The organism is uncultured Winogradskyella sp. (assembly GCF_947498345.1).
In the GTDB taxonomy this organism is placed as follows: Bacteria; Bacteroidota; Bacteroidia; order Flavobacteriales; family Flavobacteriaceae; genus Winogradskyella.
In genome coordinates, this window is sequence record NZ_CANMJY010000014.1 from 1 (window position 1) to 105,439 (window position 105,439).

The following is a 105,439-nucleotide window of genomic DNA, read 5'->3' on the forward strand; positions in this document are numbered from 1 at the left end:
CTGGATTATCCTATGATCCCAATTATGTATCAAAATAAACTAAAATTCTCTTGCATTTTAGCTTAGTTCATTGTTGTACACAGTTTTTATTTTTTCATTAACTTTTTCAATTCATCATCGAAGAAGGAATTCAATTTTTTCGAGTTTTTAGTGTTTGTACTCATTAGCTTTTCTGTGTAATTCCTCACAGCTCGCCTAATCATTGTTGGCGATTTCTCCGAATGTTCGTTAAGTGCTTTATTTACGTGTCCACAAATGTCTTTTGGCATATGATAACTTAAGTTAATACCTAAAAGACTTGGAAAAACTTCTTTAAACATATTATCAATTTCCTTTTTCTTTGGTGCCATTGCTATGTAATTAAAAAGAAAATCAGAACGCATATAACAGTTTATATTGAACCGTGAACCGAATACATCTTGGATAGCTTGATAAGTATATATGTCTTTTGAAAGCCACCAAGTTTTGTACCCAAAAACACTCTTTCTGTCTTCTTCTTTATTAATTTCTCTTTGCTTATATACCATAAGCATTAAATTGGCATCTGTTGCTGCACGTTCTTTCGAGTTTTTCATTTCAGTTAATTTCTCCGTTAACTGCTGTAAATCCTTATCGTCAATTTGTTTTTCAATTTTTGAAGTGTCTTCATATTTGATATGGAATTCATCGCTCAAAAATTCTTTTAAATCACGATGAGCGTTATATAAATTTGGATGTGCAAAATTGTCGATGAAATCATTGAACTTTTTAACATTACCTCTACTTTTCGAATAAAAATAAGCTCTTATTAATATTTCATCCACATACATTGTATTGATTTCATTTTCAAGATAGAAATCCTCAACGTTTTTGTACATCGTTTTATATTTATGACGAATCATACCAAAATGATTTACTAATTCATCTAAAATAGTTTCGTTAATTGTTAACTGAACACCAGAAATATATGCTCCTTCTAATAAACTCCAATATCTTCTTTTTGAAGGCTCTAAATGAATTTCAGATAAGGCAGGAATCAAAATAGAAGTACCAACATAAATTTTTAATTGTGAAGCTAATTTTTGGAATGCACTTGCTAAATGTGGGTCCCAACGAAGCATAAACATCATATTATATGTATATGATAATCGCTTTAAATATTCATTTTGTTCAGATGTACCATTATATGCAATATTTCGAATTGTCATTAAAAGAGCTTTTTTAACACTCTCTTTATTATCCATTTTAATATGACTATCGTCCACCACCTGTCCAACTATTTCCGGTAAAGCAACTTCAAGAATCTCTCTACTTTGACCGTCAATAATAAAAGATGAAAATTCTATTCCTTGCTTATGATATATATGGTGAACTGTAGTTTCTATCAATGAAAGAACATTTGTTGCTTTTACATTTTCATCTTTTAAATATTTCTTTAGCTGTTCTAAAGTTTGTTCTTTAAATGAATTGTGAATATGTGTTTCTTCAATATCTCTTTCGTGAAGAATTAATCTTGTTTGATAAGGAAGGCAATAGGCATCTTCTTTCGAATGATAGTTTATTTGCTTTGGTTTTGATGATAGAACACCTAATTGTTTTTCGATAGTAGCATAAACAGATTTTGGATTGAATTTTACATATTGAGCAACATCTTGTTTTATCTGTTCTAAATTTTTAAAAGTTTTTGTTTCTGAAGCAGTTCCTTCTAAAGCGTAAAGTATCAAACTGTCAGCAAGTTTTTCTTCTATTTCATCGTTGTTATTTTTTGAATTAAATTGCTGACGCATAAACACATATAACCTCGGGTCTTTTATGTAGTTACCAACAATGTATTCATTTTGAGGTTTCCTAAATTGATGAATATTACTTTCAATGTATGAATTGTATAATTGGATTAGTCTTTCATCATTCGTTACGTTACTTGCAAACCATTCTACATCATAAATTGTCAGATTGATTTGGTTAGTCTTTATAAAATTATCCTCAATTGTATTTTTTTGGTTAACCTTTCTGCCAGTAACATAAATTAAGCGGTCAACATTTACATCATTCATAACCAGCTTTTCAATCGAGCCTTGAATTTTCTTTTCGTAACCAAGTTCAGTTGATATTTGGTAAATAAAAGTAGGATGAGTAGAGCGAGAATAGACTTTTAAACTTCCGTCAATTCCCTTGTCTTTTGTTCCACCAACAGGAATAAATTCATCGCCTAAAACTTGGCTTAAAAATGAATGTGCGAATTCCTCAAATATTTCGCCTCTCCCAAACTCAGATAGAGCGTACTTAAATTCTTCTTTATTGATTGTTAATTCCATAAATTCAATGTTCCTGAGGTTTTTCGCAAATTGTGTACAACTTAGTGATATGAGTCTGTTTTAATGACTTATAGCTGTCGTTAAGCGAAGTTAGAGTTTTATAACTACGTTAGCAATACGTAGAACTACGTATTTTTAAAGAATAATCTTAGTATTTTACTTTGTCTTAATAATTTATTGCCAGGTATTGGTCTTACTTTTAGCAATCAATTGCTTTAAGACCTCTAAATCGATATCTACTAATTTATTAACATAAAGGCAACCTCTACCCCATTTGCACTTGCCGAGTTGCGATGTTAATTCTTGTTCTTTATCAATATCAAAAGTGAGGTAAATGGTGAGTTTAGATTTTCGCGGTGCAAAGCCCACATTAAACCATTCAAATTCTTCATTACCGTTTTTCCGTTTGTATTTGTATTTACCAAAGCCCACAATAAAGTTATCTCCCCAAATTTTAGGTTTATGTCCTGTTATATCAGACATTATTTTTATTAAAGTGTTACTATCATTACGCTTGGTATCGTTTTCTATTTGGTCTATAAAATCCAAAACGCTCTTGTTCGTTTCTTGGGTTGCTAGTCCTGCCATGATATTTTATTTAGAATAACTTTAAAGATAATATATTTGAATTTAGATATAACTTCGACTGCGCACAGTCTGACATTTTCGATATTTTTGTATTCTAATTTTCTAACATTTGAAACTCAACGCCTCAGAACTCAAAAGCTTTTTAGACGAAAAGGTCAACCTCTATAACAATCCAAAGTTTATTGAGAGCGACCCCATACAAGTACCACATCAATTTTCTAAAAAAGAGGATATTGAGATTGCCGGGTTTTTAACAGCTACTATAGCTTGGGGTAATCGTAAAAGCATTATTAAAAATGCCAATCGCATGATGGAGTTATTAGACCACTCCCCTTTTGAGTTTGTGACACAACATCAAGATGCGGATTTAGAAACTTTACAATCTTTTGTTCATCGCACGTTTAACGGTGACGATTTTAAACAGTTTATAAAAAGCTTGCAACATATCTATAACAAACATGGAGGATTAGAAACTGTTTTTGCAAAACACGCAGAACAGAATGCTTTACAAACTAGTATACATGAGTTTAAAAAGATATTCTTTGAAGTACCGCATTTAGAACGCACCAAAAAGCATGTTAGTGATCCTTTAAAAAATTCTGCTGCTAAACGCATCAACATGTATCTACGCTGGATGGTACGCCAAGATCATGCAGGAGTGGACTTTGGTATTTGGAAAAGCCTATTGCCTGCTCAACTCAGTTGCCCTTTAGATGTACATTCTGGTAATGTAGCTCGTAAACTTGGTTTATTAAAACGCAAACAAAATGATGGTAAAGCTTTAGCGGAATTAGATAACAACTTACGTCAACTAGATCCAAATGACCCTGTGAAATATGATTTTGCTTTATTTGGTTTGGGTGTTTTTGAAGGATTCTAAAATAAGAGTTGCATTTGCTATCTTTATAACATACAAATCTAACGTCAGTTCTAGTGGTTTTTGCAAAGCAAAAATTGTATTGAGAACTGGTTATTTAAAAACCACCTCTTATTCTCGATAAAAATTTCAGAATTTTCAATTCTAAAATTCACTCGAATTGATGAGGCTCAACTAAAAAAAATGAAATTACGTTTTACATTACTGCTAGCGCTTTGCATCTCATTTAGCTTTTCACAAGACTTAAAAACACCATTAGATACGGCTTACGTTACAACTAACTCAATCACCATAAAAGGTAAACAAGTCAACTATAAAGCCGAAACTGGTTTTCAACCTGTTTGGGATGCTGATGGTAAAATAATAGCCTCATTGTACTATACCTATTACAAACGCACTAATGATCCTAAAGACAATAAACGACCAATCATTTATTCGTTTAATGGTGGACCAGGTTCTGCTTCCGTTTGGATGCATATTGCCTATACTGGTCCTAAAATTCTAAAAATTGATAATGAAGGCTATCCTGTACAACCCTATGGTGTTAAGGATAATCCTAACTCTATTTTAGATGTAGCAGATATTGTATTTATAAATCCTGTAAATACAGGCTACTCTCGTAAAGTTGCAGATAAGGATGGTAAAATGCCAGATGATAAACTTTTCTTTGGTGTCAATGCAGATATTAAATACTTAGCGAGTTGGATGAATACATTTACAACTCGTCATAACCGCTGGGAATCACCAAAATATATTATTGGTGAAAGTTATGGAGGTACTCGGGTTATGGGCTTATCCTTGGAGCTTCAAAATAGTCAATGGATGTATCTTAATGGTGTAATCTTAGTTTCACCAGCAGATTACAAGGTACTGCGTGTTGGAGGTCCAGTATCGTCGAGTTTAAATTTGCCATACTATACAGCTGCTGCCTGGTATCATAAAGCTTTATCACTAGAACTTCAAAATAAAGACCTCTTAGATATTTTACCTGAAGCCGAAGATTTTGCAGTGAATAAACTTATGCCTGCCATTGCTAAAGGTGGTTTTATTTCTGAAACTGAAAAAAAATCCATTGCCAAACAAATGAGTTATTATTCTGGGTTGTCTGAAAAAGTAATTCTTCAGATGAATTTGGATGTACCGAATCGTTTCTTTTGGAAAGAACTATTGAGAGACAAAACTGGTGAAACTATTGGTCGTTTAGACTCAAGATACATTGGTATTGATAGAGTTGAAACAGGTTCTAGCCCAGATTATAGTGCAGAACTCACCTCGTGGTTGCATTCTTTTACTCCTGCTATAAATTATTATATTCAAAATGAATTAGGCTTTAAAACCGATGTAAAGTATAATGTCTTTGGTAATGTTGGTAATTGGGACAGAACCAATGATAATACACGCGAAAATCTTAGACAGGCTATGGCTCAGAATCCATACCTTAAGGTGATGACACAATCTGGTTATTATGATGGTGCTACTACTTATTTTTCAGCAAAATACTCGCAATGGCAAATAGACCCAAGCGGAAAAATGAAAAACCGCTTTTCGTTTAAAGGTTATAGAAGTGGTCATATGATGTATTTGCGAAATGAAGATCTGATTAAAGCTAATGATGATTTGCGAGAGTTTATTAAGAACTCATCATCAAATGGTAAAGCGGCAAAGTACTAATTTAATAAATGGGTGAAATCATTGCCGAATTTATTGCACATGTCGTGCTCAACTATATAGGAGGTACGATACGTTGACTTTTTGGGATAACATGGAGAACATTATTCAATACACCTAAGTATAAATATAGAGAATACATTTATGGGCCAGATGAATTTGATCATTACGACTCCGCTCATGGATGTATTAATATTGTTATTGTTATTGGGTTTATATTCCTGGTATTATATATAATTTTTGAAATATAAAAAAGGCTTCCAAAACTGGAAGCCTTTTATCATATTACTGCATTCGCAGTAATAAATTATCCTTTTAACCAAGATGCTCGTAATGCTTTTTGTGCATCAGTTGCATTTTCATCTTCCACTAAAGACTCGCTTATAGCTGTTGCCTTTTCTAACTTACCTTCTAAGTTAATCGTTTCACCATTACGCTCTAACTCCAGACTATAATCTTGTCCAGGTTGCCATCCAAGCATACCTCCAATCACTTGCTGTGCATTTTGTAAGGTTAAGTCCTTCCCATTTACTTTCTTAATGACATCACCAGCTTGTACTCCTTGAGAAGCCCAAAACGAGTTCTTTAATACCATTGGCGAGAAGAAAATAGTGCCTTTTTCCTGGTCACCATCAAAGATGATATTCTGTCCGCCAGCAAAAATGTAATTTGTATCTACTTCTGTTTGACCTAATGTTAATCCTACTTTTTTGAAGAATTCATTGTAATCAATTGGTACGTCACCAACTACATGTGTATTTAAGAACTCTCCAACACTTGGATACGTCATTGCTGTAATCTCGGCAATGATATCATCATCTACAAATGGTTTTTCTCTACCATATTTTGCAGAAAGCTCTTTCATCAATGATAACATGCTTCTATTACCATTACTTTCTTCGCGCATTAAAATATCGATACACATACCAATTAATGCACCTTTCATATATACATTATAATAATTAGAAGCATAAGGCTCTTCTAATACATTTTCACTCATAATAGTGAAACTCATAGCATCGTCTAAATTCTTAGAAGTTGCTATCTTTTGCATAATCGTATTATAAAACGCACTTGGCTCAACTAAATCTTTATACACTTGGAAGTGTTGAGCAAAATATTCTGTAACACCTTCATACATCCATAAATGCTTAGAAAATGTTGGTTGGTTATAATCAAAATAGTGTACATCTTCTGAATGTACAGACAATGGAGTTACGATATGAAAGAACTCATGTGCCACAACATCTATAATAGAACTCGCTAAACCTTCTTTACTTGAAGATTCTGGTAAAACTACTACAGTAGAGGTATGATGTTCTAAAGCTCCCATTCCTTTTGGTGCTGTATCAGAACCATCAGATAAATACAAGTAAATATCATAGCGTGCTGTACTGTTTACATCACCCAGATACTCTTTCTGAGCTTGCATCATTTTATAAACCGTTTCTTTTTGACTTGCTGCAGTGTGTACTTTATTTGGCGAGTACACACTCAATACAATCTTAATATCACCAACCATAAATTCTTCAACGTCTAATTTTCCGTACATCATCGGATTGTCAGTAATATCAAAGTAGCGTTCTGCGAAATAACTACTTGTTATGGCTGTACCATCAGCACTAGACTTCATACCTCTGTCTTGTAAAGCAGAAGTTCTCACAAACGTTGCTGGTGCAGTAACATCCAAGGTGTATTGATTTTTCTTTAAAGAATCAAAATACCCTATAAAACCGTGAAGATTTAATACATAGTTGTCTTCTTCAATATTGGTACCTGCTGGAGAGAACGGGTTTTCACCACCAATGCCACCAGTAGATTCAATATCAAAAGTATCATTAACATAATACACTAACTTATCTAACTTAGTCGCATCAGCTATCGTCCAAGTGTTGGTGTCAACATTAGTGACTTCAAGCTCATTTCCATCATAATCAAGGGCTTTCATATCATCAACGTACTTTCCAAAATCACTTACAGAATATGTACCTTGTACTACTCTTGGTAATCTATAGGTTACCGTCTCTGTAGTAAATCGACCAGGGTTAATTGTCACTGGGACTCTATCGTCAACGACAGCTGTTAAATCTAATGCTGTTTCAATAGGATTGCTCACCGCTAAATCATCTGCTTTTGGCTTAGCTGAACCACAGCTTACCATAATTACGCCTAAGCCAAGAATGGCTAAATAATTTTTCATGTTTTTGTGTTTAGTTTTCTCTGTTCTCGAGATTTATAATCCGAATATTAATTCGAAATAGTTATGTTAATACTTAGATTTCCAATGGTATATACCATAGGTTATCCACTTGTCGCACAAAACTACAATCTGTTACCGCTTTAAATCTAAAGGTTTTGTTAAATTCGCACTATGTTGCAAGTCCTTATTAGCATATTAATCCCTTTTAAGAATACTGAAGCTTATATTTCTGAATGTATCACATCAATAATTAATCAGAGTTATACCAATTGGGAGGCCATTTTTATAGATGACAATTCTGAGGATTTATCTAATACTATTGTTGAAGATTTTCATTTTAAAGATCATAGAATACGGCTGTTAAAAAATGAAGGAAATGGTATTATTCAGGCGCTTCAAACCGCTTTTTCTCATTGTAAAGGCACATACATAACCCGAATGGATAGTGATGATATTATGACTTCTAATCGACTTGAAGTAATGCTAAATAGTTTGTTAGAGCGTGGTAGAAATCATTTAGCTGTTGGACAAGTAAAATACTTTAGAGCTGATGGTGTAAGTGATGGATATTCGCGTTATGAAGCCTGGATTAATAAACTTACTGAAATTGGAAGTAACTATTCTGAAATCTATAAAGAATGTGTAATTCCTTCACCTTGCTGGATGCTGCATCGTGAAGACTTTATAGCTTGTGAAGGTTTTAATCCTAATCGTTATCCCGAAGATTATGATCTTACCTTTAGGTTTTATAGATCTGGATATACTTGTATTCCATGTGATAAGATCCTACTCTACTGGCGCGATTACAACACGCGGACTTCTAGAACTCATAAGCATTATGCAATAAATTACTTTTTAGATATTAAAGCACATTACTTTTTAGAATTAGACTATGATTCAAACAGACCTCTAACTATTTGGGGAGCTGGCAATAAAGGCAAAACTGTTGCAAAGCTATTAATTGAAAAAAGAATACCCTTTTACTGGATTTGTGATAACAAAAAGAAGATAGGAAAGGATATTTATGGAAAAGAGCTTTTAAATTTTAATCATTTAGCTCAGCTTTATCAACCACAAAGTATTGTTACAGTTGCCAATGAAGATTCGCAAAAGGAGATACGAGACTATTTTAAGCAACAGAATATGCAATCCATGAGTGATTATTTCTTTTTCTGTTAAATTTCTCAAAAGCTAAATACTCTTATCGTTTAGCATTTTCTATATTTGAACTCAATAATAATCCTACCATAAAGGAATGCATTTTAAAAATCCAGAATTACTTTACTCACTATTTTTACTGGTTATTCCTATTCTCATTCATTTGTTTCAATTACGCCGTTTTCAAAAAATTCAGTTTACCAATGTAAAGTTTCTAAAAGCCGTAAAACTGCAGACGCGTAAGAGTTCTCAATTAAAAAAATGGCTAACATTATTATCGCGAATGTTACTTTTAGCTTGCGCTATAATTGCCTTTGCACAACCCTATATTCCAAATACAGAAGATTTTAATGAGGCACAGGAAACCGTCATTTATTTAGATAATTCTTATAGTATGCAGGCCAAAGGTAAAAATGGTACGCTGTTAAATGAAGCCATACAAGATATCATTAATACCTTGCCTGAAGACGAACAAATAAATCTTTTTACCAATAATCAAACTTTTAGAACTACTACAGTTAAAGCTCTTAAAAATGATTTAATTCAATTAGAGTATTCACCAACGCAACTCAACTATGATGCTTTATATTTAAAAGGGAAACAGTTGTTCTCTAAAAATAATGCCACCACCAAAAACCTGGTTTTAGTTTCCGATTTTCAACAAAATAGTAATCTAATAACTTATGAAACCGATAGCATAGTTCAATTAAAATTAGTACAGCCAAAATCATCTTTAGTTGCAAATGTGAGTATTGATAGTGTTTATGTAGACAATGCCAGTGCTGAGTCCTTAAATTTAAAGGTGTTACTCTCTAACCAAGGTGAAAGATTAAAAAATGTAACTATTTCTTTATTTAACGATGATGTTTTATTAACTAAAAGTGCAGTTGACATTGAAGATAAAGCAGAGACTACATTTACTATATCTAACAATAGTGTTATAAATGGAAGAATAGTATTGGAAGATGTTGGTTTGCAGTACGATAATGTGCTTTATTTTAACATTAATTCAAAACCAAAGATCAAGGTACTAAGCATAAATGAAACTGCTGATGATTCTTTCTTAAAACGGATATATACTAATGATGAATTTGATTATAAAAGCTTTAAGTTAAATGCATTGAATTTTAATTTAATTCCAGATCAAAATTTAATTGTGCTTAATGAGTTAGAAACAATTTCTAATGCTTTAAGAATTGCACTTCAAGACTTTAGCCTAGACAGTGGGCATATATTAATTATTCCTTCAAATAAATCTACATTAAGCTCTTATACTCTTTTATTTAAGAATATTAATACTCAAACTTTAATTGATACTGATACTAGTCCAAAGCGAATTACTACCATAAATTACAATCACCCTCTTTTGGCCAATGCTTTTTATTCTAAAGTTACTAATTTTCAATATCCAAAAGTGGAAGCATCATACCGCTTTACATCACCTAAAAATGCGGTATTATCTTATGAAGATGGTACACCTTTCCTCGTAGGAACCTCCAATGCTTTTGTATTTGCTTCGGCATTAAATAAACAAATTTCAAATTTCAAAAACTCACCCTTAATTGTTCCTGTATTATATAATATTGGAAAGCAAAGTCTAAAATTATCGCAGCTATATTATACCATTGGAAAACCTAACACTATAGCTATCAATGCTGTTTTAGGACAAGACGATATATTAACATTAAGTTCTGTTGAAACTTCTGTTATTCCGCTTCAAAAAACATTTAGTAAATCTGTGGTGTTAGAAACTGAAGATTATCCAAATACCGCAGGAATTTTAACTGTCAAGAATAAGACTGAAGTATTACAAAACCTAAGTTTTAATTTTAATCGTAGTGAAAGTAATTTAAACTACCATAATCTAAAAAATACGTCCAATAGTATTGTAAGTGAAAGTTTAGCTACAACAATAAACGATATAAAAAGTAATAGAAGTATTAATGCGTTATGGAAATGGTTTGTTATTTTTGCGCTAGTATTTTTAATTATAGAGATACTTCTACTAAAATATCTTAAATGAACGCACTCATAAAATCTGCCACCATTGTTGATTCTAAAAGTGATTTTCACAACCAAAAGGTTGATATTTTAATTGAAAAAGGGCGTATTGCTAAGATTTCTAAACGCATTTCTAATCCTAATAATTACAGAGAAATAAAACTAGATAACCTACATGTGTCCCAAGGTTGGTTTGATAGTAGTGTATCTTTTGGTGAACCAGGCTATGAAGAACGTGAAACCATTGATAATGGTTTAAAAACAGCAGCACAATCCGGGTTTACAGCAGTGGCTTTAAACGCCAATTCTAATCCGGTAATTGACAGTTATGCAGATATTACATTTGTAAAATCTAAAGCCCAGAATAAAGCGACTAGCCTCTATCCTATCGGAGCATTGACCAAAGCAAGTAATGGTAAAGATTTAGCAGAGCTTTACGATATGAGAAGCGCTGGTGCTATAGCTTTTTACGATTATCAAAACCCCATATGCAATCCCAATTTAATGAAGATTGCGCTACAATACACAAACAATTTTGATGGCTTAGTTTGTTCATTTCCACAAGAGTCTAAAATATCAGGAAATGGTGTAGTCAATGAGCACATTAATAGTACAAGATTGGGATTAAAAGGAAATCCTGCTTTAGCTGAAGAGCTTCAAGTAACACGAGATTTGTTTCTATTAGAATATACAGAAGGAAAACTCCACATTCCAACCATATCAACTGCAAAATCTGTAGAATTGATAAGAGCTGCTAAAGCAAAGAAACAAAATGTATCATGTAGCGTCGCCATCCACAACTTAGTATTAACAGATGATGCCTTAGAAGGTTTTGATACCAGATATAAAGTTCTACCTCCTTTGCGAACGCAAACCGATTGTAGAGCACTTATTGAAGGCTTAAAAGATGGTACTATTGATATGGTTACAACAGATCATAATCCAATAGATATAGAGGATAAAAAAATAGAGTTCGATTATGCTAAATACGGTACTATTGGTTTAGAATCGGCTTTTGGAGCGCTTCAAACAATATTCACTACTAAGAAAGCTATAAGCCTGCTAAGTCAAGGGAAATCTAGATTTGGTGTTATGGAAACTTCAGTAAATGAAGGTGAAATTGCAGATTTAAGTTTATTTAATCCAGATGTAGAATACCAATTTAGTAAATCTAATGTTACTTCAAGGTCTAAAAACAGTGCCTTCCTTGGAATGCATTTAAAAGGGAAATCTTATGGTATTGTAGCCAATAATAAAATTGTTTTAAAGTCATGAATCAGAATATAGTTGACGAAGGTAAAACTTTAGGAATTGTTGCATATTTAACGCTATTTGGCACTTTGATTGCCTTTTTTATGAATCAGGATAAAAATAATCCTTTTACAGCTTTTCATACAAGACAAGCACTTGGCCTTGGTTTATTGTATTTAATGATTGCATTTGTTGTAAGTAGCTTTGATAGTATGAATATAAGTATGGCATTTTGGCTGTTTTTTTCTGTTTTATATCTCTATGGTATTTTTGGAGCCATTACCGGGAAGACAAACAAGATTCCATTACTTGGTGATATTTTTCAGAATGTCTTTAAGAATATTGGTCAATAAGTATGGCAAATTTGCATTATATAACCAGACCATCATCACTAAAAAACAACGCTTCACTTCTTATAATGTGTCATGGTTACGGAAGTGACGAAAATGATTTATTTTCTTTTGCTTCAGAATTGCCAGAAGAGTTATTTATTATTTCTCTAAGAGCACCATATCCAATGCAACCGTTTGGTAATGCATGGTATGCTATAAACTTTGATGCAGTGCAAGGTAAATGGAGTGATGATGTACAAGCGAAGCATTCTGTTGATCTAATTTCTGTGTTTATTGATTATGCCTGCAAGACCTATCCTGTAAATATGGAGAACATAACACTCCTGGGCTTTAGTCAAGGTACAATATTAAGTTATGCTGTAGCACTTACCTATCCTAAAAAAGTTAAAAATATTATAGCTCTAAGTGGCTATATTAATGAAGGTATTTTACCCGATATGATTGAAGAGAATACAGTTTCGCATTTAAACTTCTTTTGTTCTCATGGTACTGTTGATCAGGTCATTCCTGTAGATTGGGCAAGAAAAACTCCTGGTTTTTTGGAAGCTTTAGGTGTTAATCATATTTATAAAGAATATCCTGTTGGCCATGGAGTTGCACCACAAAATTTTTATGACCTTAAAGCTTGGTTAAGTCAATATATCTAGTCAAATTTTGGGTACATAAAATATTCGGCTAATTTATACTTTAAATTATGGTTTTCATCAATATCGTATGTCACAAAAATTTCCCCCCAATGTTGGCCATCAGTAAAGTTGGCAACTATCCATCTATGATTTAAGATACGTATTTTATTAATTAACAACTTAGAATCTGTCATTGACACAAACGGCACAATAGGATGCTCCTCACCTTCATAATTGTTCATATTATAAAGTCCTTCAGTAATTGCGGCAATAAGTTCATCAGCATTGTAGCCCTGAGTAATAAAATAATCTAAAGCATTGTCATTGCGATCTATATTAAAGTAATTAAGTTCGAAATTCTGCTCTTCTAAACCAGCAATAGTTTTTTTTTGTTCAGCCATTGTGGCTTTATAACTTGAAATATCTTTTTCGTATTTATCAATTATACTTTTTGAATTGACATATTGAAAAATAATCAACAATGCAGAAAAAATAAACAGGTACATAAAAACTCTACTCTTCATATCTTAAATGGTAATTTGTAAGTTATCGTATGCCAGAAAAACGTTGCCTGGCAACTTTTGTTGTACATCATCATGAAACCCTAAAAGATGACTAATATGTGTTAAATATGCGCGCTTAGGTTTTACTTTTTCAATAAATGCCAAAGCTTCTTCCAGATTAAAATGCGATATATGTGGTTTTTCTCTAAGCGCATTAATCACCAGGACTTCAAGATTATTAAGTTTTTCAGCTTCTTCATCTGGTACAGTCTTCATATCTGTGAGATAGGCAAAATCTTTAAATCGAAATCCAAACACCTGAAGCTTATGATGTAGCCCATCTATAGGTATAATCTCTATACCCCCTGCTTTAAAAGGTTTATTCTCAATTTGGTGTTTAATTACACTTGGCACACCTGGGTACTTTTGTTGGGTAGTAAAAATATAATCGAATCGTTTTTCTAAGGCTTCAAAAACACGTTTATGTGCATATAAATCAATATCTCCTTGTTTAAAGAAAAATGGACGTATATCATCCAGACCCATAGTGTGATCTGCATGTTCATGAGTGAAAATTATACCATCAATTTTAGTACAATTAGCACGCAACATTTGCTGTCTAAAATCTGGTCCGCAATCAACAACATATGAAAAATTATTCCATTCAACCAGAATAGAAACACGTAAGCGTTTATCTTTTGGATTATCACTTAAACACACTGGATGTGTGCTTCCAATTATCGGAATTCCCTGAGAGGTTCCTGTGCCTAAAAACGTAATTTTCAACCGCAATAAGTTTAAAACAAAAATAAGTTTATTTTTTTGTTTGCCATGCTAATTTAATACCTTTGTTAAGCGAGTTAATCCCAGACGCTATGAAAGATATTACATATACAGGAGATACGGAATTTGAGAATATTCCCTCAATAACGGATAAGGCTTTACGTATTAATCTTAACAAAGATATTTATGGTACGTTTGCCGAAATAGGCGCAGGTCAGGAAACTGTACGACAATTTTTTAGAGCTGGTGGTGCATCTGGTACAATTGCAAAAACTATGTCGGCTTATGACAAGGATTTTAGTGATGCAATTTATGGTATTGAAAATGATAAACGCTATGTAACAGAAGCGCGATTAAGAAAAATGCTTAATCACGAGGTTAACTTAATTGAGCATCGTATTACAAGAGATAAGCACCCAGACAAAATTTTCTTTACTTATGCTAATACAGTAGCCACTATTGACTTTGCTAAGAAATATAAAGGTCATGGTTGGGTTGGAATAAAATTTCAGGTTGAGCCAAATGCTGACTATAATGAAATAGTACTGCATATACGTTTTAAGGAAAATGATGCACGCTTGCAACAAGAAACTTTAGGTAAGCTAGGAACTAACTTAATATATGGCGCGTTTTACAAGTATAATCAACCACGTAAATTATTACGTTATTTATATGATCACCTTCACAAAGATCAGCTAGAGATTGATACTATAAATTTTGACGGACCTGTTTTTAAGGACGTAGACAACCGTTTAATGAGTTTACAACTGGTAAAAAACGGTATGACCGATGCCGTTATGTTTGCACCAGATGGTAATAATGTACTTCCGGCACGTGTACTTTACAAAAAAAATATTCTTGCTTTAAGAGGGAGTTTTAGACCTGTTACTAAGGTAAATATGGATATGTATGAGAAGTCATACGAAATGTTTATCAAAGAAAATAAAGTAGATAAGGATAAAACTCAGGTGATTTTTGAAATCACCTTGTCTAATCTTAGAGCTGAAGGAGAAATTGATGAGCAAGATTTTATGGATCGTGCTAAACTACTATGCTCTTTAGGGCAAACGGTTTTAATTTCTAATTTTCAAGAGTATTATAAGCTGGTTGAATATTTCTCTCAATATACACGAAGTAGAATGGGATTAGCCATGGGTGTAAATAATTTAGTAGACATCTTTGACGAAAAGTATTACCGTCATTTAAGTGGTGGAATTTTAGAAGCCTTCGGTAAATTATTCTATAAAGATTTACGTGTATACCTGTATCCTATGCAAAATGAAGATGGCAGCCTAACCACTAGCGAAAATCTTAAAGTACATCCACGTATGAAAGAGCTCTATAAATTCTTTAAATACAATGGAAAAGTCGTTGACATAACAGAGTTTGACACCTCTAACCTAACCGTATTCTCCAGAACCGTCTTAAAAATGATTGCTAAAGGAGAAGATGGATGGGAAGAAATGTTGCCAGAAGGTGTCGCTAAGCTTATTAAGGAAAAGAGTTTATTTGGATGCGAATCTGAAGAAGTAATGCATAAATAAAATTGTAAAATACGATTACAAAAAAAAGCGACCATTTTTGGTCGCTTTTTTTATGCATTTAAAATTTGCTCTGTATGTATTTTAGCTTTTACTTTATCTATAACACGATCTACAATTCCTTCCTCATTAACAATGAAAGTAATTCTATGTATACCATCAAACTCTCTACCCATAAACTTTTTTGGTCCCCATACACCAAAGGCATTAATGACTGTTTTTTCAGTATCAGCTAATAAAGGATAAGGGAAATTAAATTTATTTTTAAAATTTGATTGACGCTTTTCAGAATCAGCACTTACTCCTAAGATCTCATAACCAGCATCTTGCAAAGCTTTATAGTTTTCACTTAAATTGCAAGCTTCAACCGTACACGTTGGTGTATTAGCTTTTGGATAGAAAAAAACCACTAATTTCTTTCCCTTATAGTCAGATAAAGAAACCAGATTACCATCTTGATCATTAACGGAGAAATTTGGCACCTTATCTCCTGCCTTTAATGTTTTCATATTGTTTAAATTTGTTCTTGCAAAAATACGATGAAATGACGAAGCAAGAAAAGGTACAATTTGTTATAAATACGTTAAATAAACTTTATCCCGAAATTCCTATACCATTAGATCATAAAGATCCTTATACTTTATTAATTGCAGTTTTAATGTCTGCCCAAAGTACAGATGTACGTGTTAATCAAATTACACCTCTTTTATTTGAACGTGCAGACAATCCTTATGACATGATTAAATTAAGTGTTGAGGAAATTAGAGAAATCATAAAACCTGTTGGTTTGTCGCCAATGAAAAGTAAAGGTATTTATGGTTTATCACACATTTTAATTGATAAGCATAGTGGTAAAGTCCCGCAAACGTATGAGGAATTAGAAGCATTGCCAGCCGTAGGCCATAAAACAGCTGCAGTGGTTTTATCACAAGCATTTGGAATCCCTGCTTTTCCTGTAGATACACACATTCATCGCTTGATGTACCGTTGGAATTTAACCAATGGTAAAAACGTAGTACAAACCGAAAAAGATGCGAAGCGTTTATTTCCTAAAGAACTTTGGAATGACCTTCATCTTCAGATTATATGGTATGGTAGAGAATACTCACCTGCTCGCGGATGGGATTTAGATAAGGATGTTATAACTAAAACTATTGGACGAAAGTCTGTTTTAGATGAATATTATAAAAAGAAGAAATAGAACGCAATGGTATAGTTGTTGATACCTATAAGGAAACTTTCAATCGATGAAAAGAATTCTAATTATTCTTGTTTCCTTAACTACTATATCTTGTATTCCCTATAAAATTGCTCCAAAATTTAAGAATGAGGATTACAAAGTGATAAAAGCTAAAAAATTTCAGCGTAAACTACCGAGAGAAACATCTTTTATTTTTAAAGATCCAAAAAATGCTGACGAGTTCTATAATTACATTAATAAAAAGTTCAATCTAAATCACCATAATGTAGGTCTAAATACACCTTTTCTGCTTAATGATAAGACATTTTATTTATCATATACTGAAATAGAACGTACAGATGAATCACTAATATTGCCATTTGCTATTACAGATCTTAAACGTAGTAGTAATGGAAACGATTCAATCTTTGAAGATAACTATACAACTCGTAAGGGTTATTGGTATATCATTTTAACGGTCTATGATGAAGATTTAAAAAACTGCTTATTAGATAAACACCCTATGCGATCTGATGCAATTCGCTATCTTAAAAGTTTAAAACAGGAGTATCTCACAACTCACAATTACGAAGAATTATTATTCACAAAAAAATCCTGACTTTGTCAAATCAGGATTTTTCTTCAACTTAATTTAGAAGTGCTTCAAACTTCGATTTATTATAATTTATAACACTTAAAGCCTTTGAGTAATTCAAAAGAAAACTAATTGTTTCATCTTTTGGTTTTAGGTTATCATTTTTTGGGGAAGCGTTAGAGTAAATTTTTTCCATATTTATAAATTAGGGTTTATATATGGTACAACGCAACACTATGTTGTTTATTGTGCATTAAAAAATAAAATTCATATTAAATATTACTTTTATAAGTTTTTAATGCTCAATAAAGTGAGTTTAATTTGTCAAAACAATATTATTTTGCTCTATTACTTTACGCATATTAATAAGCGCATAGCGCATTCTACCTAATGCTGTATTGATACTCACACCTGTACGTTCGGATATTTCCTTAAAGCTCATGTCCTGATACATACGCATCATTAAAACTTGTTTTTGATCTTCTGGTAATTCTTCTATAACACGTCTCACGTCCGACTCTACCTGCGATTTTATCATGCTCTTTTCAGCATTTAGACTAGAATCGCTTAGTACAGAAAAAATACTAAACTCACCGGCGTTATCAAACTTAGGCATACGACTGTTCTTTCTAAAATGATCAATAACCAGATTATGTGCAATGCGCATAACCCAAGGCAAAAATTTACCTTCTTCGTTATACTTTCCACGCTTTAAAGTTCTAATGACCTTGATAAAGGTATCCTGAAATACATCTTCTGTAATATCTCTATCATATACTTTAGAATAAATAAAACTGTAGATACGCTGCTTATGTCTCGATATTAAAACCGATAATGCACTTTCGTCTCCTTTAATGTAGTTGCTAACCAACTGTGCGTCTGGGATAAGTTCTTTTTTCATAATATTACTCTTAGTAGTTAAGAAGTAAACTTCTTAGCAAGGGGTTAAAATTTTCTAAAGTAATATTATGCGATACGCAGTTGTATTTTAATGATTATGTGGTAAATATAACAACAATCATTCCGAAAAAACAAAAAAAACTAGCAAATTTTAACATTTTGTCGGATAAAATGTTCCTTTAATAGATGAAATAGTTATAGTATCTTTGTAAAATTAGATTTCAGAAAAATCCCATGAATACTACTGTTTTAGACGTTAACCCAAAGAAAAATATCATTATAAAAGGTGCAAAATTGCACAACCTAAAAAATATTGATGTCGTTATTCCCAGAAACAAATTAGTGGTTATTACGGGATTATCGGGTTCTGGAAAATCAAGTTTAGCCTTTGATACCTTGTATGCTGAGGGTCAAAGACGTTATGTAGAAAGCCTATCGAGCTATGCGCGTCAGTTTTTAGGTCGGCTAAACAAACCTAAAGTAGATTATATAAAAGGGATTGCACCTGCTATAGCTATTGAGCAAAAGGTAAATTCTACCAACCCACGTTCTACAGTAGGTACAACTACAGAAATATATGATTACTTAAAGTTGTTGTTTGCACGTATTGGAAAAACCTACTCTCCTATTTCTGGTGAAGAAGTTAAGAAGCATAGCGTAACCGATGTTATCGATTACATTAAAACATTTGAAGAAGGTGCTAAACTTCTACTCTTATCGCCTATTATACTTGAAAAAGATCGAACGATAGAAAATAAACTCCAAACATTACAGCAGCAAGGTTATGCCAGAATTAAGCATAAAAATGAGGTTTTAAGAATTGATGATGCTTTAAAACAAAATATAACATCAGATAAACATCTGTTTTTAGTTGTAGACAGAATCGTTTACAAAGACGATGAGGATTTTCTAAACCGCCTTGCGGATGCCATAGAAACTGCATTTTTTGAAGGCGTAGGGGCTTGTATTGTTGAATCTCTTTCGGATCATAAAAAAACGACATTCAATAATAAATTTGAATTGGATGACCTAACGTTTTTAGAGCCCAATGCACATCTCTTTAGTTTTAACAACCCATATGGTGCTTGCCCAAAATGTGAGGGTTACGGTGATGTTATTGGCATTGATGAAGATTTAGTTGTGCCTAACACAGCACTATCGGTTTACGAAAATGCTATTTTTCCGTGGAGGGGAGAAAGTATGAGTTGGTACAGAGACCAACTTGTTAATAATTCGCATCATTTCGACTTTCCTATTCATAAGCCCTATTTTCAATTAAGCGAAAAGAATAAAGCATTAATTTGGTCTGGAAATGAGCATTTTGAAGGCTTAGACAGTTTCTTTGCTGAGTTGGAGTCTAAAGCTTATAAAATTCAGAATCGTGTAATGCTTTCGCGTTATCGTGGCAAAACAAAATGTAATCTTTGTAAAGGAAAACGCTTGCGTGAAGAAGCCAACTACGTAAAAATAAACGATGCTACCATTACAGATTTGGTCGATTTACCTTTAAATGAACTGAAGCTATTTTTTAGTGAGTTAAAGTTAAATACTTACGATGCAAAAATTGCTAGACGTCTTTTAACAGAGATTAATACGCGACTAGAATTTCTTTCTAATGTTGGTTTAAATTATCTCACTCTCAATAGAAGGTCCAATACACTTTCTGGTGGTGAAAGTCAACGTATTAACTTAGCAACCTCTTTGGGTAGTAGTCTTGTGGGTTCTATGTATATTTTAGATGAGCCTAGTATTGGCCTACACCCAAAAGATACTGAACGCTTAATCGAAGTGCTTAAATCTTTACGTGATTTGGGCAATACTGTTATTGTGGTAGAGCATGACGAAGATATTATGAAAGCCGCAGACGAAATCATTGATATCGGACCAGAAGCTGGTACATTTGGTGGTGAAGTGGTTGCCACAGGAGATTTCAATGATATTTTAGTTTCAGATACTTTAACAGCAAAATATCTTAATGGCCAATTAGAAATTAAAGTTCCTGAGAAACGAAGAACATCAAAATATCATATCAATATTGTTGGAGCTCGCGAAAACAATCTTAAAAATATTGATGTCACATTTCCATTACAAATGCTTACGGTTGTTACTGGAGTTTCAGGAAGTGGAAAAAGCACCTTAGTTAAAAAGATACTCTTCCCTGCGATTCAAAAGAAACTCACAGGATTCAGTGACAAGGCTGGACAATTTACCGAAATGACGGGTAATCATAGTAATATTCAACATGTGGAATTTGTAGACCAGAATCCTATAGGGCGTTCATCGCGTTCTAATCCGGTGACTTATATTAAAGCTTATGACGATATCCGCTCACTTTTTGCATCACAAAAACTGAGTAAAATTAGAAACTACCAGGCCAAGCATTTTAGCTTTAATGTCGATGGTGGACGTTGCGAAACATGCAAAGGAGAAGGCGAAGTGACTATAGAAATGCAATTTATGGCCGATGTGCATTTAACTTGTGATACCTGCGGAGGCAAACGGTTTAAAAAGGAAGTAATAGAAGTGCATTTTGAAGGAAAATCTATAGACGATATTCTTAACATGACTATTGATGATGCCATAGATTTCTTTGCTACGTTTAAGCAAACTAAAATTAAGAATAAATTACAACCCTTACAAGATGTTGGCTTAGGTTATGTTACTTTAGGTCAGTCCTCCTCTACCCTTTCTGGTGGTGAAGCACAGCGTATAAAATTAGCAACGTTTTTAGGTAAAGGTAGTAAAAGTGATAATGCGTTATTTATTTTTGATGAACCTACCACAGGACTGCATTTTCATGATATACAAAAGTTGTTAAAATCGTTCCAGGCCTTAATTGCCAAAGGCCATTCTATAATTGTTATTGAGCATAATATAGATTTAATTAAATGTGCGGATTATATTATCGATCTGGGACCCGAAGGTGGTAAACATGGAGGTCAAATTGTGGCCCATGGCACACCAGAAGAAATTGTTACTAATAAGGATTCCGTAACTGGTAAATATCTTCAGGAAAAATTATAGTATAAACTTTCTTTATGGATCTAAGAGAAATCAAAAAGTACACGTCTACAGAATTTATGTATTCTGGTGGTGCTAGTTTTGAAACTCATGTCGCTCGTAAAACGAATAGCGTCTTTAAGTTTTTGCCTTCTGTAAAGTTTGCATTTTATACTGTAATGTATTTATTATTATCAGTAGGTGCTTATTATTTTGGAATGCAATTATGGCCTATTGATAATGGGCTTTCTATTATCGGTTTTTTGTTACTTGGTGCATGCTTGGTGTGTTTTTGTGCGTTTTTATATTTTTTAAAAGATTATCTTATCCGTATTGTTTTTAGCAAAAAATTGGGGTACTACTACAAAGGCTATGTTAATATTAAATATTTAAGATTCTCAAAAACTAATTTAGAGCATATTGTTGCTATTCAAATTTTAGGAGAAATAACAACAGAACAAATCGCTCCGTTTAATAGCTATGAGATAAATTTAGTCTTAAAAGATTCTGAGCGGCTTCATGTTATAGACCATTCTAATCTAAATAGTATTATTGAGGATGCCCAAAGTCTTTCAACATTTTTAAATGTCCCTATCTGGACTAATGAAACTTAATAAAACTGAAGCATGTTCTTAAGCGTAAAACCCAGTTTTTCAAAAACATATAAAACCAGATTGGTCATAAACGCCCCAAGTATAAGATAGTCAGCAACGTTTGCTAAACCCTTGTAAAATGGGTTTCTGATTTCTGGATATTCGGAAACACCATTTTTTTCCCAAACCTTGTATAACCAATATTGAATATGATATCTCGGATAACTTATTAAAGCTGCAGCTAATACCGCAATAAGTAGAATAGTAAAATCCAGTATTCCCACAAAATCAACATTTTGAGCGCGCCAGGTATACATATTTGCTATATATGCAACAACAAGAATTTTTGAAACACCATATAAGGTTATATAGGGTTTAAAATATTTAATCACTTTGTTTTTATCCAATAATTCATTTGGAAGATTGTCTTGAGAATCATTCTGAGATAGAGCCTTGAGCTTTTTTCCAAATAAAGACGAGAATCTAAAGAACTCAAAATGAGAAATTACCACAAGAACTGTTAACATGTTTAATATTAGGTTGGTCAATAAGTAATAAAACCCTTGAGTATTTAATGCAATGTCTCCATTAGACATCTGGTTTTGAAACCAAAAGACCCTATTGTATCTGCTTAGCTCATCAATATAAATTGTAATCGTTATGAAGCTAACACTAAAAAGCAGTACTAATAAAAGTATGTTTTTTGCCCATTGTTTACCATAATGTGAAGCTGAAATACCTAGCAGTTTTAATAAACCATTAGATTGAAATTCGCTTTTCATTCTGGCTGTTCTGTTTATAAAGTAAATACCACAGCTAATGTATACTGGGCAGATTACTAAATAATTAATGATATTAGGAATGTCTTCTAAAAAGTTGTAGTAAAAATCATCTTCGAGTGGTAACAATCTTCCATTTTTCCAGGCCCATAAAAAATTTACACCAAACAGTAAAAAAACAGTGATTAAATAAATTAAAACTCCCTTTTTTAACCACTTTTGAAAATCGCTATTAAAATCTAAACTCAACTTAAAAGGCAACGTAAAGAGACTAAACCCTTTTAATACATTTTTATTATTGGTGAGTTTGCTCATAAAAGCTGAACTAATCACATAATAAATAAAAGATCTAACATTCATAAGATGCAATTTAGAAAAATATTCTAAATTACTCATATACAATGCAATGAGTAGTGAATTATCAATAAGTAACGATTACTAATTTGCAAAAGTTCCCGTTTGGGACACTACCATAACTACATTACCTTTTCGAAGTATTAAAAAATCAAACAAAGAGAATCTAATTTTTCCTTTTTGCATTTTTATCGGTTCGACCATTGTCATACAATCCTTGTAAAGCAGTTATTGTGTTCCCTTCGGCTAAAAAACGTATTCTAAAGCTATCGAGACCCTTCAGCATAAACTCATTATTACTATACGGAAGCAATTCATACTTTGTTCCACTACCTCGTTGATAGAATAATTTACCATTCTCGTAGGTCACAATACGTGGGCCATAAATTCCTGCGAAGGCTTTTAAATCTTTAGCATCTAAGGTCACTGGATTCGTCTTTAGATTTAGTTCGGCGAGTGGCCATTCGTAAAAAGCTTGTAGCTCTTTTTCTTTATTATTTTTTATAAGTAATTCCAAAGCTTTCATATAGGCTATATCTAACGCATCCGCAGCCGTAGTCTTAATATGTGGACTAACACCAGTACCTTCCCAATTGGTATTGGTGATTGGGTTAATGGCTCTGCCAGTAGGCACCCAAACCATAAATCGATCTGTCGCCACAACTGAACCACCAGGATGTGCTCCACCGCCCGTAGTTTCACCTACCAGAGTAGCACGTTCTAGATGCTTTAAATTATAGCTAAACTCTTCTGCTGCCGAAAAAGTCCTGCCACTGGTTAATACATAAACGGGAGTATCCGGACTGCGTGTACCGCTCACGTGTGGTAAGGTCCAGGTTTGAGAATTTTGATCTGATGGACGCCAATAGAAATTGTTCAAATGAACTGGGGCGCTTTCAAAGAGATAACTCGTTATGAGTTGGATCATTGCTGGACTTCCACCTCCGTTATTTCTAAGGTCAATAATAATAGCATCTGCATTACTCAAAAAATTCATGGCAGAGACGGCAGTCTCACCAGCATATTCTACATTAGAAAAACTTCTAAGATCCAAATACCCAATATTACCTGCCATAATTTTCACTTCCTTAAAACCAAAATTATTTCGTTTCATGCTGTTGATATAGCGATTCAAATAAGCGATGCTATCTTCAGCAGTAACTGTTTGTTGTTGCTCAGCTATTCGGTCTGGTGCAAAAGAGACTCTTAAATGTTTATCGTTGCTGATCGCTTGGAGGTCTGCTGTTAACGTGGATGCAAATTCCTGAGGGTCTAAGATGGACTTATAATTGCCGTTCTCAAGTTTCGATGCAATACTTGAAGACATTTTCTTGGCAACCTCTGGAAAAACATAGTTTGCATTTAGTTTACTAGCTATAGAATCGATAACAGTTTGTTGTTCTTTAACTGTTAATAGCTCTACGTTTTGCTGTGCGTTCAGTTGAGAAGCAAGTAGCATTAAAAATGTGATTGTGATTACGGTAAATTTGATTATAGTTTTCATAATGTGATGTTTTTTGCACAATTGGTTCTGATTTTACCCAAAATGATTTCCAATTGATTCAGTTCGTTTTTTGTGATTCCTTTTAATGATGAATTTCTATTGTGATGAATGATGGGAGGAAGGGTTTTTAAGACGTCCTTTCCTTTATCTGTGATTTCAATTTTGTAGCGCCTTCTGTCTTCAGGATTCATTGAGCGTTTCAAGTGTTTTTTCTGAACCATTGTATTGATCATTCGGGTCATAGATGCATTGTCTTTGAACACCAGTTCGGCAATTTCTTTTTGAGTCAGGTTGGGATGTTCATTTAGAAAGAGGAGTACCATACCCTGATCAATGGTCATATCTTTTATTTTTTCTGAAATGTTTTTCTGTGCAAATTTTCGATATTCCTTAATAGTACTTTCGATTACGTGAAATATTGTTTCAGATGGAAGAGACAGGTTCATATGTCATTAATTTGATACAAAAATAATTGATATATCAATTATGTAATAGAATTTAACTTTTATTTTATAGCCTTCTTAATCACTTAGTATATGTATATAGTTCCTCGGTAATAATGAAGCACAACGGTTTTGTGTAAGGCTTCGTTGCGAAAAATGTCCAATGGACTTTTCTGGCGTAACCAAAATATAGCAAATTGCAATGAACTATACCCGTTGTTGGCAATTGTTAATTAAAGTTCAGCTTTCACAAGAATTTCTCAATAGTATCTGACTTTACAGCAGTGCTAATGAAATTTATAAATGAGTTTATTCAGGAATTAATCGATGATAAGTTTTGTCATCATAATTTATTTTTTCGTCAGAAATATATTCAAACACAAAGAGGTCACCACTAACTCTAATAATATATTCTTTATTTGACATATCAATAATCTTAAATGCTGGAGGATTTTTAGAATTAGCGTGATCTTTTAGACTAGTAGATTTACCAGGAGAATCATATACTAAAATATCATTCTCAGTCACTTCTAGACCTTTTTGAATGCCTTTATCATTTACATTAATCCAATATCCAATCAACCATTTAGGCGGATTAATTAAATCGTTATGGGAAATACAAGCTGTATTTAGAAAAAAGCTAGAGATTAATAATAGAGAAAATAAAACTTTTGACATAGTTGAAGTTGTATCTAAATATAAACAATCTAAAGTAAGAGTATTTTTTTATAATTATTCCCATTATATTTATACTAATAAAAATACATTTTTTATTATAGACCCTAAGAGTTCTCTATAAAAATCAAGATGCAAGTCAGCTAATATATTGATCTGATATGTTTGTTAAGTTTTACATTATAATTAAGAATTGTTTTTTTGCTAAACACCTTAGGCATCGTAAATATATCAAGTATCCTACAAAAAAAAGCTTAGGAGCCCGTTTGAAACACCACAGTATATAAAACCCTTATTCTATAAGGTTTAAGAAACGTTCGCCATTTCAATGAACGAGAACAGGCTCTTAAAAAAGAACCTGTTAAATTTATAAGTTGCTAATTATCAATAGGTAACAATTACCGATTTACAAAAGCTCCCGTTTGGAACACTACCTAACATTGTTGAAAAATATTTTTTAGAACATATATTGTTCAAAAGTATAAAATATGTTCTTATTTATCAAACAATTTAATATTTAGATAGATACTTTATGTTTTATATATTTGCGTATTACTTTATTTAACTGATATATTTAGAACTTATGTTGTTTGGCGAACGCTTATTAATCACTCGTAAAAAAAGGAAGATGTCGCAAGATGAACTTGCTAAACAGATTGGTGTACACGCTCCTGTAATTGGTAGATATGAACGTGATGAAGTTAAACCATCTATTGAGACAGCTTTTAAAATTGCTAAAGCTCTCGAAGTATCTTTGGATTATTTAACTGGATTGTCTGATTTAGAACTTGATAAAAATATCGTTGATGTGGTTACGAGTTTACAGAAGTTGAACAATGAAGATAGAGCGCATATTTTTACTACGATTAATGCGTTAATTCGTGATGCTAAAGCTCGTAATACTTACGCATAAAAAAACCACAACTTTCGCTGTGGTCTTTCTTATTGTATTTAAGATTAATTCGGTAACCATTCTGTTCCATCACCAGAACATTGTAAATCAATTAACTTAATAGTAAAACTTCCATCTTCAAATTCACTAACTATTCCATAAATCATATTATTATTATCCTCGTTGCATTTCTTGTATGGTAGTGCTTCTTGGAATCTTTTACTAATATCATTAAATGAGGCTTTATTTTTACTTTTTATCTTCCATGTACCTAAAGCTCTATATACCTTATATGAATTCTTTCCTTTTTTGTCTGTTAATACCGAATAATATAGCTTTCCTTTACTGAAAGTTTCAAAAAAATAGAAGTTTGTACTAACATCTATATCACTATTGCTGTAAAGAAAATCTAAAATTGATTTTTTTATGCTTTCATATTTTTTTCCATCATATTCAGATTCTTCAAAAGAATTATTCATATAATTTTTTAAATAAGAATCTGAGAGACTATTTCTGTTTAAAAACTCCTCATTAGTTTTTTGCCATTCTAAAAATATATCTTCTGTGTTAATATTCTCTTTAATAATATTATTAGATCCTTTGCATCCGAAAACAAGTGAAAAAGAAACAATCATTAATAGAAATAAATGGCGATATAAAAAATTTATTTTAATACTTGATAATTTCATTATGACTAATTTATTTATTGTTCTTCAAAAACTCCTCAAGATTTTTCAGCATATTATCAATAGGGCTTGCTCTTCTTACTACTTTTTGTTCATCTCTTATTTCATTTTCTGACTCTCTTATAGAGACTTCTTCTGGACTTAAGACACCCTCTTGTAATGTATCAGGATCTTGAAGATCATCATTAGCATCTCCTGTATCAACATTACCAGATAGAATATTAAGTGCATGTAGTAATTCATGACCAATTAAAATTTCTCTAGGTGCTCCAGTTGTTCCATCTGCGTTAACAATATTCTCTCCGTTATCGCTATGGTCTAGTAGAACTATTGCATCACCTCCAGCACCATTTGATTGATTCTCTTCCGATGCATAAGTTACCGTATGGTCACCTGTACCCAACATTAATTCATTAATTGAATCACTACTACTTTTTTCTTGAAATATATTTGATTTTCCAAATTCATCTGCATAAGTGGTTACTGTTGCTGTATTTCCAGAATTTACAAGACCTGATATTAATCCAGTTCCTTTTGTTAGTTTCTTTCCTCGGTTTCTAGTACCTCTCGAAGCTATTGAAACTTTTCCTGTTTTTCTATTTACTTTTAGCCTATCATTAGTTAGTTTTCGAAGTCTTCTCATCGTCTTTCTTCTATGCTTTCTATTACCTGCCAATACTAATTCTCTACCATCTGGATCAACAAATGACAAAGGGCTATTTGCAAAAGCGTTATAAGGACTTAATGAATAGTATTTATTAGCTAACGGATCTAAATTCATCCAGCGTCCTAAACTCGCATCATAATTACGTGCACCAAAATCATACCAATCTAATCCTAATTCATCATTAAGCTCCTTACCATTGTATTTATACTTGGATGCAACGCTGTTGCTGTTGGCAGACACGACATTATTGTAACCTTTATGTTCAAGTCCAAAAGGATAGTAGTTATTTTCCTCTATAACTTCAAGGCTTCCATTATTGTCTGTATAAGTTAATCTTATATTACCTAAATGATCCTTATATTGATACACATAATTGTAGTTTCCACTGCCATTATTAGCAGGCTCAATATAACCTTCTGGTTGAGCGAACATTTTTAAACCGTGGTCCACTTCTGCACCTTGCCAAAATTGCCCATCATGGCTATAACCACCCGATTTTTCATAGATATAACCACCAGCATATAGCGTAGTACTAGTGCTTTGGCTGTTAATACCATTGTTCTCAGACATATCTACCACCAGTTTTTTAAGTTTTACACCAGTAGCATCATAGACATAATTAATCATATCGCTTCCCAAAGCATTACCCATACCAAAGGTTACCTTAGTCGGTAAATTAAGGTGGTTATACTCTATATTAACGATATTTTTATTGAGGTCTTGTATCATATTACCATTAACATCGTAAAGGTAATCATTTTCTGCTGTATTATCACCATCTTTAAAGCCATCGTCGTGACCATTATCCGCTACATTAAGCAAGGTGTTACTAAAAGGCGCATAGCCATAACTCAACACATCGATAGCAGCGACAGTGGTATTGGCCTCCACCAAGCCCATACGTCGCAGGCTGGTAATGTTTCCGTTTTTATCGTAAGCTACACCTGGCGTATTATTGGCTCCAATAAGGCTATAGTTTTCTATATCATTGGTGGTGCCTGTCAAGACATAATTACCCTGATAATTGGCAGTCTCTATACGGTTAAGGGCATCATAGCTATAGTCATAACCACGCTTATGGCCATCATAGGCAGTTTTCCAAAAGGTCTCCGAGATATTACCATTATATAAGGCGCTATTACTGGTTTCGGGAGCGTTATAATTGATCGTAAACCCAAAGAGGTCACTGCCCAGTGCATCCACATCGTTAATGGCCTTTAGCCAACCTCTAATGTTATAACTATAATCTACGGTCTGTAGCCCTGTAGATTGTGTTGGGTCGCTGGCTACGGCTCCACCCACAGCCTTGCTGTGCAATTGCCCAAAATTATCGTAATGGTTGTTAACGATAAGTTCTGGCGTGCTGCCATTAATACTTTGGCTCTGCGTGAGTAACCTACTGGCATGGTCATAGCTAAAGGTATCTTCAACAATTAGTGGTGTACCGCCATCTTTAGTATGCGTACTCTCCGTACTTAAAACTTTGCCCACAAAATCATAGTCGGTAGTGACCACATCTGTGGTATTGAGGTAAGTGTTGGTACTCGCCACATAGATAGGCATAGCCTTATCGTCGTAATAGGTCACTGCAGTGATCCAGTCATTGGTGTCCAAAACGCGCACCTGGCTACAGGTAGCCATGGACTTAACGTTGGTATCTATAGCGGCATCATAGACCATATTACCATGGGCCTTTAATAGAGGAGCACTTAAGCCTAAATTGTTGTAACTATCGTAATAGTTGATGGTCAACAGTTCTAAGCCTGTGTTGGGCAAAGTCTGGTTGCTGTAGTATAGCGTTGCACTATCTAAAGATGTGCCAGTGCTTGTTCTGGTTTCGTGGAGTATGGTCTGTGCGTTAAGATCGGCCTGCAGTTCTAAGCGTGCCGCATTGTGTGTACTGCCTTGTGGTGTGTACAGGTGTTTTCCTGTATAGACCACACGTCCATACACATCGTACTTGGTAAACAGCCATTTGTGGTCCAGACGTTGTCGGGCATCCTGAGTGAGTATAGGTCTGTCGAGCTTGTCGTAAACAATATGCTCCCAGCCCTTACCCGGAATTTTCTTTTCAATCAAGCGGTTGCGCTTATCGTAGTGGTAGATGTAGCACAGCCCTTCAATGACTTCTGTGACTATAATAGTGTCATCTGGTGTTGTTGGATTCGGAAACATGCTCCCATTAAAGGTCTGTCCTACTCCCGAGCCTGTAACCACAATATTGTTATCTACCAGATGAAAATCGTAACTATGGTCACTACCGCTAAGTGTTCCCAATCTTCGGTTGGCTAGTGCACGTTTGGCATCCAGATTAAGGATCACTCCCTGCTTAAGCTTAAGGTCAGTTGTACTGCTCATATTAAAACTCAGGGTGATGTTGTCGTTATCATCTACAGTAACATGTAATCCTCCCTGCCCTCCATAAGGATTGCTTAAATACACATTAAGGGGATTCTGGTTGGTGTTTTGGGCATGGATCTCAACATCCTTTTCAAACCCAGAGGCAAACTTAGAGTCTACATCCGCAAGCTTAGTCCAAAGGAAATTTTCGTCATAAGTCAGCTTAGCGCTACTGTTAAACAGCTGGTTGATGCCATAGAGCTTGCCACCTCCACTGATATGTATTTCGTTTTTAGTGATATAGAACACATAGTCGTAATCCTGGCCTGTAATGCGTCCCAATTCGGTATCTCCAAAGTTACCATAGGCATCGAGGGATACGAGTTTTCCTGTTTTTAATTCCAGTTCCTGCGCAGCAGAAAAATTAATACTCAACAGTACCTCCTGGCTATCCTCTAGCGTGGTAACCGTAAAGCCTCCTTGCCCTCCGCAGGGATTTGTAATATTGACATTGAGGATATCTGCATTGTCATAGCTCTGAAGCTGATCGTTGTATTCGTCGGCAAAGTTACTGTCTACAAGCGCCATATCTACCCAAGGGTAATTGGTCTGTGAAGCCGCACGGCCCAGTTCATCTAATGTGAGTATCTGTTGCGACGCCTCTGGTGGTAGCACATAAGTAAGATTGCCATAATCGTCATAGACGTAATAGGTATCGTGAGCCACCTCATTATTATAAGTACGCTTTAAAAGCACCTGTCCCTGTTTGTTTTTAAACTCTTCTGTGGTATGGTCTTTTCCTGCAGTCCAGTTCTCATCCTTGGTGATGGTCTTATAAAGCCTGTTGGCGGCATAATAACCTTTGTAAACCAATTCGGTTTGCTCGGTATCACCATTGGGATGTGCCACATCAAAGTATATGACATTATCGTTATTGGAATCATCGGGATTATTAGCATCAAAACTATTGGTGTCGTAGCCAAATTTTATGGTATGGCCATTGTTTACAGCCCAATCGTTTCCGGGAGCTGCCTGTTCTAAAACGCGTCCCATTGGTGAGGCTTCCAGTACCTTTTCACTGTATGGATTTGGCAAAGCCGGATTAAGATCATCTGCGTATCTTGCCATGTACTGTGCCTCAAGGTCAATCATCAATTGTGCCGGCAATTCGTAGTCCAATGAGGTCGTACTTCTGGCGTATGGCAAATAGTCCTTAAGCTGACGCCCAAAAGCATCATAAACCATTGGAGTAATGATATCCTGTTTTTGCCCTCCCGCTTGTCTGGCAATGCTCTGTACAGGTCTCCCCAAACCATCAAAATAAGTAACAGATTCGATCTTATCGTCTGGTGTAAGGGCTGTTGTGGTACCTGCGTTGTGCGCACCATCAGTGGTCTTCACCTGGTAGCTGGTGCTTTTTACATAATTTTTTTCTGGTGTTTGTGCCAAAACTAAGTTAGACACTACACATAAAGCTATGGTGTATATTAATTTTCTCATGATAGTCTTAGTTTTGGATTGCATAATTGTAGGTATTCTCGCTTAGGATATAGCCGTCTTTGTCTTTTACCAACTTCAATCGGTTAAAGTCGTCGTACTGGTAATAAACAGTCTGACCTCGAGGGTCGGTCATACTGGTGACACCTATAAGGCGGTCGTAAGTATAGGTGGTAACCATAGCCTCTGGGAAGGCGCTCCGTAGTGCTACTTGTGTTGTTCTTAAGGTATCTTCCGTTGTTGTGCCCACATCATTATTCGAAGCTGTTATTACTGCATCTATTGCAGACTGCTGGGCAGTGCTTAGTGTGGTGTAACTGGCGTTTTCTAACTTAGCTACAGGACTGGTATTCTCATAACCCCAAACATAAATAATTCGGGTACCATCGGTCTTACTGACTTCTAAAGGATGGCCTTTATCATCGTATTTATGGAACTGTATGCGTTCTTCCAGAAGGTCATCTCCTTTACCGACCAGCACCTTCTCAGGTTCGAGTACATCTCCATACCATTTGTATTTGGTCTCTGAAGTACCTGTAAGCTCGTCACTCAACAGAAGGCCGTCATTATTAAGCTCTTTATAGGTCTTGGTTTCTATGGGTACCAACCTGTTCTGTTGTGCCAATGCTAAAACTGGATCTGTACTGTAGTTATTCCCTACAGGTACTTCAGTAGGTCCATGAATATCCTGCGGATAGGTATGCACCTGTATCACTGTCTCATCTTCACTATTGATCGAACTCACCCTTGAAGCCTGGTAGTGCTCAAGGTAATTATAAGAATAGTTGGTAACATTCTCTAAGGTCTGTACACCATTGGTATACTCTATGTCCCGCTTTTGTATAAGGTGCGATGCGCCACCGGTGAGGTAATAGGTTTTATAATAATTATGCGGTGCATTCATATAGAGGTTCAGCAAAGCTGCTGCAGTACTCAAATCATTATTATGATAGGCTTCTAACAAACCATCGGGAAATGAAAATATGGCAAAAGGCGTATGATGCTGATATCGGTCATTGATAACCAACGGATCAGTCGGTTGCCCAGGATCTAATGGTGGTGACACAATAGTTAATGGTGTATCAGAATCACCACCAGAATATCTAAAATTCTCTGATCTTGTAATTTCATAAGGATCTAAAGGGTCGGATGTGGCTTTAAAATAGTTAACGGCTAATGGCCTACCTCTAAGCCATTCGTTGTCCATAGGTAAACGGTAAGGCAATTTCCAGTACTCGTTCCCATCAGGAATCATGGTAAACGTATACTCCACCTTACCGATGTTGTTGGTCTTGGTGCCTATATATTCCGTAACGTTACTGTAACCGCTATTGTTCCCTTGTATTTTGGTCAACGGACTGCCTGGTCGTGAGCCAAACATATCAGAAGCATTGGTACCACTTGGTGTGGTTATGGTAGCATAAAAGCTTGGCAGACCAAAAAGGTGACCACTGGTAACACCTTCATCGTTTAAATACTCATAGGATTTTTCACTGACTACGGTTCCATCGGCATCAGCCGTAGTTACTTTTTTGATACGTTTGCCTGCTGCATAAATGAGTTCATGCTCATCAGCAACCGCTTCTTCCCAGGTGAGATTGACTGCAAAACAATTTTGAAAGTCTAAAGGATCTTCAGCAGCTGGTGATCTCGGTATGATCTCAAGTGTATAATCTCCAGGGGCTACAAATATATTATCATGATCTCCTTTAAAGAACATATAAGAATTGTTTCCATTATACAGATGTGTTTGATATGGACACAAGGTGGTTGCCACTTGAGAATCACAATCGTCATCATTACATATTTGAACAACTGCCCTCATGCGAATGCTAGCCACTGACGAATTATTATCTCCTGTAGCAATGGTCACTGGCATTTTGTAAGTCCTTGAAACTGGATCCCACCAATTCGTTGTGGTTTCTGTCGTCCCTTTTATCATACCTGCACTAAATTGAGCCGTAGGGTTGATTGCCTTAACCAGAATCTCATCAAAAAAGTCTGGTGAGGCCACTTTATTATGTTCATACTCAAAATGTGTGGCACCACCCGTTGGATAAGTGATCTTGTTCAGTATTCCTGTACTTGCCTTAACTGTATCTACACGTCTGTTAGCATTGAAAATACCATACGAAATAAACGTTAAGCGCGAGCCGTTGGGCTTACCATTGTAATAGCCCCAAACATCCTGAGCGTTTGAAAAACGATTAGGAAAGCCTTCGTCAATATAATCAAAGACATAAGGTGGTTTTTGATTGTTTTGGTCTATCCCTTCGGTGATGGAATCTAATCTTAGACGCTTGGCGGCTTTTGGATCCCTATCCTTTATAGTTGAGAGCTGATTGTTATCTTCTATGGCCTGAAAATAGGATTGGTGCAATCTCATTTTCTTTACCAGAATGTTCTTATTGTCCCTTAATTCTATATTTCTTAAGGCGTTGCCTCCTTGCAGATCTTCCCTTTCGGTAGGGTCACCAATAAAATCAACACTACCACCATCAAAGTCGATGGCACTGAGCTGTTGTTGTCTGGATCTTACTTTTGAAAAATAGGTCTCTATCGATGTAGGCGCGTTTCCCGGATTGGTCGCTTCTCTATTGACAATATCATAGGACCTCCTATAATAATAGGTCTCCTCCATATTATAGGTAAAGTTAACACTATTGCCTTTTGGAGAAATGATCTTTGATAATCTCCAGGTGTTATTAGTTGGCGAGGAACTTCCAAGGTCGCTCAAAAGAGTTACTGTTGAGTCTTTATAGTTATTAGGTATATATTCTTCTTCTATAATATTGAATAGAAACTCAAAACCATTACTATCTATAATTTTAAACCATCCAATCTGCTGATTAGTACCTCCGGTATATACTTTTATATCCTGAAAGCTCTGTACTAACGGTTCCATAGTAGTATAATCGAATATAAACTTTCCGCTTCCTCCTGGATAACTAAAAATGAACAGATCGGGATCCATATCAACATGCCCAGATGTAGCATCAGAAAATACCTGACTCCTGGTTGAAGGATTAGAAAAGAAGTCATCGTATTTATTGCTTCTCAGGTAACCAAAACTACCATCATCTCTACGATCTCGTGTCTGGCGTGTAATGGCACCTCCTGCATTTAATGCCCAGCCCAGACCTACTCTGGAGGCAATTTCCCCTACCTGTACTCCTTTGGCGTGGTAGGATAATGATACCGGGATTTTTAATCCATCAAGATCAATAGTATAAAAGGGTACCGAAATATTGGGTACTCCCGTATAATGACTTACAGGACTTACCACAAATTTCCCCAACGAGGAAGCCTCTGGTGAAGGTGGCATAATGTTGGGCAGCTCTTGTGCAAATAGGCCCATTGAAAATGTGAGCATAAAGATGCTCATGAGGGTGTTGAAATGTGTTTTCATAGAAAAAAGGTCTTAACGATTTATGGTTTATCGACTAACTGAAAAAAATGTAGGAATTTTACATATTTATACTAACACTCTTTTTGTACCAGTTTTAAATATTTAGTTCTGTTGCATTAGATATGAGGCCATAAAATTAGATTGGTTTTTTGAGATTACACCAAGCATTTTGCTTTAAAATACTAAGCATTTTGCTTTATTTTAAGTCGTTTGTATCTCTTAAATTGAAGATTTGCAAGAGTGAAACCGTATACGATTATGCCAGATCTATTAGTTTTATGATGCTCAAAAACAAATAAATCCTAATAAAATAAAAAGGATATTAGGGCTAATAATGTAAACGAAAATGGTAATACCAGCATTAAGAACAGAAAGCTTACAATACCACTTTTTATAAAGCTTAAAAACCAATTTTGCCCATAGAATTTTATAACTCCTATATATAGGTAAAAGAAAGTAGATAGTACAATAAGCCAATCGATCCAATCGGGTATATCCCTGTATAAATTAATGGCAAAAACAATACTAAATATTATAAACAGAAAGGAGAAATAGTAAAAAGTAAATACCAGATGGTGTGAATATCGTCCTCTTTTGTAAAAGAATAGTTTTAATAATAAGGCAAAAATGGGCAGTAAAAAAAACATCGCCAACGGTATGCTATCAATAAAAGTTTGAAAGATCTGCCCTAGTCCCATAGTCTTATAAAATTTTAAAACTTGCCCATAAAACTTACGTTTAAAGTAGCCTGCATCATCTGGCATACCCATGTATTTATATAAAGCTTCATCAGAAGCACCAGAATCAATTAGCGAGTCCATCTCTTTTTCATTAAAAGAAAACGTAGGTCCTATGTGTCTTTTCGGAATTTTAATATTTGATATAGAATCTAATGCTCTTAAATCATCATCATCTAAACCAATGGTAACAGCATTATCTTTTAACGGTTTAATAAATTCAGTAGCGTCTATAGAATCCTGAAGACTACTATCTTGTTGTATCTGTTGCTTTTCTGTTCTGCTCGCCAAGACCCTTTGCATATCCTTATCTAAATCTTCTCTAACCTCTCTGGAATAAATATTAGATAGAAAGAAAAAAATCACAGTAATAAACAAGTACATATGTGCAGGATGCAAGTATAATAAACGCTTACCCTTTATAAATTCTTTGGCTATATAACCTGGTTTGAACATTAAGGGAAAAAAGCTCTTTAAAAAGCGTGCATCAAAAGAAAAGTAATTGCTAATGGTATTGTAAAAGAGTACACCAATGGTTAAATTTTCATTGGTTTTTTGTCCACAATGCGGACAAAACTGAAACCCTTTATCATAAGGTTGTTCACAATTTTGACAAGTGTTTTGGTTGGCTTTCATCTGTGATGGTTAGTCTTGGATTAAAAGTAATAAAATTATACTAATAGCTCTTACTAATTAGAAGAACGAATCCTCATATTGTTACAATTCGATATTAAAAGTTCACTTCAAAATATTGATATGTAGTGAGTTATAATTCTTGGCACGTTAATTGGTTTCTCAAAACCTATAGCGTAAACCTAAAAGTCCTAAACGGGTTAGTGACTAGGTAAATCTAAAAACCTATAAATTATGAAAAAGCAAGTACTTTTCTTGGCGATGATGTTATTAGGAATAACATCAGCCACAGCGACAACAGCAGGAGATGTTGTTTTAAATGGGGAAGATTTTAACAATGCACGCTATCGTTTTACCGAACCAATAGTGTTCATTGAGCGTGGTGTAGAATTTTTAATCTTTACGGATGGAAGTTTCGATTTTAATACCGAAATATTTTCCACCTTACCTGAAGATGACCAATATTATTACAGACGTAACAGACGTAGCACAAACCGAACTTATGGAGCTCCTGGAACAAGATACCACAATGGAGATAGAGGTGTTTTGGTAAGACACGACAGATTAGGCCGTGTAAGACGTATAGGCAATGTGTTTATCAATTACGATAGGCAAGGTCGGGTAAAACGTGTTGGTTCAGTCTATATGAGCTATAGAAGAGGACAACTGAAACAAGTTGGTGGTCTACGTATTCTATATAATAGATATGGAGACGTTATTGGAACAAGAGGTCATGTTAATTTTAATAATCAAGGTTGTGGTTTCTGTGGAACTACCACTTGTACTATTGACCATTTTAGCAGCACTTCTAATGACTGGAATGACGATTGGAATGACGATGACGATTATTACTACTATAGGAAAAATGGTAAAGTAAAAAAGCAGAAGAAACACAAATACTAACATCTCGATTTAGCCTAACTAAACATTGAGATTTTATAATCCCGAAAGCTTTCCCCAAGGCTTCGGGATTTTTAATTACACAAACCACTTAGTAATCAATTTGTTATGCTTTTTGGCACGCTGTTTGTTTAGTACATAATGAGTTTAATTTTAAAACCTTTAACTATGAAACGGATACTATATTTTTTTGCAGCCATAGTCGCTTTTAGCACTACTGCATTCGCAACCAACACAACAACATTAGAAGCTGAGGCTTCAATTACTAATTATGTGAGAGGTTATAGTAATTCTTTCATATTTAATGAAGGAGGTATCGAATTTTCGGTATATAGAGATGGACAATTTGATTTTTATATTCCAGATTACGGTCCAGATGTAAGCATAGGCATAAATTCGCCTGGGTTTTCTCTAAGCTTTAACTCTGGTTATAACTATAACCCTTATGTACAGTATGATAGTTTTGGAGCTATTATTCAAATTGAAAACACACCTATCTTCTATGATTTTTATGGTAGAGTTAATCAAATAGGTGACATTTTTATCACCTACAACGGATTTAACAGAATTAGTAGAATTGGTGGATTAAATGTGTATTACAGAAACAATGTGTTTTGGAGATATGATGGGTTTATCAATGTGTATAACAGAGCATATATTTACAGACCATGGCACAGGTTTTATATTGTACCACCTGTTAACTACTGTGTAGTTAATGTAAATCCGTACAGACAATTTTATACACCTGTAAGACATATTTATTACAGACCTTATAGAAACAATGTAAGATACGTTAATGTTAATAATACAAGACGTGGAAACACAAGGGTTACCACAAGACGAAACAGTAGTAGTAGTTATGCGCAAACCCCAAGAACTCGAAGAGAGCGTACTATACAGCGAAATGTAACACGTAGAAATACCGAGATAACGCGTACCCGAAGTACCCGTTTAGCACAAAACAGTACAACGACGCGTTCTACCAGAAGTATAAGGAATATAGAAGCTGGCACAGGGTCTACGACAAGACGTTCTGATAATGCGACAACAACACGCTCTAACACGAGAACAATAAGACCTAATGAAAGTACCAGAGCAACAAGTAAAACAACACGAACACGTTCTAACAGAAACATGTCGACGCCCTCAAAAACGACACGCTTTAGTTCAGTAAGGTCAACAAGAACCACAAATAAAAATGTGACCAGAACTAAGAGTTCAGTGTCTAATAAGGTAGAACGGACAAGAAGTACTTCGGTTAGAAAACCAAAAGCGACTAAATCTCGTACATATAATAGAACAAGTTCGCAAAGTAATAAGCAACGAAGTACAGTTCAGAATAAAAGAAAAAAATCTTCTTCTACGTCGAGCAGATCTAATACAAGTAGAAACAGCAATAAGCGTTCTACAAGATCTAATACAAGACGATCCAGAGGATAAAAATATAGAATGATTTTTTTGGTTGGTTAGTAGAAATCCCGCATGATGTATGCCTCAGAGCACCTTGCGGGATTTCTCATGTAGATTACTTTAATCGTAAATACTTTCTTATCTGATTTGAAACATCTTCCGAAACATTAAGCCTATAAATAGATGCGACATATATGACACCTATTAATAAAGATTTTAAAGCAATATTTATGACAGGATGAAATGGGAAGTCCCAAAAATACAGTAATCCCGAGAGTAATACCAAGAGCAAAACGATCTTTAAAGATGCCATAGAATACGGTAACATATCAAACTTTTGCTTCACAAAAATTACCTTTATGGTATTGTAAATTATTACAGCTAAAAATGTTGCAAAAGCTGAACCTTTTATACCATAAACAGGTATAAAAATGTAGTTAAGAACAATAGCTATAAAAGCCAATAATACACCAAAGAACAGTACCATTTTATAATAATCACTATTAAACAAAATGGCATTATTATTTCCAAGACTATTATCGTAAAGTTTAGCTAAACTTACGATAATGACCACAAAAAGGCCACCTGTAAATTCATCGGGAAGAATCTCATACAATTGATTAATGTTTAAAATAATCAGCAAAAAAATAAATCCACTTATAATCAATAAACTTATTGAACTTCGTTTGTAAAGGTTTTCTAAAGCTGTTTTGTTTTTATCATTCAAATATTTTGCAGTTAAAGGCATCATTATTTGATGCATGGCGCGTTGTGGGACTGCAATAACCGTAGCAATAAAAATTGCGACACTGTAATAGGCCACTTGCTCAATATCTTCTATCATTAAGCCAATCATAAATTTATCGATATCTAAAATTAACATAGATACAGAACCAGCAATAATCATAAGTGTAGCGTATTTTAAAATAGATGGTAGCTTATCTACCTTGTACAATCTTATCTTCGGAAACCTTACAGAAAATGCATAGAGCATCATTACAAGCATACGAAGCATATATACTGCAACCAGAGCAACTATAAACTGTTCTACAGTTAGCCAGTCTAAATACACCAAAAACAGTAATAGCATAATACTAGCGCGATGAAATATCTCTTTCATTACATTACCAAAGACCGTTTTTAATTGCACTTTAGACCAGGCAAAAAAGATTTCAAAATACGCCATAGCTATAGCTAAAACAAAGATGTGCCAAATATAGCCTCCTACTATTTCATTTTCATTTGAAAGCAAACTACCAATACCTTCATAAAAAAAATAACCTATTAAGGCAACTGGAACTATAAATGCAAAAGGCAGGAATAGCATTAAACTTAAGAAGCCATTGATACTGGTCTTAGACTTAAATGACGAATAAAATTTAATTATGGCATTATGCACACCAAAAGCCATAAAAGGCATCATAATATTGGCTGCAGATAGTAAAAACGCCACTAAACCATAGTACTGGTCTGTTAAAAAATTAGTGTAAAGAAAAAGTGTATTAATCGCACCAATACCAAAACCTAAGTAAGTACTTATGGTATTCTTAAAGGTTTGTCTTAATACAATGCTCATGGAGTTACAAGTTACAACTATAAAATATCAAAATCCTCTAAAGGTTCTCAAATCATATTTGTTAATTTCTCTGTTAATGCTTTTCTACTATATGGCTGCAAACCAATAGCATTAACCTTTAAGTTATTACTTTGATAGGCTTCAAAATATTTTAAAATCTGAGTTTTTAACTTGGAGTTCTGGTCATAATTAAAATACGTCCCAGTATTTGTTGATGTGATGATTTGCTCTACATCAGAATTCTCCGGACCAATAGCCAATATAGGAGTTTCAGAAATTAAATATTCAAATACTTTCCCTGGAATGATCGCCTTAGTATCTTCTGAATCTATCTCAATAAGTAGTAATAGTTGAGATTGTAGTTGAAATGTAATCGCCTTATTATGACTTACATATCCTACAATATTTAAATAGTCTTTTAATCCATTTTTATGAATAGATTCTATAACATCATCACTAACTACACCAACTAAATTAAGTTGAAACACTTCTGAAAATACTTCGTTTTCAGTGATCAATTCCGAAAGCACTTTCCATAATACCTTTGGGTTGCGCTCAGATAATAATGAACCTATGTGTGATAGCGTAAATTTTTTATCCTTCCCTTCTACACTAACCGTATGCGAATCATATCCATTGGTAATTACGGAAACAGGCTGCTTAGTTTTACTTAAGAATTCATTTTTAGTATGATTGCTTGTCACAATAATTCTATCTGCAGAATTTAAGACTTCTAACTCTAATGCCTTGTGTTTTTGTTGGGAAGAATGACTTAGTTTTAAATCTTTATGGTAACCAATAGTAGTCCAGGGGTCTCTAAAATCCGTTATCCAATTAAGATCTAGTTGTGCTTTTAATTGAAGTCCAATCAAATGCAAACTATGTGGCGGACCAGTAGTAATAATGGTTTCTATACTATGTTTATGAATATATTTTGAAAGGTATGCTACCGAAGGCTTTATCCAATATTTACGGGCATCTGGAATGAAAAAATTTCCACGGACGTAAAGCATTAATTTTTCTAGTAATGATTGTTTTTTAGATTTTGGTATAACTCCCGAACTTATGGTCTTTGTACTTTTCTTAGCAAATAATCGCGCTATAGTATAAGGCTCATTAATCGGTTGTTTAAGAATCGTAACATTCTTAGGAATTTCACTAACTAAACTCTCATCAATAATCGGATAATTAGGATTATCTGGGCAATACACAATGGGTTCAACACCAAACTCTGGTAAATACTTTACGAATTTTAGCCAACGTTGCACTCCTGGACCACCAGCAGGTGGCCAATAGTAACAGATTATTAAGACTTTTTTCTTGCTCATTTTTGTTATTCCTGTTTACACAGGGATGACACAATCAGTCGTTTTTTCTTTTAACCATATAGAAAATACCAAGAAATAATAAGATGCCAAACACAGCAGAACTTGCCATAGCAATTTTACTTCCAGTAGCTACAACTTTAGGTTCAAATTTAAATTCTATGGTATGATTACCCTTAGGTATTTCCATACCACGTAGTACATAGTTAACACGTTGATGAGGTACTAAATCTCCATTTAAGTAGGCATTCCAACCTTGGTTATAATAGATTTCAGAAAACACTGCAAAGCCATCATTTAAATTATTTGATTCGTACTTTAAATAGTTAGGCTTAAACTCTTTGAGTTGTATTGATGCCGTTGAGTCTACAAGGTATTTGGTAACCTCTGGTTTAGCGCTAAAATCTGATTCCGTTGTTACAGCTGTAATTTTTGTGTCTAAGCTGTCTAAGGCTTTAATTTCAGTATTTGCATCAGGTAGTTGCTTTAACTCACTAATAAACCATGCATTACCATTGGCATCAGGATTATCATAAGGAAATATTTGTCCTTGATCTTCTGCAATGATATATTTAGTATTGAGCATATTAAGAACATTCATATTGTTATTATAAATATGAAACTCCATCAGTTCGTTATAACGGCCTAGTTTTGCAGCATGATAACCAAATAACGAATTATGAAAATATGCAGCACGTCCTGGTTTTTGCTGCCCTTCGGTAGACATATCCAAGACTCTAAAATGACCTTTATCTTTTAAAATTTGCTTATCTGCAGCATTAGGCTGATAAGGCTTATCGACGCGCAATGCCGATTCGAAATTATCATTATTAACGTATTGCCTGTTAACACTTACCAAATCAAATAAAATTAATACTGCAAAAACGACAATAACTAAGTTCTCTGATAATTTCTTTTTTAAGAAAAGGTAAATGGTGCCAGCAGAAAGCAAAACTAAAATCAAAGTTCTAATAGTATCTGATGTAAATAAAGCCTTTCTGTCTTCAATAACCGCATCTATAAACGGTTGGCCATAAGCTCTGATATAATCATCGTCACGCAGACCTTCAAAATCAAATAATACAGATTTGAATAATAGGAAAACCGAAGCTAAACCTGCAGTAATAATGAGCGTATATTTTAAGGCTTTGAGCTTTTCTTCATCTTTTTGAAAATCATTAAATAAACGTACTAAGGCAAAAATCCCTAGTACTGGGATACACAGTTCTAAAATTACCTGAATTGAGGTTACAGCTCTAAACTTATTATAAAGTGGTACATAATCAATAAAGAAATTGGTTAAGAATTCTAAGTTCTTACCATATGATAATAAAAGTGCTAATATTGTACCAGTTACTAACCACCATTTTAATCTCCCTTTCACCAAAAATAAACCTAAGACAAAAAGAAATATAATTACTGCGCCCACGTAAGCAGGTGCTTCAACGATAGGTTGTTCTCCCCAATACATTGGTGCATTTTTAGAAGCCTCTAAAGCTTCAATTGGTGACGCTCCAAGGTTAATATAAGCTTTGTAAGTTTCAGAATCCTTGCCTACATCTTCGGTGTTACCACCACCCATAAACTTAGGAATATAAAGGTTAAATGTTTCTGCAAAACCATAACTGTATTGTGTAATATAATCTTTACTGAGACCGTTTGAAGCTTCTTTCGGTGACCCATCAGTATTAATCGTTAATTCACTTTTTCCACGAGTACTTTCATTAACATACTCTTGGGTGGCCATAAGATTAGTTGCATTTAGACCTATTGCTAAGATTGCAGCGAGCGATAAAAAACCTACAGACTTAAAAAAATGAGGCAACAATTTTTTTCGATAAGCATCAATGAAATATGCAAGTCCTAATACAATGATAAGGAACAGCAAGTAGTAGGTCATCTGTGGATGATTGGTAGTTATTTCTAACCCAGAAGCCACTACCGTTAGTAAAAATCCAAGAATATATTTCTTTCTAAACGTTAGGATAATACCTGCTAAAACCATAGGCATATATGCTATAGCATGTGCTTTAGCATTGTGACCTACTCCTAAAATAATTATCAAATAGGTAGAAAAGCCAAAGGTCAGTGCTCCCAATGCGGCGAGTTTAAAATCAACTTTAAGCGACAGTAATAGGATATAAAACCCTAAAAAATAAAGGAACAAATAATCTGCTGGTCTTGGTAAAAACCTAAGTGTTAAATCTAACTTCTTTATATAATTATGCGGATATTTTGCACCCAATTGATAGGTAGGCATGCCTCCAAATGCGCTATTGGTCCAATAGGTTTCTTCACCAGTTTCTTTAGCAAATTCCTTTTGTTGCTGAGCCATACCTATATAATGCATTATATCGCTCTGAAAAATCTTTTTACCTTGTAAAACCGGACTAAAATATGCTAATGAGAATACTATAAATCCAATTAAAATAAGGATGTGCGGCAATAAACGTTTGAAAGAAAAAGCCATGAAAATCTGCTAATAATTGATACTGTAAAGTAGTTATTTTTTATGATAAGATGGACATTGGTCAAAAACAATCTTAATCGAGTTCTTCGTAGTCTATATATTCTCCAACTTTTTCGTTGGATTTTGTATTTCGATTAGGCATTCTATCAATAACGGTATCCCCTTCTCGCCTTTGTTGTTCTGCACGTTGTTGTGATTGGTTTTGAAAACCTCCAAACTGTTGGCCAAATTTCTCTTCAGCCTTTTTTGCTACAAAACGTATAAGTAAAGGAGCAAAAAGTCTGGCTAAAATTTTTAATCCAAACCAAATTAACAAAATAATTAATATTGTTCTCAATAATCCCATTGCCGAAGCTTCTTGTATCATTATAAATTAAGTAATATTCAAAAATACAATTATACTTATTTATAATACGTTATTAATACTTAAAAAAAGTATAAAATATCTATATTTGAACTTAAACCAAAGATAAATGCGTATTCTCAAATCACTTTTTGTTCTATTATCAATTACAGCCTACACGTCTACTTACGCTCAATATACTGAAGTTATCAATTCTAATCGTCCAGGTGTTTCAGAAAGTGCTTTTTCTGTCGGAACCAATGTTATACAATTTGAAGCAGGAGCATTTACAGTAAAAGAAGAACATACACCATTGGATTATGAAGTTTCAGGTTTTGGTCTCGATTTTTCTATTCGCTATGGCTTGCTATTTGAGCAACTTGAGTTATCGCTAGATGGTATTTACCAAAATGATAAAGTACAAATTAATAATGCTGCAGTACCCTTTGACGATAAGCGTTCAAACTTTAGAAACTTTACGATTGGTGCAAAATATTTAGTATATGATCCTTATAAAAATGCTGAAGAAGCTAAGCCAAACTTATATAGCTATCATGCAAATAGGAAATTTCAATGGAAATCCTTAATACCAGCAGTAGCCGTTTATGCAGGTGCTAATTTCGATACCAAAAACAATCCATTAATCCCTTATAATGTTATTAGTACTTCTAATAATGATGGTGGCTTTAGTCCAAAAGTTATGGTTGCTACTCAAAATAACTTTAATGGTGGTTGGGTATTTGTTATGAATCTTATAATGGATAGAATTGGTACAGATTATTCCGAGTTTCAATATATGTTTACATTAACCCATTCCTTTACTCCACAGTGGGTCGTATTTGGCGAAGCACAAGGTATAGATGGTGATTTTTACAGCGATAATATTTTTAGATTTGGAGGTGCTTATCTATGGACAAAGGACTTTCAACTCGATGCAAATATCGCCTTTAATACTAAAGACACACCTTCGGTTTTTAATATTGCTTTTGGCGCTTCTTACCGCTTAGATTTTCATAAAGACAAGAAAATTGATAATGGTAATGGCAATGATGGAAATTTTAAAAAGAAAAGAAAAAAGAAAAAGAAGACTGATGATTTTGATTCTGATGGAATATAGACTATTGCATGATTACAATTAAAGAAGCCATATCCAAAAAAGAATTAAAAGCGTTTGTGAAGTTTCCATTTTCGCTTTATAAAGATTCAAAATATTGGGTTCCGCCAATAATTTCAGAAGAAATTAGAACTTTAGACAAAGCCGTTAACCCTGTATTCAAAGATGCTGAAGCCAGATATTTTTTAGCATATAAGGGGGATAAGATTGTTGGTCGAATTGCTGCTATTATAAACTGGTTAGAAGTCAATGGTCAGAATGAAAAGAAAATGCGCTTTGGTTGGTTTGATGTCATTGATGATATTAATGTGACCAAAGCTTTATTAGAAAAAGTCCACGACATAGGAAAAGAAAAAGGCTTAGAATATATTGAAGGTCCTGTAGGGTTTTCTAATCTGGATAAAGTTGGTGTTCTTACAGAGGGTTATAATGAAATAGGCAGTATGATTACCTGGCATAATCACCCCTATTACGCTGAGCATTTCAAAACATTAAACTATAAAGTTGGTAAAACCTATTCTGAAAACAAAATGGAGTTTAAGAATATTTTGCCTGAGTATTTTACTCGTATCCAAAGTATGGTAAAAAAACGCTACCAACTAAGAGAACTTAATTTCAATGATAATAATGAAATAATGCAGTATGCAGATGAAATGTTTGATGTTTTCTCTAAATCGCATTCAGTCTTATCATCTTTTGTTGAAATAAATCAAGAACAACGCGAATACTTTAAAAAGAAGTTTATTGGTTTTCTTAATCCAGAATATGTAAAGTTTGTGCTTGATAAAGATGATAAATTAGTTGGCTTTGGTATTGTTACACCATCTTATGCCAAAGCGTTACAAAAAATGAACGGTAGGCTTTTTCCTTTTGGATTCTTACATTTATTAAACGCAAAAAAGAAAGCAAAAACTGTTACCTTTTATCTCATTGGTGTTTTACCAGAATATCAGAATAAAGGAGTTACAGCTATAATCTTTGAAGAATTTTATAAAACCTTTAAAGAAAGAGGGATTAAACTATGTGTGAGAGGTCCAGAATTAGATGATAATATAGCCATACAACAATTATGGAAAAACTTTAAGCCGGTAACACACAAAAGGCGTTGTACGTTTAAAAAAGCTATTGCATAAAGAAAAGCCACTAAAAAGTGGCTTTTTTAATCTAATATCTTAAAATAATTAAATAGGAAATTATTCTCCCATAGCAGCAATTAAAGCTGCAGACATTCTCTTATAAGTTCCATTAACTAGACGATCTCTAATAGCATCAAAAGCATCTAAAGTTTCTTTAACATCTTCTAAAGTATGCGTCGCCGTAGGAATCATTCTTAGTAAAATTAATCCTTTAGGTATCACAGGATAAACTACTATAGAACAGAATATTCCATGATTTTCACGTAAATCTTTCACAAGAGCCATTGCCTCAGGAATACTTCCTTTTAAATAGACTGGTGTAACACAACTTTGAGTGGTTCCTATATCAAAACCACGCGCTTTTAATCCAGATTGTAATGCATCAACTATTGTCCAAAGATTCTGTTTTAGCTCTGGCATAGTACGCAACATATCCAAACGTTTAAGTGCTCCAACTACAAGTTGCATTTGCAATGATTTAGCAAACATTTGAGAACGTAAATTATACTTTAAATAGTCTATAATTTCCTTATCACCGGCTATAAATGCACCAGTACTTGCCAAAGATTTTGCAAATGTTGCAAAATAAACATCAATATCATCTTGCACACCTTGCTCTTCTCCAGCTCCAGCACCTGTAGCTCCTAATGTACCAAATCCGTGAGCATCGTCAACAAAAAGTCTAAAATTAAATTTCTTCTTAAGTGCAACAATCTCTTTTAAACGTCCTTGCTCTCCACGCATACCAAATACACCCTCGGAAATAACTAAAATCCCTCCTCCGGTTTGTTCTGCCATTTTTGTAGCACGCTCAAGATTTTTTTCCAGACTCTCTACATCGTTATGCTTATATGTAAAACGTTTACCCATATGCAAACGAACTCCGTCTATAATACAAGCGTGAGCATCTACATCGTAAACAATAATATCATCTTTACCTACTAATGCATCAACGGTAGATACCATACCTTGGTAACCAAAGTTTAGTAAATAAGCAGCTTCCTTGTTAACAAATTCTGCCAATTCATTCTGTAATTGCTCATGCAATTCAGTATGCCCAGACATCATTCTTGCTCCCATTGGATATGCAGAACCATATTGTGCGGCAGCTTCAGCATCTACTTTTCTAACTTCGGGGTGATTTGCTAATCCTAAATAATCATTAATACTCCATGTGATTACCTCTTTACCTTGAAACTTCATTCTGTTAGAAATCTCACCTTCAAGCTTTGGAAATACAAAATAGCCTTCGGCTTGTGCTGCCCATTTCCCTAACGGTCCTTTATCTCTATAAATCTTTTCAAATAAATCCTTCATAAATTGCGTTTGCCATTAATCGCTGCCATTATACCCATAAAGCATAAATTACACGTTAATCTTCGTTAATTTAGTTTTGTTAGTATCTGCAAAATTAATTAATAATATTATGACAGCATAATATTATTTAATCAACTATTCACTAAGTTTTAAACATAAAAAAACCTACCATAACAATATGGTAGGCTATTATTAGCGTGTAATTATCTTATTTTATATATTCTATTGTTGTAGAAACTTCATTTTTACTATCGAAAAAGCCTTGATCCTGCATCCATTTATCGCTATAAATTTTACTCATGTAGCGCGATCCATGATCTGGAAACACAACAACAACTTTATCACTAGGCTTAAATTCTCCTTCTGCAACTAATTGCTTTACAGCCTGCATTGCAGCACCACTTGTATAGCCTACAAAAAGACCTTCAGTATTTGAAATTTCTCTTGCGGTATGCGCACTTTCTTCGTCAGTAACCTTCACAAACTTGTCAATTAAGTCAAAGTCTGTAGCAGTTGGGATTAGATTTTTACCCAAACCTTCAATTCGGTATGGATAAATTTCTTTATCGTCAAACTCACGTGTTTCATGATATTTCTTGAGTACTGAACCATATGCATCAACACCAATAACTTTAACATTTGGATTTTGTGCTTTCAGATATTTAGAAATACCAGAAATTGTTCCTCCTGTTCCACTACAAGCTACTAAATGCGTGATTTCTCCATCTGTTTGATTCCAGATTTCAGGACCAGTAGTGTTGTAGTGTGCATCAATATTTAATTGATTAAAATATTGGTTAATATAGATAGAGCCTTTGTTTTCTTCATGCAAACGCTTAGCCACCTGATAATATGAGCGTGGATCATCTGCATTTACATGTGCAGGGCAAACATATACTTTTGCTCCCATAGATTTTAGCATATCTATCTTATCTCCTGAAGATTTTGAACTTACTGCAAGAATACACTCGTATCCTTTAATGATACTGACCATGGCAATACTAAAACCTGTATTCCCTGAAGTCGTTTCTATAATAGTATCACCAGGTGTTAAAATACCTTGACGTTCAGCTTCTTCTATAATATGCAGTGCTATTCTATCTTTTGAAGAATGACCTGGGTTGAAAGCTTCAACTTTAGCGTAAAACTCACCATCAAAGTGAGTCGTCATTCTATTTAACTTGATAAGCGGTGTACTTCCTATAAGTTGAAGTACATTATCAAATACATTTTTGCTTTGTTTCATAAATGTAATTTATCGGTCCATAGCTTGTTAAAAAGTTGGACACTAAAAACATGCAAAAGTAACATTTTTTTTTTAATCAGCTCGATATTCCTTCCAAATCAAAAAGAAAGGCAAACTCTTCTGCATTTTCTTTTAAACTTGCAAAACGACCCGAAGCACCAGCGTGGCCAGCATCCATATTAGTTTTTAAATATAATTGATTAGAATCTGTTTTCATATCCCTTAGTTTAGCTACCCATTTGGCTGGTTCCCAATATTGTACCTGAGAATCATTTAACCCTGTTGTGACCAGCATGTTAGGATAATCTTTAGCCTTAACATTATCATAGGGAGAATACGATTTCATATAATTGTAGTATAAAATTTCATTTGGGTTGCCCCATTCGTCATACTCTCCTGTTGTAAGCGGAATGGAATCGTCTAACATTGTCGTTACAACATCAACAAAAGGAACTGCAGCTATTACACCATTATACAATTCTGATGCTTGATTGATAACTGCTCCTATTAGCAATCCTCCTGCGCTTCCTCCCATAGCGTATAAATGCTTTGATGACGTATAATGCTCTTTAACTAAATGAATTGAACACGCTATAAAGTCTGTAAATGTATTTTTCTTATGAAGCAACTTTCCGTCTTCGTACCATTGTCTCCCCAAATACTCACCTCCCCTTACATGCACAATAACATAAATAAAACCTCTATCTAAAAGGCTTAAGCGTATAGTTGAAAAATACGGATCTACTGTAGCACCATAACTTCCGTAAGCATATTGTAACAATGGGTTATTACCATCTTTTTTAATCCCTTTTTTGTACACAACAGACATTGGTATTTTTACTCCATCATCTGCTGTTGCCCAAATGCGTTCTGATATATAATTCTCTTTTTTAAATTTTCCGCCTAAAACCTCTTGCTCTTTTAAAACTGTTTTGGTTTTGGTGCGCATATTAAACTCTATAACCGAAGCTGGGGTTGTTAATGCATTATAACCATACCTCAAAATTTCAGTATCGAATTCTATATTAGTGGTGGTATACGCCGTATAGGTTTCGTTATTAAATGGTAAATAATAATCTTGTGTGTTGTCCCAGCGTTTTATTCTTATTTTGTTGAGTCCATTACTTCTTTCACTCACAACAAGAAAATCTTTGAAAATATCAATATTTTCTATCAATACATCGTTTCGATGTGTTATGACATCTTGCCAATCTTTTATCGCTCTATGCTTTTCTAAGCACTTCATGAGCTTAAAATTGGTCGCCTTGTCTTTATTGGTTAATATATAGAAATGCTCGTTGTAATGAGAGATACTATACTCCAAACCTCTCACACGTGGTTGAAACACCTCAAACTTTCCATTTGGTTTATTAGCATTAAGAATATGATATTCATTGGTTAATGTACTATAACAAGCAATAATGATGTACTTTCTTGATTTTGACTTATATACTGTAACTCCAAACGTTTCATCTTCTTCTTCAAAGACTAACTTATCTTCATGCTCTCCTAACTTATGACTATAGATCTGGTAAGCTCTTAGTGTAACTTCATCTTTTTTGGTGTAAAACAAAGTCTGGTTATCATTTGCCCAACTTGAAGAACCTGTAGTATTCAAAACCCTATCTTTTTCTAATGTATCAGATGCAATATTTTTGATATGTATAGTGTAATTACGCCTTCCTGTAGTATCTATACCATATGAGACTTTTTTGTTGTCTGGACTGATACTAATACCTGCCAATTTAAAATAACTTTCCCCTTCAGCCATTTTGTTACAGTCAAATAATAGTTCTTCGGGATTATTTAGCGTGTCTTTTTTTCTGGTATATATAGGGTAATCCTTTCCCTTTTCAAATTTAGTAATATACCAATAACCATTGTATTTATAGGGCACAGAAGAATCGTCTTCTTTAATTCTGGCCTTCATTTCTTCAAACAAATCGTTTTGAAAAGCTTTAGTATGCCCCATCTTAGCATCACAATATGTATTCTCAGCATTTAGATAATCAATCACTTCTGGATGCTCTCTGTCTTTCATCCAAAAATAATTGTCAATTCTTTTATCTCCATGTTGTTCTAGTTGATGTGGAATCTTTTTAGCTACAGGTGGATTTATCATAAAGTACTTTATTATCTGTTTTATGAAAATTTTGATTAAGAAAATAGCGCAATTTAGTAATTTTGTAACGTAAAAAATTAAAAGATAAAATTATGTTTGGAGATATGATGGGAATGATGGGAAAACTCAAAGAAGCCCAAAAAAAAGTTGAAGAAACTAAAGAACGATTACATTCGGTATTGATTGACGAATCTAGTAATGATGACAAACTTAAGGTTACCATTACTGCTAATAGAACAATTAAATCTATTACAATCGATGATGCGCTATTGCAAGACAAGGAGATGTTAGAGGACTATCTTATTCTTACACTTAATAAAGCCATTAAAAAGGCAACTGATGTTAACGAAACAGAAATTGCTGCAGTAGCCAAAGAAGGCATGCCTAATATACCTGGTATGGATATGTTTAAATAAGTTTAAAAACACAAAGCCAAAGGCCACTTCTAAGTATATATTCTTAGGAGTGGCTTTCTGTTTTAATAGTTTACGTTTTTACTTTGTACAAATATGATAATCAAATATTTATAAATATCCTAGAAATGCAAAAAAACGCGATAAAATGCTACGACAATTTTTTAAAACTAAAAGTTTGGCATTTGGTCTAAAAAAAAATCCGAAAGAATTGTTAAAATATATATTTGTTTCATTATTAATGCTATTAACCTAATTTATAATTATGAAACAATTATCTAAATTGATCTTGTTGGCAGTGCTTGTCACTTTTGCTTCCTGTCAAAAAGAATCTAACGAACCACAAGAGTCTGAACGACTAGACGCTTTACGTTTTGAAAATGGCATCGTCGTATCTGACGGTGAAGAAGACAAAGAACTTATGTTTAACGCAGAAAGTGAAATCATTAAAGGCAGTAATGGCATGTTTACTATTGCCGGAATGTCAAGTTCACCTGAAGTTGAAAAAGTGTATACTGTAGTTGATGCTGATAGAGCACCAAACAGTAATGATGGCCAGCCTGTATCTAATATGTGGTGGTCAATCACTGGTACTGATTATGATAGTCCAGCATCTTATTACAGTACTGTAGGAGACGACAACTTAACCTTTACTGAATACAGTGATGGTACTGCAAACTTAGTAGGTACTACAGTTTCTGGTACTTGTTCGGTAGATCTTAATGTTTGGTTCAAAGACAAAAGAACATGGGATGAGTGGGAAGCTATTGGCGGTGGCCACAAAAAAGAAGGTACTGCTGGTGATGCTTCAAATTCTGAAGACATGAACTTCTATGTAATAGATGAGACAAGAAGTACAGTAACTGCTAGTGGTGGTGACTGTGATATGACAGGTACTTTTGGTTTAACACAAAGACCTGATCCTAATGATCCTAACACACCAAACTATGGTGTACATATTGGACCTGGTGGAGCTAATTACGATTCTAATATCGGAGCATTTGGTTTAAGTGGTTGGGGATGGTTTACAGACCTATCTACTGGTGAACTACTTTACATAATGGACTTTAACTTTAGATTAGAGCCTCAGCCAGATGAATGCGATGATTGTATTGGTAAAGTAACGAACTTAACATTAAACTGGGATTGGCACCACGATTACAGAGTAAGAGTATATCAACGTTACGAAAACACATGTTATGCTACTAAAATCTTTGACGGTGTAGTTGGTGCTAATGAGAACTTTACAATTAATGGTTCTAACGCTAATGGTACTTTTGGTAAATGGGTTTACATTTATGTAGGCAACTGCTATTACACAAAAATTAAAACAAACTGTTACTTAAACATCGGACCTGGATACAGAAGAGGTGTTGTTGAAGTTGTAAGTGGTTATAGTTCTCAAGGTGGTGAACTTTGTGAATACGAACCTCCACATCACTATTGCTGGTGGTGGTAGAAAACGATTTCTATCTAAAATATACCCTAACACTATAAAATCATATAGTTTTAATAATAGAAAAGGAGACATTTTAATGTCTCCTTTTCTATTATATAAATATCTATCTTCTTTAAAAAAATTTAATACAAATTCATAACTAAGAAATAAATCGTAAGATTGGATTAAATAATCTAAAAAGAAAGTAAAATCGTTTTTTGTTATTAAAAAGCCTGGTTAGAATAATATAGGATATCCCATTATAATCTTTGCTGATAAAATCGGTAAAAGGATAGGCACCAGTTTTAGAAAGCGCTTCTATTGCCAACTTCACTTTACCTATATCTATTGTAGACTTAAGCATCCTAACCATCATAAAAAAGACAAAAGATTGTTGCTTAGTTCGCAATCGATTGATACAATTAGGGTTAAAGTTCTTCAGAACCAAATCGTTTATCAAAGATTCATATACAACTGCTGCATTTCTATTATCATCGATAACTTTCAGATAATGTTCAGGTTCTTTACTTGTCATCGCTGAGCCTTCAACAATTAAATGCCTATGAGTATCTAAAGGTAGTTTAGCCATTTTATTTGCAGCTATGAATAACTGAGCTGTTATAATGGCATCTTCCATCCAGCGATCTTCTATAAAAGTAATTTTTGCAGTTTGAATAAAAGAACGTTTTATTAGATACCACCACACCTCATTTTGAAAAGGATAATGAGCAATATATTCTATACCACTATATACTTTAGATCGTTCCACCCCTTCAAAATCAGGGCATTCATTATACAACTTTGAATCTCTGGTTGGTTGCGATATAAATGTTAAGATATCTAACGAATTGTTTTTAGCAACATTAAGAAGCGTTTTTAATACACCAGGCGCTAAATAATCGTCTGGGTCTATAAAGTAGATATACTCTCCTTTAGACAAGGATAAACCAAAATTTCTTGCACTACCAACACCTCCATTAGCTTTGGAATGAACCGTTATGTTAGAATGTTTCTCTTCAAATGTAGTAGCAACTTCTAAACTGTTATCCGTAGATCCATCATTTATTATAAGAATTTCGTATGCTTCTCGTTGAATATCCTGGTTGAGTAGACTATCTATACATTTATGCAGAAAGTGTCCAGAATTATACAGTGGAATGATTATACTTAACCTCATAAATACTCTTAAAAATTTAATAGTCTAGTCCTATAAAGTAGCCTACAAGGAAACAATATGGTAAAAAATAAAAATTTATGGTTAAAAACATAAATTAAAGCTTTGTGTTTAAGAGAATTATAGCGCTCACCTATGAATTTCTTTATAGGATAAGCATCAATTGTTTTAAGCTTTCTAAGAATAGTATTGATTTCCTTTATAGATATTCCAGATTTTATTAATGTATAAAACATCACATAGACATTGACATCGCGCCAATGCTCCACCCTATAAATTACATCTGCTAATTTGGGATCGCTATTTTTAGCAATATCTGAGGCTAATAGATTATAGCGATCGAAAATCTCCATATAATTGTCTATCATTTTCGTAAGGTGCTTTCGTTCATTACTATTCATTATAGATGTAGGAACTATTACATAACGATGGATATCTAATGGTAAATACAGCATACGTTTAGCCATATGAAGTAGTCTCAACGTAAATGGCCCATCTCCTAATGGATTATTTTCATCAAAGCGTAATGCATGCTTATTCATAAACTCCTTTTTTACAATATACCACCATACGGTATTGACATGGTATGCATTAGTTGCCAAGAAATCATTGCCGCTTTCCACTTTTAAATCTAGCTTTTCATTAGGTTTAGTTGATGTATATATATCTAAGCTTGGAGTAGAAATATGATCAAAGCCTAAAACATCTACGTCATTTTCGATGGCTGTATTTAGTATTTTACCAAATGAATTATGAACGATATAATCATCCGAATCGAGATTATATATGTACTCACCTGTTGCTAACTCCAACAGTTTATTACGAGTAGCATATAAACCTATATTCTCATGAGAGTATAATTTTATATGACTATGCTTATCTGCGTAACGCTTAGCAATTTCATAAGAATTATCGGTAGAACCATCATTGAGTATGATGATTTCATAATCTTCTTTAGGAATATCCTGGTTAATTACACTATCTAAACAATTGCCGATGTAATCTTCGACATTATACATAGGAATTAATATGCTAAGTTTCATTATTATAAATTTAGGTGCAAGCGAAAATATACCTAATAAACTTTACAATTAAAAATACTCGTTAATATGCTAAAGATGTACTCTTAACATCAAAAAGCCTTCAATGTTTTTATAAGAGTATCGTGCATTTTATCCGTATAGTCTAAGTGGGTTACCATTCGTAGTTTATTGCTTCCCATACCAATGATACGAATATGCTTTTCATTCAATTTATTTAAAAACTCTACTTCATTAATATCATCGTTTAATTCAAAAATGATGATGTTGGTTTCAATAGGCTCAACTTTCTTTATCAATGCTAAATTTTGAAACTCTTCTCCTATAGTTTTGGCTTTTTTATGATCTTCTTGTAACCGTTCAAAATGATTGTCTAAAGCATATAAACCAGCCGCCGCCAAATAACCTACTTGCCGCATACCACCACCCAGAATTTTACGAACTCTTATTGCTCCTTTCATTATCGCTTTATTGCCAATAAGCACTGAACCTATTGGGCATCCTAAACCTTTACTCAAGCAAACTGAAATTGTATCGAATAGTTTTCCATATTGTTTAGGGTTTTCTCCTTTTGCGATTAGCGCATTCCAAAGTCGTGCTCCATCCAAATGATAGCCCAAGTTGTGACTGTCTGCAACCGTTCTAATGCGTTTCAGTTCATCAAAATCCCAACATGCTCCACCACCTTTATTGGTTGTATTCTCTATAGCAATTAGCGATGTTAATGGGCTGTGATAAAAGTCTGGCGGATTTATAGCAGCTTCGGCTTGTTGAGCGGTAAACATTCCTCGGTCCCCATCTATTAACTTACAGGAAATGCCACTGTTAAAAGATGCTCCTCCACCTTCATAATTATAAATATGTGCATACTTATCACATATCACCTGCTCACCAGGGTTGGTGTGCAATTTTAAAGCAGCCTGATTTGCCATGCTCCCCGTTGGAAAAAACAAGGCTTCATCCTTACCAAACATATTGGCCAATCGCTTTTCCAGAGTATTAACTGTTGGGTCTTCTTTATAAACATCGTCTCCAACTTCTGCAGTTAACATAACCTCCAACATACCTTTTGTTGGCTTAGTTACTGTATCACTTCTTAAATCTATAATCATACATATTTCCTGCAAAAACAGGAGTATTTTTAGTCATTAATAATTTATTTTAAAAGGCTTCTATTACACTCAATTTAATGAACGAATTTAATCATAACTATAATCACATCCACCACTCCCAATTGGTGAACCATCTGGTATTCTTGGTGATGCCTTTAACTTAAATTTATCCGGATGCTCATAAAACTCCTTAATCATAATACTATATTGCATACTTATAGCATCCATTTTTAAACTCGCTTTAGAAATATCGTTAATTGCCTTGTTTGCTATAGCCTTTGTCTGAAAATAGCTTTCATCACTTACTACTAAATTCATTAGATATTTTAAAACATTCACATTGACTTGATGCTGAATTCCTTGTAAATATGAATCATCTTGAGCTACATTAAATGTAGCTTTTAATACAATATCAATAACATCATTTAAACCTAATTGGTTCTCATCCAAACTCTTTTGCAAGACCAAACGATTAGCGCGTTGCGGATGTAATAAATATCTCAATGTCATATTACTTGCCGTATTTGCAGCGCTCAAAGGGTCAAAAGCCACACCCGTTTTTCCTTTAAAAGATTCACGTGTTCTATGATAGTCGTAGGCTCTAGGCGGAAATAGATTTAATTTATTTATTGGAATTGCTAAAGCTTGATTATCAAGCGTTTTAATAATAGCATCTAAAGTTTTTCTTTGTATATTAACATCAATAGATTTTGAGGTTAACTGCCCATCTCCTTTAACAGCATAATTGTAATCTAAACCACCAATAACTTTAGTAGCCGCTTCCACCTGATAGCGATGATAAAAATATAAAGGCACAAATACGTCTTCTAAAACCGAATACGGCTCATAACTTTTAATATTATCTTTTGAAAAGTTTGCAATAGCTTGCTCACGTAACTCCAATACATCCTCTAATTCCTCGTACGCCATTTTACCATTATCCCATAAGTGCGCTATGGCATGTGCACCTCCAGAAGCTCTGGCATCTGAATCGGTTATAAACCGTAAACCATCATCCTGGGCCTTTTTCAATATGTTATGTAAAGCCTTTTTTTCATCCGTTTGTTTATCAAATTCAGAATAACTATAGGCTACTGTGACCTTATCCCAATCTCCTATTCCTTTGGCATAAGCCTTGCTAAAATCTATCTTGCCATTCTTCAATGTAATTTTAGGATGTGGGTAATCCATTACAGAGGCTCTGTTGTTTGTACTCGCTGCAAAATTGTGTGTAAAGCCTATGGTATGCCCAACTTCATGAGCGCTCAACTGTCTAATTCTGGCTAAAGCCAGCTCTAACATAGGTTGATAGTTATCATCACGCTCAGCAAACGGCCTTTCCATTAACGCTTGAGCAATCATAAAATCCTGACGAATACGCAAACTTCCCAGACTAACATGACCTTTTATAATCTCGCCTGTTCTAGGATCAACAACACTTCCTCCATAACTCCAACCTCTTGTGCTTCGATGTACCCATTGAATGACATTATAACGGCAATCCATTGGGTCTGCGTCTTTTGGCAGCATTTTTACCTGAAACGCATCTTTAAAACCAATAGCTTCAAAAGCGTCATTCCACCATCGCGCACCATCTAATAAGGCAGATCGCACAGGTTCTGGTGTGCCTGGATCTAGATAATAAACGATTGGGTTTTTAGCTTCACTTTTATTTAATCTGGGATTTTTCTTTTCTAAACGATGACGAATAACAAATCGTTTTTTGATAGCCTCTTGAATTGGAGTTGCATAATCCATGTACGACATAGAAATCGCACCGCTACGCGTGTCAAAAACCCTTGGCTTATAATTATCATCAGGAAGCTCTATAAATGAGTGATGTTGAATAACCGTCACTAATGTAGCCGTTGGTGTTACACTTCGTAAATTTCTACCCGTTGGTTGCCCCTTAAAAGTAAGCATAGCTTCAAATTCTATGTTCTTCGGAAAAGCCTTAGTGCGCTCCAATGCTAATGCGCTTTTTGAAGCATCAATCTTATAACTACCTTCTTTATTTTCCTTCAATCGATACGCAACTCCATGTGCATCTTGCATTAAAAATGGTGTAAGATCTACAATGTAATCACCATCTTTTTCAGATAAAATCTTAAACCCAAATAATACAGATTTGGCAAAGGCCTGCTCAATACTTTTTTTTTCAAGTTTATTATCAGTATTAGCACGGTATTTTAAATTTGGCTGAATAAGCAACAATTTATTTCCTGCCTTTTCAAAATAAACCAAACGCTTATTACCCAATTGTCCTCTATCTAAACCAATATCATTGCTCCCAATACCAGAAGCCAGAGAATTAACATATAGAAACGCTTTATTTAGATTTTTAACCTTTAGGTAGATTTTGTCTGTACTTTCTTCATAATAAAAATCAAAAAAACCATCGTAAGATTTAAGATCCTTTTTATCAAGGATTTGTGCTGAAAATTGAAAACTGACAAATAATAAAGCTAAAGCGAAGTATAGTTTTTTCATATTCAATTTATTGGAAGATAAAACTACGGAAATTCTAAAACTATTTTAACTCAAAAACCCATTAATAATACCTTAAAATTCAATCAGGTCTTCACCATTAACACGTAGGTATTTTAGCTTTTTGTCTTTAGGGATCTGAGGTTGAAAATACACTCTGGCCTGGCGCCCTTTTTTAGATTTTATCTTAAGCTCATAATCGTCACAATTCTTCATATTTAGTCCATTACCAGCACATAAATACGCATTATACACATTATCATCTTCATCAACGATTTGAAATTGTCTTAAATCAAATATTATCTTCGCATTGGTTTTGTTCTTAATTTTAAACCATAAAAAAATTGATTTATAGCCTTTTTTAGCTTTTTCATAGATCGCACCTCCACCTCCTGTAGTACCAACATCAACCATTTTAGTCTTAGAATAACTAATGACTTTAAAATCTATAGTGTTTGATAATTCATAAAATTTGCGTTCATACTTTTCTTGTGAGGCAACCATTAATGGAAGCAATAAAAAGATTACAAATAAGTGTTTCATAGTTTAGGTTTTATATAATATCTTAAAGCTATGCTTTTTAATTGTAACCGCCATAAATTTCTTAAAAAATGATATTTAAAATTATGGCACTATACTATCGCATCTTATATTTGCAGAAATACTTCAATTTATGATAACATCAGATCAAATAAAAAACCTTAATTCCCGTCTAGACACACTTAGACAGTATCTTTGACTTAGATGCCAAACTCATAGAAATTGCCAACGAAGAAGAGCAAACCTTTGACCCAAATTTCTGGAACGATTCTAAAAAAGCCGAACAGGTCATGCGGTCTATTCGTGAGAAAAAAAGCTGGGTTAACGACTATAATTCTGCTAAGACACTTTTTGAAGATCTAGAGGTTATCTACGAATTCTATAAAGAAGACGAAGCTCCAATGGAAAATGTTGAAGCACGTTTTGAAAAGGCTGTAAATGCTATAGAAAAGCTGGAATTCAAAAATATGCTTTCTGAAGAAGGTGACAGTTTAAGTGCTGTATTGCAAATTACGGCAGGTGCTGGCGGAACCGAATCTTGCGATTGGGCAAGTATGTTGATGCGTATGTACCTTATGTATGCCGAAAAAAGTGGATTTAAAGTTAAAGAGCTTAACCATCAGGAAGGTGATGTTGCTGGTATAAAAACAGTGACTTTAGAAATCGAAGGAGAATATGCTTTTGGCTGGTTAAAAGGGGAAAATGGAGTGCATCGTTTAGTTCGTATTTCACCTTTTGATAGTAATGCCAAACGGCACACAAGTTTTGCATCAGTATATGTATATCCTTTGGTTGATGATTCTATAGAAATAGATATTAATCCATCAGACATAGAAATTACAACAGCACGTTCTAGTGGTGCTGGTGGACAAAACGTTAATAAGGTAGAAACCAAAGTGCAGTTATTACACAAACCTACTGGTATACAAATACAATGCTCAGAAACACGTTCGCAACACGATAATCGCGCCAGAGCACTTCAAATGCTGAAGTCGCAATTGTACGAAATAGAATTGCAAAAACAAATGGCGCAGCGCGATGATATCGAAGCCAGTAAAATGAAAATTGAATGGGGAAGTCAGATACGCAATTACGTTATGCACCCTTATAAGTTAGTAAAAGATGTACGTTCTGCGCACGAAACCGGAAATGTAGATGCGGTAATGGATGGTGATATTGAACCTTTTTTGAAAGCCTATTTAATGATGATGGGACAAAAAGAAGATTCGGCATTATAATTGTTAATTAGAAATGCATAAGAATAGTTTAATAAAGACGGAAAAACATATTACGAAATAAAAAACATAATCTATGACTATGATTAAGATATACCACAACCCAAGATGCTCAAAGTCCAGGCAAGGATTAGCGTTACTTGAAGCCTCTGATAAGGATTTTGAAATCATAAAATATTTGGATAGGACACCTACCGAAAGTGAATTATTAGAAATCATTAAACTATTAGGTATTTCGCCTATAGATCTAGTTCGTAAAAACGAAGCGATTTGGAAATCCAATTATAAAGGAAAAACACTTAGTGACAAACAGATCATTACGGCTATGGTTACCCATCCTAAATTGATAGAACGACCAATAGTAATTAACGGAAACAAAGCGGTAGTTGGCAGACCACCAGAAGCCATATTAACGATTATATAGAATAAAAGCATACAAAAAATTAAACTTTAGAACTCATGAAAAAAACGATAATAATCGCATTTGCCTTAGTATTAGGATTTAGTACTTATGGACAAGTCCGCAGAGACCGCATGGGTAATCCTGTTACACCTAGCGAACCTTCAGAAAAAGAAATTGCCAAGCGTAAACAAATGATAGAAGAACGAAGAAAAGAGTATATCGCTAATTTTTTAACTACACTAGAAGCTGATGAGTTTCAAAAAGAAATCATTAAGCAATCCCTTGATAGTTTTTATGAGGCAAAGATCGGCATTTTAAAAACCCGATATGAGCATAGTATAGACCGTAAGGATGCTATAAAAAAACTCGTAGACACGCATTTTGTTGAGCTCGAAGAACTTATTTCAGAAAACGACATGATTAAGATAAAGGATCTGGCAACTGGTAAGTTTGATGAAAGTGAAGTGAAGAAAAAAAACAAGAAAAAGAAAAAACGCAAAAAAAAGAATAAAGACAAAGGCTAGTCAACAGTTAGCATAAAGATGATATAGATTTTGCTTTAACATAAGATTAACCATATACAACACAAGTAAATCTATTTTTGTGCGTCTAAAAGTCATTAAGCACAATTACTTGTAATGAAATTAAATCTATTTACCCTACTCTTTATATGTTTCTCAATTTCTATAGCCTCTGCCCAAAAGCAAGTTAAAATAGAAGGTACTGTTGTTGAAGATGGCACAAACATTCCTCTGGAATATGCAACTATAACCTTTAAAACTACAACAGACAATAGTATAGTAACTGGTGGAATTACAGATAGTAAAGGTAAATTTAGTGTCCATGTCGCCGCTGGGACCTATCATATTTACGTAGAATACATTTCCTACAAAACCAAAGAATACTTAAATAAAACCCTAACCCAATCGCTTAATCTAGGTACGGTTAGTTTAGCACTCGATGTAGAATCTCTTGGTGAAGTAGAAATTATTGCCGAGCTCACCACTGTAGAACTAAAGCTCGATAAAAAAATCTATAATGTGGGTAAGGATTTAACCGTAAGTGGTGGTACGGTAAGTGATGTTCTGGATAACGTTCCATCAGTTTCGGTAGATGTAGAAGGTGTCGTATCGTTAAGAGGTAATGACGATGTTAGGATTTTAATTAACGGGAAACCTTCAGGATTAGTAGGGCTGAATTCTACGGATGCCTTACGTCAATTACCTGCCGAAGCCATAGAACGTGTTGAGGTTATTACCTCACCATCGGCACGATACGATGCTGAAGGCTCTGCAGGTATCTTAAACATTATATTAAGACGCAGTAAACTGCAAGGGCTTAATGGGGCTATAACCCTTAATGGAGGTTATCCATGGCAAGCCGGAATCTCAGGAAATATCAATTACAGAACCGGAGATATTAACCTCTTTAATACCACAAATTACAACTACAGAGAATCTCCAGGAAATGCACTTAATGAAACTGAGTTCTTCAATGGTGATGAACCCAGCACCTTTTTAGAGGAAGATCGTGAGTTTGATCGCGTTAGAAAAGGCTATAGTACCAATACAGGTATTGAATGGTATATTAATGACACAAGCTCCTTAACCGCAACCTTGGTGTATAGAGATAGTGATAATGAACGTAACACTTTTAACCGTACGCTGGAGTTTGATGCCAACAATACCCTTCTCAATACCACCATCCGAAGAGACCCAGAGTTTGAAGACGATAAAACCGTGCAATATGCTTTAAGCTACGACAAGCAGTTTAATGGTGATAGTCAACATAAGTTAACCCTCGATTTTCAGTACGAAGACAGTGACGAATTAGAACGCTCCAGAATTAACCAAAATGGTTTTGATGTAGAAAATGTAGAAACCGACGAAAACCAAAACCGCTTATTACTGCAGGCAGATTATGTACAACCCATCAATGAAACTGGGCAGTTTGAAGCAGGTTATCGTGGTGAGTTTTTTGATTTACTCACCGACTATTTGGTAGAAACAAGTTTAGATCAGGGCAATACCTTTGAGGTCAATACCGACCTTAGTAATTCTCTGGACTTTAAACAGCAAGTGAATGCGTTTTATGGGCAGTATGGCGATAAGATTGGTGAAAAGTTTTCGTATTTACTAGGCTTACGTTACGAAGGTACACGTATTACAATCGATCAGGTGACCAGTGGCGATTTTGACAAAAAAGAATACCACCAGTTATTCCCTACGGTGAATTTAGCCTTTGAACTCTCTGAGGACGAAAATATTACCATAGGTTATAACAGACGTGTAAGACGACCACGCTCACGCTTTATCAATCCCTTTCCATCCCGAAGTAGTGCCACCAACCTATTTCAGGGAAATCCCGATTTAGACCCAAGTACCTCTAATGCTTTTGATATTGGCTACTTTAAAAAGTTTAGCAAGCTATCGCTAACGAGCTCTGTATACTTTCAACGCGCTAAGGACGCCTTTAACTTTGTGGCTTTAGAAACCGATAACTTCTATATTTTTGAAACCAACCAAACGGTAAATATTAACGATCCTAATTTTGACCAGCTCAATGAAGATTTTGATTTGGTGCCAGTGATACGACGTACACCGATTAACTTAGCGACCAATGACCGTTTTGGTATGGAGTTTACCCTCACCTACCGACCAACACGCAAATGGAACCTCAATGGTAATTTTAACCTCTTTAACTCCAGTACACGTGGAGATTTTGAAGGGCAAAACTTTGATGCCGATAACCTCAGCTGGTTTATACGCCTTAACAATAAATACACCTTACCTGGTGATATTGATTGGCAAACCCGATTGTTTTACCGAGGCCCAAGAGAAACTGCCCAAAGTAAAAGCCAGGGGATTTTCTCAACAGACTTAGCGTTTAGCAAGGATCTGTTTAACGATAAAGCCTCTATAGCGTTTAACATTAGAGACCTGTTTAATTCCCGCAAACGCCGTAGTGATAATTTTACAGATACCTTTGATAACTACAGTGAGTTTCAATGGCGTGTGCGCTCCTATAATTTAGCTTTTACCTACCGCTTTAACCAAAAGAAGAAACGCCAGCGTAATGGTCGCGGTAATGGTGGTGAGGATTTTGATTTTGAGGGGTAAGAACCTTTTTTAATCACTTAGCAAAGAATCACAGGATTTTACCCTAGAGTTTATTATAGTTCTCGTTATAGGGTTTGTATATATCCCTTCATAAATAGGGTGTTCACCTGCGTCTGTAAAAAAATCAATTTTATTATTATGCCTTGTGTAATGTATTATAGGTTCATCACCAATGAAGAATATTGAATCTTTACATACCTCTATTTTTATAAACCCTTTTAATACAGCTTCATCTAATTTCTTCTCATTATCCAAACCAGAACATCTTATTTTTTCGTAATGATTATCAACCCATATCATGCAATTTTTTTTATAATATTTAAGAATAAATAAAACTGCAACAATTAATAATATCAAACAGCTTAGAGAAGCTACCTTTTTTATTTTATCTAATTTCTTTTCTAGTTCATTGTTCTTTTCGATAAGAATAATTTTACCTTTTAGATTCTCTGAGTTCGAACAATATGCTACAAAATCGTTAAAGCCCATATATATGCTTAATGAATCTAAATTATAATTATATGGTTCTCTCCTATCTTTTTCTCGATTCAGTATATATCCATTATAATATCGAGTTAAAGTTCTTTGGTCTATGTTAACGATTGGTTCGAGGAATTTAGACAATCCGTAAGCTCTATTTTTTTTTGATTTCCTTTTCGCTTTATCAAATACAAGCAACATTAAACCTTTGATTTGTTCTTCTTTATTTAATTCCTCCATATTATTTAATTTTAATTAAATCCTTGAAAATTAAGTGTTTAAAAATTAAAAAATCAGATATCAAAAAGATGTCATTAGTCTGTCAATAATAATTTTTCAATTCTTCATTTAATTCGCTTTAGAATCAATTCTAGTTATGCCTTGCTAACATAACTAATGTACAAAATTGATTGCTACGGAAAACCGTAAAAGTGATATCAAAGTAGTTGTCTGGGAAGCTTCTATCAAATATTACGATACGTCTTTCTACTTCCCAAAACGAAACGAATGTTTAACCCAAAAGGGTTGCACAAAAACTTATCTGAAATACTTCGGACAGCAACCTTTTTGCCAAAATTTTAAATTATGAAAAGAGTAATTTATCTACTCGGTATCTTTTTGATTGCATTAAACTTTAGTTCATGCAATCCTGAGAGTTTAACCGACGAAGTTGCACCGCTAGCCTGCTGTGGTGAAGGTGAAGAAATTCCACCTCCACCACCTCCACCAGACCCGGATCCAAATGATCCACCAGGTGGAACAGGTGGTTAATAAAAATTAGTTATTATTTTAGAGGAATGAAACCAATCAAAACTTCATTCCTCTTTTTATATCTGATTTTCTCTTCATATGGTTTGGTCTGTAGTGACCTTAACTCTCAAACTTATATTGATAGCTTAAGTCATTATAGTAGCTTAGCACTAAAACCAGAAAAATCAGATGACTTATTCAAAGCGTTTGAATATTTTAACTCTAGTTATAAAAAGGCCATTAATCAAAAAAAATATAATGCGGCTATTAATTTACTTTATTATCAATCAAGTATCGAATATAAAAAAGGTGCTTATGAAGAAAGTGAAAAAACTGCAGTTAAAGGTTTAAACCATATTCACGAAATGAATATAACACCCTATACTATATCAATAAAAAAAAGTTTTTACAATCTCTTAGGTTTAATTTATATAGAAAAATTCGACAAAATTAAAGCGATTGAACTATATAATAAAACCATAGAGTTTGCGGAATCAATTGAAGATACAATTAAAGTTTATAATAATCTGTCACTTGTATTTAAAAATCATAATGAATATAACAATGCTAAGGATGAGCTTTTAAAAGCTTATGCACTTCTTCCTAGAACAAAAGATACTCTTTTGAAGGCTACTATTTACGATAACTTAGGCTATACTTATTCGAAAATAGATAAGGTGAAAGGGCTAACTTTAATGCAGAAAGCTTTGAGCATAAGAAAATTTAAACAAGAAAAAATTAAAGTTTATACCAGTTATAATCATTTAGCAAAATACTTTCATAACGTTAATGATACTGTCCAAGCTATTGAATATGCATTAAAGAATTATGAGTTAGCTAATGAACTTAATTCATCATCTTATAGATTAGATGCTCTAAGCTTGTTAGTTGATTTAAAAAGGCACGAATTTGTTGATCAATTTAAGCTTTTGAGTGACAGCATATCTAAAGTAGAGAAACAAGAGTTAAGTAGGTTTATGCTAGTCAAATATGATTATTCAGAATTTAAAAGAAAAGCATTAGAAAGTGAGTTAGAAAAAGAGCAACAAGAATCTAAAACTATCATTGCTTTTTTAATAGCTTTATTTATACTAATACTATCTTTATTCTTATATTTTGTTCTGAAATCCAAACACAAAAAAGACAAAATTAAAGAGGCTTACCAAAAAGAAACAGAATTATCTAAAAAGGTACATGATGAATTGGCTAATGACATGTCTGACCTTATGAATTTTGTAGAAAATGATATAGAAGTTACCCAAACTAAAAAATCACTGCTTTTAGACAATATCGAAGATATCTATATGCGTACAAGAGATATCTCAACAGAAACCGGAAGTATAGATTTGGTTAACTTTTCAGAGAGCATTAAACATCTTTTGATGCAGCACAACAAAAAAGACACAAAAGTGGTTACCAATAATATCAATGCAATAGATTGGCAAAACGTATCTGAACATAAAAAAGTAGTCATCTATAGATGCCTACAAGAGCTGCTTGTAAACATGAAAAAACACAGTAAAGCCAAAGTGGTTAGTGTTGTATTTAAGAATCATAATAAGAAAAAAGAAATTCGTTATGTAGATGATGGCGTGGGTTTCTCTCCAGAAGAAAAGAAGCTTAACGGTCTGGCAAATGTGGAATCCCGTATTAAAAATATTCAAGGAACATTTAATTTCATAACTTCAAAAGGAAATGGTTTTAAAGCCACTTTAAAGTTTAATAACTAAATACTTCTTATGTTTCAAAACGTTTTAATTGCTGAAGATCAGAATACAATTAATAAAGGTGTAGAACGTACATTAAATGAGTTAAACATCCCAAATATTGCCACAACGCAATACTGCGACGATGCACTTCTTAAACTTAAAGCTGCCTTTCGAACAGATCAACCTTTTGACCTTTTAATAACAGATTTATCTTTTAAAGCAGATCATAGAGAAAGAACATTAAAATCAGGTGAAGCTTTAATAGAAGCTGTTAAAACCATTCAGCCCAACTTAAAGATTGTTGTATTTTCTGTGGAGCATCGTATAGGTAAGATCAAGAATCTTATAGATACTTATGATATAAATGCATATGTTGAAAAAGGACGTGAAGAATCTATAGAATTGAAAAAAGCAATTCATACTATTCTCGAAGATAAAATGTATTGTTCGCCTAGCATAGCACAATTACTTCGTAATGTCGATGATATCTCACAGACCGATCAATATGACGAGTTATTATTACAACTCTTAGCCAAAGGCTTAAAAAGAGAGCAAATTGCCAATTACTTCCAAGAAAAAGATTTCCCTGCACGTAGCCTCAGTAGTATTGAAAAACGTATCAATAAACTCAAAGTTCTTTTTGATGCGCATACTTCAGAACAACTTGTTGCTATCGCCATTGACAGAGGTTTAATCTAAACCATTTTATAAAAATTTTAATTGACTATGGTATACCGTAAGGAATAGTTATGCTATGGATTTAGATTTGGATATTATAAATCTTATAAGACTAAAATTATGGCAAAATTAGGAACAATAATATTAGACGGGTGTTCTAGTAAAACTTATGAATTTAGCATCTATTCAATAGACACAAATTTTAAACAACTTGGAGGTATATATTATATAAGTAGAAGAGAAAACAAAAATCATACACACATATACCTTGGTATAACAGAAGACTTATCAACAAGATTTGACAATCATCATAAACAAGATTGTTTTGACGAAAATGAAGCTAATTGTATTTCAATTCATTTAAATGAATCAGAAGAAGAAAGAGAACTAATAGAGAAAGATATTTTATGCAAATATAATTTTCTTTGTAACGATACAAATAATTAAAAAATAAAATTATGGCAGTTAAAAACACAGAAACAGGAGAAGTACACAAAGGTTATAAAGGTGGAGAAACTGGATGCGGTTTTGATACTTCAGCCAGTCATTGGGTAAGTTCTAATGAACGAATCACATGTGATAAAGATGGATGCAAAAATTAAACACCTTTTGAATAAAATTAAAACAATTGAAATATGCCTTGGTATCTCTGGATAATATTTTTTATAAGTGTCATCTTTATTTTTACCTATATCTCTAACGAGAATAAAAGAAAACGTCTAATGGAAAAGTATAATGATGAAAATCTTGTACAAAAATTAATGATAGGCTCTTTTTGGCAAGGACAAACTAAAGGGCAACTCATAGATTCTTTAGGAAAGCCAAAAGGTGTTAGTGAACAAGTATTAAAAACAAAGAAAAAAGAAACTTGGAAATATCATAAAACAGGAAATAATCGATATGCTTTAAAAATTTTCATTGAGAATGGAATAGTTACTGGTTGGGATCAAAAATAAAGTTTGAACCTAATTAAGTATTCTCAATCTTAAAAAAAAACAAAGCCTTACGGAATTCCGTAAGGCTTTGTTTTTTAATGGGTTTATGTTTGAATAAGGAAAACAAATAATTAAGATCAAAATGCAAAACGTAGAGAAGTTATTAGAGATTGTTCAAGTCTCTTGTATAAATAAGGATTTTGTCGAATATGACTATCAAGAGTTTATTACTTACAAATTTATTATACATAATAAGTCAACAAAAACAATAAGAGCCGTAAAGGGGAGTATCACATTTAACAACATCTTTGATGAAGAAATACAAACATTAAAATTTGTATATGATCAGTCTATCAAACCCGAAAAGCAAGCAAAATATGATGCGACAACTGAATACAATCAATACATTGAAGAGGATAAATCGCTAAGGGACAAAAGTTTAAAAGACTTAAAAATTGTCTGGAGACCTGAGAAGATCATTTTTGAAGATGGATCTACCATAGAATAAATTACACAACTATGGGCTTCAGATTTCAAAAACGAATAAGACTTGGTAAGCGGTTTGGCATTAACATCAGTAAATCTGGCATCACACCAAATTATAAAACTAAGAGAGGTTCTTTAAGCTCAAAAGGTTATTCCATCAGAACTGGCATTCCAGGTCTAAGTTACAGAAAAACATTTTCTAAATCGTCTAAGAGCGGGTGCTCTGTTTTATTGTTAATAGCTATGAGTCTTACAACAATACTATTACTAATCAAAATTTAAATATATGGGTTATCGAAAAGGTTATTATAAAAAAGATGGGACATATGTACAAGGGCATTATGTTAATTCTAGAAGTAAGAAACTTTACAATAAAAAAGATAAAGGAGGATGTCTTAGTGCCATATTAATAGTAATGTTCTTTGTTTTTATTTCATGTACTGAGGATTCTAAGTGTAGCAGCAAAACATGCTCTGATTTTGCAAACCAATCAGAAGCTCAATCAGTATTTGATAGTGATAGAGATTGCTACGAAAATCTAGATGCAGACAATGATAATATTGCTTGCGAAAACTTATCAAATTAAATACATATGATATCTACTGAATTAAAAAGTCATTTTTTGAGACTCTATTTAATTGCATTTTCAGATGACAATTTTGATGTTTTAGAAATGCAGATGCTTTATAGGTTTGCACAAGAACGTGGTGTTACCAAAGAACAATTAGATAATATACTTCTAAACCCTTCTCATAAGCCAAGTATACCTGAAACTCTTGAAGAAAAAATAGAATACCTATATGATTTAGCACTTATGATTTGGGCAGATAGTGTTGTAACAGATGACGAAAGAGTTACACTTAAAAAGTATTGTCTAAAATTTGGTTTTATCGAAGAAAACATAGAGGAATTATGTCAATTCCTTTTAGATAATGCTGAGGAAAAATTACCAAAGGAAAAACTAATTGAACTCTTAAAAGAATAGTGTATGAGTCCACTAAAAAAAATCTTTAAACTCAAAAATAAAGAGCAACAAAATGTTGAAAAAGAGTCTGAAGAAGATATCAAAAAGATAAAACTCACTTTTTTTGAAAGTGGGTATGGATCGTCTAAACAAGCCGAAGGCAATCATAGAGTCTTTAAGGCATGTCTTCAAAATGTATATATGGATTACAAAGGTAAGTGTAGAGAAAATGAAAAACTTCAGAATGAATTAAAAGCGCCATATGTAGAAGAAAAAGGAAAGCAAGAAATAGAACTAAAAAAACGCAAAACTGCTCTAGCACTATTCGAAGAATCGATAGCAGAAAAAGAAAAGAAAATAATATCACTTAAAAATGATATGGTAGAAGTAAAAAGAGATCCAGAAAAATATGGACTTGAAGTTGACAAAAAACCAAAAGCACAATTTTATTTAGGTCTAATAGTACTAGTACCAATTACATTTTACCTATTAGTATTTTATATATCTGCATCATTCTCTGCTTTCTTTAAGAATTTCGACACCGAGGAATTAACATCTGCTATATTTGATGGGCATGCACTTTCAAAGGCAATCCAAGATGGTTGGCTAGAAGGTGTATTTGTTGCAACAATCCCATTTGCTTTTATGGGGTTAGGCTACTTAATTCATATGTTTCAGAAGCATAAAAATTGGCTTTCTTATTTTAAAATTGCTACGCTATTTATTGTCACATTTATATTTGACGCAATTCTAGCATATCAAATAGAAAAGAAAATTTATGAGATTCAAAAAACACCTGACTCGCCAGCTTTTGATTTATCTATAGCATTTTCATCTGTAGAGTTTTGGGGAATTATTTTTGCAGGATTTATTGTTTATATAATCTGGGGATTAGTATTTGACTTTATTATGAAAGAGTATGATAATTTTGACAAAATAAAGTCCTTTATAAAAACCAAACGTGAAGATATTATCAATTGCCAATCTAATATTTCAAAAATAATTCAAAAACTAAATCCAATAAAAGAGGAAATATCAGGCATAGAGGGGAAAATTAATGATTTACAAAGAACAATTGATGGTTTTGTATTCTCAAATAAACATTACTTAACCTACCATGCAGAATATGTAAAAGGATGGTTTTTAGCTATTACTGATAATTTTGATGCATTAAAAAGGCGAGAAGAATTGCTTTCTAAATGTCAAGAAGTTGAACTCAAACATTTACAAGAACATAATATTGATAATGAAGATTACGAAGGCAGATTATACAAACTTGTAAATTAAAAATTATGAAACATTTTCGCTTATTACTATCATTAACTTTAATACTCACCTCTTGTGAAGAAACTAAGAGTAAATCAATAACAGTAGAAGAAGAAACAATAAAACTCTCACCTAATAGACCTAACCTAAATATTAGTATTCTAATCGATTTATCAGATAGAATAAATCCAAAAAAATATCCCAATCCAGCTATGGAGTATTTTGAAAGAGATTTAGGTTACATCCATTCTATTGCTAAAAGCTTTGAATGGCATGTTAGAAACAAAAGGAGTATAAAAATCAATGATCATATTCAACTTTATATAGATCCTGAACCATCTGACAGTAATCTCAACGAAAAGATTAATTCCTTAAATATCACATTTACAAAAAATAATGCTAAGCGAGAAGTAATAATGAAAACCTCAGCATTATATGATAGCATTTCAAAGCAGATTTATAGATCCGCAATTGAAGATAACAATTATGTTGGTTCTGATATATGGGGATTTTTTAAAACAAAAGTGGAAGATTTCTGTTTACAAGATGAGCATCGCAACATTCTAGTTATATTAACAGATGGTTATCTATACCACAAGGACGCAAAACTAAAAGAGGATAACCTTACTTCATATTTAACTCCACAAGATATTAGAAATTTTAAGCTAAATAAACCTGATTGGAAAGATAAAATACAAGATCTAGACTTTGGATTTATATCTACTAAAAGCAACTTGAAAGAATTAGAAGTTTTGGTTTTAGGAATCAACCCTGATCCTAAAAACCCTTACGAACAAGATGTTATTTTTCAATACTGGAAAGATTGGCTAACAAAAATGAATGTTAAAGATTTTGAAATTAAAACTGCTATTTTGCCTGCAAACATGGATAAAATCATCAAGGATTATATACTGAAAGAGTAATAAAAACTGAGACAAATTAGAATACGTAACTTTACAAAAAACAAGAATGAATATTAATGAAACTCAAATACGAGTTCCTGTAGAGTAATGGTATGTATAAATATTGGTTAGTTTTCTTATTTTTAATAATAGTCGCATTTAGTAATAATTCAGAACTGGATAAAAAAGAAACTATCATTGGCAAAGTTGTAGCTATAACAGATGGTGATACTTTTAAACTACTAACCAAAGATTCTACTTTAATAAAAGTAAGATTAGCCAATATCGATTGCCCAGAGCGTAAACAGCCCTTTTCCACTATAGCAAAACAATTTGTATCTAATGCTATTTTTAGTAAAACTGTAAAGCTAAACGTATTAAAAAAAGATCGATATAGACGCTATATCAGTAATGTTATCTATGATGATTCTTTAAGCCTATGCCATGAGCTTGTAAAAAACGGCTTAGCTTGGCATTATAAAAAATATTCCAAAGATTCCGTTTTACAAGCTTTAGAGGATAATGCCAGAAGGAACAAATTAGGACTTTGGCAAGATAAAAACGCTATGGCCCCTTGGGAATGGAGAGACCTAAAAAAGAAAAAGTCTAAACAATGAAATCGCTTAAAATAGTTGTTCTTTTTATAACATTATCCATAGGATACTCTATATCAGCGCAAACTGTTTACACAACTAAAACTGGTGAGAAATATCATAAAAATAGTTGTCGTTATCTCAAATACTCAAAAAAGGAAATCAAATTAGATGAAGCAAAAGCATTGGGCTATAGCGCTTGTAAAGTATGTAAACCTACAGCGAATAACACAAAAAAGAAATCAAATGCTACGTCTCTAACTTCAAAAAAAGAAAACAAAACTACTACTTCAAAAAAAGTAGTCGCAAGTCAATGCACCGGAAAGACAAAAGCAGGTAAACGATGCAAACGAAAAACAAAAAACGCAAATGGTCGATGTTATCAGCATTGATAAACCACCACTAACCTCAAACCAAATACAAAGCCTCTTTAAAACGAATAGCCTTATAATCAGTAATCACCATATTAGCTTTAGAATAATCCTGTCCAGAAGAATGTGGGCTTTTAAAGCCTACACAAAACACACCAGCACGATGTGAGGCTAAAATACCATTGGTAGAATCTTCGATCACCATACATTCGGTTTTAGAAAAGCCTGTATGTGCTGCGGCTTTTTCAAAAATCTCGGGATGTGGTTTGGATTGTTTAAGATCAGCTCCACTAAACTTCCCCATAAAATAGGGATTGAGATCAAAGCGCTCAAAAATACGGTTAATGTTAATCATGGATGCCGATGAGGCGACGACCAACTTTAAGCCATTGCTGTGGTAGTCTTTTATGAGGTCTAAGACACCATCGATTAACTGTAAGTCCGTATCGTTTTCAAACAGGTATTTAAAATGCAGGCGCTTTTGTTTTACCAGATATTCTGGTGTGTAACTCAAATGAAAATGGCTTACAATACGTCTACAAATAGTAATGGTAGATTGCCCTGTAAAAGAGGCGTATAAGGCTTCATCTACAGTAATATTTACATCAGAAAACATCTTAAAATAAGCTTTTCGGTGTAGTGGCTCGGTGTCTACAATAACACCATCCATATCAAATAAAACAGCTTTGAGCATTGAGTTACTTTTGTTTTGGCGAAGATAAAAAGTTTATGTCATTACGAGGACAAGAGACGAAGTAATCTTTTGTTTTGTACCTTCATTTTGTCTTGAAACAAAACGAAGTAAAAATTCAAAACGATTTTTAGGAAATTACCAAGGTACCATTCGCTAATGCATTAATGTTTTAGAATTGTTTTCAACTGTAGACTTCAATCCTTGTGTCGTTTTCAAAAATTTGTAAGTGGCTCATTATTTCTTAAAATCGTTGCTTCCGACGCTGTCGGAATTTCAAGTGTGATGGTGGTTTGAGGAATGATTAAGCTGTCAATTGATTACAATACTTTGAAGATATTGCTTCGTCACTCATTCTTCGCTTCTCGCAATGACGACTTCATTTTAAAATTTCACAACTTATGATCAATAATACTCTGAACAACTTCAGGATTCAATAATGTACTGGTATCTCCAAGCTGATCGGTTTCATTACAGGCAATTTTTCTAAGAATACGACGCATTATTTTACCGCTTCGGGTTTTTGGTAGCCCATCTGTAAATTGAATTTTATCGAGTTTGGCTATGGGTCCTATACGATCAGTAATCAATTGGTTAATCTCTTTGCGTACATTATCATGGTCTCTGGTTTCACCAGCGTCTTTTAATGTAATATAGCCATACATGGCATTGCCTTTAACATCGTGCGGAAAGCCAACAATCGCAGACTCTGCAACGGCTTGATGCTCATTAATGGCATCTTCTATAGGTGCGGTTCCTAAGTTATGACCCGAAACAATGATGACATCATCTACCCGACCTGTAATTCTGTAATACCCGACTTCGTCTCGCAATGCTCCATCACCTGTAAAATACATATTATCAAATGCCGAGAAATAGGTGTCTTTATAGCGTTGGTGATTGCCCCATATGGTTCGTGCTATAGAAGGCCATGGAAATTTAATACACAAGCGCCCATCAACCTGATTGCCTTTTATCTCTTGCCCATCATCATCCATAAGTGCTGGTTGAATACCAATAAACGGTAGCGTTGCATAGGTCGGTTTTGTTGGTGTGGAAAACGGTATAGGCGTAATCATAATGCCGCCGGTTTCTGTTTGCCACCAGGTATCTACAATTGGGCTCTTCTTCTTCCCTACGTTATCATTGTACCAATGCCAGGCTTCTTCATTTATAGGTTCGCCTACAGTGCCTAAAACCTTTAATGAGGATAGATCGTACGTATCTACAAATTCGGTGCCTTGTTTGGCCAAGGCTCTAATTGCCGTTGGTGCCGTGTAAAACTGTGTGATTTTATGCTTTTCTACGATTTCCCAAAAACGTCCAAAATCGGGATAACTTGGTACTCCTTCGAACATTACAGTTGTAGCTCCATTAGCCAGTGGTCCGTAAACGATATAACTGTGACCCGTGATCCAACCAATATCTGCCGTACACCAATACACATCATCTTCTCTATAATCGAATACATTTTTAAATGTGTAAGCCGTATAGACCATATAACCTGCTGTGGTATGCATCATCCCTTTGGGCATGCCAGTAGAACCCGAAGTATACAAAATAAAAAGTGGGTCTTCGGCATTCATAATTTCTGCATTGCAATCTTGATAGGCTTCATCTAATAAAGGTTGTAACCAATAATCGCGACCCGCTTTCATAAATACTTCAGAATTAATACGTTTTGCTACCAAAACGGAAGCAACACCATCACAATTTTCTAATGCTTCATCTACAATACCTTTTAAATCCAAGGTTTTTGCACCACGATAAGACCCATCGGAAGTGATTACCATTTTGGCATCGCAATCATTAATTCGAGTTGATAATGCTGTAGATGAAAACCCTGCAAATACCACAGAATGTATAGCTCCTATTCTTGCGCAAGCCAAAACTGAAACAGCCAACTCAGGAATCATAGGCAAATAGATACAAACACGATCTCCTTTATTTATGCCTTTCTCCTTCAGTACATTGGCAAACTTACAAACACGCTCATGCAGTTGCTTATAACTTATGTGCTCTGCTTTTTCTTCTGGATTATTGGGCTCAAATAAAATGGCAGTTTTTTCACCTCGGGTTCTTAAATGCCGATCCAAACAATTCTCAGTAATATTAAGTTGTGCACCTTCAAACCATTTGACTTCGGGTTTTCTAAAATCCCAGCTTAAAACCTTATCCCATTTTTTTCTCCAATAGAAATGCTCTTCGGCAATTTCTTCCCAAAATTGTTCGGGTTGGTTAATCGATTTTTTATAAACCTGAAAGTACTCTTCAAACTGTTTGATGTGATAGTTGCTCATCTATAATGTATTTGATTTCAATTTAGCAAAATATTTTTTTGATTCGGTAATCACTTTTGGTGCTAAAAGTATTGTAGCCATCATCGTTGGAATGGCCATTAAGGCAAATACGCCATCAATGAGATTAATCATCATACTTAAACTTGTAGTGGCACCAAGCAAAATACTTAAAATATAAAAGTAATTATAGTAATGCTTTTTATCGGCTCCAAAGAGAAATGCCATACATTTTGTACCATAATACGAATATGAGAACAAAGAACTCATACTAAATACAGCTATACAAATCAGTAGAGCATATTTACCATAGGTAGGCATAACACTTGCGAATGCGGAAGCTGTAAGACTCACACCATTATCTGAAGTGGTTTCCCAAACACCTGTAACCAAAATGGCCAATGCGGTCAATGTACAAACGATAAGCGTATCTATAGCAGGTCCCAGCATTGCTACTAAGCCTTCTCTTACAGGTTCATCAGTTTTTGCAGCTCCATGTGCCATAGGTGCTGTGCCGATGCCTGCTTCATTTGAAAACGCCCCACGTTTTACACCGTGCAAAATCAAAGCCCCCAATACGCCACCAAAAACAGTATCGTTTTTTGGATAGTAATTCCCTGCAAATGCATCTGTAATGATGAGTTTTAAATAATACATTAAGACATCACTGTGAGCAACCAAAATTATAGTAACCAAAATAAAGTACAATACAACCATACCAGGTACTAAGCGCGATGCCACATTACCTATGCGTTTTATGCCTCCTATAATGACTAAGGCTGTTATACTAACCAACACAATACCTATGTATAAATTAGATGTAAAACTGACTTCTATGCCATTAGGCGTTAATAAAATATCATTTAAAGCTTGTGTTAATTGATTGACATTGAATACAGGCAAAGCACCAAGTAAGCCACAGAGACTAAAAAATACAGCTAGAGGTTTCCAGGCCTTACCTAAACCTTCGGTGATAAAATACATTGGCCCACCTTGAATATTGCCAACACTATCCTTTCCTCTATATAAAATGGCTAAAGTAGACGTGAAAAACTTGGTAGACATTCCTATAAGTGCACTTATCCACATCCAAAAGACAGCACCAGGCCCTCCAATAGAAATAGCTACGGCAACACCAGCAATATTACCCATACCCACTGTTGCCGACAAGGCAGTAGTTAAAGCCTGAAAGTGTGAAATTTGACCGGGATCATTGGGGTCATCATATTTTCCTCGAAGTACAAAAACAGCATGACCTAAGTATCGAAATGGTAAAAACCGCGAACGAATAAGTAAATATAAGCCTCCACCAATGAATAATATCATGAATGGAAAACTCCATGCTAAAGCAGAAAAGTCTTTGAGTAGTTGATCAAGAAATTCCATAGGTTATAAATGTACTAAACCCATGAAACTTATGGTAATTTTATTACGGATTTAAAAAATTAAATCGCTAATTCTAGATGTTTGTTTAAACTTGTTTTTGAGACTAAGACACGAGTCGTGTTACTATTGGCTTTGCTTTTTTTTTCTCTATAAGACTAGCCGTCAGTTTATTGTATGCTTCATCTACAGCATCATTTTTATAAACAAATAGCTTCTTTTTATTTTCTCTTTTCCAGCTTCCTTTAATAGCTGCTTTTTCATCTATTAAAGCTTCTACCACAGGCATATTCTGACAAATATCTTTTAGATGTATATAAGTGATATTCTTTAAGAGCTTGGTTTTTTCAGTAAATTCAAAATAGAATGCAATAAGTTTATCTATAATTTCTTTATTTTTTTCACTGTCTACGTTAAAGTCAAAAGCACGGAGATCAACACCTACCTTATCTTTCCAGAAGAATTCTAAAGGTATATCGAAATGAAATTTTAGCATATTGGCCTTATTCCAATAGTTAATCACAGAAGTTATCCAAGACGAAGGCGATCTTAAAACACATATGTATTCTAAATCTTTAGCCGTTTCATTGTTTACCAATTCGTCAATATAAGCACTCCATGAACCCGAACATTCTAATTTTAAGTCTAAATAATTCAATCGCTTGGTAAAATACTTGTCAAAATCTTTATCTAAAGCTTTATACGAGGCATAATGAATGGGCTCGTGCTGAGAGATTTCTGGATTAAAAGAGCTGGATAAGTAAGTCGTCCCCGTTTTGTAAGGTGAAATACAATAAACAGTCTTACGGTTGGCATGCTTTGAGTTAGGAGATCTCATTTTTAGCAATACCAGCCTACCTTCAATATCTCTTATAAGTCTGCCTAAGCGACTTTTAAGTAAAGAGAATTTAAATTTTTCTGAAATAGTCATGGTTCGATTTGGTTTAATTGCATTATCATTTTTAATATGTGCTCATACTGTATCGTAGGTTGTTTGTTTTATACAAATAATACATAACACAATAAATTAAATGATATACAAATTGTAATATTACGCTGACAAATAATTAAAAAAACCTCAGTTAACATCATTTATTCGATTAAAGTCATTGATTTAGAGCTATATGACGTTATTATTAACAAAAATTGCTAATAATTGTGAAGGTTTTATCCTACAACAACTGTCAGTTTTTTAACATTTTTGATAAATAAAATGCTATTTTTTAGTGCGAAAGATTAAAGAATACTATGGTTTTATTACATACACAAGTGCCAATACTTACAAATAGAATTACAACGTTTTCTAAATATTTACACTCTAAAGAGTACCTTTGTGTACCAACCCATTTTCTAAATTGAGTAAAAAACGTCTATATTTTATTGATGCGGTTCGTGCTTTTGCCATTTTAATGATGTTACAAGGCCATTTTATAGATACATTGTTAGATGTATCTTACAGAGACGAATCTAAAACTGCATTTTGGGTATGGAAGTACTTTAGAGGAATTACTGCCCCAACATTTTTTACTATTTCGGGACTTATTTTTTCTTATTTATTGATGCGCGCAAAAAATAATGGTAATATAGAGCAGCGCATGCGTAAAGGTTGTAATAGAGGTCTTATGCTAATAGGTATTGGTTACTTATTGCGAGTGCCCATTTTTAGATGGTTATCAGGGAGGTTCAATAGTTGTTTTTTAATTGTAGATGTATTGCAATGTATAGGTCTATCCTTGATAATTATTGTGATTATTTATAAATTGACTTGTAAGAAAACCTTAGTGTTTTCAATAGTGATGTTGATGCTGGGCATGTTAGTGTTTTTAACCGAACCCTTATATAGGTATTTAGAGCTACCTAATGTACCCTTAATATTTTCAAATTATTTTACCAAAACAAACGGCTCCATATTTACCATTTTACCATGGTTTGGCTATATGGCATTTGGAGCGTTTATATCTACATTGTTTTATAGGTATTTAGAGCGACCACGTTTTAAATTGGCCATCGTTTCTGGATTTTTTATTTGTGGTTTATTCTTAATTTTTAAATCATCATGGTTATTTAACAGACTATACTTTGCACTCAACATTGAGCTCTTTAAAGATGTTGCTTATTACAATTATCTATTTACCAGGCTTGGTAATGTTTTGGTTTTATTTTCGGTATTCTATCTTCTGGAAAAATATATTAGACAGTCTTTGATCTTAAGAATAGGACAAAAAACCTTGTCAATATATGTCATCCATTTTATTGTTATTTATGGCAGTTTTACTGGTATTGGTTTGCGTCACCTTATAGGAAAAACCCTTACTCCATGGCAGGCCGTAATCGGTGCCCTAGTATTCCTTACATCTGTATGCTTTATTTCGTTTTATTATGCCAGAACAAATGCTTTTGTATATTCTGGGATACGTAAGATTGTGGATAAGATTAAGCGTATTTAATAATCTTCATACCAATCAAAACTTTCTTTAATAATTCTATCTTTTTCGAATTTTAAAAACTCTAAATAAGCCATAGCTACTGGCGAAAGGTTTTTTGATTTTTGCCATACCAAATTCCAGTTACTCACTATTGGCAAATCTTTAAAAGGAATGATCTGCAAATCGTTATTTTTAAGTTCATTTTTAATACCGATCAAGGGCATTATAGATAAACCTAAGCCTGCAACAACAGCCTGTTTTAATGCCTCATTAGAAGTGAGTTGCATTTTTTTCCTGGTAGAAATATTATGACTTGCAATATAAGTTTCCATAGCATTTCTGGTTGCAGATCCATCTTCCCTGTAAATCAAGGGAAAAGTTTCAAATAACTTCTTGGCAGATGCGTTTTTATTTAGTTTTAAGTTGGTACCTCCTACCAAAAACAATTTGTTTTCCATAAGCTCAATACGCTCTAAATTTAATTGATTTGGTATAACGGATACTAAGGCAAAATCAACTTCATTTTTCTCCAGACTATTTACCACACTGCCTTTATTAGTGACATCCATTACTAAATCTACCCCTTTATTTTTATTTATAAAGTCTGATAAAAAATAAGGCATAACATACTTGCCAGTAGAAACAATTGAAATTTTTAAACGTCCTGCAACCTGACCTTTAAACGACATGGTTTTATAATTAATCGCCTGGACCTCGTTAAGTATTTTTTCTGCTGCTTCAGCAATTTCCCAACCAAAATCTGTAACATAAAGCTGTCTACCAACAACTTCTGTTAGTGGAATTGAAAACTGATCCTGAAACTTTTTTAATTGAATTGAAACAGCAGGTTGACTCAAAAACAAGGCTTCAGAAGCCTTTGTAATGCTCTTTAGACGTGTAATTTTTAAAAATATCTGTAACTGATGTAAAGTATAGTTCATAAATAATATTTATACATATGATAAAAAATATATATAAAAATAAATAAATTTTTTGTTTCAACTTTGCATCATGAATAAATTTTATAATTAATAATAGTTTTTAAACATGGCAAGATTAGAATCTAATACTACAATCCAAAGATTAAAAAAAACAAACTCTAAACAATCAGCTTTACGAAGCAAAGTTTGGGCAGCGTTAACTTTATTAGGGATTTCGGGTTTACTAACGCTTTCTTATATGAATGACAATATATTTATAGAACACATAGCTATATGTGGTTTTATAATTTCTTGTATAGCAATTATTAAACTCATGGAAACTCACTAAACATAAAACATTTACTAAATCTAAAAATTATGAAAGACACATTAAAGCAAATAAAAAGTAAGACAGAGCAAAAAATTAATCTGGTTGAAGGGATGTTTAAGCCATCTGAAGCTTCACATATTATAAATGCATTAATTGAACAAAAGATAAACTATCACAAATTACAACGCTTAAGTCTTTGCGAAGGTGATGAAAACTGTGATATTACATACGAGAATGCTCGCATACAAGAATTGATTAAAGAAAAAGAAGTGGCTAAAGAATATATTGATACTGCGAGACGCGAAAACTACGAAATCGTTATTAATGGTACCTTAGACATTACATTTATTAAGAAATAGAGCATTATATATATCTCTAACCAACCCAAATATATAATCTAGAATTTTAATAGTATGGATTTACATCTGTTAGTTGATAATTTAACTAACCCAGCACTCCTGTTCTTTTTTCTGGGGATTATAGCAGTACAACTTAAGAGTGATTTAGAAATACCCCCCAACTCCTCTAAATTTATTTCCTTATATCTTCTATTATCGATAGGATTTAAAGGTGGGCAAGAGCTTTCTCATAGCGACCTAAATTTTGAAATTTTATGGTCGCTTTTATTTGGAGTTCTGCTAGCTGTAGCTGTACCTATTTATTCATATTATATTCTAAGAAGAAAGTTTAGTGTTGCAAATGCAGGTGCTATAGCTGCTTCATACGGCTCAGTTAGTGCAGTAACATTTGTAACAGCTATTTCTTTTTTAGAAATCGAGCAGATCACCTTCGGAGGTCATATGGTCGCTGTTATGGCTTTGATGGAAGCACCATCAATTATCGTCGGTTTACTTTTAATATCCTTTTATGACAAGTACAACCCGGTAAAGATATCCATGAGTAAAGTTGCCAAGCATGCTTTAACTAACGGAAGTGTATTATTAATATTAGGTAGTCTGGTAGTTGGTTTTTTGGCAAGTGAAGAGCAAGCACAAGGTATTAAACCATTTACAACTGACCTATTTAAAGGATTTTTAGCTGTATTTCTATTAGATATGGGAATCACCAGCGGAAAAAAGCTTGGTGCTTTTCTAAAAAAAGGTTGGTTTGCACTAATATTTGCCATCATAGTACCAATCATTAATGGTATAATTGTTGCAATTATTAGCTCTACATTTACTGAAAGCATAGGTAATCGATTGCTTTTCGCCATCTTAGCCGCTAGTGCTTCATACATTGCAGTACCAGCAGCAATGCGTCTGGCAGCACCTAAGGCAAATCCAAGTTTGTACTTGCCAATGGCATTGGCAATAACATTCCCTTTTAATATTACTCTTGGCATGCCTCTATATTTGTGTGTTATCCAAATGTGCTAACCATATCAATTTTTAGTGTATTTTTATGATATATAATTATAGCCATTAACTAATGAAATTAAATATATGGATCTTATGCATGATGTGCCTAGTGTTCGTATCCTGTAATAAAATAGCTGATAAAACTAAGGAAGGTATTAATAAAAGTGGAGAAGTTGTTGGCAAAACAGCTACCGAATTTATTGAAGGTGTATCTGAAGGCGTAGACAAAACACTAGAATGTGAAATAACACTATCAAAAGAGCTAAAAACAAAAGGCTTAAGTAAAGGTGTTTATAACATTGAAGGTCAACCTATTGGAAATAATAATAAACTAACAATATATCTTATATTCAACCAAGATTTTGATAGCGATATTATAGCAAAAGCCTATAATAAAGATGGTCTTGAAATAGGTAGAGCAAAAACAAACATCAGTGGTAAAAAAGATGAAGCTGGGTATTTTAATTTTAAATTTGATGAACTTACAGATATAGGTTTTAGAAATAAAATTACTTTAGAATAAAAAACTTTCTTTACATGAAGTCCTCTACTTTTTATACCAATACACCTATTTAGCTATAAATTATTATAATATGGAGAATGTCATTATCAATTTTTATAAAGCATTTAATAATCTAGATGCTAATACAATGATTTCTTATTATCATGACGATATTATTTTTGAAGATCCTGCATTTGGTGTATTAAAAGGAGACAGGGCTAAAGCAATGTGGCAGATGCTATGTGAATCGCAAAAGGGGAAAGATTTTAAGGTAGAAGCATCAAATATAAAAATTAACGAAAATGAAGGCTCCGCACACTGGGAGGCGTTTTATAACTTCAGTAAAACCGGTAGAAAAGTACATAATAAAATTGATGCCAAATTCAAATTTAAAGATGGTCTAATTATTAGTCATGTGGACAGTTTTAATCTCTATAACTGGTCTAAGCAAGCTTTAGGTTTTAAGGGACTATTATTGGGTAGAACAGGATATTTTAAAAACAAACTGAGGTTACAAACTAATGGGTTGTTAAATAAATACATAGAAAAAAAGCTACCTAGTTAATACTTTAGATAGCCTTTTTTAATAGCAATGTTTCTTTTTAGGGACTTACGAGTTTACTTTATGTTTCATTGCATTATATTAAATACAATTCTTGTGCCAAATTTGCTATATAAATAGGAAAAAACTACCCGTTAAATTAACTATATGCCTTCACTTTTCCCTCAACTCCTTTATAAAAAGCTTTCATAAATCTAAAATCGGCGTCTTTATCATCAGTTGTATAAAACGGTTCGGACACCTTATTTTGTTTATTCTTAAAATCTAATGCAAACATAATAATAGGTACTTTAGCAGTTTTAGCAATGTAATAAAACCCTGTTTTCCATTGCTCTACTTTTTTGCGTGTCCCTTCAGGTGCCAGAGCTAATCTAAATTCTTCTTCTTTATCAAATAATTTTGCAATAGCTTCTACTTTATTTTGCCCAGAGGTTCGGTCTAACGGCTTTCCTCCTACTGCCCTGAAATAATAACCAAAAGGCCAGGTAAATAATTCTTTCTTACCAACAAAATTAGTTTTAACCCTTGTTACTTTTCTCAGCAAAATACCTATATAGAAATCGTGCCAGCTGGTATGCGGTACAGCAATTATTACTGCTTTTTTAATTGTATCTTTTGAAAAATTAGTGTTTCCAACAATTTTCCAGCCCAGAAGTTTAAAGTAAATGAATTTTGCTAACCAATGCATCTTACATTTTTTGGTAGAGCTCTAGCAATTTTTGACGTGTAATTACAGATTTCCAGTTTTTTCCTATGGCATTTTCCCATAAAGGCTCTAAACTTAGAGCTACATCTATCATAGCATTAAATTGGTAGTCGTCTAAATCTGCACACAGACCTTGAGGTAGTTCTATATTATGCTTGGTTTTCATCTTCTTAAACATGGCTACTCCATCAGGATAATATTCTTCTAAATGATCAAAAACAATACAGTTACCAATACCATGTTTAATCCCCAATAAATAACCCAACCCATAGCTCATAGCATGCGCAACACCTACTTGAGAATAAGCTATGCTCATTCCTCCATGCCAAGATGCCATCATTAATTTATCTTGAGCATCTTCTTCAGTTAAATTATCTTCAAGGAAAATTTCTTTACAAAGTTCAAATGCTTTTTCTCCATAACTTTGACTAAATGCATTTAAAAAAGTTCCATTAAGCGATTCTATACAATGCACAAAACAATCCATACCTGTATAGAACCATTGGTCTTTAGGTACGTCTTTGGTCAACTCCGGATCCAAAATAACCTGATCAAATGGCGTATAATCACTATTAATTCCTAGTTTGCGCTCTGGACCTGTCAAAATTGTAGTTCGAGAAACTTCTGCACCAGTACCAGAAATCGTAGGTATACCCACATGATATATGGCAGGGTATTTTACCAAATCCCATCCTTGATAGTCTTTAGATTCACCTTTATTGGTCAACATTAAAGATACAGCCTTAGCAATATCCATTACTATACCGCCACCTATACCAATAATACCAGATGGTAATTCACTATGTTCTAGTATTATATCCTCAACCAATTTGTCAATTTGAGACGTTTTCGGTTCTTCTTTGGTAGGCACGTAAATGATTTTATCCTTGTAAGACAAGGTTATTCTTGAAGTTAACCAGTGATTGCCTTTAAAAACATCATCAACATAAAATATAAATGGTGCATTACGACTCTTGCGCTTAGTTGCAAGTATTTCATCTAGTTGATTGAAACTTCCGCGTCCAAATACAACTCTGGACACCATTGGATAATTCTTATATATCATTTACTCAGTAATCTTTAGCAAAAATAAAAACTTAGTTTATTTATTAGCTTTTAAAATAATTTAATATTTCATTTAAATTTTCTACGGTTCTATATTCTGCGCCATTAGTTTCATTTTTTGCCACTTTTTCGTGTTGCCAAGTGGTATGAAATGGCACATGGATAGCCTCTGCCCCAATATTTATCAAAGGTAAAATGTCAGATTTTAGCGAGTTACCCACCATTAAAAATTCTGATGGTTTTATATCTAAATGCCTTAGAAGCTTATTGTAATTGACTTCTTGCTTTTCACTTAACACTTCAATATGATGAAAATATTGCAATAAACCCGATTTTTCCAGCTTTCGCTCTTGATCTAATAAATCGCCTTTGGTAGCCACAATTAATCTATAATCTTTTGACAAGACTTTAAGTACTTCTTCGACTCCATCAAGCAATTCTATAGGTTTGTTAATCATATCCTTACCTATTTGAAGCATCTTAGCAATAATTTCATTAGAAACTTTCCCATTAGATAATTCTATTGCCAACTCTACCATAGATAATATAAATCCTTTAACTCCATACCCATATGTTGGTAAGTTTTTTATTTCCATCTTAAACAACTCCTGGTCAATTTTATTTGGTGTTTCATAATGCGATAATAACCGACCTGCTTCCTCTTCTGCTTCACGGAAATAGGTTTCATTAACCCATAGCGTATCATCGGCATCAAAGCCAATGACTTTTATATTTTGGTAATCTACTTCCATAGACGTTTTGCGCGTTCTAAATCCTCTGGCGTATCTATTTCTACACCTTGTACTTGGGTTTCTACCATTTTTATACGTTTACCATATTCTAAATAACGGATGCATTCAATTTTCTCTGTGGCTTCAATAAATTGCATACGTAGTACAGTAAAATCTAATAAAGCTTCTTTTCTAAAGGCATATATCCCTTTATGCTTAAAATAACGCGCACCAGCTTCCTTATCTCTTGGAAATGGAATTGGACTACGTGAAAAATACAACGCAAAATTATTTTGGTCTACAATTACCTTAACTGTATTTGGGTTATTGATTTCTTCCCAATCTGTAATTTCTACCATTAAAGATGCTAAATCTATAGATTTATTAACATCATCCTTAAACACTTCCAATACTTTTTGCAAGCTTTCACGTTCTGTAAAAGGCTCATCTCCCTGAACATTTACAACAATATCACAATCTACATCCGCAACAGCCTCAGCTATTCTATCACTACCAGATTCATGTTCTGTTTTGCTCATTATGGCTTTACCTCCATTATTTACAATCTCGTTAAAAATAATTTCACTGTCCGTTACCACATAGACATCACTAAAAAGTTCTGTAGCCACAGTAGCCTCATAAGTTCTCAGAATAACAGATTTCCCTGCCAAGTTCTGCATGAGCTTTCCTGGAAAACGTGATGCACTATAACGTGCTGGTATCATGGATATAATCTTCATGTATTTAATTTATGACCATCTCAAAAATACGGTTTTAGGATGATTTACGGGTTTTGGATTTTAATTTTTTATTAGTCAAAATATATTCCAGAAATTGTTTTCACAATGATGCTCCTAATTTAAAGTATTTTCTGTAAACATATCATCCTTAAAGCCTATTAAATATAGTTTTTCTTTAGCTCTTGTTACAGCTGTATATAGCCATCTTATATAATCTTTATCCATTCCATTGGGCAAATAAGGTTGCTCGACAAAAATGGTGTTCCACTGTCCACCTTGAGATTTATGACATGTAATGGCATATGAAAATTTGACTTGTAGTGCATTAAAAAAAGGGTTGTTTTTCACACCTAAAAAACGCTTATAATTTGAAGTTTCATCTGCGTAATCCTTAGACACTTCCTGATATAATTGATTAGATGCTTCATAGCTTAATGAAGCACTTTCTACCTCAATCGTATTAAGTAACAATACGGTTTCAAAAGGTCGCATACGAGGGTAGTCAACCATTTTTACTTTTACTTCAGCAAATTTAAAACCATAAAGTTCTTTTATGCTAAATATTTCTAACACCTCAATAATATCTCCATTAGCAATAAAGCCCGCTTCTGTTGTTGGTTTAATCCAAAAGTAGTTATTCTTTACTACCATTAAATAATCACCAGCAGACAATTCATTTTCATTGAATAAGATACGTTGCCTAATTTGCTTATTATATTGGTTGGCACGCTTATTACTACGAACAATAATGGCAGTTTCCTCATAACCTTCATTACTATAAGCATCGTTTATTGCGTCCATAATTTCATAACCGTCAACCAGCCTAATAATATCCTTGTAAGGATTAACATTAAACTTAAAACTCTCATAAAAACTAGTTTTTAAAACTTCTCTTAGTTCTGTAGCATTTTCTAAAATGCCCGAGTCTTGTTCTTGTCTAACCACTTCATCAAGTTCTAAGCCTATAACATCTTTATTATAGTTTAGACTCAATTTACTACTATCTAATGCAGGACTAATATCTGACTTTACAGGTGGTAACTGTGCTTTATCACCTATAAGTAATAACTTGCAATTGTGGCCAGAATATACATATTGCATTAAATCATCTAAAAGCGAACCGTTTTCAAATAATTTAGAATCTGATGGTAAGTCTGGTATCATTGAAGCTTCATCTACAATAAACATAGTATTCTTATGCTTATTAGGCTGCATTACAAATTTAACTCCTCCTCCCTTATCTTTTTTTGGGAAATATATCTTTTTATGAATTGTAAAAGCCTCTTTCTTTGAATAATTAGAGATTACTTTAGCAGCTCTTCCAGTTGGAGCAAGCAATACAGCACTTTTTTTAGCTTGCCATAAGTTAGAAACTATAGTGCCAATGATACTTGTTTTACCTGTACCTGCATAACCTTTAAGCAAGTAAATAGAATTAGATGACTTATTAAAGATAAATTCTGATAACTGCATCAACACCATATCTTGTTTAGAGGTTGGTTGAAACGGAAATTTAGATTTTAATAAAGAATAGAATGCAGAAGCATTGGTAATCATACAGAAATAAATATGAAGCAATATAGCATTATTCTGTATTTTGTAATAGATAATTTAATAAGCTTCTTTATTTTTTATTTAGATAGTTTTAACCAACAAAAAAAAATTGTAGATTTGCGAGAGACCTAATTAATAAACTCAAATATGAAAGTAATTATAGCAATTGTAGTTATTATTTTATTAACCATTGCCATTGTTTGGTTAATTGACAAATTTGTACCAAAAAAAATAAAGCCATTTATTCATCTTGTACTTTGGGCATTAATTATTTACTTAGGTTATATAACGTTTATGTCGGTTTACAAAGAAATTCAGTTTAATCAACTTAAAGTAAAACGTTATGAGGTTGTTATAGATCGTTTAATAGATATAAGGGACTCACAAGTTGCCTACAAGGAAGTACATGGTCAGTATGCTGGTGATTTCACCAAACTCATAGATTTTGTTGAAAATGGTAAAGTACCTATTACCCAAAGACGTGACACTTTAGTCTTAGACAAAGAAAGAACACTTGCTTTTGGTGGTGTTGAAACTATGAAAACCATAACTTTAATAGACACTCTAGCTTATTATACTGTTAAAGATTCTGTATTTAAAGGAGATAATCGTTTTAAAAATATGGCTAATGTTGGTGTTGGTAAAGAAGGGGCTAAATTTTCGTTAAAAACAGCAAGATTAGATGATATATCTGTTTTTGAAGTCACTGTAGACAAAGAAATAATTTTACACGACCAAGACAAATATCTGGTTCAAAAAGAAAAACAAGTCGTTTCTGTAGATGGAGTTAACGGACCAACTTTAAAAGTGGGCTCACTAGAAGAAGTTAACACTACAGGTAACTGGCCTAAAAACTATTCAAAAAAAGAGTAAGTTTTGACCAAAAATAATATTAAAGCATTGTCCATTCAAGTAAATTTGAATGGGCTTTCTTTTTGCATTTTAAATAGAACTACAAATACTATTGAGTTTCTAAAGCATATCGCTTTTGAGCAACAACTTACACCTTATAATACACTGAACCGCCTCAAGGAAGAAATGAGTAGTAATACAGTTTTTTCTAATGAGTTTAACTCCGTCATAGTTATTCATCAGAACGAATTGTCAACTCTTATTCCAAAAACATTATATAACGAAAACCATAAAGCAGATTATTTAAAGTTTAACGCTAAAATCTTAAAAACCGATTTTATTACTCACGACGAAATATTAATTAATGATAGCGTCAATGTTTACATACCTTATGTAAATATCAATAACTATATCTTTGAAACTTTTGGCGAGTTTACATATAAGCATTCCTCTACTCTATTAATCGATTCTATTTTACAGAAAGAAGGTATTAAAGACAAAACTATAGTTTATGCACAAGTTAATAGTTCTACAATAGAAGTTTTAGTAATGGATAAAGGACAGCTACAGTTATTTAATATTTTTGAATATCATAGTAAAGAAGATTTCATCTACTATATTTTATTTGTTTTTGAGCAGTTAAAATTAGATGTAGAAACTGTAAAAGTTAAATTGAGTGGTTATATAGAAAAAGACGATGAGTTATATCAAATGCTATATATGTACATAAGACATGTAGACATCATTGATAACGATTTTAACTATACGTTTTCAAAAGCCATTACAGATAAAAATCTTCATCATCAATATTTAATCTTAAACTCTTTTTAATGCGTATCATTTCTGGTTTATATAAAGGCAGAAAAATACAGGCGCCAAAAAAACTACCTGTAAGGCCAACCACAGATATGGCAAAAGAAGCTTTATTTAATATACTTAATAATCAATATTACTTTGATGAGATATCAGTTCTTGATTTGTTCTCTGGTACAGGTAATATAAGTTATGAATTCGCATCAAGAGGAGTAGAACAAATCACAGCTGTAGATACCAACTTTGGGTGTGTAAAGTTTATTAATGAAACAGCAGAAACATTTAAAATGCCCATAAGCACTGTTAAAAGCGATGTGTTTACATTTTTAGACAACTACAATCAAAAACACACGATCATTTTTGCTGATCCTCCCTATAATTTTGAATTAGAACTATTTGAAAAAATTCCAGAATTAGTCTTTAAAAATGAACTGCTAGAAACAGAAGGAACTCTTATCGTTGAACATTCTAAACATACCGACCTAAGTCATTTAGAGCATTATTCGCATTCAAAAAATTATGGCGGAAATGCCTTTAGTTTTTTTGTAAGAAATTGATTAACAGGTTTGTAGGCTAATTCCTAATAAAATATTTTCACTAAATTTATAAGCCTTCGCAGAACTTTTCTGCATTATTTCTACAATTTTATGCACTTCTATTTTTGATATGGTTAATTAAGCTATTAACCAAAACCAAACAATTATGAAAATTTTTAAAAAAGGGATTCTAATTCTATTAACTGCTGTATTTACGTTCAACTTTTCCTATTCGCAAGAAAAAGAAAAAGAGCAACAACCAACAATGTTTGTAGTACACACAGACAACGTAAAGTTTGAAATGATGCCAAAATATGAAGAAATAAGCAAGAAGTTTAAAACCGTATGCGAAGAAAACGATATTAAAGATATGACCTGGACTACTATAAGTGTGGAAGACGGTCGTTATGTTTATGTAAGTCCGATAACAAACATGGCGGATTTAGATAAAAACCCAATGGAGTCTTTAGCAAAAAAGATTGGAGAAGAAGAAATGAAAAAAATGTTTGACGGCATGGACGAGTGCTATGATTCTCATAGTGATGCCATTGTACATTTTATGCCAGAACTATCGTATATGCCTGAAGGCTACAATACTCAAGATAAAAACCAACGAGAGTACCACTTTCTGTATTACTCACCTAAAAATGGTAAAGAAATGAAGGAAGCGATGGCTAAAGTAAAAGAAATGTTTGAAACTAAAGGTGTTAAAAATGGTTATGAAGTATACCATAGCGGATTTGGTAGTGATGAGAATTATTTTATGGTATCTATAGCCGGAACTTCTGATGTAGCTATTGCACAAGGAGGCGAAGAAAATGACAAAATCTTGGGGGACGAAAGAAAAGCTACATTCTGGAATGTTATTAAACTTACCACTAAGTACGACCAGGTAGAAGCTAGTATAAGACCAGATCTGAGTTATTACCCTTCAAACGAATAGGTAAACTTTATTGATAAATAAAACCCTTTACAATTAAAATTGTAAAGGGTTTTTATATTTAAGCAAATCTATAAGCCGAATTCTGTACATTTTCTTTTTAGGAAATGAACTCTTAAAAAGAAAAGCCCTTATCATTTATCTACATTTACTGTTACCAGCAAACTTTAGCTGCCTACCCTCTAACAATCGCGCGTGCACACTCAAACGTTAGTTTACATGACATTGCACCTCATAGAGTTTACCTGATTTCACTACAGCATTACCTGTACATTCTTTCTGTTGCACTTTTCCTAGCCTTACAACTGGTGGCTGTTAACCACTATGATTACACTATGGTGTTCGGACTTTCCTACCCTAAATAAATTTAGAATCGATAAGGCAATCTGCTTTAGGCAAAAGTAATCAAATTGTTAATAACTCCTATTAAATTTTAAGCTTCGCAAATGGCTATTTAGAGGTTATTCTTAAATTTGTAATTCAGTTAATTTTCAATGGAACATTTCGTAGTATCAGCTCGTAAATACAGACCTCAAACCTTTAAGGATGTTGTAGGACAGCAAGCTATTACTAATACTTTACTTAACGCCATCGAAAATAACCACCTAGCCCAAGCCTTATTATTTACAGGACCTCGTGGTGTTGGTAAAACCACCTGTGCACGTATTCTGGCAAAAATGATAAATAGTGATGGCAACACTAGTGAAGACGAAGACTTTGCTTTTAATATTTTTGAGCTAGATGCAGCTTCTAACAATTCAGTTGATGACATAAGAAATTTAACGGATCAGGTTAGAATTCCTCCACAAGTTGGTAAATATAAAGTCTATATTATTGACGAGGTACATATGTTGTCTCAAGCGGCTTTTAATGCCTTTTTAAAGACCCTAGAAGAACCACCGAAACATTGTATATTTATTTTGGCTACAACAGAAAAGCATAAAATTATCCCAACAATTTTATCTCGCTGTCAGATATTTGACTTTAAACGTATTACCGTTTCTGATGCAAAAGAATATCTAAAATATATTGCTAAAGAACAAGACATTATTGCTGAAGACGATGCCTTACATATTATCGCTCAAAAAGCTGATGGTGCAATGCGTGACGCGCTTTCAATTTTTGACCGTGTAGTAAGTTTCTCAGGTAAAAACTTAACACGACAAGCCGTCACAGAAAATCTTAATGTTCTTGATTATGAAACTTACTTTGAAAGTACAGATCTAATCTTAGAGAATAAAATTCCTGAGTTGTTAATACAATTCAATTCTATATTATCTAAGGGGTTTGATGGACATCATTATATAGCTGGCTTAGCATCCCATTTTAGAGATTTAATGGTTTGCAAAAACCAAGCAACTATTGAATTGCTCGAAGTTGGTGAAGAAACCAGGCAAAAGTACGTTGAGCAATGTCTAAAAACGTCTAATTCGTTTTTAATGAAAGGCATTCAACTCGCAAACGACTGTGATCTAAAGTATAAAGCCAGTAAAAATCAACGCCTTCTTGTTGAACTAACACTTATGCAATTAGCCTCTATCACTTATGATGGAGAAAAAAAAAATAGTAAGCATTTCATAATTCCTCCTTCCTACTTTAAGGCTAAAGGTATTACACCTATTCCAATTGAAAAACCAAAAGTCACTCAAGTAGAACAATCGATAACTACGGATAGCAATACAGTTGTTGAAAAAGCACCTATTACAGCTGTCGTAGAACCAAAGCCTGTAACGCTTCCAAAAATATCGATCAGTAACGTAAAAAAATCTACCTCTGGTTTATCCTTAAAAAGCATCAAAGAGAAAAAAGAGCATCAAATCCGTCAACTAGATGTAATCATTGATGAAGAAGATTTGCCAAAAGAACCTGTTACGCAAAAAGCGCTAACAGAAGCCTGGAATACTTATACAACTTCTATGGATAAAAAAGGCGAAAAAATAATGGCTTCTATCTTACAAATGGATCAACCTAAACTAAAGGGTACAGCAATTCATCTCACCTATTCAAATAATACTAATAAGATAGAACTAGAACGCGCCCAATATCCATTATTAGCATATTTACGCAAGACACTTAAAAATTTTGATCTGCATCTCAATGTTACAGTAAATGAAGAAATTGCAAAAAAATATGCATTTACACCACAAGAAAAATATGAGAAGTTGAAAGAAAAAAACCCAAATATTGAATTGCTCAAAAAAACGTTTGGTTTAGACATCTAAAATTATGAAAAAACTATTAGGTCTATTAGTGATTTTAATTATAGGTTTTACGAGCTGTGAAGGTCGCAAAACTCAGGGTCAGGCTTTATCAGAAGATATAGAAGATTTTAAAAATGAAGTGAAAATTGAGAAGGTTATTTACAAACCAGCAAATTATGTGGAACGTGAGGTTGATACACTATTGTACAATGGTTATAGAGTAAAAATAAAAACCTACTCTGACATGGATAATACTGTGCTTTTCACCGAGATAAAGGGCACTGTAAATTATCAAACCTACTATAGAAATTTTAAGTTTGATATTCTTGTCGAAAAAGACGGGAAGCGCATTTATAATGAGCACTTTGACAAAAACAAAATCAATACCCTTTTGGAGTTTAATTCTGCTACTGAGCCTAACAATAAGGATTTTGATAAACTTGGAATTTTAAAATCAATTGAAATTGATGATAATTTATCATTTCCTGATAGAATTAAAATAGACATCATGTACGCTGTTCCAGAAACTGATAGAACTTCACTGTATTCGTTATTTATTAATAAGAAAGGAATTGTTAACGTTGACCGCATAGAAAATAACTAAACATGCTAGGACTAAAACTACCTACAGACCCAAGATGGGTGAACATTGTAGAAAAAAATATTGAAGACATCTTAACAGACCACGCCTATTGTGAACAAAAAGCCGCTAGTACTGCAATTTCTTTAATCGTTAGTTTCCCCGAATACACTGAACTTGTTGAAGAAATGATAGAGCTCGTAAATGAGGAAATGAGTCATTTTAAAATGGTACACGATCTTATTCTAGAACGTGGTTGGATACTAGGCAGAGATCGCAAAGATGATTATGTTATTGCATTACTGAAGTTTTTCCCAAAAGGAGGTAGTAGAACAACACAGTTGGTGCATCGCCTTTTATACGCTGCTTTGATTGAAGCCAGAAGTTGTGAACGCTTTAGATTACTTTCTGAAGAATTAGAAGATAAAAAACTTGCTAAATTCTATAGAAAATTAATGATTAGCGAGGCAAGCCACTATACCATGTTTCTAAATTTTGCACGCCAATATGGAGAACGAGAGAATGTAGACAAAAAGTGGCAACAACTTCTTGATTACGAAGCTGAAATAATGAAAGGGTTAAGTAATAAAGAGACTATTCATGGTTAATTTTATTAACTTTATAATAAATGCTGTACTGATATGAATAAAGTATTACCAACTCTTCTTATTTTTTTATTCTCATTCTTTAGCTTTTCCCAAAATGATTTTATTGGCACTTGGTATCTGGATTATATCGTAAAAGACGGTATTACATTTCCAAATTATTTCAATGATAATCAAGTTTTTGAAATTACATTTACTAATACTGAGAATGGTGTTTTTGAGGATTATTTGAACTTTAGCATGGGACATGGCTGTAATGCTTCTAACGGTATTTATGCTATAAATTCTAACGAAATTACAGTTGATATCTCTGCAACAACGCTTGCGGATTGCTTAACAAGACCACATGCGCAATATGAAGCATTTTTTTTAGATGAGTTTCTTTATCATCAAGTTTCATCAGTTTACACATATTCCATTTCTGGAGATGCTAATGATCAGATATTAACTATGGTGAATCCTGTAGACGGAAATCTATTGGTTTATAAAAAAGAGCAACCGACTACACTTCTAATATCTACTTGGTGGTTGCACCAAATTGATATACCAGGAAACCCAATAATTGATATTCCAACAACCGACTTTCCCAACATAACTTTCACAAATACAGTTAGCAGCTTACCATTTATACCAGAAGCCGATGGCGCCGGCGAGTGTGAAAGTTTCTTTGCAAATTATAATGTCACTTTTAATGGTGCTAACAACATATCTACGAGTGAGTTTGTTCAAACCTTAGCTGGTTGTGCAACAGAATCATATGAAGGTATATACTTTGAAATACTGGGTAATAACACCTCTAATTTTTTTGAATTTGAAATCATCAATAATGGTTCTACATTAATTTTAACCGATTTATTAGGAGCTAAATTGATATTTGGTGATACTACACTATCATTAGATAAATACAATGCTAATAATTTTAAAATTTCAATAACGCAAAACCCTGTAAATAATCAATTGTTTTTAGAAATTGATGACTCAATAATATCTGAGCAAATAAATTACACCATCTATTCAATTGACGGTAAGCGTATAAAATATTCAATTTTAAATAAAAATACTATCACCGTAAGTGAAATGGAACCAGGTATTTACTTTATTAGTTTTACAAATAATAATAAAGTACTAAACACATTGAAATTTATAAAAAAATAAAGCCTCAACATTCGTCAAGACTTTCAATTTTATTATATAAGATAGTAATTTTTATATCTTAATACCAAAACCAAATTGCATAACATGGTTTTTGGCTTCAGCATCTGTGAAATCTTCATCTAATATATTGCTTAAACCGTAAGAAAATCTAGCATCTACAAATAGCTCACTTGTAATCATGTATTCTGCCCCAACCACACCAGAAAATGCAAAGGTTGAAAAAGCATCATTATTTTTCCAGGTTTTTAATGAAATTTGAGGTCCAGCACCAAAGGATAAACGATCAGATACAGATAATTTAAGCATAATAGGTAAATGTAAATAATCTGCTCTAATACTTTCGTCTTTTCCACCTTCGGCAGACCACTGCAATTCTGTATGCAAGGATAGCTCTTCAGAAAAACCAAACTCAACAAAGCCTGCAAAAGCAAAACCGTTACGATGTTTGTTTTCGAAAGTAGAATCTGGATCAAAGTCCAGGTTCGAAATATTTAGTGCTCCTCTAACACCATATTTTATCTCTTGTGCCGAACCAATTAAGGTCACAAGTATAAATATAGAAGCAAGTAAAAACTTTTTCATAATCATAAATTTGAGATAGCGAATATAATTTTTAATTATAAACTACACATTAATTTACCGTTTTTTGTATGAAAAACCCGATTAACGATAGTATCAATAAATCATATTTATACTGTTACACTAGATACAGTTTCGTGATAAATACTTTTTATAATTCCATCGGAAAGACCAATTTTTGGAACATATATATCTTTTGCACCACTCCATTTCATTGCCGATAAATATATTCGCGTGGCAGGAATAATAACATCAGCCCTGTCTTGATTAAGGTTTAGTTTAGTGATACGCTCTTCGTACGAATAGTTTTGTAACATTTTATAGTAGCTGGTTAAATAGAAGTAGGTTAACGGTTTACCTATATCCTTACCCGATATTTTAAAGATCTTATTAATGTTTCCACCAGAACCTATGAGCTCAATTTTATAATATTGTTTTGTATTATCTTTTATCCACCGTTCGAGCTCTTGCCATGTTTCGCTTTTAACAATATCATTTAATAATCTTACAGTACCTATTCTAAAAGATTTAGATTTAATTTTTTCTCCATTATTAATAATGGAAAATTCAGTACTACCGCCTCCTACATCTACATACAGATAGGTTTTATTTGGGTCAATAAATCTGTTTAAATCTGTTTCTGCAATTATTGCAGCTTCTTCTTCACCACCAATAATATCGATATTTATACCACAGACTTTTGATATTTTGTTGGTAAGTGCTATACTGTTTTTGGCTTCTCGCATTGCAGAAGTTGCACAAGCTTTATAGCGCACCACTCCATGCGATTTCATTAATAAACTAAAGGCCTTCATGGTGTCTATCATTCTCACTTGATTATATTCAGATATATCACCATGAATAAAAACATCTGCTCCTAACCTAATTGGAACTCTGACCAAAGAGTTTTTCTTAAAAACGACAGGTTCTCCCTCTTGTTCTATAATATTAGATATTAACAATCTAACTGCATTAGAACCAATATCTATAGCTGCATATTTCTGAATTTTCAGCATATTATTTTTATAATTTATTTGCGTAATAGTTATAGGTATCGAATTGTGCTCTCACTTTGGGTAACTCATTTCTTCTATAGGTGTTATTTTGTGTTTCATTAATTACCCTAGCCTTTACGTTATCGTTCCAACAAATATCATATAGACGCTGCAACTCTTGTTTTATATCTTTATCATAAATTGGACAACTTACTTCTACTCTATTATCTATGTTTCTTGTCATCCAGTCAGCAGATGAAATATAAATTTTTGGATCTTCGTTATTACAGAAAATGTAAAGTCGTGTATGTTCTAAAAATTTATCAATAATACTTATAATTTCGATATTCTCACTCATACCTTTAACACCTGGAACTAAACAGCATAAACCTCTAATAATCATCTGTATTTTTACACCGGCTCTACTGGCCTCATAGAGCTTATCTACCATCTTATAGCTACTTATACTATTCATTTTTAACTTAATATAGGCAGGTCTACCGTTTTTGGCATTATTGATTTCATCATCAATTAATGCAAAAAGCTTTGTTTTGGTATAATGTGGTGAAGTGATAATATGTTTATATCTGTTTACCTTGTAATTCACTTCAAAAAAGTTAAAGACTTTATTAACATCTTTTAAAATTTTAGGATTTGCTGTAAACAAAGTAAAATCCGTGTACAACTTGGCTGTAGATTCATTAAAGTTTCCCGTACTGATAAAACCGTAACGCACTAATTTGTCATTCTCTTCACGCTCAATAACGCACATTTTGCAGTGTACCTTTAAACCTGGTACACCAAATAGCATATTTACTCCTGCATCTTGCATTTGTTCTGCATAATTGATATTAGCTTCTTCATCAAAACGTGCTCTAAGCTCAATAGAAACAGTAACTTTCTTTCCATTTTTGGCAGCGTTTATCAATGAGCTTGCAACGTGCGAAATTTGTGCCAACCTATAGATAGTAATTTTAATGGTCTTAACCTTTGGATCTAATGCGGCTTCTCTTAAAAACTTAACCACATAAGAAAAAGTATGATAAGGTGTATATACCAAATAGTCTTTCTTAGCAATGGTTTTAAATATACTCTCCTCAAAACTTAACCCTTTAACAGGTAGTGGCTTTATTTTTTTGTAGAGTAAATCATTACGACCCAAACTTGGAAAACCCATATAATCTCTTCGGTTATGATAACGTCCACCAGGTATCATACTATCTTTTGAATCAATCTCCATACGTTCTAAAAGAAAATTTAGAGTATCATCATCAATACTTTTATCATAAACAAAACGTACAGGATCACCACTTTTTCTATCCTTTACACTTTCAGATAGTTTATCTATAAAGCTTTTACTTAAATCGCTATCAAAATCGAGTTCGCCATCTCGTGTAATCTTAACCATATGGGCAGATATACTATCGTAATTAAAAATATTAAAGATATCATCTAAGCAATAACGTAAAAGGTCATCGACCATAATAATAAAACTAGAATCGCCTTTTTTTGGTAATACAATAAAACGATCCATTGCTTTTGATATTTCAATAAGTGCGTATTGGTTAGAGCCATTGGAGTTAGACATCTTCACAGTTAAATAGCCAGAACTATCTTTAAGTTCTGGTAAATCCAGATCTTCACTTAAGAAAATGACGACCAAAGCAGGACTAACCTCTTGATAAAAATAATTTTTAATAAAATCGTGTTGATCTTCATCTATTTCAGTCTCATTGATTATGAAAATATTCTCTTTTTCCAGCTCATTTTCAATACCGTTCAAAATCTCTACGCTCTCACTTTGCTGTTCTATAACAACTTTAGTAATCTCTTCGAGTAATTCTTCAGCTTTTATACCTCCTAATTCGCTTTTACCTCCTTTACCAGCATCATAGATCCGTTTTACAGTAGCATATCTTACTTTAAAAAACTCATCTAGGTTATTAGAGAAAATACCTAAAAATCGTAAACGTTCTATTAATGGAACATTTTTATCTGCAGCTTCTTGCAATACACGTGCATTAAACTGCAACCAACTTAGCTCCCTATTTATGTATACATTTTTGTCTTTGGTCATTTTTTTAGTTCTCTTGGTATAATTATAAATTCTGTATGGCCTTGTTTTAAATCTTGCCAATTGCTAATCTCAAAATTAAGCTTTACTAAACCACTTGTAGGGAGATTATCAATAAATTTGTCACCAAATATATTAGTAATTGAGGTAAATGCATGGTTGTGTCCAAAAATCATAATTTCGTCAATTTCATTAGGCAAGTTTTTTAAAAAATTTACAACATTATCACCTCCAAAATCATATAAGCTATCATCAATTTCTATAAAGTTTTCTGACAAATTAAATGCTTCGATAAAAATCTTACAGGTTTCTAATGCTCTTATTGCTGGACTCGAAAAGATTTTTTTTGGCACTGAATTACTCATAATGAATTGATTCGCAACTAACTTTGCATCCTTTTCACCTCTTGATTTTAGAGGCCTTTCTATATCTGAGACATCATATTCCCATGATGATTTTCCATGTCTAACTAGTGTAACTGTTTTCATATAATTTCGATTAAATGCATTTTTTTTCGATAAAATGTTGCATATTTCCGTTTTAACGATTATTTTGCCGCTTTAACTCTAATGTTTGTATAAAACTTTGGTTATAAGTTCTTTTGTTTATGTAAAATTAATGTAAATGACCCCAAATCAAAAATATATTAATCCATTCAAGATTTCATTTGCGTTAATAATACTTCCCTCTATTTTTTTGCAATTAACAAAACTTAGGATGTTGCTAAAATTTTAAATGGCATTTAATATTGCTTATTTGAGAATATTAAGTCATTGTTAGATTTAGTAGCAACTTCTTGGACATTATATGTTATTATGTACAGTATGAGAAACAAATACAATTGTATTTCAGGCGTAAGTATAACTAAGACTATATTATTAGTTTTTTTAGTCATACTTCCAAATGTGCTACTAGCACAACAATCACCATCTATTCAAACTGGTGTAACCTTTCAGTGGTCAGATACGCAGGCTAACAATAGCCAATCAGCTACTATTCAATCTGTTACCATAGATGGGACAGTATATAATACGTTTGTAGTACCTACTAGTTATGAAATGACTAGATTGGGACCTGACGGTAATACTCGGAATAATATAAGACTAAATGGTGGAACCGTAGTCACAAATAGTGGTGCAGCAAACTGGGTATCTAGTGCTACTACAGCATTTCAAAGTAAAAACTTGAACCATTACTTCGAAGCAAGTTCTAATGGTAGAGATATTTGTTCAAATTTTTCTGCAGCATTAACTACAGATGCTCAGAAACAAACTATTTTTTTCAGCCCTGCTATTCCTTCAAACGAAGGAGGTGTAATTGCTGTCACCGAAAGAGGTGGTAATAATTGTTTCTACATAGAGATCTGGGGAATACCTGCAGGCGGAGGTGTTGAACAAAAACTTGGTGAAACATTTGTTCGTAATTCTGGAAATTATAGGAATTGTAATTTTGGCCCACCTGTTTCTGGATCCGATTATTGGCAATCTGGGCGCTGTAATGAAAATGGACAAACCATTGGTATTGGACTATTTTATTTAGATGATATAGCACCTACAGGTTCAAACATAACCAGGATAGAATTTATCGCAGCCACAAGAGATCATGGTGACGGTAAATTTTTCATTTTACAGAAATATGCTGTTGATCAACAAAATATAAACTGTATTGACACTAAATACAGTGGAGATCTAAGTGTAAATAATAATGTACCAAATAACTCAACTTATAGCTTAATATCTGGCCCAACACCTGCTGGACAATCGTTTACTTTAAATCCAGATGGAACATATAGTTATGTACCATCTAATGGCTTTACCGGAGATGTGATGTTTGAATATGAAGTATGCTTACCAGCTCCAAATACTTCAGTGTGCGATAGCGCTATTGCAACTATAAGTTTTGTGGATTTACCACCTGTGCCTGAGGCAAGTATTAGCTGTAGCTCTAATAGCGATGACTTTACAATATCTGTAACCAATCCATTAGGTGTAGAATTTGAATATTCCATTAATAATGGTCCTTACCAAAGTTCACCAGATTTTAATAATTTATCTGAAGGCTCATACACTATATCAACGAGAAGTACATTTACAACATGTGAAAACATTAATAATACTCCATTTGTTCTAGATAATTTAGAATTAACAGGAATAGTTACAGATGTACTATGTAATCCTGATAATTCTGGATCAATTGACATTACAGTATCTGGTGGTGAACCTCCTTATACCTATGCATGGAGTAACTCTTCTACTAATGAAGACATAACAAATAGTGCTGCAGGTACATATACGGTAACTGTAACGGATGTTAATGGTTGTAGTATATCAGATGATTTTACAATTACTCAACCAACAGAAGAATTAACATCTGTAATTAGCTCAACTACTGACGTATTATGCAACGGAGATAATACTGGCGCTATAGATTTAACTATTTCTGGTGGTACAGCACCTTACACAGTATTATGGAACAATGGCTCATCTGATCAAGATATCTCTGACTTAATTGCTGGTGATTATGATGTTACTATTACTGATGCTAACGGTTGTATAATAACAAATCAGGCAACCATTACTCAACCTGCAGAAGCTTTATCTGCCAATGTAACTAATATTACCAATGTAGATTGTAACGGAAACTCATCTGGAAGTATTACAGTTGAAGCCTCTAATGGAAACAGTCCGTATTTGTATTCTATTGATAATGGTGCTACTTCTCAAGCTAGTGGGCTTTTTGAAAATTTATCAGCTGGTGTTTATACTATTCTAGTAACCGATAATAATAATTGTACGACTACAGTTCAAGCGACTATTACAGAACCTAATGCACTTGACGTATCAATAGCTAATATAAATAATGTAGATTGCTCGGGTGAAGCTACTGGTGATATTACCATTTCTACTACTGGAGGTACGCAACCATATACTTATTCGTGGAGTAATTCTGCTATTAGTCAAAATTTAACTGATGTTTTAGCTGGTTCATATACAGTAACAGTTACCGATGCTAATGGATGTACTGTATCTGGAAGTGCAACAATTTCTGAACCAGCAAGTCCATTAGGCTTAAACATAAGTAAAGTTGATGCCAATACAGCTCAAGGCTGCACAAATGGTGAAGCAACAGCTGATGTTACTGGTGGAACTGCACCTTATACATATTTATGGAGTGCTTCAGCAAATAATCAAACAACTGCGATTGCTACCAACCTTCCTGTTGGTTCTCACTCCGTAACCGTAACAGATGCTAATGGTTGTGAACTTACTCAAAGTATTGTCATTATTTGCGTAAATACTTGTGATGCAGAAATTTCAATAAGTAACATTATTAATGTTCTTTGTGTTGGTGATGCAACTGGTTCTGGTACTATATCAGCAAATTCTAATGCTAATCCTGGAGCCACGTTCACATTTACCTGGAGTAATGGTCAGGTGGATACAGGTGTTACCTCTAGTACATTAGCTAATGTCACAGCTGGTGTATACGATGTTAGTGTAACTATAGATGGTACAGTCTGTCAATCTGTTGAAGAAACAATTTCTATTACTGAACCAACTAATGCTTTAAACGTAACAGCAACTTCTACTGACGAACTTGGTCCTAATACCAATGATGGAACTGCTAGCGCAACAGCAACTGGTGGTGTAGAGCCATATACATACTTATGGTCACCAAATGGTGAAATCACTCAAGATATATCAGGCCTATCAGCAGGTTCATACATGGTTACAGTAACCGACGCTAATGGATGTACAGCTACAGCAACAGTAACAGTCAATCCTGGAACTTGTAATAATCTATCAATCTCTGGAACTTCAACTCCAGTTGTATGTAATGGTGAAAGTAACGGTAGTGTGACAGCTATTGTTTCAAATGGTACTGGCCCATTCACTTATGCTTGGAATACCTTACCAAATACATCATCAAGTGTTTCTAATTTGCCTGCAGGAAGCTATACAGTAACAGTTACAGATCAAACAACATTGTGTACACAGAGTACAACTATAACAGTAAATGAACCTAATGCATTAAGCACTGGTATAGCAGTAATAAATATCTTATGTAAAGGAGATAACACTGGTTCTGTTGATTTAACAGTAAATGGAGGTACTTCACCTTACACGTATTTATGGAATACAGGAGATACAACCGAAGATCTAATTAATATAGTTGCGGGCACATACTCTGTAACAGTGACTGATGCAAATGGGTGTACTACAACTAATCAATCTACTGTTCAAGAACCAGTTGATGATCTTACTGGTTCAATTACACAAGTAAAGAATGTTGAATGTTTAGGTGAAAGTACAGGTAGTATAACTGCTGAAGGTTCTGGAGGAATTCCACCTTATACGTATTCAATTGATAATGGTGCTACTTCTCAAGCTAGTGGGCTTTTTGAAAACTTAGCCGCTGGAAGCTATACTATTTTAATCACTGATGCTAATGGATGTACTTTTAATGTAAACGAAACTATTGATACAGACGACACAGAAAGTCCAGAGATCACTGTTCCTTCTGCTATAATTATTGAAGGCTGTTCAACTTCTGATATTACAAGTTCAAATGCCATATTTGCTTATAGTGATATGCAATCTGGAGATGTGAAAACAATTTTCGCTTCTAATCCAGATTATAATGCTACGGATGATTTCAATATCGGAAGTATAACCTATATAGATGTTATTACATCTACTAATAATTGTCCAATTACAGTATTAAGAACATTCACAATTACAGATAATTGCGATAATACGGCTACAGCAAATCAAACTATTACTGTTGAAGATACAACACCACCTGTACTAACATTACCTGCGGATATCACTATTGAGTGTACCGAGGATGAGTCTTCTGCTAATACTGGTGTGGCTACTGCTACAGATACTTGTGGTACAGTGACTATTACTCAGTCTGATGTAGAGACTGCCGCTTGTGGTAATACAAAAACTATCGTTAGAACTTGGACTGCTACTGATGAATGTGGTAATGCAACTTCGGCAAATCAAACTATTACTGTTGAAGATACAACACCACCTGTACTAACATTACCTGCGGA

95 protein-coding genes and 1 other RNA gene are annotated in these 105,439 nt (G+C 33.5%); 52 read left to right on the forward strand and 44 right to left on the reverse strand.

The genetic code is table 11. From position 1 onward, the window contains the following. Nucleotides 1-86 precede the first annotated feature (86 nt). Both Q0912_RS16035 and Q0912_RS16040 read right to left on the reverse strand, forming a co-directional pair. Entirely contained in the window at nt 87-2,294 is a 2,208-nt protein-coding gene (locus Q0912_RS16035) for a hypothetical protein (RefSeq protein ID WP_299116990.1), read from the reverse strand. Between the two features lie 174 nt (nt 2,295-2,468). Continuing rightward, entirely contained in the window at nt 2,469-2,882 is a 414-nt protein-coding gene (locus Q0912_RS16040; protein ID WP_299116992.1) for a DUF1801 domain-containing protein, read from the reverse strand. 109 nt (nt 2,883-2,991) lie between these two features. Here Q0912_RS16040 and Q0912_RS16045 point away from each other — a divergent pair, with 109 nt between their 5' ends. After that, on the forward strand, nt 2,992-3,762 hold the full coding sequence (locus Q0912_RS16045; protein WP_299116994.1) for a TIGR02757 family protein: 771 nt from the start codon (nt 2,992-2,994) through the stop codon (nt 3,760-3,762). A 180-nt stretch (nt 3,763-3,942) separates the two neighbouring features. Next, nucleotides 3,943-5,430, forward strand: coding sequence for a carboxypeptidase (locus Q0912_RS16050; protein ID WP_299116996.1), 1,488 nt, complete (start codon nt 3,943-3,945; stop codon nt 5,428-5,430). Nucleotides 5,431-5,734: 304 nt separating this feature from the next. On the opposite strand, the gene Q0912_RS16055 is transcribed toward Q0912_RS16050, so the two are convergent. Next, on the reverse strand, nt 5,735-7,627 hold the full coding sequence (locus Q0912_RS16055) for a peptidase M61 (protein WP_299116998.1): 1,893 nt from the start codon (nt 7,625-7,627) through the stop codon (nt 5,735-5,737). Nucleotides 7,628-7,798: 171 nt separating this feature from the next. On the opposite strand from Q0912_RS16055, the gene Q0912_RS16060 reads away from it, so the two are divergent. The 5 genes from Q0912_RS16060 to Q0912_RS16080 all read left to right on the forward strand — a co-directional run bounded on the left by Q0912_RS16060 (nt 7,799) and on the right by Q0912_RS16080 (nt 13,037). Beyond that, nucleotides 7,799-8,806 (forward strand): glycosyltransferase family 2 protein, encoded by a 1,008-nt coding sequence (locus tag Q0912_RS16060; RefSeq protein ID WP_299117000.1) that lies wholly within the window; start codon nt 7,799-7,801, stop codon nt 8,804-8,806. A 76-nt stretch (nt 8,807-8,882) separates the two neighbouring features. Beyond that, nucleotides 8,883-10,808 carry a BatA domain-containing protein gene (locus Q0912_RS16065; RefSeq protein ID WP_299117002.1) on the forward strand — a complete coding sequence of 642 codons (1,926 nt, stop codon included), beginning with the start codon at nt 8,883-8,885 and terminating at the stop codon, nt 10,806-10,808. Beyond that, a complete protein-coding gene (locus Q0912_RS16070; RefSeq protein WP_299117004.1) occupies nt 10,805-12,061 on the forward strand; it encodes a dihydroorotase in 1,257 nt (418 codons plus the stop codon). The genes Q0912_RS16065 and Q0912_RS16070 overlap by 4 nt, the downstream gene beginning before the upstream one ends. Then, nucleotides 12,058-12,390 (forward strand): hypothetical protein, encoded by a 333-nt coding sequence (locus Q0912_RS16075; protein ID WP_299117006.1) that lies wholly within the window; start codon nt 12,058-12,060, stop codon nt 12,388-12,390. Before Q0912_RS16070 ends, Q0912_RS16075 begins: the two co-directional genes overlap by 4 nt. A gap of 2 nt (nt 12,391-12,392) precedes the next feature. Beyond that, the gene (locus Q0912_RS16080) at nt 12,393-13,037 is read left to right on the forward strand and encodes an alpha/beta fold hydrolase (RefSeq protein ID WP_299117008.1); all 645 of its coding nucleotides are present in this window, start codon (nt 12,393-12,395) and stop codon (nt 13,035-13,037) included. Here the strand turns inward: Q0912_RS16080 and Q0912_RS16085 are convergent. Next, nucleotides 13,034-13,540 carry a hydrolase gene (locus tag Q0912_RS16085; protein WP_299117010.1) on the reverse strand — a complete coding sequence of 169 codons (507 nt, stop codon included), beginning with the start codon at nt 13,538-13,540 and terminating at the stop codon, nt 13,034-13,036. The genes Q0912_RS16080 and Q0912_RS16085 overlap by 4 nt on opposite strands. A 3-nt stretch (nt 13,541-13,543) precedes the next feature. Continuing rightward, complete coding sequence (locus Q0912_RS16090) at nt 13,544-14,305, reverse strand: MBL fold metallo-hydrolase (RefSeq protein WP_299117012.1); 762 nt, start codon at nt 14,303-14,305, stop codon at nt 13,544-13,546. Nucleotides 14,306-14,394: 89 nt separating this feature from the next. Between Q0912_RS16090 and Q0912_RS16095 the strand changes: the two genes are divergently transcribed. After that, entirely contained in the window at nt 14,395-15,846 is a 1,452-nt protein-coding gene (locus Q0912_RS16095; protein ID WP_299117013.1) for a TonB-dependent receptor, read from the forward strand. Between the two features lie 50 nt (nt 15,847-15,896). Here the strand turns inward: Q0912_RS16095 and bcp are convergent, their stop codons facing one another. After that, the gene (gene bcp / locus Q0912_RS16100) at nt 15,897-16,352 is read right to left on the reverse strand and encodes a thioredoxin-dependent thiol peroxidase (RefSeq protein WP_299117015.1); all 456 of its coding nucleotides are present in this window, start codon (nt 16,350-16,352) and stop codon (nt 15,897-15,899) included. Between the two features lie 35 nt (nt 16,353-16,387). Here bcp and nth point away from each other — a divergent pair, with 35 nt between their 5' ends. Continuing rightward, entirely contained in the window at nt 16,388-17,044 is a 657-nt protein-coding gene (nth, locus tag Q0912_RS16105; RefSeq protein ID WP_299117016.1) for an endonuclease III, read from the forward strand. A gap of 46 nt (nt 17,045-17,090) precedes the next feature. Continuing rightward, nucleotides 17,091-17,642 carry a hypothetical protein gene (locus Q0912_RS16110; RefSeq protein ID WP_299117017.1) on the forward strand — a complete coding sequence of 184 codons (552 nt, stop codon included), beginning with the start codon at nt 17,091-17,093 and terminating at the stop codon, nt 17,640-17,642. A 28-nt stretch (nt 17,643-17,670) separates the two neighbouring features. On the opposite strand, the gene Q0912_RS16115 is transcribed toward Q0912_RS16110, so the two are convergent. Continuing rightward, nucleotides 17,671-17,814 carry a hypothetical protein gene (locus Q0912_RS16115; RefSeq protein WP_299117019.1) on the reverse strand — a complete coding sequence of 48 codons (144 nt, stop codon included), beginning with the start codon at nt 17,812-17,814 and terminating at the stop codon, nt 17,671-17,673. A 120-nt stretch (nt 17,815-17,934) separates the two neighbouring features. Beyond that, a complete protein-coding gene (locus tag Q0912_RS16120) occupies nt 17,935-18,519 on the reverse strand; it encodes a sigma-70 family RNA polymerase sigma factor (protein WP_299117021.1) in 585 nt (194 codons plus the stop codon). A 233-nt stretch (nt 18,520-18,752) separates the two neighbouring features. On the opposite strand from Q0912_RS16120, the gene uvrA reads away from it, so the two are divergent. Together uvrA and Q0912_RS16130 are read left to right on the forward strand one after the other, a co-directional pair. Continuing rightward, on the forward strand, nt 18,753-21,542 hold the full coding sequence (uvrA, locus tag Q0912_RS16125; protein ID WP_299117023.1) for an excinuclease ABC subunit UvrA: 2,790 nt from the start codon (nt 18,753-18,755) through the stop codon (nt 21,540-21,542). Nucleotides 21,543-21,556: 14 nt separating this feature from the next. After that, nucleotides 21,557-22,132, forward strand: coding sequence for a hypothetical protein (locus Q0912_RS16130; protein WP_299117025.1), 576 nt, complete (start codon nt 21,557-21,559; stop codon nt 22,130-22,132). Here the strand turns inward: Q0912_RS16130 and Q0912_RS16135 are convergent. From Q0912_RS16135 to Q0912_RS16150, 4 genes are all read right to left on the reverse strand, one after another. Then, nucleotides 22,129-23,205 carry a hypothetical protein gene (locus tag Q0912_RS16135; RefSeq protein WP_299117027.1) on the reverse strand — a complete coding sequence of 359 codons (1,077 nt, stop codon included), beginning with the start codon at nt 23,203-23,205 and terminating at the stop codon, nt 22,129-22,131. The two genes, Q0912_RS16130 and Q0912_RS16135, sit on opposite strands and share 4 nt — an antisense overlap. 205 nt (nt 23,206-23,410) lie before the next feature. Beyond that, nucleotides 23,411-24,748: a S41 family peptidase gene (locus Q0912_RS16140; protein ID WP_299117029.1), complete on the reverse strand. Its 1,338-nt coding sequence runs from the start codon at nt 24,746-24,748 to the stop codon at nt 23,411-23,413. After that, entirely contained in the window at nt 24,745-25,194 is a 450-nt protein-coding gene (locus Q0912_RS16145; protein ID WP_299117030.1) for a MarR family transcriptional regulator, read from the reverse strand. The genes Q0912_RS16140 and Q0912_RS16145 overlap by 4 nt, the downstream gene beginning before the upstream one ends. A gap of 306 nt (nt 25,195-25,500) precedes the next feature. Continuing rightward, nucleotides 25,501-25,869 carry a hypothetical protein gene (locus tag Q0912_RS16150; protein WP_299117032.1) on the reverse strand — a complete coding sequence of 123 codons (369 nt, stop codon included), beginning with the start codon at nt 25,867-25,869 and terminating at the stop codon, nt 25,501-25,503. Nucleotides 25,870-26,449: 580 nt separating this feature from the next. Here Q0912_RS16150 and Q0912_RS16155 point away from each other — a divergent pair. After that, on the forward strand, nt 26,450-26,779 hold the full coding sequence (locus tag Q0912_RS16155) for a helix-turn-helix transcriptional regulator (protein ID WP_299117034.1): 330 nt from the start codon (nt 26,450-26,452) through the stop codon (nt 26,777-26,779). Nucleotides 26,780-26,823: 44 nt separating this feature from the next. Here Q0912_RS16155 and Q0912_RS16160 read toward each other — a convergent pair whose 3' ends face one another. From Q0912_RS16160 to Q0912_RS16175, 4 genes are all read right to left on the reverse strand, one after another. Beyond that, nucleotides 26,824-27,447 (reverse strand): hypothetical protein, encoded by a 624-nt coding sequence (locus Q0912_RS16160; protein ID WP_299117036.1) that lies wholly within the window; start codon nt 27,445-27,447, stop codon nt 26,824-26,826. Between the two features lie 10 nt (nt 27,448-27,457). Beyond that, complete coding sequence (locus Q0912_RS16165) at nt 27,458-31,951, reverse strand: DUF6443 domain-containing protein (RefSeq protein WP_299117038.1); 4,494 nt, start codon at nt 31,949-31,951, stop codon at nt 27,458-27,460. A 7-nt stretch (nt 31,952-31,958) separates the two neighbouring features. Beyond that, nucleotides 31,959-35,357 (reverse strand): RHS repeat domain-containing protein, encoded by a 3,399-nt coding sequence (locus tag Q0912_RS16170; protein WP_299117040.1) that lies wholly within the window; start codon nt 35,355-35,357, stop codon nt 31,959-31,961. Nucleotides 35,358-35,659: 302 nt separating this feature from the next. Then, on the reverse strand, nt 35,660-36,730 hold the full coding sequence (locus Q0912_RS16175; RefSeq protein WP_299117042.1) for a DUF3667 domain-containing protein: 1,071 nt from the start codon (nt 36,728-36,730) through the stop codon (nt 35,660-35,662). 231 nt (nt 36,731-36,961) lie between these two features. On the opposite strand from Q0912_RS16175, the gene Q0912_RS16180 reads away from it, so the two are divergent. Beyond that, nucleotides 36,962-37,630, forward strand: coding sequence for a hypothetical protein (locus tag Q0912_RS16180; RefSeq protein WP_299117043.1), 669 nt, complete (start codon nt 36,962-36,964; stop codon nt 37,628-37,630). A gap of 165 nt (nt 37,631-37,795) precedes the next feature. Beyond that, on the forward strand, nt 37,796-39,067 hold the full coding sequence (locus Q0912_RS16185; RefSeq protein WP_299117045.1) for a hypothetical protein: 1,272 nt from the start codon (nt 37,796-37,798) through the stop codon (nt 39,065-39,067). Nucleotides 39,068-39,152: 85 nt separating this feature from the next. Here the strand turns inward: Q0912_RS16185 and Q0912_RS16190 are convergent, their stop codons facing one another. From Q0912_RS16190 to Q0912_RS16205, 4 genes are all read right to left on the reverse strand, one after another. Beyond that, the gene (locus Q0912_RS16190) at nt 39,153-40,613 is read right to left on the reverse strand and encodes a polysaccharide biosynthesis C-terminal domain-containing protein (RefSeq protein ID WP_299117048.1); all 1,461 of its coding nucleotides are present in this window, start codon (nt 40,611-40,613) and stop codon (nt 39,153-39,155) included. A gap of 47 nt (nt 40,614-40,660) precedes the next feature. Further along, on the reverse strand, nt 40,661-41,941 hold the full coding sequence (locus tag Q0912_RS16195; protein WP_299117050.1) for a glycosyltransferase: 1,281 nt from the start codon (nt 41,939-41,941) through the stop codon (nt 40,661-40,663). Between the two features lie 34 nt (nt 41,942-41,975). Further along, on the reverse strand, nt 41,976-44,408 hold the full coding sequence (locus Q0912_RS16200) for a YfhO family protein (protein ID WP_299117052.1): 2,433 nt from the start codon (nt 44,406-44,408) through the stop codon (nt 41,976-41,978). A 73-nt stretch (nt 44,409-44,481) separates the two neighbouring features. After that, nucleotides 44,482-44,775 (reverse strand): DUF4834 family protein, encoded by a 294-nt coding sequence (locus Q0912_RS16205; RefSeq protein ID WP_299117054.1) that lies wholly within the window; start codon nt 44,773-44,775, stop codon nt 44,482-44,484. Nucleotides 44,776-44,881: 106 nt separating this feature from the next. Here Q0912_RS16205 and Q0912_RS16210 point away from each other — a divergent pair, with 106 nt between their 5' ends. Both Q0912_RS16210 and Q0912_RS16215 read left to right on the forward strand, forming a co-directional pair. Then, a complete protein-coding gene (locus Q0912_RS16210; protein WP_299117056.1) occupies nt 44,882-45,868 on the forward strand; it encodes a transporter in 987 nt (328 codons plus the stop codon). Between the two features lie 8 nt (nt 45,869-45,876). Beyond that, a complete protein-coding gene (locus Q0912_RS16215) occupies nt 45,877-46,998 on the forward strand; it encodes a GNAT family N-acetyltransferase (protein WP_299117058.1) in 1,122 nt (373 codons plus the stop codon). Nucleotides 46,999-47,058: 60 nt separating this feature from the next. On the opposite strand, the gene Q0912_RS16220 is transcribed toward Q0912_RS16215, so the two are convergent. The 3 genes from Q0912_RS16220 to Q0912_RS16230 all read right to left on the reverse strand — a co-directional run bounded on the left by Q0912_RS16220 (nt 47,059) and on the right by Q0912_RS16230 (nt 51,686). Beyond that, nucleotides 47,059-48,318: an aminotransferase class I/II-fold pyridoxal phosphate-dependent enzyme gene (locus Q0912_RS16220; RefSeq protein WP_299117060.1), complete on the reverse strand. Its 1,260-nt coding sequence runs from the start codon at nt 48,316-48,318 to the stop codon at nt 47,059-47,061. 208 nt (nt 48,319-48,526) lie between these two features. Next, nucleotides 48,527-49,564 carry a cysteine synthase family protein gene (locus Q0912_RS16225; RefSeq protein WP_299117062.1) on the reverse strand — a complete coding sequence of 346 codons (1,038 nt, stop codon included), beginning with the start codon at nt 49,562-49,564 and terminating at the stop codon, nt 48,527-48,529. A 76-nt stretch (nt 49,565-49,640) separates the two neighbouring features. Further along, entirely contained in the window at nt 49,641-51,686 is a 2,046-nt protein-coding gene (locus Q0912_RS16230; protein ID WP_299117064.1) for a S9 family peptidase, read from the reverse strand. Between the two features lie 92 nt (nt 51,687-51,778). Here Q0912_RS16230 and Q0912_RS16235 point away from each other — a divergent pair, with 92 nt between their 5' ends. Beyond that, nucleotides 51,779-52,102 (forward strand): YbaB/EbfC family nucleoid-associated protein, encoded by a 324-nt coding sequence (locus Q0912_RS16235; protein WP_299117066.1) that lies wholly within the window; start codon nt 51,779-51,781, stop codon nt 52,100-52,102. 262 nt (nt 52,103-52,364) lie between these two features. Continuing rightward, complete coding sequence (locus Q0912_RS16240) at nt 52,365-53,558, forward strand: hypothetical protein (protein ID WP_299117068.1); 1,194 nt, start codon at nt 52,365-52,367, stop codon at nt 53,556-53,558. 139 nt (nt 53,559-53,697) lie between these two features. On the opposite strand, the gene Q0912_RS16245 is transcribed toward Q0912_RS16240, so the two are convergent. From Q0912_RS16245 to Q0912_RS16265, 5 genes are all read right to left on the reverse strand, one after another. Next, nucleotides 53,698-54,714, reverse strand: coding sequence for a glycosyltransferase (locus Q0912_RS16245; protein WP_299117071.1), 1,017 nt, complete (start codon nt 54,712-54,714; stop codon nt 53,698-53,700). Between the two features lie 8 nt (nt 54,715-54,722). Beyond that, nucleotides 54,723-55,754 carry a glycosyltransferase gene (locus Q0912_RS16250; protein ID WP_299117073.1) on the reverse strand — a complete coding sequence of 344 codons (1,032 nt, stop codon included), beginning with the start codon at nt 55,752-55,754 and terminating at the stop codon, nt 54,723-54,725. Nucleotides 55,755-55,843: 89 nt separating this feature from the next. Continuing rightward, nucleotides 55,844-56,863 carry a GntG family PLP-dependent aldolase gene (locus Q0912_RS16255; protein WP_299117075.1) on the reverse strand — a complete coding sequence of 340 codons (1,020 nt, stop codon included), beginning with the start codon at nt 56,861-56,863 and terminating at the stop codon, nt 55,844-55,846. Nucleotides 56,864-56,950: 87 nt separating this feature from the next. Then, entirely contained in the window at nt 56,951-59,353 is a 2,403-nt protein-coding gene (locus Q0912_RS16260) for a zinc-dependent metalloprotease (RefSeq protein WP_299117077.1), read from the reverse strand. A 72-nt stretch (nt 59,354-59,425) separates the two neighbouring features. After that, complete coding sequence (locus Q0912_RS16265; protein WP_299117079.1) at nt 59,426-59,893, reverse strand: hypothetical protein; 468 nt, start codon at nt 59,891-59,893, stop codon at nt 59,426-59,428. A gap of 130 nt (nt 59,894-60,023) precedes the next feature. Here Q0912_RS16265 and prfB point away from each other — a divergent pair. The 4 genes from prfB to Q0912_RS16285 all read left to right on the forward strand — a co-directional run bounded on the left by prfB (nt 60,024) and on the right by Q0912_RS16285 (nt 64,647). Beyond that, nucleotides 60,024-61,128 (forward strand): peptide chain release factor 2 gene (gene prfB / locus Q0912_RS16270; protein ID WP_299117081.1). Its coding sequence is split into 2 segments (ribosomal slippage): nt 60,024-60,086 and nt 60,088-61,128, totalling 1,104 coding nucleotides; the frame shifts between segments, so codons are not numbered across the junction. Nucleotides 61,129-61,207: 79 nt separating this feature from the next. Then, nucleotides 61,208-61,549 (forward strand): arsenate reductase (glutaredoxin), encoded by a 342-nt coding sequence (gene arsC, locus Q0912_RS16275; RefSeq protein ID WP_299117083.1) that lies wholly within the window; start codon nt 61,208-61,210, stop codon nt 61,547-61,549. 35 nt (nt 61,550-61,584) lie between these two features. Then, the gene (locus tag Q0912_RS16280) at nt 61,585-62,052 is read left to right on the forward strand and encodes a hypothetical protein (protein WP_299117085.1); all 468 of its coding nucleotides are present in this window, start codon (nt 61,585-61,587) and stop codon (nt 62,050-62,052) included. A gap of 114 nt (nt 62,053-62,166) precedes the next feature. Continuing rightward, complete coding sequence (locus tag Q0912_RS16285) at nt 62,167-64,647, forward strand: TonB-dependent receptor (RefSeq protein ID WP_299117087.1); 2,481 nt, start codon at nt 62,167-62,169, stop codon at nt 64,645-64,647. Nucleotides 64,648-64,656: 9 nt separating this feature from the next. Here the strand turns inward: Q0912_RS16285 and Q0912_RS16290 are convergent, their stop codons facing one another. After that, a complete protein-coding gene (locus Q0912_RS16290; RefSeq protein ID WP_299117089.1) occupies nt 64,657-65,367 on the reverse strand; it encodes a hypothetical protein in 711 nt (236 codons plus the stop codon). Between the two features lie 345 nt (nt 65,368-65,712). On the opposite strand from Q0912_RS16290, the gene Q0912_RS16295 reads away from it, so the two are divergent. The 14 genes from Q0912_RS16295 (at nt 65,713) to Q0912_RS16360 (ending at nt 73,802) form a co-directional block, all read left to right on the forward strand. Then, nucleotides 65,713-65,898 (forward strand): hypothetical protein, encoded by a 186-nt coding sequence (locus Q0912_RS16295; RefSeq protein WP_299117091.1) that lies wholly within the window; start codon nt 65,713-65,715, stop codon nt 65,896-65,898. A gap of 26 nt (nt 65,899-65,924) precedes the next feature. Continuing rightward, nucleotides 65,925-67,607, forward strand: a complete 1,683-nt coding sequence (locus Q0912_RS16300) for a tetratricopeptide repeat-containing sensor histidine kinase (protein ID WP_299117093.1) — start codon at nt 65,925-65,927, stop codon at nt 67,605-67,607. Between the two features lie 9 nt (nt 67,608-67,616). Beyond that, nucleotides 67,617-68,285, forward strand: coding sequence for a response regulator (locus Q0912_RS16305; protein ID WP_299117094.1), 669 nt, complete (start codon nt 67,617-67,619; stop codon nt 68,283-68,285). A gap of 99 nt (nt 68,286-68,384) precedes the next feature. Then, nucleotides 68,385-68,711 (forward strand): hypothetical protein, encoded by a 327-nt coding sequence (locus Q0912_RS16310; RefSeq protein WP_299117095.1) that lies wholly within the window; start codon nt 68,385-68,387, stop codon nt 68,709-68,711. Nucleotides 68,712-68,722: 11 nt separating this feature from the next. Further along, entirely contained in the window at nt 68,723-68,866 is a 144-nt protein-coding gene (locus tag Q0912_RS16315) for a hypothetical protein (protein WP_299117096.1), read from the forward strand. Nucleotides 68,867-68,899: 33 nt separating this feature from the next. After that, nucleotides 68,900-69,220, forward strand: a complete 321-nt coding sequence (locus Q0912_RS16320) for a hypothetical protein (RefSeq protein WP_299117097.1) — start codon at nt 68,900-68,902, stop codon at nt 69,218-69,220. 121 nt (nt 69,221-69,341) lie between these two features. Next, a complete protein-coding gene (locus Q0912_RS16325) occupies nt 69,342-69,707 on the forward strand; it encodes a hypothetical protein (RefSeq protein WP_299117098.1) in 366 nt (121 codons plus the stop codon). Between the two features lie 11 nt (nt 69,708-69,718). Next, nucleotides 69,719-69,967, forward strand: coding sequence for a DUF4236 domain-containing protein (locus tag Q0912_RS16330; protein WP_299117100.1), 249 nt, complete (start codon nt 69,719-69,721; stop codon nt 69,965-69,967). A gap of 4 nt (nt 69,968-69,971) precedes the next feature. After that, on the forward strand, nt 69,972-70,271 hold the full coding sequence (locus Q0912_RS16335) for an excalibur calcium-binding domain-containing protein (RefSeq protein ID WP_299117102.1): 300 nt from the start codon (nt 69,972-69,974) through the stop codon (nt 70,269-70,271). A gap of 6 nt (nt 70,272-70,277) precedes the next feature. Further along, complete coding sequence (locus Q0912_RS16340; protein ID WP_299117104.1) at nt 70,278-70,670, forward strand: hypothetical protein; 393 nt, start codon at nt 70,278-70,280, stop codon at nt 70,668-70,670. 3 nt (nt 70,671-70,673) lie between these two features. Next, the gene (locus Q0912_RS16345) at nt 70,674-71,936 is read left to right on the forward strand and encodes an ABC transporter permease (protein WP_299117106.1); all 1,263 of its coding nucleotides are present in this window, start codon (nt 70,674-70,676) and stop codon (nt 71,934-71,936) included. 5 nt (nt 71,937-71,941) lie between these two features. Beyond that, the gene (locus Q0912_RS16350; protein ID WP_299117108.1) at nt 71,942-72,838 is read left to right on the forward strand and encodes a hypothetical protein; all 897 of its coding nucleotides are present in this window, start codon (nt 71,942-71,944) and stop codon (nt 72,836-72,838) included. A gap of 92 nt (nt 72,839-72,930) precedes the next feature. Then, complete coding sequence (locus Q0912_RS16355) at nt 72,931-73,434, forward strand: thermonuclease family protein (RefSeq protein ID WP_299117110.1); 504 nt, start codon at nt 72,931-72,933, stop codon at nt 73,432-73,434. Next, complete coding sequence (locus Q0912_RS16360) at nt 73,431-73,802, forward strand: hypothetical protein (protein ID WP_299117112.1); 372 nt, start codon at nt 73,431-73,433, stop codon at nt 73,800-73,802. Before Q0912_RS16355 ends, Q0912_RS16360 begins: the two co-directional genes overlap by 4 nt. Nucleotides 73,803-73,818: 16 nt before the next feature. On the opposite strand, the gene Q0912_RS16365 is transcribed toward Q0912_RS16360, so the two are convergent. From Q0912_RS16365 to Q0912_RS16380, 4 genes are all read right to left on the reverse strand, one after another. Beyond that, nucleotides 73,819-74,475, reverse strand: a complete 657-nt coding sequence (locus Q0912_RS16365) for an HAD family phosphatase (protein WP_299117114.1) — start codon at nt 74,473-74,475, stop codon at nt 73,819-73,821. 389 nt (nt 74,476-74,864) lie between these two features. Beyond that, nucleotides 74,865-76,772, reverse strand: a complete 1,908-nt coding sequence (gene acs / locus Q0912_RS16370) for an acetate--CoA ligase (protein ID WP_299117116.1) — start codon at nt 76,770-76,772, stop codon at nt 74,865-74,867. Then, on the reverse strand, nt 76,773-78,155 hold the full coding sequence (locus tag Q0912_RS16375) for an alanine/glycine:cation symporter family protein (RefSeq protein WP_299117118.1): 1,383 nt from the start codon (nt 78,153-78,155) through the stop codon (nt 76,773-76,775). Nucleotides 78,156-78,258: 103 nt separating this feature from the next. Further along, nucleotides 78,259-79,083, reverse strand: coding sequence for a hypothetical protein (locus Q0912_RS16380; RefSeq protein ID WP_299117120.1), 825 nt, complete (start codon nt 79,081-79,083; stop codon nt 78,259-78,261). 424 nt (nt 79,084-79,507) lie between these two features. Between Q0912_RS16380 and Q0912_RS16385 the strand changes: the two genes are divergently transcribed. Beyond that, a complete protein-coding gene (locus Q0912_RS16385; RefSeq protein WP_299117121.1) occupies nt 79,508-80,599 on the forward strand; it encodes a heparan-alpha-glucosaminide N-acetyltransferase domain-containing protein in 1,092 nt (363 codons plus the stop codon). On the opposite strand, the gene Q0912_RS16390 is transcribed toward Q0912_RS16385, so the two are convergent. Then, entirely contained in the window at nt 80,596-81,519 is a 924-nt protein-coding gene (locus Q0912_RS16390; protein ID WP_299117123.1) for a LysR family transcriptional regulator, read from the reverse strand. The two genes, Q0912_RS16385 and Q0912_RS16390, sit on opposite strands and share 4 nt — an antisense overlap. Before the next feature lie 106 nt (nt 81,520-81,625). On the opposite strand from Q0912_RS16390, the gene Q0912_RS16395 reads away from it, so the two are divergent. From Q0912_RS16395 to Q0912_RS16415, 5 genes are all read left to right on the forward strand, one after another. Then, on the forward strand, nt 81,626-81,847 hold the full coding sequence (locus tag Q0912_RS16395; protein WP_299117127.1) for a hypothetical protein: 222 nt from the start codon (nt 81,626-81,628) through the stop codon (nt 81,845-81,847). Between the two features lie 29 nt (nt 81,848-81,876). Continuing rightward, nucleotides 81,877-82,188, forward strand: a complete 312-nt coding sequence (locus Q0912_RS16400) for a hypothetical protein (protein ID WP_299117129.1) — start codon at nt 81,877-81,879, stop codon at nt 82,186-82,188. A gap of 54 nt (nt 82,189-82,242) precedes the next feature. Then, nucleotides 82,243-83,205, forward strand: coding sequence for a sodium-dependent bicarbonate transport family permease (locus Q0912_RS16405; RefSeq protein ID WP_299117131.1), 963 nt, complete (start codon nt 82,243-82,245; stop codon nt 83,203-83,205). A 52-nt stretch (nt 83,206-83,257) separates the two neighbouring features. Further along, on the forward strand, nt 83,258-83,710 hold the full coding sequence (locus Q0912_RS16410) for a hypothetical protein (RefSeq protein ID WP_299117133.1): 453 nt from the start codon (nt 83,258-83,260) through the stop codon (nt 83,708-83,710). Nucleotides 83,711-83,780: 70 nt separating this feature from the next. Then, nucleotides 83,781-84,254, forward strand: a complete 474-nt coding sequence (locus tag Q0912_RS16415) for a nuclear transport factor 2 family protein (protein ID WP_299117135.1) — start codon at nt 83,781-83,783, stop codon at nt 84,252-84,254. A gap of 136 nt (nt 84,255-84,390) precedes the next feature. Here Q0912_RS16415 and Q0912_RS16420 read toward each other — a convergent pair whose 3' ends face one another. The 5 genes from Q0912_RS16420 to Q0912_RS16440 form a co-directional block, all read right to left on the reverse strand. Then, nucleotides 84,391-84,939, reverse strand: coding sequence for a 1-acyl-sn-glycerol-3-phosphate acyltransferase (locus tag Q0912_RS16420; protein WP_299117138.1), 549 nt, complete (start codon nt 84,937-84,939; stop codon nt 84,391-84,393). 1 nt (nt 84,940) lies between these two features. Then, complete coding sequence (locus tag Q0912_RS16425; protein WP_299117140.1) at nt 84,941-86,023, reverse strand: iron-containing alcohol dehydrogenase family protein; 1,083 nt, start codon at nt 86,021-86,023, stop codon at nt 84,941-84,943. A gap of 43 nt (nt 86,024-86,066) precedes the next feature. Further along, a complete protein-coding gene (locus Q0912_RS16430) occupies nt 86,067-86,774 on the reverse strand; it encodes an HAD family hydrolase (protein WP_299117142.1) in 708 nt (235 codons plus the stop codon). Further along, entirely contained in the window at nt 86,765-87,493 is a 729-nt protein-coding gene (gene kdsB / locus Q0912_RS16435) for a 3-deoxy-manno-octulosonate cytidylyltransferase (RefSeq protein WP_299117144.1), read from the reverse strand. The genes Q0912_RS16430 and kdsB overlap by 10 nt, the downstream gene beginning before the upstream one ends. A gap of 114 nt (nt 87,494-87,607) precedes the next feature. Further along, the gene (locus Q0912_RS16440) at nt 87,608-89,050 is read right to left on the reverse strand and encodes an AAA family ATPase (protein WP_299117146.1); all 1,443 of its coding nucleotides are present in this window, start codon (nt 89,048-89,050) and stop codon (nt 87,608-87,610) included. A 144-nt stretch (nt 89,051-89,194) separates the two neighbouring features. Between Q0912_RS16440 and Q0912_RS16445 the strand changes: the two genes are divergently transcribed. The 4 genes from Q0912_RS16445 (at nt 89,195) to Q0912_RS16460 (ending at nt 92,191) form a co-directional block, all read left to right on the forward strand. Beyond that, nucleotides 89,195-89,920: a hypothetical protein gene (locus tag Q0912_RS16445; protein WP_299117148.1), complete on the forward strand. Its 726-nt coding sequence runs from the start codon at nt 89,195-89,197 to the stop codon at nt 89,918-89,920. 3 nt (nt 89,921-89,923) lie between these two features. After that, on the forward strand, nt 89,924-90,730 hold the full coding sequence (locus Q0912_RS16450) for a DUF3822 family protein (RefSeq protein ID WP_299117150.1): 807 nt from the start codon (nt 89,924-89,926) through the stop codon (nt 90,728-90,730). Continuing rightward, on the forward strand, nt 90,730-91,269 hold the full coding sequence (rsmD, locus tag Q0912_RS16455) for a 16S rRNA (guanine(966)-N(2))-methyltransferase RsmD (protein WP_299117152.1): 540 nt from the start codon (nt 90,730-90,732) through the stop codon (nt 91,267-91,269). Before Q0912_RS16450 ends, rsmD begins: the two co-directional genes overlap by 1 nt. 145 nt (nt 91,270-91,414) lie before the next feature. After that, a complete protein-coding gene (locus tag Q0912_RS16460; RefSeq protein WP_299117154.1) occupies nt 91,415-92,191 on the forward strand; it encodes a hypothetical protein in 777 nt (258 codons plus the stop codon). Between the two features lie 55 nt (nt 92,192-92,246). Here Q0912_RS16460 and rnpB read toward each other — a convergent pair. Then, an RNA gene (gene rnpB / locus Q0912_RS16465) (RNase P RNA component class A) lies at nt 92,247-92,581 on the reverse strand. A gap of 101 nt (nt 92,582-92,682) precedes the next feature. Here rnpB and dnaX point away from each other — a divergent pair. From dnaX to Q0912_RS16485, 4 genes are read left to right on the forward strand one after another with little or no spacing between them, the layout of a single operon-like run. Beyond that, entirely contained in the window at nt 92,683-94,410 is a 1,728-nt protein-coding gene (gene dnaX / locus Q0912_RS16470; RefSeq protein WP_299117156.1) for a DNA polymerase III subunit gamma/tau, read from the forward strand. Nucleotides 94,411-94,414: 4 nt separating this feature from the next. Continuing rightward, nucleotides 94,415-94,993, forward strand: a complete 579-nt coding sequence (locus tag Q0912_RS16475) for a hypothetical protein (RefSeq protein ID WP_299117158.1) — start codon at nt 94,415-94,417, stop codon at nt 94,991-94,993. A gap of 2 nt (nt 94,994-94,995) precedes the next feature. Next, nucleotides 94,996-95,577, forward strand: coding sequence for a tRNA-(ms[2]io[6]A)-hydroxylase (locus tag Q0912_RS16480; RefSeq protein ID WP_299117160.1), 582 nt, complete (start codon nt 94,996-94,998; stop codon nt 95,575-95,577). Between the two features lie 33 nt (nt 95,578-95,610). Beyond that, nucleotides 95,611-96,729 (forward strand): T9SS type A sorting domain-containing protein, encoded by a 1,119-nt coding sequence (locus Q0912_RS16485; RefSeq protein ID WP_299117162.1) that lies wholly within the window; start codon nt 95,611-95,613, stop codon nt 96,727-96,729. 51 nt (nt 96,730-96,780) lie between these two features. Here the strand turns inward: Q0912_RS16485 and Q0912_RS16490 are convergent, their stop codons facing one another. The 4 genes from Q0912_RS16490 to Q0912_RS16505 all read right to left on the reverse strand — a co-directional run bounded on the left by Q0912_RS16490 (nt 96,781) and on the right by Q0912_RS16505 (nt 100,865). Further along, on the reverse strand, nt 96,781-97,311 hold the full coding sequence (locus Q0912_RS16490; protein WP_299117164.1) for a porin family protein: 531 nt from the start codon (nt 97,309-97,311) through the stop codon (nt 96,781-96,783). Between the two features lie 107 nt (nt 97,312-97,418). After that, nucleotides 97,419-98,324, reverse strand: a complete 906-nt coding sequence (locus Q0912_RS16495) for a rod shape-determining protein (RefSeq protein WP_299117166.1) — start codon at nt 98,322-98,324, stop codon at nt 97,419-97,421. A gap of 7 nt (nt 98,325-98,331) precedes the next feature. Further along, nucleotides 98,332-100,380 carry a polyphosphate kinase 1 gene (gene ppk1, locus Q0912_RS16500; RefSeq protein ID WP_299117168.1) on the reverse strand — a complete coding sequence of 683 codons (2,049 nt, stop codon included), beginning with the start codon at nt 100,378-100,380 and terminating at the stop codon, nt 98,332-98,334. Beyond that, entirely contained in the window at nt 100,377-100,865 is a 489-nt protein-coding gene (locus Q0912_RS16505) for a histidine phosphatase family protein (protein WP_299117170.1), read from the reverse strand. The genes ppk1 and Q0912_RS16505 overlap by 4 nt, the downstream gene beginning before the upstream one ends. Before the next feature lie 336 nt (nt 100,866-101,201). Here Q0912_RS16505 and Q0912_RS16510 point away from each other — a divergent pair. Continuing rightward, nucleotides 101,202-105,439: Ig-like domain-containing protein (locus Q0912_RS16510; protein ID WP_299117172.1), on the forward strand; the 4,238-nt coding region annotated here is incomplete at its 3' end.

What these genes read in the sequence shown, in the direction of transcription:
- Q0912_RS16160 (WP_299117036.1), bottom strand. Translation starts at nt 27,447, where the DNA reads ATGAAATTATCAAGTATTAAAATAAATTTTTTATATCGCCATTTATTT.
- Q0912_RS16245 (WP_299117071.1), bottom strand. Translation starts at nt 54,714, where the DNA reads ATGAGGTTAAGTATAATCATTCCACTGTATAATTCTGGACACTTTCTG.
- dnaX (WP_299117156.1), top strand. Translation starts at nt 92,683, where the DNA reads ATGGAACATTTCGTAGTATCAGCTCGTAAATACAGACCTCAAACCTTT.
- Q0912_RS16415 (WP_299117135.1), top strand. Translation starts at nt 83,781, where the DNA reads ATGGAGAATGTCATTATCAATTTTTATAAAGCATTTAATAATCTAGAT.
- Q0912_RS16325 (WP_299117098.1), top strand. Translation starts at nt 69,342, where the DNA reads ATGCAAAACGTAGAGAAGTTATTAGAGATTGTTCAAGTCTCTTGTATA.
- Q0912_RS16485 (WP_299117162.1), top strand. Translation starts at nt 95,611, where the DNA reads ATGAATAAAGTATTACCAACTCTTCTTATTTTTTTATTCTCATTCTTT.
- Q0912_RS16490 (WP_299117164.1), bottom strand. Translation starts at nt 97,311, where the DNA reads ATGAAAAAGTTTTTACTTGCTTCTATATTTATACTTGTGACCTTAATT.
- Q0912_RS16225 (WP_299117062.1), bottom strand. Translation starts at nt 49,564, where the DNA reads ATGAAACAAAGCAAAAATGTATTTGATAATGTACTTCAACTTATAGGA.
- acs (WP_299117116.1), bottom strand. Translation starts at nt 76,772, where the DNA reads ATGAGCAACTATCACATCAAACAGTTTGAAGAGTACTTTCAGGTTTAT.
- Q0912_RS16480 (WP_299117160.1), top strand. Translation starts at nt 94,996, where the DNA reads ATGCTAGGACTAAAACTACCTACAGACCCAAGATGGGTGAACATTGTA.
- Q0912_RS16165 (WP_299117038.1), bottom strand. Translation starts at nt 31,951, where the DNA reads ATGAGAAAATTAATATACACCATAGCTTTATGTGTAGTGTCTAACTTA.
- Q0912_RS16145 (WP_299117030.1), bottom strand. Translation starts at nt 25,194, where the DNA reads ATGAACCTGTCTCTTCCATCTGAAACAATATTTCACGTAATCGAAAGT.
- Q0912_RS16040 (WP_299116992.1), bottom strand. Translation starts at nt 2,882, where the DNA reads ATGGCAGGACTAGCAACCCAAGAAACGAACAAGAGCGTTTTGGATTTT.
- Q0912_RS16150 (WP_299117032.1), bottom strand. Translation starts at nt 25,869, where the DNA reads ATGTCAAAAGTTTTATTTTCTCTATTATTAATCTCTAGCTTTTTTCTA.
- Q0912_RS16390 (WP_299117123.1), bottom strand. Translation starts at nt 81,519, where the DNA reads ATGAACTATACTTTACATCAGTTACAGATATTTTTAAAAATTACACGT.
- Q0912_RS16200 (WP_299117052.1), bottom strand. Translation starts at nt 44,408, where the DNA reads ATGGCTTTTTCTTTCAAACGTTTATTGCCGCACATCCTTATTTTAATT.
- Q0912_RS16215 (WP_299117058.1), top strand. Translation starts at nt 45,877, where the DNA reads ATGATTACAATTAAAGAAGCCATATCCAAAAAAGAATTAAAAGCGTTT.
- Q0912_RS16395 (WP_299117127.1), top strand. Translation starts at nt 81,626, where the DNA reads ATGGCAAGATTAGAATCTAATACTACAATCCAAAGATTAAAAAAAACA.
- Q0912_RS16120 (WP_299117021.1), bottom strand. Translation starts at nt 18,519, where the DNA reads ATGAAAAAAGAACTTATCCCAGACGCACAGTTGGTTAGCAACTACATT.
- Q0912_RS16295 (WP_299117091.1), top strand. Translation starts at nt 65,713, where the DNA reads ATGAAAAGAGTAATTTATCTACTCGGTATCTTTTTGATTGCATTAAAC.
- Q0912_RS16440 (WP_299117146.1), bottom strand. Translation starts at nt 89,050, where the DNA reads ATGATTACCAATGCTTCTGCATTCTATTCTTTATTAAAATCTAAATTT.
- ppk1 (WP_299117168.1), bottom strand. Translation starts at nt 100,380, where the DNA reads ATGACCAAAGACAAAAATGTATACATAAATAGGGAGCTAAGTTGGTTG.
- Q0912_RS16285 (WP_299117087.1), top strand. Translation starts at nt 62,167, where the DNA reads ATGAAATTAAATCTATTTACCCTACTCTTTATATGTTTCTCAATTTCT.
- Q0912_RS16235 (WP_299117066.1), top strand. Translation starts at nt 51,779, where the DNA reads ATGTTTGGAGATATGATGGGAATGATGGGAAAACTCAAAGAAGCCCAA.
- Q0912_RS16475 (WP_299117158.1), top strand. Translation starts at nt 94,415, where the DNA reads ATGAAAAAACTATTAGGTCTATTAGTGATTTTAATTATAGGTTTTACG.
- Q0912_RS16360 (WP_299117112.1), top strand. Translation starts at nt 73,431, where the DNA reads ATGAAATCGCTTAAAATAGTTGTTCTTTTTATAACATTATCCATAGGA.
- Q0912_RS16085 (WP_299117010.1), bottom strand. Translation starts at nt 13,540, where the DNA reads ATGAAGAGTAGAGTTTTTATGTACCTGTTTATTTTTTCTGCATTGTTG.
- Q0912_RS16495 (WP_299117166.1), bottom strand. Translation starts at nt 98,324, where the DNA reads ATGCTGAAAATTCAGAAATATGCAGCTATAGATATTGGTTCTAATGCA.
- Q0912_RS16365 (WP_299117114.1), bottom strand. Translation starts at nt 74,475, where the DNA reads ATGCTCAAAGCTGTTTTATTTGATATGGATGGTGTTATTGTAGACACC.
- Q0912_RS16205 (WP_299117054.1), bottom strand. Translation starts at nt 44,775, where the DNA reads ATGATACAAGAAGCTTCGGCAATGGGATTATTGAGAACAATATTAATT.
- Q0912_RS16430 (WP_299117142.1), bottom strand. Translation starts at nt 86,774, where the DNA reads ATGGAAGTAGATTACCAAAATATAAAAGTCATTGGCTTTGATGCCGAT.
- Q0912_RS16290 (WP_299117089.1), bottom strand. Translation starts at nt 65,367, where the DNA reads ATGGAGGAATTAAATAAAGAAGAACAAATCAAAGGTTTAATGTTGCTT.
- Q0912_RS16380 (WP_299117120.1), bottom strand. Translation starts at nt 79,083, where the DNA reads ATGACTATTTCAGAAAAATTTAAATTCTCTTTACTTAAAAGTCGCTTA.
- Q0912_RS16070 (WP_299117004.1), top strand. Translation starts at nt 10,805, where the DNA reads ATGAACGCACTCATAAAATCTGCCACCATTGTTGATTCTAAAAGTGAT.
- Q0912_RS16445 (WP_299117148.1), top strand. Translation starts at nt 89,195, where the DNA reads ATGAAAGTAATTATAGCAATTGTAGTTATTATTTTATTAACCATTGCC.
- Q0912_RS16265 (WP_299117079.1), bottom strand. Translation starts at nt 59,893, where the DNA reads ATGAAACACTTATTTGTAATCTTTTTATTGCTTCCATTAATGGTTGCC.
- bcp (WP_299117015.1), bottom strand. Translation starts at nt 16,352, where the DNA reads ATGAAAACATTAAAGGCAGGAGATAAGGTGCCAAATTTCTCCGTTAAT.
- Q0912_RS16305 (WP_299117094.1), top strand. Translation starts at nt 67,617, where the DNA reads ATGTTTCAAAACGTTTTAATTGCTGAAGATCAGAATACAATTAATAAA.
- rsmD (WP_299117152.1), top strand. Translation starts at nt 90,730, where the DNA reads ATGCGTATCATTTCTGGTTTATATAAAGGCAGAAAAATACAGGCGCCA.
- Q0912_RS16310 (WP_299117095.1), top strand. Translation starts at nt 68,385, where the DNA reads ATGGCAAAATTAGGAACAATAATATTAGACGGGTGTTCTAGTAAAACT.
- Q0912_RS16315 (WP_299117096.1), top strand. Translation starts at nt 68,723, where the DNA reads ATGGCAGTTAAAAACACAGAAACAGGAGAAGTACACAAAGGTTATAAA.
- Q0912_RS16050 (WP_299116996.1), top strand. Translation starts at nt 3,943, where the DNA reads ATGAAATTACGTTTTACATTACTGCTAGCGCTTTGCATCTCATTTAGC.
- Q0912_RS16230 (WP_299117064.1), bottom strand. Translation starts at nt 51,686, where the DNA reads ATGATAAATCCACCTGTAGCTAAAAAGATTCCACATCAACTAGAACAA.
- Q0912_RS16460 (WP_299117154.1), top strand. Translation starts at nt 91,415, where the DNA reads ATGAAAATTTTTAAAAAAGGGATTCTAATTCTATTAACTGCTGTATTT.
- Q0912_RS16400 (WP_299117129.1), top strand. Translation starts at nt 81,877, where the DNA reads ATGAAAGACACATTAAAGCAAATAAAAAGTAAGACAGAGCAAAAAATT.
- Q0912_RS16095 (WP_299117013.1), top strand. Translation starts at nt 14,395, where the DNA reads ATGAAAGATATTACATATACAGGAGATACGGAATTTGAGAATATTCCC.
- Q0912_RS16170 (WP_299117040.1), bottom strand. Translation starts at nt 35,357, where the DNA reads ATGAAAACACATTTCAACACCCTCATGAGCATCTTTATGCTCACATTT.
- Q0912_RS16110 (WP_299117017.1), top strand. Translation starts at nt 17,091, where the DNA reads ATGAAAAGAATTCTAATTATTCTTGTTTCCTTAACTACTATATCTTGT.
- Q0912_RS16065 (WP_299117002.1), top strand. Translation starts at nt 8,883, where the DNA reads ATGCATTTTAAAAATCCAGAATTACTTTACTCACTATTTTTACTGGTT.
- Q0912_RS16350 (WP_299117108.1), top strand. Translation starts at nt 71,942, where the DNA reads ATGAAACATTTTCGCTTATTACTATCATTAACTTTAATACTCACCTCT.
- Q0912_RS16340 (WP_299117104.1), top strand. Translation starts at nt 70,278, where the DNA reads ATGATATCTACTGAATTAAAAAGTCATTTTTTGAGACTCTATTTAATT.
- Q0912_RS16140 (WP_299117029.1), bottom strand. Translation starts at nt 24,748, where the DNA reads ATGAAAACTATAATCAAATTTACCGTAATCACAATCACATTTTTAATG.
- Q0912_RS16330 (WP_299117100.1), top strand. Translation starts at nt 69,719, where the DNA reads ATGGGCTTCAGATTTCAAAAACGAATAAGACTTGGTAAGCGGTTTGGC.
- Q0912_RS16405 (WP_299117131.1), top strand. Translation starts at nt 82,243, where the DNA reads ATGGATTTACATCTGTTAGTTGATAATTTAACTAACCCAGCACTCCTG.
- Q0912_RS16300 (WP_299117093.1), top strand. Translation starts at nt 65,925, where the DNA reads ATGAAACCAATCAAAACTTCATTCCTCTTTTTATATCTGATTTTCTCT.
- kdsB (WP_299117144.1), bottom strand. Translation starts at nt 87,493, where the DNA reads ATGAAGATTATATCCATGATACCAGCACGTTATAGTGCATCACGTTTT.
- Q0912_RS16155 (WP_299117034.1), top strand. Translation starts at nt 26,450, where the DNA reads ATGTTGTTTGGCGAACGCTTATTAATCACTCGTAAAAAAAGGAAGATG.
- Q0912_RS16195 (WP_299117050.1), bottom strand. Translation starts at nt 41,941, where the DNA reads ATGAGCAAGAAAAAAGTCTTAATAATCTGTTACTATTGGCCACCTGCT.
- Q0912_RS16505 (WP_299117170.1), bottom strand. Translation starts at nt 100,865, where the DNA reads ATGAAAACAGTTACACTAGTTAGACATGGAAAATCATCATGGGAATAT.
- Q0912_RS16185 (WP_299117045.1), top strand. Translation starts at nt 37,796, where the DNA reads ATGAAACGGATACTATATTTTTTTGCAGCCATAGTCGCTTTTAGCACT.
- Q0912_RS16260 (WP_299117077.1), bottom strand. Translation starts at nt 59,353, where the DNA reads ATGAAAAAACTATACTTCGCTTTAGCTTTATTATTTGTCAGTTTTCAA.
- Q0912_RS16425 (WP_299117140.1), bottom strand. Translation starts at nt 86,023, where the DNA reads ATGATATATAAGAATTATCCAATGGTGTCCAGAGTTGTATTTGGACGC.
- Q0912_RS16135 (WP_299117027.1), bottom strand. Translation starts at nt 23,205, where the DNA reads ATGAGCAAACTCACCAATAATAAAAATGTATTAAAAGGGTTTAGTCTC.
- nth (WP_299117016.1), top strand. Translation starts at nt 16,388, where the DNA reads ATGACGAAGCAAGAAAAGGTACAATTTGTTATAAATACGTTAAATAAA.
- Q0912_RS16180 (WP_299117043.1), top strand. Translation starts at nt 36,962, where the DNA reads ATGAAAAAGCAAGTACTTTTCTTGGCGATGATGTTATTAGGAATAACA.
- Q0912_RS16420 (WP_299117138.1), bottom strand. Translation starts at nt 84,939, where the DNA reads ATGCATTGGTTAGCAAAATTCATTTACTTTAAACTTCTGGGCTGGAAA.
- uvrA (WP_299117023.1), top strand. Translation starts at nt 18,753, where the DNA reads ATGAATACTACTGTTTTAGACGTTAACCCAAAGAAAAATATCATTATA.
- Q0912_RS16335 (WP_299117102.1), top strand. Translation starts at nt 69,972, where the DNA reads ATGGGTTATCGAAAAGGTTATTATAAAAAAGATGGGACATATGTACAA.
- Q0912_RS16320 (WP_299117097.1), top strand. Translation starts at nt 68,900, where the DNA reads ATGCCTTGGTATCTCTGGATAATATTTTTTATAAGTGTCATCTTTATT.
- Q0912_RS16240 (WP_299117068.1), top strand. Translation starts at nt 52,365, where the DNA reads ATGAAACAATTATCTAAATTGATCTTGTTGGCAGTGCTTGTCACTTTT.
- Q0912_RS16220 (WP_299117060.1), bottom strand. Translation starts at nt 48,318, where the DNA reads ATGAAGGATTTATTTGAAAAGATTTATAGAGATAAAGGACCGTTAGGG.
- Q0912_RS16075 (WP_299117006.1), top strand. Translation starts at nt 12,058, where the DNA reads ATGAATCAGAATATAGTTGACGAAGGTAAAACTTTAGGAATTGTTGCA.
- arsC (WP_299117083.1), top strand. Translation starts at nt 61,208, where the DNA reads ATGATTAAGATATACCACAACCCAAGATGCTCAAAGTCCAGGCAAGGA.
- Q0912_RS16345 (WP_299117106.1), top strand. Translation starts at nt 70,674, where the DNA reads ATGAGTCCACTAAAAAAAATCTTTAAACTCAAAAATAAAGAGCAACAA.
- Q0912_RS16115 (WP_299117019.1), bottom strand. Translation starts at nt 17,814, where the DNA reads ATGGAAAAAATTTACTCTAACGCTTCCCCAAAAAATGATAACCTAAAA.
- Q0912_RS16035 (WP_299116990.1), bottom strand. Translation starts at nt 2,294, where the DNA reads ATGGAATTAACAATCAATAAAGAAGAATTTAAGTACGCTCTATCTGAG.
- Q0912_RS16190 (WP_299117048.1), bottom strand. Translation starts at nt 40,613, where the DNA reads ATGAGCATTGTATTAAGACAAACCTTTAAGAATACCATAAGTACTTAC.
- Q0912_RS16130 (WP_299117025.1), top strand. Translation starts at nt 21,557, where the DNA reads ATGGATCTAAGAGAAATCAAAAAGTACACGTCTACAGAATTTATGTAT.
- Q0912_RS16080 (WP_299117008.1), top strand. Translation starts at nt 12,393, where the DNA reads ATGGCAAATTTGCATTATATAACCAGACCATCATCACTAAAAAACAAC.
- Q0912_RS16410 (WP_299117133.1), top strand. Translation starts at nt 83,258, where the DNA reads ATGAAATTAAATATATGGATCTTATGCATGATGTGCCTAGTGTTCGTA.
- Q0912_RS16375 (WP_299117118.1), bottom strand. Translation starts at nt 78,155, where the DNA reads ATGGAATTTCTTGATCAACTACTCAAAGACTTTTCTGCTTTAGCATGG.
- Q0912_RS16175 (WP_299117042.1), bottom strand. Translation starts at nt 36,730, where the DNA reads ATGAAAGCCAACCAAAACACTTGTCAAAATTGTGAACAACCTTATGAT.
- Q0912_RS16250 (WP_299117073.1), bottom strand. Translation starts at nt 55,754, where the DNA reads ATGAAACTTAGCATATTAATTCCTATGTATAATGTCGAAGATTACATC.
- Q0912_RS16210 (WP_299117056.1), top strand. Translation starts at nt 44,882, where the DNA reads ATGCGTATTCTCAAATCACTTTTTGTTCTATTATCAATTACAGCCTAC.
- Q0912_RS16255 (WP_299117075.1), bottom strand. Translation starts at nt 56,863, where the DNA reads ATGATTATAGATTTAAGAAGTGATACAGTAACTAAGCCAACAAAAGGT.
- Q0912_RS16280 (WP_299117085.1), top strand. Translation starts at nt 61,585, where the DNA reads ATGAAAAAAACGATAATAATCGCATTTGCCTTAGTATTAGGATTTAGT.
- Q0912_RS16355 (WP_299117110.1), top strand. Translation starts at nt 72,931, where the DNA reads ATGTATAAATATTGGTTAGTTTTCTTATTTTTAATAATAGTCGCATTT.
- Q0912_RS16060 (WP_299117000.1), top strand. Translation starts at nt 7,799, where the DNA reads ATGTTGCAAGTCCTTATTAGCATATTAATCCCTTTTAAGAATACTGAA.
- Q0912_RS16055 (WP_299116998.1), bottom strand. Translation starts at nt 7,627, where the DNA reads ATGAAAAATTATTTAGCCATTCTTGGCTTAGGCGTAATTATGGTAAGC.